This is a genomic window from Bradyrhizobium sp. WSM1253 (assembly GCF_000244935.1).
Taxonomy (GTDB): domain Bacteria; phylum Pseudomonadota; class Alphaproteobacteria; order Rhizobiales; family Xanthobacteraceae; genus Bradyrhizobium; species Bradyrhizobium canariense.
In genome coordinates this window covers 3616392-3705664 of sequence record NZ_JH600073.1, presented here as the reverse complement: position 1 = coordinate 3705664, position 89273 = coordinate 3616392, and the positions used below count along the sequence as shown (strand labels likewise).

91 protein-coding genes, 3 pseudogenes and 1 riboswitch (1 of these 95 only partly in view) are annotated in these 89273 nt (G+C 64.6%); of the genes and pseudogenes, 41 read left to right on the top strand and 53 right to left on the bottom strand.

Annotated elements, in window-relative coordinates; translation table 11 throughout:
• The 3 genes from BRA1253DRAFT_RS19005 to BRA1253DRAFT_RS18995 form a co-directional block, all read left to right on the top strand.
• On the top strand, positions 1-820 hold an 820-nt coding region (locus BRA1253DRAFT_RS19005; RefSeq protein ID WP_007603759.1), incomplete at its 5' end, for a heterodisulfide reductase-related iron-sulfur binding cluster.
• Between the two features lie 99 nt (positions 821-919).
• Entirely contained in the window at positions 920-1279 is a 360-nt protein-coding gene (locus tag BRA1253DRAFT_RS19000) for a hypothetical protein (protein ID WP_007596963.1), read from the top strand.
• A gap of 441 nt (positions 1280-1720) precedes the next feature.
• Positions 1721-2722, top strand: a complete 1002-nt coding sequence (locus tag BRA1253DRAFT_RS18995) for a TorF family putative porin (RefSeq protein WP_007596962.1) — start codon at positions 1721-1723, stop codon at positions 2720-2722.
• Between the two features lie 246 nt (positions 2723-2968).
• Here the strand turns inward: BRA1253DRAFT_RS18995 and BRA1253DRAFT_RS18990 are convergent, their stop codons facing one another.
• On the bottom strand, positions 2969-4732 hold the full coding sequence (locus BRA1253DRAFT_RS18990) for an ABC transporter ATP-binding protein/permease (RefSeq protein WP_007596961.1): 1764 nt from the start codon (positions 4730-4732) through the stop codon (positions 2969-2971).
• Between the two features lie 312 nt (positions 4733-5044).
• Here BRA1253DRAFT_RS18990 and BRA1253DRAFT_RS18985 point away from each other — a divergent pair, with 312 nt between their 5' ends.
• Positions 5045-6709, top strand: a complete 1665-nt coding sequence (locus tag BRA1253DRAFT_RS18985; protein WP_007596960.1) for an L-lactate permease — start codon at positions 5045-5047, stop codon at positions 6707-6709.
• A 138-nt stretch (positions 6710-6847) separates the two neighbouring features.
• A complete protein-coding gene (locus BRA1253DRAFT_RS18980; RefSeq protein ID WP_007596957.1) occupies positions 6848-7246 on the top strand; it encodes an META domain-containing protein in 399 nt (132 codons plus the stop codon).
• 157 nt (positions 7247-7403) lie between these two features.
• On the opposite strand, the gene BRA1253DRAFT_RS18975 is transcribed toward BRA1253DRAFT_RS18980, so the two are convergent.
• A complete protein-coding gene (locus tag BRA1253DRAFT_RS18975) occupies positions 7404-8615 on the bottom strand; it encodes a hypothetical protein (RefSeq protein ID WP_007596956.1) in 1212 nt (403 codons plus the stop codon).
• A gap of 26 nt (positions 8616-8641) precedes the next feature.
• Between BRA1253DRAFT_RS18975 and BRA1253DRAFT_RS18970 the strand changes: the two genes are divergently transcribed.
• A complete protein-coding gene (locus BRA1253DRAFT_RS18970; protein ID WP_035993636.1) occupies positions 8642-8821 on the top strand; it encodes a hypothetical protein in 180 nt (59 codons plus the stop codon).
• Here the strand turns inward: BRA1253DRAFT_RS18970 and groL are convergent.
• A complete protein-coding gene (gene groL / locus BRA1253DRAFT_RS18965) occupies positions 8818-10449 on the bottom strand; it encodes a chaperonin GroEL (protein ID WP_007596955.1) in 1632 nt (543 codons plus the stop codon). The genes BRA1253DRAFT_RS18970 and groL overlap by 4 nt on opposite strands.
• Positions 10450-10595: 146 nt before the next feature.
• Entirely contained in the window at positions 10596-10892 is a 297-nt protein-coding gene (gene groES, locus BRA1253DRAFT_RS18960) for a co-chaperone GroES (protein WP_007596954.1), read from the bottom strand.
• A 313-nt stretch (positions 10893-11205) separates the two neighbouring features.
• Here groES and BRA1253DRAFT_RS18955 point away from each other — a divergent pair, with 313 nt between their 5' ends.
• Positions 11206-11727, top strand: coding sequence for a hypothetical protein (locus BRA1253DRAFT_RS18955; protein ID WP_007596953.1), 522 nt, complete (start codon positions 11206-11208; stop codon positions 11725-11727).
• A 187-nt stretch (positions 11728-11914) separates the two neighbouring features.
• On the opposite strand, the gene BRA1253DRAFT_RS18950 is transcribed toward BRA1253DRAFT_RS18955, so the two are convergent.
• Positions 11915-12694, bottom strand: coding sequence for a protein phosphatase CheZ (locus tag BRA1253DRAFT_RS18950; protein ID WP_007596952.1), 780 nt, complete (start codon positions 12692-12694; stop codon positions 11915-11917).
• Between the two features lie 314 nt (positions 12695-13008).
• Between BRA1253DRAFT_RS18950 and BRA1253DRAFT_RS18945 the strand changes: the two genes are divergently transcribed.
• Positions 13009-13809, top strand: coding sequence for a L,D-transpeptidase (locus tag BRA1253DRAFT_RS18945; RefSeq protein WP_007596951.1), 801 nt, complete (start codon positions 13009-13011; stop codon positions 13807-13809).
• Positions 13810-13883: 74 nt separating this feature from the next.
• Here BRA1253DRAFT_RS18945 and BRA1253DRAFT_RS18940 read toward each other — a convergent pair whose 3' ends face one another.
• The 6 genes from BRA1253DRAFT_RS18940 to BRA1253DRAFT_RS18915 form a co-directional block, all read right to left on the bottom strand.
• On the bottom strand, positions 13884-14720 hold the full coding sequence (locus tag BRA1253DRAFT_RS18940; protein WP_007596950.1) for a DUF2076 domain-containing protein: 837 nt from the start codon (positions 14718-14720) through the stop codon (positions 13884-13886).
• A 135-nt stretch (positions 14721-14855) separates the two neighbouring features.
• Positions 14856-15701, bottom strand: coding sequence for a ChbG/HpnK family deacetylase (locus BRA1253DRAFT_RS18935; protein WP_007596948.1), 846 nt, complete (start codon positions 15699-15701; stop codon positions 14856-14858).
• Positions 15698-16759 (bottom strand): glycosyltransferase family 2 protein, encoded by a 1062-nt coding sequence (locus BRA1253DRAFT_RS18930; RefSeq protein ID WP_007596946.1) that lies wholly within the window; start codon positions 16757-16759, stop codon positions 15698-15700. Before BRA1253DRAFT_RS18930 ends, BRA1253DRAFT_RS18935 begins: the two co-directional genes overlap by 4 nt.
• A gap of 112 nt (positions 16760-16871) precedes the next feature.
• Entirely contained in the window at positions 16872-17849 is a 978-nt protein-coding gene (gene hisG / locus BRA1253DRAFT_RS18925) for an ATP phosphoribosyltransferase (RefSeq protein WP_007596944.1), read from the bottom strand.
• Between the two features lie 3 nt (positions 17850-17852).
• Positions 17853-19004, bottom strand: a complete 1152-nt coding sequence (locus tag BRA1253DRAFT_RS18920; RefSeq protein ID WP_007596942.1) for an ATP phosphoribosyltransferase regulatory subunit — start codon at positions 19002-19004, stop codon at positions 17853-17855.
• A gap of 132 nt (positions 19005-19136) precedes the next feature.
• Positions 19137-19889, bottom strand: coding sequence for a 16S rRNA (uracil(1498)-N(3))-methyltransferase (locus BRA1253DRAFT_RS18915; RefSeq protein WP_007596940.1), 753 nt, complete (start codon positions 19887-19889; stop codon positions 19137-19139).
• Between the two features lie 210 nt (positions 19890-20099).
• Between BRA1253DRAFT_RS18915 and BRA1253DRAFT_RS18910 the strand changes: the two genes are divergently transcribed.
• A complete protein-coding gene (locus tag BRA1253DRAFT_RS18910) occupies positions 20100-20759 on the top strand; it encodes a hypothetical protein (RefSeq protein WP_007596938.1) in 660 nt (219 codons plus the stop codon).
• The gene (gene ubiA / locus BRA1253DRAFT_RS18905) at positions 20756-21688 is read left to right on the top strand and encodes a 4-hydroxybenzoate octaprenyltransferase (protein WP_007596935.1); all 933 of its coding nucleotides are present in this window, start codon (positions 20756-20758) and stop codon (positions 21686-21688) included. Before BRA1253DRAFT_RS18910 ends, ubiA begins: the two co-directional genes overlap by 4 nt.
• Here the strand turns inward: ubiA and BRA1253DRAFT_RS18900 are convergent.
• A complete protein-coding gene (locus BRA1253DRAFT_RS18900) occupies positions 21685-22203 on the bottom strand; it encodes a DUF6101 family protein (RefSeq protein ID WP_007596933.1) in 519 nt (172 codons plus the stop codon). The two genes, ubiA and BRA1253DRAFT_RS18900, sit on opposite strands and share 4 nt — an antisense overlap.
• Positions 22204-22467: 264 nt before the next feature.
• On the opposite strand from BRA1253DRAFT_RS18900, the gene BRA1253DRAFT_RS18895 reads away from it, so the two are divergent.
• The 7 genes from BRA1253DRAFT_RS18895 to BRA1253DRAFT_RS18865 all read left to right on the top strand — a co-directional run bounded on the left by BRA1253DRAFT_RS18895 (position 22468) and on the right by BRA1253DRAFT_RS18865 (position 28649).
• Positions 22468-23871 carry a TldD/PmbA family protein gene (locus BRA1253DRAFT_RS18895; protein ID WP_007596931.1) on the top strand — a complete coding sequence of 468 codons (1404 nt, stop codon included), beginning with the start codon at positions 22468-22470 and terminating at the stop codon, positions 23869-23871.
• Positions 23858-24676: a 3'(2'),5'-bisphosphate nucleotidase CysQ gene (locus BRA1253DRAFT_RS18890; RefSeq protein WP_007596930.1), complete on the top strand. Its 819-nt coding sequence runs from the start codon at positions 23858-23860 to the stop codon at positions 24674-24676. Before BRA1253DRAFT_RS18895 ends, BRA1253DRAFT_RS18890 begins: the two co-directional genes overlap by 14 nt.
• A 60-nt stretch (positions 24677-24736) precedes the next feature.
• Positions 24737-24979, top strand: coding sequence for a DUF4170 domain-containing protein (locus tag BRA1253DRAFT_RS18885; protein ID WP_007596929.1), 243 nt, complete (start codon positions 24737-24739; stop codon positions 24977-24979).
• On the top strand, positions 24976-25689 hold the full coding sequence (locus tag BRA1253DRAFT_RS18880; RefSeq protein WP_007596928.1) for a lysophospholipid acyltransferase family protein: 714 nt from the start codon (positions 24976-24978) through the stop codon (positions 25687-25689). Before BRA1253DRAFT_RS18885 ends, BRA1253DRAFT_RS18880 begins: the two co-directional genes overlap by 4 nt.
• Entirely contained in the window at positions 25652-26998 is a 1347-nt protein-coding gene (locus BRA1253DRAFT_RS18875) for a 3-deoxy-D-manno-octulosonic acid transferase (protein WP_088941022.1), read from the top strand. Before BRA1253DRAFT_RS18880 ends, BRA1253DRAFT_RS18875 begins: the two co-directional genes overlap by 38 nt.
• Positions 26991-28007: a tetraacyldisaccharide 4'-kinase gene (gene lpxK, locus BRA1253DRAFT_RS18870; RefSeq protein WP_007596926.1), complete on the top strand. Its 1017-nt coding sequence runs from the start codon at positions 26991-26993 to the stop codon at positions 28005-28007. The genes BRA1253DRAFT_RS18875 and lpxK overlap by 8 nt, the downstream gene beginning before the upstream one ends.
• A 306-nt stretch (positions 28008-28313) precedes the next feature.
• Positions 28314-28649, top strand: a complete 336-nt coding sequence (locus BRA1253DRAFT_RS18865; RefSeq protein WP_007596925.1) for a GYD domain-containing protein — start codon at positions 28314-28316, stop codon at positions 28647-28649.
• A 374-nt stretch (positions 28650-29023) separates the two neighbouring features.
• Here BRA1253DRAFT_RS18865 and BRA1253DRAFT_RS44525 read toward each other — a convergent pair whose 3' ends face one another.
• Positions 29024-29218, bottom strand: a complete 195-nt coding sequence (locus BRA1253DRAFT_RS44525; protein WP_083869876.1) for a hypothetical protein — start codon at positions 29216-29218, stop codon at positions 29024-29026.
• A gap of 497 nt (positions 29219-29715) precedes the next feature.
• Between BRA1253DRAFT_RS44525 and BRA1253DRAFT_RS18860 the strand changes: the two genes are divergently transcribed.
• The gene (locus BRA1253DRAFT_RS18860; protein WP_007596923.1) at positions 29716-30021 is read left to right on the top strand and encodes a hypothetical protein; all 306 of its coding nucleotides are present in this window, start codon (positions 29716-29718) and stop codon (positions 30019-30021) included.
• 16 nt (positions 30022-30037) lie between these two features.
• Here BRA1253DRAFT_RS18860 and BRA1253DRAFT_RS18855 read toward each other — a convergent pair whose 3' ends face one another.
• On the bottom strand, positions 30038-30265 hold the full coding sequence (locus BRA1253DRAFT_RS18855) for a DUF2093 domain-containing protein (protein ID WP_007596922.1): 228 nt from the start codon (positions 30263-30265) through the stop codon (positions 30038-30040).
• A gap of 175 nt (positions 30266-30440) precedes the next feature.
• Here BRA1253DRAFT_RS18855 and BRA1253DRAFT_RS18850 point away from each other — a divergent pair, with 175 nt between their 5' ends.
• Positions 30441-31265, top strand: a complete 825-nt coding sequence (locus BRA1253DRAFT_RS18850; RefSeq protein ID WP_007596921.1) for a dienelactone hydrolase family protein — start codon at positions 30441-30443, stop codon at positions 31263-31265.
• Between the two features lie 223 nt (positions 31266-31488).
• Positions 31489-31674 (top strand): hypothetical protein, encoded by a 186-nt coding sequence (locus BRA1253DRAFT_RS43650; protein ID WP_198288339.1) that lies wholly within the window; start codon positions 31489-31491, stop codon positions 31672-31674.
• 300 nt (positions 31675-31974) lie between these two features.
• Here the strand turns inward: BRA1253DRAFT_RS43650 and xseA are convergent, their stop codons facing one another.
• Positions 31975-33546, bottom strand: coding sequence for an exodeoxyribonuclease VII large subunit (gene xseA / locus BRA1253DRAFT_RS18845; RefSeq protein ID WP_051058537.1), 1572 nt, complete (start codon positions 33544-33546; stop codon positions 31975-31977).
• A gap of 137 nt (positions 33547-33683) precedes the next feature.
• Between xseA and BRA1253DRAFT_RS18840 the strand changes: the two genes are divergently transcribed.
• The 3 genes from BRA1253DRAFT_RS18840 to BRA1253DRAFT_RS18830 are packed head-to-tail and all read left to right on the top strand — an operon-like array spanning position 33684 to position 35544.
• Positions 33684-34694 carry an alpha/beta hydrolase gene (locus BRA1253DRAFT_RS18840; RefSeq protein WP_007596919.1) on the top strand — a complete coding sequence of 337 codons (1011 nt, stop codon included), beginning with the start codon at positions 33684-33686 and terminating at the stop codon, positions 34692-34694.
• Positions 34691-35245 carry a hypothetical protein gene (locus tag BRA1253DRAFT_RS18835; protein ID WP_007596918.1) on the top strand — a complete coding sequence of 185 codons (555 nt, stop codon included), beginning with the start codon at positions 34691-34693 and terminating at the stop codon, positions 35243-35245. Before BRA1253DRAFT_RS18840 ends, BRA1253DRAFT_RS18835 begins: the two co-directional genes overlap by 4 nt.
• Complete coding sequence (locus BRA1253DRAFT_RS18830) at positions 35245-35544, top strand: transcriptional regulator (protein WP_007596917.1); 300 nt, start codon at positions 35245-35247, stop codon at positions 35542-35544. Before BRA1253DRAFT_RS18835 ends, BRA1253DRAFT_RS18830 begins: the two co-directional genes overlap by 1 nt.
• 112 nt (positions 35545-35656) lie before the next feature.
• Here BRA1253DRAFT_RS18830 and BRA1253DRAFT_RS18825 read toward each other — a convergent pair whose 3' ends face one another.
• Together BRA1253DRAFT_RS18825 and BRA1253DRAFT_RS18820 are read right to left on the bottom strand one after the other, a co-directional pair.
• The gene (locus BRA1253DRAFT_RS18825; RefSeq protein ID WP_007596916.1) at positions 35657-36181 is read right to left on the bottom strand and encodes a hypothetical protein; all 525 of its coding nucleotides are present in this window, start codon (positions 36179-36181) and stop codon (positions 35657-35659) included.
• Positions 36151-36546 (bottom strand): hypothetical protein, encoded by a 396-nt coding sequence (locus BRA1253DRAFT_RS18820; protein WP_245285944.1) that lies wholly within the window; start codon positions 36544-36546, stop codon positions 36151-36153. Before BRA1253DRAFT_RS18820 ends, BRA1253DRAFT_RS18825 begins: the two co-directional genes overlap by 31 nt.
• A 178-nt stretch (positions 36547-36724) precedes the next feature.
• Between BRA1253DRAFT_RS18820 and BRA1253DRAFT_RS18815 the strand changes: the two genes are divergently transcribed.
• Positions 36725-37639, top strand: a complete 915-nt coding sequence (locus tag BRA1253DRAFT_RS18815; RefSeq protein WP_007596914.1) for a LysR substrate-binding domain-containing protein — start codon at positions 36725-36727, stop codon at positions 37637-37639.
• 34 nt (positions 37640-37673) lie between these two features.
• Here the strand turns inward: BRA1253DRAFT_RS18815 and BRA1253DRAFT_RS18810 are convergent, their stop codons facing one another.
• Positions 37674-38660, bottom strand: a complete 987-nt coding sequence (locus tag BRA1253DRAFT_RS18810; protein ID WP_007596913.1) for a crotonase/enoyl-CoA hydratase family protein — start codon at positions 38658-38660, stop codon at positions 37674-37676.
• Between the two features lie 174 nt (positions 38661-38834).
• On the opposite strand from BRA1253DRAFT_RS18810, the pseudogene BRA1253DRAFT_RS18805 reads away from it, so the two are divergent.
• A pseudogene (locus BRA1253DRAFT_RS18805) lies at positions 38835-39047 on the top strand (winged helix-turn-helix domain-containing protein); the annotation flags it as partial.
• Positions 39048-39192: 145 nt separating this feature from the next.
• Here BRA1253DRAFT_RS18805 and BRA1253DRAFT_RS18800 read toward each other — a convergent pair.
• Both BRA1253DRAFT_RS18800 and BRA1253DRAFT_RS18795 read right to left on the bottom strand, forming a co-directional pair.
• Positions 39193-40035, bottom strand: coding sequence for a Crp/Fnr family transcriptional regulator (locus BRA1253DRAFT_RS18800; protein ID WP_007596912.1), 843 nt, complete (start codon positions 40033-40035; stop codon positions 39193-39195).
• A 306-nt stretch (positions 40036-40341) separates the two neighbouring features.
• Positions 40342-40879, bottom strand: a pseudogene (locus tag BRA1253DRAFT_RS18795) (transposase).
• A 59-nt stretch (positions 40880-40938) separates the two neighbouring features.
• On the opposite strand from BRA1253DRAFT_RS18795, the pseudogene BRA1253DRAFT_RS18790 reads away from it, so the two are divergent.
• The 3 genes and pseudogenes from BRA1253DRAFT_RS18790 to BRA1253DRAFT_RS18780 all read left to right on the top strand — a co-directional run.
• Positions 40939-41073 (top strand): annotated as a pseudogene (locus BRA1253DRAFT_RS18790) (transcriptional regulator); the annotation flags it as partial.
• A 1116-nt stretch (positions 41074-42189) separates the two neighbouring features.
• Complete coding sequence (purD, locus tag BRA1253DRAFT_RS18785) at positions 42190-43473, top strand: phosphoribosylamine--glycine ligase (RefSeq protein ID WP_007596905.1); 1284 nt, start codon at positions 42190-42192, stop codon at positions 43471-43473.
• A gap of 169 nt (positions 43474-43642) precedes the next feature.
• Positions 43643-44548, top strand: coding sequence for an alpha/beta fold hydrolase (locus BRA1253DRAFT_RS18780; RefSeq protein ID WP_007596904.1), 906 nt, complete (start codon positions 43643-43645; stop codon positions 44546-44548).
• Here BRA1253DRAFT_RS18780 and BRA1253DRAFT_RS18775 read toward each other — a convergent pair.
• Positions 44545-45003, bottom strand: a complete 459-nt coding sequence (locus BRA1253DRAFT_RS18775; RefSeq protein ID WP_007596901.1) for a nucleoside deaminase — start codon at positions 45001-45003, stop codon at positions 44545-44547. The genes BRA1253DRAFT_RS18780 and BRA1253DRAFT_RS18775 overlap by 4 nt on opposite strands.
• Before the next feature lie 119 nt (positions 45004-45122).
• Between BRA1253DRAFT_RS18775 and BRA1253DRAFT_RS18770 the strand changes: the two genes are divergently transcribed.
• Both BRA1253DRAFT_RS18770 and rsmD read left to right on the top strand, forming a co-directional pair.
• A complete protein-coding gene (locus BRA1253DRAFT_RS18770) occupies positions 45123-47234 on the top strand; it encodes a pseudouridine synthase (RefSeq protein ID WP_007596899.1) in 2112 nt (703 codons plus the stop codon).
• Between the two features lie 2 nt (positions 47235-47236).
• Positions 47237-47791: a 16S rRNA (guanine(966)-N(2))-methyltransferase RsmD gene (rsmD, locus tag BRA1253DRAFT_RS18765; protein ID WP_007596898.1), complete on the top strand. Its 555-nt coding sequence runs from the start codon at positions 47237-47239 to the stop codon at positions 47789-47791.
• A 7-nt stretch (positions 47792-47798) separates the two neighbouring features.
• Here rsmD and mutL read toward each other — a convergent pair whose 3' ends face one another.
• Complete coding sequence (gene mutL / locus BRA1253DRAFT_RS18760; protein ID WP_007596896.1) at positions 47799-49610, bottom strand: DNA mismatch repair endonuclease MutL; 1812 nt, start codon at positions 49608-49610, stop codon at positions 47799-47801.
• Between the two features lie 378 nt (positions 49611-49988).
• On the opposite strand from mutL, the gene BRA1253DRAFT_RS18755 reads away from it, so the two are divergent.
• Positions 49989-50297, top strand: coding sequence for a hypothetical protein (locus tag BRA1253DRAFT_RS18755; RefSeq protein ID WP_007596894.1), 309 nt, complete (start codon positions 49989-49991; stop codon positions 50295-50297).
• Between the two features lie 62 nt (positions 50298-50359).
• On the opposite strand, the gene arfB is transcribed toward BRA1253DRAFT_RS18755, so the two are convergent.
• The 7 genes from arfB to BRA1253DRAFT_RS18720 all read right to left on the bottom strand — a co-directional run bounded on the left by arfB (position 50360) and on the right by BRA1253DRAFT_RS18720 (position 59510).
• Complete coding sequence (arfB, locus tag BRA1253DRAFT_RS18750; protein WP_007596892.1) at positions 50360-50776, bottom strand: alternative ribosome rescue aminoacyl-tRNA hydrolase ArfB; 417 nt, start codon at positions 50774-50776, stop codon at positions 50360-50362.
• A 112-nt stretch (positions 50777-50888) separates the two neighbouring features.
• Entirely contained in the window at positions 50889-52256 is a 1368-nt protein-coding gene (locus tag BRA1253DRAFT_RS18745; protein WP_007596890.1) for a pitrilysin family protein, read from the bottom strand.
• Entirely contained in the window at positions 52253-53647 is a 1395-nt protein-coding gene (locus tag BRA1253DRAFT_RS18740) for a pitrilysin family protein (protein ID WP_198288256.1), read from the bottom strand. The genes BRA1253DRAFT_RS18745 and BRA1253DRAFT_RS18740 overlap by 4 nt, the downstream gene beginning before the upstream one ends.
• A gap of 199 nt (positions 53648-53846) precedes the next feature.
• A complete protein-coding gene (locus tag BRA1253DRAFT_RS18735) occupies positions 53847-54572 on the bottom strand; it encodes a hypothetical protein (protein WP_007596887.1) in 726 nt (241 codons plus the stop codon).
• Between the two features lie 97 nt (positions 54573-54669).
• A complete protein-coding gene (gene lspA, locus BRA1253DRAFT_RS18730; protein ID WP_007596886.1) occupies positions 54670-55164 on the bottom strand; it encodes a signal peptidase II in 495 nt (164 codons plus the stop codon).
• A gap of 164 nt (positions 55165-55328) precedes the next feature.
• Positions 55329-58337 (bottom strand): isoleucine--tRNA ligase, encoded by a 3009-nt coding sequence (gene ileS, locus BRA1253DRAFT_RS18725; RefSeq protein WP_007596885.1) that lies wholly within the window; start codon positions 58335-58337, stop codon positions 55329-55331.
• A gap of 201 nt (positions 58338-58538) precedes the next feature.
• Entirely contained in the window at positions 58539-59510 is a 972-nt protein-coding gene (locus BRA1253DRAFT_RS18720; RefSeq protein ID WP_007596884.1) for a bifunctional riboflavin kinase/FAD synthetase, read from the bottom strand.
• 231 nt (positions 59511-59741) lie between these two features.
• Between BRA1253DRAFT_RS18720 and BRA1253DRAFT_RS18715 the strand changes: the two genes are divergently transcribed.
• Positions 59742-60137 carry a response regulator gene (locus tag BRA1253DRAFT_RS18715; RefSeq protein ID WP_007596883.1) on the top strand — a complete coding sequence of 132 codons (396 nt, stop codon included), beginning with the start codon at positions 59742-59744 and terminating at the stop codon, positions 60135-60137.
• A gap of 120 nt (positions 60138-60257) precedes the next feature.
• On the opposite strand, the gene BRA1253DRAFT_RS18710 is transcribed toward BRA1253DRAFT_RS18715, so the two are convergent.
• From BRA1253DRAFT_RS18710 to uvrC, 9 genes are all read right to left on the bottom strand, one after another.
• Positions 60258-61112 carry a TIGR01459 family HAD-type hydrolase gene (locus tag BRA1253DRAFT_RS18710; RefSeq protein ID WP_007596875.1) on the bottom strand — a complete coding sequence of 285 codons (855 nt, stop codon included), beginning with the start codon at positions 61110-61112 and terminating at the stop codon, positions 60258-60260.
• A 15-nt stretch (positions 61113-61127) separates the two neighbouring features.
• Positions 61128-62603 (bottom strand): EAL domain-containing protein, encoded by a 1476-nt coding sequence (locus BRA1253DRAFT_RS18705; protein ID WP_007596874.1) that lies wholly within the window; start codon positions 62601-62603, stop codon positions 61128-61130.
• Positions 62604-62745: 142 nt separating this feature from the next.
• Positions 62746-63876, bottom strand: coding sequence for a YihY/virulence factor BrkB family protein (locus tag BRA1253DRAFT_RS18700; RefSeq protein WP_007596871.1), 1131 nt, complete (start codon positions 63874-63876; stop codon positions 62746-62748).
• Between the two features lie 2 nt (positions 63877-63878).
• On the bottom strand, positions 63879-64478 hold the full coding sequence (locus BRA1253DRAFT_RS18695; protein WP_007596868.1) for a hypothetical protein: 600 nt from the start codon (positions 64476-64478) through the stop codon (positions 63879-63881).
• Positions 64479-64568: 90 nt separating this feature from the next.
• On the bottom strand, positions 64569-65528 hold the full coding sequence (prmB, locus tag BRA1253DRAFT_RS18690; RefSeq protein WP_007596866.1) for a 50S ribosomal protein L3 N(5)-glutamine methyltransferase: 960 nt from the start codon (positions 65526-65528) through the stop codon (positions 64569-64571).
• Positions 65528-66004 (bottom strand): molybdenum cofactor biosynthesis protein MoaE, encoded by a 477-nt coding sequence (locus BRA1253DRAFT_RS18685; protein ID WP_007596863.1) that lies wholly within the window; start codon positions 66002-66004, stop codon positions 65528-65530. The genes prmB and BRA1253DRAFT_RS18685 overlap by 1 nt, the downstream gene beginning before the upstream one ends.
• Before the next feature lie 3 nt (positions 66005-66007).
• Positions 66008-66259 (bottom strand): molybdopterin converting factor subunit 1, encoded by a 252-nt coding sequence (gene moaD / locus BRA1253DRAFT_RS18680; protein WP_007596861.1) that lies wholly within the window; start codon positions 66257-66259, stop codon positions 66008-66010.
• The gene (gene pgsA, locus BRA1253DRAFT_RS18675) at positions 66256-66873 is read right to left on the bottom strand and encodes a CDP-diacylglycerol--glycerol-3-phosphate 3-phosphatidyltransferase (RefSeq protein WP_007596859.1); all 618 of its coding nucleotides are present in this window, start codon (positions 66871-66873) and stop codon (positions 66256-66258) included. Before pgsA ends, moaD begins: the two co-directional genes overlap by 4 nt.
• A gap of 98 nt (positions 66874-66971) precedes the next feature.
• The gene (uvrC, locus tag BRA1253DRAFT_RS18670; RefSeq protein ID WP_007596858.1) at positions 66972-69041 is read right to left on the bottom strand and encodes an excinuclease ABC subunit UvrC; all 2070 of its coding nucleotides are present in this window, start codon (positions 69039-69041) and stop codon (positions 66972-66974) included.
• A gap of 250 nt (positions 69042-69291) precedes the next feature.
• Here uvrC and BRA1253DRAFT_RS18665 point away from each other — a divergent pair, with 250 nt between their 5' ends.
• Positions 69292-69915 carry an outer membrane protein gene (locus BRA1253DRAFT_RS18665; protein ID WP_007596857.1) on the top strand — a complete coding sequence of 208 codons (624 nt, stop codon included), beginning with the start codon at positions 69292-69294 and terminating at the stop codon, positions 69913-69915.
• Between the two features lie 70 nt (positions 69916-69985).
• Here BRA1253DRAFT_RS18665 and BRA1253DRAFT_RS18660 read toward each other — a convergent pair whose 3' ends face one another.
• From BRA1253DRAFT_RS18660 to BRA1253DRAFT_RS18645, 4 genes are all read right to left on the bottom strand, one after another.
• A complete protein-coding gene (locus BRA1253DRAFT_RS18660) occupies positions 69986-70201 on the bottom strand; it encodes a cold-shock protein (protein ID WP_007614865.1) in 216 nt (71 codons plus the stop codon).
• 249 nt (positions 70202-70450) lie between these two features.
• Complete coding sequence (locus tag BRA1253DRAFT_RS18655; protein WP_007596855.1) at positions 70451-71311, bottom strand: 23S rRNA (adenine(2030)-N(6))-methyltransferase RlmJ; 861 nt, start codon at positions 71309-71311, stop codon at positions 70451-70453.
• Positions 71312-71363: 52 nt separating this feature from the next.
• On the bottom strand, positions 71364-72056 hold the full coding sequence (locus BRA1253DRAFT_RS18650) for a ribonuclease T2 (RefSeq protein ID WP_007596854.1): 693 nt from the start codon (positions 72054-72056) through the stop codon (positions 71364-71366).
• A 120-nt stretch (positions 72057-72176) separates the two neighbouring features.
• Positions 72177-72641, bottom strand: coding sequence for a hypothetical protein (locus BRA1253DRAFT_RS18645; protein ID WP_007596853.1), 465 nt, complete (start codon positions 72639-72641; stop codon positions 72177-72179).
• Between the two features lie 182 nt (positions 72642-72823).
• On the opposite strand from BRA1253DRAFT_RS18645, the gene BRA1253DRAFT_RS18640 reads away from it, so the two are divergent.
• Both BRA1253DRAFT_RS18640 and BRA1253DRAFT_RS18635 read left to right on the top strand, forming a co-directional pair.
• Entirely contained in the window at positions 72824-73117 is a 294-nt protein-coding gene (locus tag BRA1253DRAFT_RS18640) for a hypothetical protein (protein ID WP_007596852.1), read from the top strand.
• Positions 73118-73161: 44 nt separating this feature from the next.
• Entirely contained in the window at positions 73162-73692 is a 531-nt protein-coding gene (locus tag BRA1253DRAFT_RS18635) for a DUF3617 family protein (protein WP_007596851.1), read from the top strand.
• Between the two features lie 169 nt (positions 73693-73861).
• On the opposite strand, the gene BRA1253DRAFT_RS18630 is transcribed toward BRA1253DRAFT_RS18635, so the two are convergent.
• From BRA1253DRAFT_RS18630 to BRA1253DRAFT_RS18620, 3 genes are read right to left on the bottom strand one after another with little or no spacing between them, the layout of a single operon-like run.
• Positions 73862-75250, bottom strand: coding sequence for an ATP-binding protein (locus tag BRA1253DRAFT_RS18630; RefSeq protein WP_007596850.1), 1389 nt, complete (start codon positions 75248-75250; stop codon positions 73862-73864).
• Positions 75251-75268: 18 nt separating this feature from the next.
• Positions 75269-76000 carry a response regulator gene (locus BRA1253DRAFT_RS18625; protein WP_035993624.1) on the bottom strand — a complete coding sequence of 244 codons (732 nt, stop codon included), beginning with the start codon at positions 75998-76000 and terminating at the stop codon, positions 75269-75271.
• On the bottom strand, positions 75997-76536 hold the full coding sequence (locus BRA1253DRAFT_RS18620; protein WP_007596846.1) for a MarR family winged helix-turn-helix transcriptional regulator: 540 nt from the start codon (positions 76534-76536) through the stop codon (positions 75997-75999). Before BRA1253DRAFT_RS18620 ends, BRA1253DRAFT_RS18625 begins: the two co-directional genes overlap by 4 nt.
• A gap of 339 nt (positions 76537-76875) precedes the next feature.
• Here BRA1253DRAFT_RS18620 and BRA1253DRAFT_RS18615 point away from each other — a divergent pair, with 339 nt between their 5' ends.
• The 5 genes from BRA1253DRAFT_RS18615 to BRA1253DRAFT_RS18595 all read left to right on the top strand — a co-directional run bounded on the left by BRA1253DRAFT_RS18615 (position 76876) and on the right by BRA1253DRAFT_RS18595 (position 81081).
• Entirely contained in the window at positions 76876-77958 is a 1083-nt protein-coding gene (locus BRA1253DRAFT_RS18615) for a branched-chain amino acid aminotransferase (RefSeq protein ID WP_007596844.1), read from the top strand.
• A gap of 122 nt (positions 77959-78080) precedes the next feature.
• Positions 78081-78605: a YegJ family protein gene (locus BRA1253DRAFT_RS18610; protein WP_007596843.1), complete on the top strand. Its 525-nt coding sequence runs from the start codon at positions 78081-78083 to the stop codon at positions 78603-78605.
• Between the two features lie 50 nt (positions 78606-78655).
• Positions 78656-80176, top strand: a complete 1521-nt coding sequence (gene hisS / locus BRA1253DRAFT_RS18605) for a histidine--tRNA ligase (RefSeq protein ID WP_088941338.1) — start codon at positions 78656-78658, stop codon at positions 80174-80176.
• A 99-nt stretch (positions 80177-80275) separates the two neighbouring features.
• Complete coding sequence (locus BRA1253DRAFT_RS18600; protein ID WP_007596840.1) at positions 80276-80479, top strand: tautomerase family protein; 204 nt, start codon at positions 80276-80278, stop codon at positions 80477-80479.
• Positions 80480-80676: 197 nt separating this feature from the next.
• Positions 80677-81081 (top strand): thioesterase family protein, encoded by a 405-nt coding sequence (locus BRA1253DRAFT_RS18595; RefSeq protein ID WP_007596834.1) that lies wholly within the window; start codon positions 80677-80679, stop codon positions 81079-81081.
• Between the two features lie 96 nt (positions 81082-81177).
• Here the strand turns inward: BRA1253DRAFT_RS18595 and proC are convergent, their stop codons facing one another.
• Together proC and BRA1253DRAFT_RS18585 are read right to left on the bottom strand one after the other, a co-directional pair.
• Positions 81178-82002 carry a pyrroline-5-carboxylate reductase gene (gene proC, locus BRA1253DRAFT_RS18590; RefSeq protein WP_007596832.1) on the bottom strand — a complete coding sequence of 275 codons (825 nt, stop codon included), beginning with the start codon at positions 82000-82002 and terminating at the stop codon, positions 81178-81180.
• Between the two features lie 200 nt (positions 82003-82202).
• Entirely contained in the window at positions 82203-82703 is a 501-nt protein-coding gene (locus tag BRA1253DRAFT_RS18585; protein WP_007596830.1) for a YbjN domain-containing protein, read from the bottom strand.
• A 387-nt stretch (positions 82704-83090) separates the two neighbouring features.
• Positions 83091-83250: riboswitch (FMN riboswitch) on the top strand.
• Positions 83251-83326: 76 nt separating this feature from the next.
• Here BRA1253DRAFT_RS18585 and BRA1253DRAFT_RS18580 point away from each other — a divergent pair.
• Positions 83327-83890, top strand: coding sequence for a 6,7-dimethyl-8-ribityllumazine synthase (locus BRA1253DRAFT_RS18580; protein ID WP_007596828.1), 564 nt, complete (start codon positions 83327-83329; stop codon positions 83888-83890).
• Positions 83891-83966: 76 nt separating this feature from the next.
• On the opposite strand, the gene BRA1253DRAFT_RS18575 is transcribed toward BRA1253DRAFT_RS18580, so the two are convergent.
• The 6 genes from BRA1253DRAFT_RS18575 to BRA1253DRAFT_RS18550 form a co-directional block, all read right to left on the bottom strand.
• On the bottom strand, positions 83967-85001 hold the full coding sequence (locus BRA1253DRAFT_RS18575) for an ATP-grasp domain-containing protein (protein ID WP_007596826.1): 1035 nt from the start codon (positions 84999-85001) through the stop codon (positions 83967-83969).
• On the bottom strand, positions 84998-86026 hold the full coding sequence (locus BRA1253DRAFT_RS18570) for a putative zinc-binding metallopeptidase (RefSeq protein WP_007596824.1): 1029 nt from the start codon (positions 86024-86026) through the stop codon (positions 84998-85000). Before BRA1253DRAFT_RS18570 ends, BRA1253DRAFT_RS18575 begins: the two co-directional genes overlap by 4 nt.
• Before the next feature lie 222 nt (positions 86027-86248).
• A complete protein-coding gene (locus BRA1253DRAFT_RS18565; RefSeq protein WP_007596822.1) occupies positions 86249-87202 on the bottom strand; it encodes a ribose-phosphate pyrophosphokinase in 954 nt (317 codons plus the stop codon).
• Between the two features lie 193 nt (positions 87203-87395).
• On the bottom strand, positions 87396-88022 hold the full coding sequence (locus tag BRA1253DRAFT_RS18560) for a hypothetical protein (protein ID WP_007596820.1): 627 nt from the start codon (positions 88020-88022) through the stop codon (positions 87396-87398).
• A 113-nt stretch (positions 88023-88135) separates the two neighbouring features.
• Complete coding sequence (gene pgeF, locus BRA1253DRAFT_RS18555) at positions 88136-88903, bottom strand: peptidoglycan editing factor PgeF (protein WP_007596819.1); 768 nt, start codon at positions 88901-88903, stop codon at positions 88136-88138.
• Positions 88900-89273, bottom strand: the end of a protein-coding gene (locus tag BRA1253DRAFT_RS18550) for a class I SAM-dependent methyltransferase (RefSeq protein ID WP_007596817.1). Its footprint extends 745 nt past the window's final position; the window shows 374 of its 1119 coding nt (coding positions 746-1119); the start codon falls outside the window, past its right edge — the gene reads right to left on this strand; it ends in the stop codon at positions 88900-88902. The genes pgeF and BRA1253DRAFT_RS18550 overlap by 4 nt, the downstream gene beginning before the upstream one ends.

Here is an 89273-nt window from a genome sequence, read left to right as displayed (position 1 = left end):
GGCGCCGAGCCGGCTGCCGCCGCCGGGGCCCGCCGCCGGCAGTGTGTTCGCGGCTCTCGGCAAGAAGCGCGGCCGGGTCGCGCTGCTCCAGGGCTGTGCCCAGCAGGTGCTGGCGCCGCGCATCAACCAGGCTGCCATCAGTCTCCTCACGCGCCACGGCATCGAGGTCGTCCTGGTCAGGGACGAGCAGTGCTGCGGCGCGCTGACCCATCACCTCGGCAACGACCAGGACGCATTGGCGCGGGCTCGCGCCAATGTCGCGGCGTGGCGCGCGGAAGCGGCCGGCGAGGGGCTCGACGCCATCCTGGTGACCGCGTCCGGTTGCGGCACCGTGATCAAGGACTACGGCTACCTTCTGCGCGAGGACGCTGCGCTTGCCGCCGATGCGGCGAAGGTCTCTGCGCTCGCCAAGGACATCACTGAATATGTCGCCGGCCTTGGACTCGCGGCCACGGCGCGACAGGACAACATCGTCGTCGCCTATCACTCGGCGTGTTCGTTGCAGCACGGGCAGAAAATCACGGGCCTTCCGAAAGAATTGCTTTCCAATAACGGATTCGTGGTGAAAGATGTGCCCGAGAGCCATTTGTGTTGCGGTTCGGCGGGGACTTACAACATTCTCCAGCCCGAGCTTGCGGGCCGGTTGCGTGATCGCAAGGTCGCCAACATCGCGAGCGTCAAGCCGGACATGATTGCCACAGGCAATATCGGCTGCATGGTGCAGATTGCCAGTGGCACGTCAGTTCCGGTCGTACACACGATTGAGCTTCTCGATTGGGCTACGGGCGGGTCGCGGCCGGCATTGAACGCGCAAGACTGAGCTTTCGAAGACCGAGCTTTCGAGGGCTGAGCTTTCGTCCGGAGGTGACGGCTGAAGACACCCGATCGACCATTGTTCGGCGGCAACAGGAGGACCACGATGGCGAAAGCGAAGAAGAAAAAAAGCAAGAAGGCCAAAAAGGCCAAGAAGGCAGTAGCGGCGAAGAAGACCGCAAAGAAGGCAGCCAAGAAGTCGGCGAAGAAGTCTGCCAAGAAGGCTACAAAGAAATCTGCGAAGAAGGCCGCGCCGAAGAAGGCGGCCAAGAAGGCCGCTAAGCAGGCTGCGCCCAAGAAGGCCGCCAAGAAGGCTGCGAAGAAAGCGGCGCCGAAGAAGGCGAAGGCAGCTCCCGCGCCGAAGCCGTCAACGCCGGCAGCTCCGGCTCCTGAGCCCGCCGCCGAGACAAGCTGGGCGATGCCTTCGTCTTCTGCGGACTCGACGCCGGCCGAAGGACAAGGTTAGGCCCAAGGTTCAGGCCCAAGGTTCAGGCCCAAGGTTAGGCCAAAGGGCTGGGTCCAATCCGACGACCATGATCGACAACAGGAAGGCCGCAGCGGTGATGCTGCGGCCTTTTTGCATCGCGCGACGGCGCGCGGAGGATGGTCTTGTCCGGAAGCAACCTGATTCGTGGCGCGGGCAGCACGGTGCCGCAGGACCCGTACTAACCCGGGCCTCCCAGTGCACTTTGGATTGCAAATAATGTGTTCGAGAAGACACACAGGCTGACAACCTGCCGTGGAATCGTCAGAACGCCCAAAAAGTCGGCAGATGCCCGCGTTTTTTGCTTCTCGGTTTGCGCCACTCCATCCAGATTGCCGCAGTTACGAAATTTGCAATCAGGTCGTGCGTTCCGGGGGCTTCCGGGATCCGGCTGGGGTCATAGAACTGGTGATGGGGATCGAAATGAAAAAAGTGGCTTTGTTGGCAACGGCGCTGGCAATGGTGACGGGCTCGGCTTTCGCGGCAGACATGGCGGTGAAGGCTAAGAAGGCCCCGGTGGTTGCGTTCGATCCCTGGGATATCGCCTTCGGCGGCGCCATCATGAGCGACTACATCTTCCGCGGCGTCACGCAGTCGAACCACAAAGCGTCGGTCGCGGCCTATTTCGAGCCGCGCTACAACGTCAACAAGGACCTCCAGCTCTACGTCGGCGTGTCCGCCGAGAGCATCTCCTTCGCCAATCGCGCCGCTGCTGAAGTCGACATCTACGGCGGTATCCGCCCGACCTTCGGCGCCTTCGCGTTCGACATCGGTGTCTGGGGCTACCTGTATCCGGGCGGCAGCTGCGCCGACAACGTGCTCACCGGCGGCATTCCCGGCGGCAACGTCTGCGGCGTCAGCACGACCACGATCTTCCTCGCCGACGGCAACGTCATGAAGAAGGACGTCAGCTTCGTCGAAGTCTACGGCAAGGTGAACTACACCATCAACGACAGCTTCACGGTCGGCGCGACCGAGTACTACTCGCCGAACTTCCTGAACTCGGGTGCTTGGGGCAACTACGCTTCGTTGACCGCCAAATACACGGCGCCCAGCACGGCCTTCGGTCCCTCCGGCATGGGCATGTACGTGTCGGGTGAGTTCGGCCGGCAGTGGTTCGGAACTTCGGACGCCTTCTACGGCACCGGCGTCGGCACCGTTTTCGCCAACGGTATCCCCTACAAGGACTACAACACCTGGAACATCGGCATCGGCTTCACCTACAAGGTGTTCACGCTGGACCTGCGTTACTCCGACACCGACCTGAACAAGGGTGATTGCAACGCCTTCACCAGCGCCTTCAACGCCACCGGCACCACCAACGTCACCGCGATCAATCCGGGCGGCGCTGGATCCAACTGGTGCGGCGCGGCCGGCATTGCCAAGCTGTCGTTCGACCTGACGGCGATGAGCAACCTGAAGTAAGCTTCTTCCCGAAGCGACTTGATGAGGGCGGCAGGGCAACCTGCCGCCCTTTTGCTTTGGGACTTTTGGGGCGCAGGCTGAGGGCCTGCATGGTTCGAGACGTCCGCCTTCCGGCGGGCTCCTCACCATGAGGGGGCACGGTTTTCACCGCGAGGACAGACCTCATCCTGAGGGCCCGCCAAGGGCGGGCGTCTCGAAGGATGGCCGCAACGAAGGGCGATAGCCTCAGGGCTTGGTCGAGCCGTCTCAGCGTGCCGCGCTCGGCTCCTTCTCGACCGGCACACCACCGTCACCGAGGACGTGGATCGCGCCGTGCTTCACCATCGTCACCTTGCGGGTATGGAAGGCTTCCAGCGTCGAGCGGTGGCCGATCGAGACGAGGGTGGCCTGTGGCAGCTTCTCCGCCAGCAGCCGGTACAGGCGGGCCTCGGACGGCTCGTCCAGCGAGGCCGTGGCCTCGTCCAGAAACAGATAGTCCGGCGCATGCAGGAGCGCGCGGGCGAGCCCGAGCCGCTGCTGCTCGCCGAGCGACAGCATCCGGTTCCAATGACCGTCCTCCTCAAGACGCTCGGCCAGGTCAGGCAATCCGACCGCGATCAGCGCATCCCTGACGCGTGAGGTTTCGAACGCGCCCGGCGCGGCCGGATAGACCACCGCGTCGCGCAGCACGCCGACCGGGAAATAGGGGCGCTGGGGCAGCATCATCAGCTTCGCCTTTTCCGGGACGAAGATGGTGCCGGTGCCGAACGGCCAGATGCCGGCGATGGCCCGGAACAGCGTCGACTTGCCGGAGCCGGACGGTCCGGTCACCAGCACGCGCTCCGGCGTCTGGACGGAGAAGGCGTCGGCGGCGACCAGCGGCGTGCCGCTCGGCAGGTTCACGCAGAGCTGTTCGAGGGCGATATTGCGATTGCCGCCGGCGGCCTTGAGGGCAATCGCAGGCTCGTGCGGCGGCAGGTGCGCGGCCGCATCGACCGACATCTCGAAGCCGTCGAGGCGGGCGACGATCGAGCGCCATTCCGCCAGCGATCGGTACGCCGTGACGAAGAACGACAATGCGCCCTGTACGCTCGAGAAGGCGGAAGCGGTTTGCATCATGTCGCCAAGCTGGATCTTCTTGGCGAAGAAGGCCGGCGCCACCAGCACGTAGGGAAAGATCACGGCGGCCTGCTGATAGCTCGCGGTGAACGCGGTGAGGCGCTTGGTACGGCTCATAATGGCGTACCAATTGCCGATCACGAAGCCGAAGCGATCCAGCAGGCGGCCGCGCTCGGCGCCTTCGCCCTTGAGCAGCGCGATCTGCTCGGAATTCTCGCGGACGCGGACGAGGTTGAAGCGGAAGTCGGCCTCGAAGCGCTGCTGCTCGAAATTGAGATTGACCAGCGGGGCACCGATCCAGTGCGTCAGCGCCGTGCCGAAGATCGCGTAGACCAACGCGCCCCAGCAGAGATATCCGGGGATCATGAGGTCGGCGCCGAACAGGTGCAACGGCGCGGCGTTGGAAAGCCCCCAGAGGATGATCACGAAGGAGAACAGCGTCACGATCGACGAGAGCAGGCCGAGCCCGATGGTCAGGGTCTGCTCGACGAAGTTCTTGACGTCCTCGGTGATGCGCTGGTCCGGGTTGTCGGCCGCATCGCCCTTGAGCTGCATGCGGTAGTGGGTGGCGCCCTGCAGCCATTCGCCCAGATAGTGCCGGGTCAGCCATTGCCGCCAGCGGATCTGCAGCCACTGGTTCAGGTACAGCTTGTAGACCGCCAGCGCGATGAAGGCGGAGGCGAGGCCGATGAAGATCCAGATCTCCCTGACGAAGCTATCCCAGTCGCTTGCCTGCAGCGAGCTGTAGAACCGGTTCTGCCATTGGTTGACCAGGACGTCGATCGCGACCAGCGCCAGCTCCATTGCGATGACCGCGGCGAGCAGGCCGCGGCCGGCCCATTTGTCCTCCGACCGGAAATACGGGGCGGCGATTCGCCAGACGATCGCGAGCGTGGCGCTGATGTTCTTCACAGAGCTCTGTCTCCTGAGGGGATGTGCACAACTGCCCGGGCCAAAGACCTGGGACGACGGCGGAAATCGGCGCGCTTAGACTAAAGTCGCGAGTCCTGCAATTTGCGTTGGCTTGTCGCAGCTTGCAACCCTAGCATGGGGCTCATCGGCGCGGGGTGGGGGCCTCCGGGATTTCGCGAGCTTGTGAGCGGACGGGAACCGCTGCATTCGCGAGGAATTCGCGTCCGGCTCGGGGGTTATCGCTTCAGCGTCAAGCAGGATCGGCTGTCCACGCGGGCCGCCTGCAGCACACATGCGTGGGGGAGGAAGATCATGTGGAATCAAGTTTATGACCCGTTGCACAGCCCCGTGCTGTCGACGATCGCGGCGGCAGTCCCTGTCGTCACATTGCTGGTCCTGATCGCGAGCGGCCGCGTCCAGGCTCATATCGCGGCGGTCGTCGCCGTGATCGTGGCCAATTTGATCACGATCTTCGTCTTCACCATGCCGGCGAACATGTCGATCCGCGCCTCGGTGCTGGGCATCGTGACAGGCTTTTTCCCGATCGGCTGGATCGTTCTCAACGTCATCTTCCTCTACCAGGTGACGGTGAGCACCGGACGCTTCGAATTGCTCAAGCGCGCGGTCGGCGGCGTCACCGAGGACCGGCGGCTGCAATTGCTGCTGATCGCGTTTTCGTTCGGCGCGTTCTTCGAGGGTGCCTCGGGCTTCGGCACGCCGGTCGCGATCACGGGCGCCGTCCTGATCGGCCTCGGCTTCTCGCCGCTTGCAGCAAGCGGCCTGTCGCTGATCGCCAACACCGCGCCGGTCGCCTATGGCGCGCTGGGCACACCGATCCAGGGCCTGGCCTCGGTCACCGGGCTTGATCCCTATATCCTCGGCGCGATGGTCGGCCGGCAATTGCCGTTCTTCTCGCTGATCGTGCCGTTCTGGGTGGTGTGGGCGTTCGCGGGCTGGAAGGGCATGAAGGATGTCTGGCCGGCGATCCTGGTCACCGGCGTGTCGTTCGCGGTCCCGCAATTCTTAATCTCGAACTTCATCAATCCCTGGATCGTCGACATCGGCGCATCGCTGATCTCGATGGGCGCGCTGATCCTGTTCCTGAAGGTCTGGCAGCCGAGGCAGCTCTGGCTGTCCCCCGCGCTGCGCGGCCGCGATGAATCGGCCGCCACCATGGCTGCGGCAAAACCGATGGACAAGACGCCGCTGACGCAGAGCGAGCTGTTCAGCGCGCTGCTGCCGTGGATCATCGTCTGTATCGTGATGCTGATCTGGGGCAATGGTGGATTCAAGACCTGGGCGAATTCGATCTTCACCTGGAACTATCCCGTTCCCGAGCTGCATCAGATGATCAACAAGATGCCGCCGGTCGCGCCAGGGCCGACGAAAGAGAGCGCGGTGTTCGGCTTCACCTATCTCTCTTTCACCGGCACGGGCATGCTGATTGCGGCGATCATCTCAGGCTTCCTGATGGGCGTCGGTCCTGGCCGGCTCTTGACGGAATACGGGCGTACCATCCGGCTGTGCGCGATCTCGCTGATCACGATCTCGGCGATGCTCGCGATCGGTACGCTGACGCGGCTCTCCGGCGTCGACGCGACGCTCGGCCTCGCCTTCGCCGCAACCGGCGTGCTCTATCCCTTCTTCGGCACGCTGCTCGGCTGGTTGGGCGTGGCCCTGACGGGATCGGACACTGCCTCCAACGTGCTGTTCGGCAACCTGCAGAAGATCACCTCGGAGCAACTCGGCCTGTCGCCGATCCTGATGGCTGCGGCGAACTCGTCCGGCGGCGTAATGGGCAAGATGATCGACGCGCAGTCGATCGTGGTCGCCTCGACCGCGACCAACTGGTACGGCCATGAGGGCACGATCCTGCGCTTCGTGTTCTGGCACTCGATCGTGCTGGCCTCGTTGGTCGGCGTGTTCGTGACGTTGCAGGCCTATGTCTGGCCGTTCACGGCGATGGTGCTGAAGTAGCAGGCCACGCCCGCCTTCGACGCAAATCCCCGCGAGGTTGGTCCTCGCGGGGATTTTTGCGTCGTGCATGGGCGAACCTTCTCAACGGCGCCGCCGTCTTATAGAAGGTGCCGCAAATCAGGTCGGTCGAGAGGTCTCATGGTTTCGTTCAGGCAGACGGTGTGCGCGGCGGTTGCAATGCTGGCGATGTCCACGCTCGCGCGTGCGGAGGACGGTTTTCCGTTCGGCACCGAGATGACGCTGGAGGCGCTGCCGCAGCCGGGCTCGAAGCGGATTCCAAACATCGAGATCGGCGACAATGGCGAGGTCGTGCTGGAGCTCTGGTGCAAGGGTGGCCAGGGCCAGTTCTCGGTCGCCGGCAACACCGTGATCTTCGTGCCCGGCCAGATCCAGGACCGCTCCTGCCCGCCGGCGCGGGCCCAGGCCGACGACGATCTCGTTGCAGCGCTGGGCAGCGTCGAGACTTGGAAGCGCCAGGGCGACGTGCTCACGCTCGTCGGCCCCAAGCCGCTGCGCTTCCGCGTCAACGGGAATTAGATCTCTCGCGTCCCGGACGCGCTGCAGCGTGCAACGTTGCTGCGCAGAGCCGGGACCCAGTTATCTATCGTCGATCTCGTGCGCGGCTTCTGGGCCCCGGCTCATCAGCGCATCACTGACGTGCTGCACTGCGTCCGGGGCACGATAGTTCAGCGGGCTACTTCCACACCGACTTGTCGGCGTCCCAGCGCTGGCCTTTCAGCTCCTTGGCGAGCGCCTCGACCGAACCGTTGTCGTCGGGCTGATCGCCTTCCTCGTCGGCGGTCGCTTCGTCCGAGAGATTGAGCTTGGCGCCGCTGCTCTCGTCAGTGGTCGTGATCGCGGGACTCCCGACCCAGAGCATGAGCTTGTCGGTCGTGCCGGGCTTGTCGGGCGAGACGAGGCCCGCGACCTCGATCGTGTCGGTGAGCTCGAGCGCGGGAAAATCCTGGTTCGGCCGCTTGAACACCAGCTTGAGCTTGCCGGTCGCCGGGTTGAAGCCTTGTGAGACCGGCTTTGCCGCCAGCGTCCTGCTCAGCACGCCGGCCACCGCGGCCGCGAGCTTGTCGCGGTTGATCTTGTCGCCCTCGCGCCAATCGGCGGCGGCAATGCGGATGGTGCGGTCCATCTCGGTCATGCCCGCGGTCCAGCCCGCGGCGGTGACGCCGGGCGTCGCCTTGAATTTTGCCAGCAGCGCGCTGGCGCGCTCCGGATCGACCGACATGTTGATGGTCTGCTCGCCCGCGCGCAGCGCGTCGCAGCCGACGGTGAGGCTCGCCAGCGTCACCTCGACGTCCTGGCCCTTCAGGCTCTTCAGGAACTCGGTCGCGGCATCCAGCTTGACCTTGACCGCGATCGCTTCCGGCGAGACGTCGGTGAAATCCTTCGGCTGCGGCGTGATGCCGTCGTCGGAGGTCTGGTTGTCGAGGAATTCCTTCTCGCTGAGATCGGAATTGTCGGGTGAGGTGACCTCGGTCACGGCCTGGCCGATGCTGATCTGGCCGCGGAATTCGAACGTGTCTCCGGCCTGTTTGCGCAGCAGTTTGACGGTGACCGGCGCCTTCGCGCCGAGGCTCTGCGTCGTACCCGTCAGGTTCTGGCCGGCGACCTGGAGATTGACGACGAAGCGGTCCTTGCGGTCGGAATTCTTCGCGACGGGATAACAGACGTCGAGCACGGCTGCGGTGACGGTCTTGCCCTGGCGTGTCTCCTTCAGGATCACGTCGGCATTGCCGTCCATCAGCCCGTCGATCGAGGTGAAATAGCGCGTCTCGACGCCGCCGGGCGCCGTGGCCTTCGGCGACAGCTTCATCTGGGCGGATGCGACCTCAGGCGAAACTGCAAGCAGAGCCGCCAGAACGGCCGTGGAGCAAAACACAAGCGCGCGCATCGAGGAAATCCCTGAGGCAATGGGGCATGATCCGGAAAAATGTGAAGCGGTTTTCCGATCAGATCATGCCCAAACAATTCGAATCGGGCGTCACCGTAGTGGGTTTTGGCCGCCGGTTGAATTGGAAAGCACGGGGCACGATTGCCAAAAAAGAAGGCCGCCCGGAGGCGGCCTTCGCAACACTGCAATGGAACGGACGGCTTTAGAAGCCGCCCATACCGCCACCGCCCGGCATGCCGGGCGCGGCGTCCTTCTTCGGCGACTCCGCAACCATGGCCTCGGTGGTCACCAGCAGGCCGGCGATCGAGGCGGCGTCCTGGAGCGCGGTGCGCACCACCTTGGCGGGGTCGATGATGCCCTTCTCGACCATGTCGACATACTCCTCGGTCTGGGCGTCGAAGCCGAAGGTCTCGGACTTGTTCTCCAGGATCTTGCCGACGACGATCGAGCCTTCCACGCCCGCGTTCTCGGAGATCTGGCGGATCGGGGCTTCCAGCGCCTTCAGCACGATGTTGATGCCGGCCTGGACGTCGGCATTGGCATTGGTCAGACGGCCGACCGCCTTCTTGGCGCGGAGCAACGCGACGCCGCCGCCGGGGACGATGCCTTCCTGCACCGCGGCGCGGGTGGCGTTGAGCGCATCCTCGACGCGGTCCTTCTTCTCCTTGACCTCGATCTCGGTGGCGCCGCCGACGCGGATCACCGCGACGCCGCCTGCGAGCTTGGCGAGACGCTCCTGGAGCTTCTCACGGTCGTAATCCGAGGTGGTCTCCTCGATCTGGGCCTTGATCTGGCCGACGCGGGCCTCGATCTCCGGCTTCTTGCCGGCGCCCTTGACGATTGTGGTGTTCTCCTTGTCGATCACCACCTTGCCCGCGCGCCCAAGCATCTTCACCGTGACGTTCTCGAGCTTCATGCCGAGGTCTTCGGAGATCAGCTGGCCGCCGGTGAGGATCGCGAGGTCCTCGAGCATGGCCTTGCGGCGGTCGCCGAAGCCCGGCGCCTTGACGGCGGCGACCTTCAGGCCGCCACGGAGGCGGTTGACGACCAGGGTGGCCAGCGCCTCGCCCTCGACGTCCTCGGCGATGATGACGAGCGGCTTGCCCGACTGCACCACGGCTTCAAGCACCGGCAGCATGGCCTGCAGGCCGGACAGCTTCTTCTCGTGCAGGAGGATGTAGGCGTCCTCGAGCTCGGCGGTCATCTTCTCGGGGTTGGTCACGAAGTAGGGGCTGAGATAGCCGCGGTCGAACTTCATGCCCTCGACGATGTCCACCTCGGTGTCGAGCGACTTGTTCTCCTCGACGGTGATGACGCCCTCGTTGCCGACCTTCTGCATCGCCTGCGCGATCATTTTGCCGATGGCGGCATCGCCGTTGGCCGAGATGGTGCCGACCTGGGCGACCTCGGAGGAGGCGGCGACCGGCTTGGCGCGCTTCTCGATGTCCTTGACGACGGCCGCGACCGCGATGTCGATGCCGCGCTTGAGGTCCATCGGGTTCATGCCGGCGGCAACCGACTTGGCGCCTTCGCGCACGATGGACTGGGCCAGCACGGTCGCGGTCGTGGTGCCGTCGCCGGCGAGGTCGTTGGTCTTGGAGGCGACCTCACGCACCATCTGGGCGCCCATGTTCTCGAACTTGTCCTCGAGCTCGATCTCCTTGGCGACGGTGACGCCGTCCTTGGTGATACGGGGCGCGCCGAACGACTTCTCGATGAGCACGTTGCGGCCCTTCGGGCCGAGCGTCACCTTGACGGCGTTGGCGAGAATGTCGACGCCGCGCAGCATGCGATCGCGCGCGTCTCCGGAAAACTTGACGTCTTTGGCAGCCATGGTCTGCAATTCCTCTTCTATTTTCGTGATGTGTCTTGTTTATTGGGTCGCCTCATTCCGGGATCTGCGATCGAACCCGGCGGAATGATGCATGCCCGGATCGAGTGACCCGGGCATGCATTCAGCGGCCGTTCAGGCGTCTGGCCTTAGGCCATCACACCCATGATGTCCGACTCCTTCATGATCAGGAGCTCATCGTTGTCGATCTTGACCTCGGTGCCCGACCACTTGCCAAACAGCACACGGTCGCCGACCTTGAGGTCGATCGGGATCAGCTTGCCGGCCTCGTCGCGGCCACCGGGGCCGACGGCGACGACTTCGCCCTGGGACGGCTTTTCCTTGGCCGTGTCCGGAATGATGATGCCGCCCTTGGTCTTTGACTCGGCGTCGATACGTTTGACCACGACACGGTCATGCAGCGGACGAAATTTGGATTTAGTCATGACGTTTCCCTTTGGAGGCTCGCTTCGGAAGGAGTGAAAGTGGGCGGGCGGCGCTTCCGTCCACCCTTCCCGAGGATCGATCGGCGCGCGTTAGCAATCCATCTTTCAGAGTGCTAATGGTGCGTCCGGGAATATGGCTTGGCCGCGATCCTGTCAAGCAAAGGTGGTTAAGCGATTGGTGAGACGGATATAGGATGGTGACATTGGAAACTTGTTCGGGGCGCCGGCGTATTAAAGGACGTCATTGCTCCGGCAGCGGTTTTGCGCTTGGCTGCGGAAGGGGTGCGGCCATGGTTTTGTCCGGGGGAATGCCATGATCAGTTCAGCTCACGCGCGCACGGTCGCCAATCTGGCGGCGGCTTCTTGCCTGGCGCTGCTGCTTGGCGCCTGCGGCGGCGGCATGAGCCTGCCGTCCTTTTCTTCGTCCTCACCGCCCCCCGAGGCCGAGCCCGGCACCGGTCCGGAAATGCCCGCGTCGATCCGCGCCGACGAGATCGTTGGGCGCTGGGGCCTCGCCTCGTTCCAGAACCCGGCCGACCGCGCCCGCACCGAGGCTGCCGCCCGGGCCCAATGCAAAAATCCTTACGTGATCACCGCCGGCTCCTCCGGCGGCGTGATCATGCATCTGGCGGACCAGGCAACACCGCAGGAGCTGCGGCTGAAGGGGTCGCCCAGCGGCAAGAATTATATCGGGCCGGCGGGTCCGACGCCCGGCGAGCAGGACCGCGAGATCGTCTCCTTCGACGGTCGCGTCCTCATCACCCGCTTCATCGACAAGGACGCCGCCACCCGCTACGGCAACATGGTCTACGTCCGCTGCGCGCCGAGGGCGTGAGGTTCTCTCTTCCGTCATGCCCCGCGAAGGCGGGGCATCCAGTACGCCGCGGCCCCTCGGTTCAATCGCTATCGACTCGGAATACTGGATCGCCCGGTCAAGCCGGGCGATGACAGCGGAGGGAATGCTCTCACGAAAAAAACGCCGGCTCTCGCCGGCGTTTTGTTTTCCGTAGCGTCGCGTCCGCTCAGTCGAACAGCGCGTCGATGTCGTCCTGCGAGGCGTGGCCGACGTCGCCGGCGAGCTTCGGGCCGTTGAGAAGCTTGTCGTCGTCGCTGCGGGTGTCGACCTGCGGCACGACGTGGGACTTGATCGCGTCGACACCGCCCCAGATTTCCATCATGGAATTGATGTGCTGCTCGATGAACTTCATCGTGCTCATGACCTTGCTGATGCGCTGGCCGGTCAGGTCCTGGAAGTTGCAGGCTTCGAAGATCGAGATGACGCGTTCCTGGATATCGTCGGCGAGCCGCTTCTGCTGATCGGCCGATTGCACCTTGGCCATCGCGCTGGCCGCCTGGTCGATCGACTCGGCGGCTTCGAGGATCTGCTGGGTCGCCTGTTCGGTGCCGCCGACGACCGCGCCGAGCTCGCCATTGACCTTGGCCATTTCGCCGCCGTCGAAGCTCTTGCCATGCAGTGTCGCGATCTCGCGCTTGGTGCGGTCGATGGCGTCGTGGATGAGGTCGAGCTCGACCTTCAGCTTCTCGCACTGCTCGATCTGCGCCCGGTAAGTATCGAGCATGGTACGGGCTTCGGAGAGCTCATGGGCGGTGGAGGCGTCGATCGCCGCCATGGCGGCGCTGCCGGACAAGGGCACGGTGCCCTTCGCCATCTGTGCACGGATCGCACGCAACTCGGCCATGATCTCGCTATGCATCGGCGCAGCCTCCTCAATCATTTCGGGGCTTGGCATCTCGCCGACAATAGCCTCTTCGACACGAAAACGTTTGCGGTGAATAGCCATCAAGAACTCCCCCCACCTCACTCACGCGTCTTTGTAGGCAGAAGCGATTTAACACGAAGTTCACAGCCGGAACTGTCGTGCGGTTGTGCGCGACGGCTTGCAAACGGGCGATTAACCATGCGTGCGCGGCGTTCATCGAAAATAAACGCTGATCGCCAAATTGCACCGCTGCCGACGACGTGGTGAATCGAAATGGCGTTTCCGTTTACCAAACAAAACGGCTTTTGCTCTTTATTGACCACGTCGCGGGTGCGGATCAGCCATCACCTCGCCACGACGCATGTGATCTAGACGAAACAGTACAGAGTACGTCGATGTTCAAGAAAATGTCTGTTGCGCTGCTTGGCAGCGCTTGCACCTTCATTGCCGGCGTCAACAGCGCCAGCGCCTTCGACAATAGCGTGCCGAACGATCCGCCCGCGGTGCTGTACCAGCCGCAGGTGCCGCCTGCGCCGGTGCGTGTCGCCTCCAATTCGAACATGGGCGGCGGCTTCATCGAGTTCATCTTCGGCGACGGGCCCGGCCGCGGTCCGGCCTACGCTCCGCAGCAGCCGGTGTACCAACAGCAGCCTGGTTATTATGACCAGCGTCGCCTGCCGCCGATGGGCGAGCCGCAGACACAGGGCGCAGGTCTCCAGCAGGAGGCGGTCGATCCGCGGCAGCGTCAGTTCGATCCGAGATTCGAGAAACAACTCGTTGACTATAGCGGCAACGAAAGCGCCGGCACGATCGTGGTCGATACGCCGAACAAGTTCCTCTATCTGGTCGAGGGCAGCGGTCGTGCGATGCGCTACGGCATCGGCGTCGGGCGTCCCGGCTTCACCTGGTCCGGCGTGAAGTCGATCACGGCCAAGCGCGAATGGCCTGCCTGGACGCCGCCGGCGGAAATGATCGCGCGCCGTCCCGACCTGCCGAGGCATATGGAAGGCGGCCCGGAAAATCCGCTCGGTGCGCGCGCGATGTATCTCGGCTCGACGCTTTATCGTATCCACGGTTCGAACGAGCCCTGGACCATCGGCACCAACGTCTCCTCGGGCTGCATCCGCATGCGCAACGAAGACGTCATCGATCTCTATGGCCGCGTCAACGTCGGCACCAAGGTCGTCGTGATGTAGGCGCATAGTGCTCGGAACCAAAAACGGCCGCCTCATCGGCGGCCGTTCTCGTTTGGAGCACCGGGTAAGAAGCGTCAGGCGTAATCGCTGCCGCCATCGTCTCCGCCGCCGAAATCGCTGTCGTCGGCGAGGTCGACATTGTCGTCATTGTCGTTCTGATCGTTGTAATTCTGGTCGTCGTTCGATGCGTGGTCGGCGAAGCCCTGGCGGGACGCATCGCCGCGGTCGCGGTTCGAGCCGATGTCGTCGAGGCCGGCATCGCGCGCGAGCGATCCGCCGGACTGGTCGCCGCCGCTCCAGGGGCCTCCACCAGCGCTGCGGTCGCCCAGGGCATTGGTGTCGCCAAAAGCCTGCTGGTGCGGTCCGCCCATCATGCCGCGGATGCTGGACAGCAGCAGCGAGCCGCCGACGACGCCGGCCGCGGCTGCCGCCGCCGTGCCGAGGAACGAGCCGCCACCGCCGACCGGCGGCGCGCCATAGCCCTGGCCTGGACCCTGATTTGGACCCTGACCGTATGCCTGCCCATAAGGCGGCTGGCCGTAACCGGGCTGAGGCTGCTGCATCGCCTGGCCGCTGTTCCAGACCGGCCGCGAGTCACGCGGCGGTACGTTCGGAACCGAGCCGCGCGATGGACCCCCGCCGAACAGCGTGTCGCGCATGGTGTCCAGGAAACCGCCGGACTGCGCCTGCTCGGGCGCCTGCCCCGCCTCCAACTCCTGGATGCGGTTGTGGGCGCGCTTCAGCGCCTCGTCCTGCAACAGCGTGGTCTGAACCAGCGCATAGACAGCGCCGGGGGCCTTGCGCAGGCCGTCGGAGATTGCGGCGATCGCGTCGGGATCGCGCGGTGCATTTTCCAGTTTCGAAAGCCGATCGAAAAGCTCGTCGACGAGCTGGCGTTCCTGCGGCGTCATGGTCAGTCTCCCTTGCGCAAAACAAGCGCGAGGCAGATGTAGGGTTCCATTGTGGCCCCAACAGTGCCGGCAGGATTAAATTTCGGTATGCGACAAGCTGCCTCGCGGGCGGCTTTCTCGCAAACTTCCACCGGTTCACCCCAGCGTGACGCCGCTGTCCGTCAGCAGGCGCGCGAAGGCATCGCCGGCGAGATAGGCGTGCTCGCGTTCGCGGACATCCGTCATCGGGTCGAGCCCGGTGAGGATGTCGTCGACGAAGCCGGGATGACACATGATGAGGCCGCCATCCGGCAGGCCTTCCAGGAAATGCCGCATCAGCGCGCCGAAATCGGCCGCTTGCGTGAAATCATAGGCGCCGGCGAAACCGGGATTGAAGCTGAGGCCCGCGCTGCCGGCACGGCGGCGGAATTGCGCGCTGAGGATATCCAGCACCATGGCTTTCGGCGAGGCCAGCCGCTGCATCAGGGGCAGGTCGCGGCCGCCCTGGCGCACCCAGGCTTTTGGCGCGGCTTCGGCGACTGCGTCGACAAATCCGTCGCGCACCTGCGGGTAGAGCTGCACATGCTGATGACCGTCGACGAAGTCAGGCGCGCGCCCGAACGCTTTCGCGAAGGCTGCCAGCTGCGCCTTGACCTCGTTGCGAAAGAACTCGCGGTCGAGCCTTCGCGCAAGACCGGCGCGGAGCAGCTTCGGAAACGGGAGAAACATGTCGCCGTCGAGCGGGCGGAAATGCATGGTGAGCGGCCGGAACGGTGCCGACAATGTCACGTGCAATCCGATCGCGCAGCGCGGGCTCGCTTGCGCCGCCGCCTGGAGCGCCTCGATCTCGCTGCGCTCGACCGCAGGTCCCACCATCATTACCGACGTCGCGTTGAGACGGCCGCGTTCGATCAGGTCGCGGATGGCGCGATTGACGCCCGGGCTGATGCCGTAATCGTCGGCGCAGAGCCAGATCCGCCGTGGCGGCGCGGCCGCGCTCATTCGGCCGCCGTCCTCTTCGAGGCGTCCAGGCTTGAAGCATCCTGGGCCTTGTCGGTCTCGAAATGCTTTTCACTGTGCTCGGCGACGAAGTAGATCGGGCGCGCCTTCAGCTCGGAAAGGATCTTGCCGATATATTCGCCGACGATGCCGATCATGATGAGCTGCACGCCGCCGATCGTCATCAGGCCGATCACGAGTGAGGGATAGCCGGGCACCTGCTTGCCGGTGGTCAGGACCTCCCAGAGGATCGACAGACCGAACAGGAACGCTCCGCCGGCGAGGATCACGCCGAGCAGGCTGGCGAAGCGCAGCGGCGCCACCGAGAACGAGGTGACGCCTTCGATCGAAAGACCAAGCAGGCGCGCGGCGCTGAAGGTTGTCACGCCATGGGTGCGCGGCGCCGGTTCGTAATCAACGCGGATCTGGCGGAAGCCGATCCAGCTCGCGAGGCCCTTGAAGAAGCGGTTGCGCTCGGGCAGCTGCCTCAGTGCTGCGACCGCGCGCGGCGACAGCAGGCGGAAATCGCCAGCGTCTTCCGGAATCTTCTGGCGCGCGCCCCAATTGATCAGCGCATAGAAGCCGCGTCCGGCGAGCCGCCGCAGGAACGGCTCGTTATCGCGATGCGCCTTGGCGGTATAGACGACGTCGTAGCCGTCCTCGATCCAGTGCCGCACCAGTCGCTCGACCAGCGACGGCGGATGCTGGCCGTCGCCGTCCATGAACAGCACCGCGCCGAGCCGGGCATGGTCGAGGCCGGCCATCAGCGCGGCCTCCTTGCCGAAATTGCGCGACAACGACACCACCTGGACGTCGACCGCGTCGGCCGGCAGTGCGCGGGCGATCGACAGTGTCGCGTCCGCGCTGCCGTCGTCGACATAAACGATCTCGCAAGCCAGGCGATAGCGCTGCCGCAAGGTCTTTGCGAGATCGCAGATGCGCTGGTGCAGGGCGGCGAGACCCGCCGCTTCGTTGTAGAGCGGGACGACAATCGACAGTCCCTTCGCGGCGGCGCTGGCCGCGGTGGTCGTCATGCCGGAAACGTCAGAGCCCAGCGTCATGGATCAAGGTTCCAGAGGCGATCAGGTTTTCTTGCAAGGTCATCCCGACAGCATATGGTAGCTGCCGTTTGCTGTCGCTACGCTGAACGGAATTGCTCAACAAACTTTGGGCTCACTGCCGCAGGAACGCCTCGAGCCTGGCGAACAGCGGGTTCTCCCGGTCGAACACGTAATCCAGCGAAACCACCGAGACGGTCTCGGCGCCATGCCCGCGCAGGAAGCTCGCGAGTGCATAGAGCTGGCCCGGCGGGCAGTGCAGCGTGAGCATGCCCGACGAGGTCGGTCCGCCGAACGGCGCTTCGACGCCGAAGCGCTCGTGGGCCTCGGTGAGCATGGCCGCGTCGCACTGGCGGAAGCGGGTGCGGACTTCGCGGTATTTGTTGGCCCGCGCCCGCGCCGCGATGTGATCGAGGATGACTCGCGCGGTCTCCCGCGCCTGCGGCGACCAATCGGCGTCCCTTGAGGCGACCAGATTGGCCTGGCTGCGCAGGATCACGCCGTCGTCGAGCACCCGCAATCCGTTGGCAGCGAGCGTCGCGCCGGTCGTGGTGATGTCGACGATCAACTCGGCGCTGCCGGCGGCAGGTGCGCCTTCGGTCGCGCCCGTGCTTTCGACGATGCGGTAATCGGTGATGCCTTGGCTCTGGAAGAAGGCGCGGGTGAGGTTGATGAACTTGGTCGCGACCCGCATCCGCATGTGATGCTGCTCGCGGAAGCCGGTGGTGACGTCGTCGAGGTCGGCCATGGTGCGCACGTCGATCCACGCCTGCGGCACCGCGACGACGACGTCGGCATAGCCGAAGCCGAGGCCTTCGATCAGGGAGACGCGCTTGTTGGCGTCCGCGATGGTCTCGCGCACCAGATCCTCCCCGGTGACGCCGAGATGCGCCGAGCCGCGGGACAACTGCGAGGCGATCTCACTCGCCGAGAGATAGGCGACCTCGACATTGTCGAGGCCCGCGAGCGTGCCGCGATAGTCACGGGCACCGCCCGCCTTCGACAGCTTGAGCCCGGCGCGGGCGAAGAAGGCCTCGGTGTTTTCCTGCAGGCGGCCCTTGGAGGGAACGGCCAGAACGAATGGCGCGCTCATGACTTAAGCTCCCACCTTGCGGCCGATCCGGGTCAGCGCATCCACCCAGACCGAGAAACCGACCGCAGGGATCGGCTCGGCCGATCCAAGCTGGGTCATCAGCCCGTCATAGCGGCCGCCGGCAACCAGCGGCTCGGCCCCGTTGCCGCGGTGATGCAGCTCGAATTCGAAGCCGGTGTAGTAGTCGAGCCCGCGTCCGAACGCGGTCGAAAAGCGCGTTCCCTTCACATCGATGCCGCGCGCGGCCATGAAGCCGACCCGGCTTTCGAACTGGTCGACCGCAGCACTGAGGTCGAGCTTCGCGTCATTGGTGAGCGCGCGCAGCTCGGCGACGGCGTCATCGGGGTTACCCGATATCGACAGGAAACGCTTGAGCACGGCGATGGCCTCGCGCGGCAGCGCACCGCCCTTCAGTGTCGACTGCTCGAGGAAGCGGTCGGCAATCTCGGCCGTGCTGCGGCCGCCGACATTGGTGGTGCCGGCGATCGACATCAGATCGGTGACGAAAGCGAGTGCCGCCTTGCGGTCGGAGCCGGCGAGCGCCGCGAGCACGCCCTCATATTCGCTGCGGGTCGCGGTCGTCGCGGCTGCCAGCCGCTCCAGATCCTGCTCCAGGCTGATCTTGCGGTTGAAATCCTTGACCAGGCGGCGGCGCCAGACCGGATAGAGGTTGAGCGCGTCGAGCAGCGCGTTGAACAGCGCTACGTCGCCGGTGCGGATCTCGACGTCGCGGACGCCGAAGGCGGCGGTCGCCTCCAGCGCCAGCGCCAGCATCTCGGCATCGGCCGCGGCGCGGTCCTGGCGGCCGAACGATTCGATGCCGGCCTGCAGGAATTCGTTGCTCTGGCCGTTGCGGTAGCGAAACACCGGGCCGAGATAACTGAACCCGGCCGGCTGGCCGGCACGGCCAGAGCTGAGGTAGTCGCGGGCCACCGGAATGGTCAGGTCCGGGCGCAGGCACAGCTCCTCGCCGGAGAGGTCCGTGGTCAGGTACAGGCTCTTGCGGATGTCCTCGCCGGAGAGATCCAGGAACGGTTCGGCCGGCTGCAGGATCGCGGGCTCGGCCCTGACATAGCCCGCCTGCGCGAACGACAGCAGCAGCGTGTCCGCCCAGGCGGCGGAGCCGGCAGCATTTGAGGTGGCAGTCGCGGTCATGTCGGGGTCCATCGTCCCGGTGGAACCGGGCAGGGCAAGCAAGGGGAGCGAATTGCCGCAGGCCTTAGCATGGCCCGAAAGCGGTTTCGACCTCCAAAGGATCAATCGCTTAACGGTCGGCCAATATCGGCATCAGGCCATTTTGCCACGCCAATCGCCCAGCACCGCCTGCACCAGCGCCAGCGCGGCCACCGCGGCCGTGTCGGCCCGCATGATCCGCGGTCCCAGCGCCAGCCGCAGGATATTCGGCTGCCGCAGCAGCAGCGCCCGCTCTTCCCCGGCAAAGCCGCCTTCGGGGCCGATCAGCACGTCGATTCCCTCTGCCGCGCCTGCGCCTTGCAGGCTCTGAATGGGGTTTTCGAGCTCCGCCGCCTCGTCGCAGAAGATCAGCAGCCTGCCAGCGGCGCGCTGGGTCAGGAAGCGCTCCAGCGGCACCGGCTCGGCAACGGTGGCGATGCTGAGAATGCCGCATTGCTCGGCCGCCTCGACGACATTGGCGCGCATCCGCTCGGTATTGACGCGGGAAGCTTGGGTGAACCGGGTCAGAACCGGCTGAAGCGAGGCAGCGCCCATCTCGATGGCCTTCTGCACCATGTAGTCGAGCCGGGCGTGCTTGAGCGGGGCGAAGACGTAAGAGAGGTCGGGCAGCCTGTCCTGCGGCCGGGTCTGCTGGAGGATGACGAGGCCGTCCGGCCGCTTGCGGCCTTCGATGGCGGCCTGCCATTCGCCGTCGCGGCCGTTGAACGCCAAGACCTCGGCCCCGGCGGCAAGCCGCAGCACATTGCCGAGATAATTGCTCTGGTCGCGGTCGAGCTCGACCCTGCCATCCTGGGCCAGGGGGGCATCGACGAACAGGCGGGGGCCGCGGAAATCGTGGGAGGGCATCGTTCAAAAGTCCAATTTGCCGCCGTTCTTAACCGAAAGCAGTACTTTCGGGGTAAATTTTGCCAAAATGGTGCGTCGGCGCGCCGCGCTCCTGCCCTATTCAACGGGTTGTTAAGGGCCGGCGGGAATCGTAAAATCGCGAGCACGCTGGTTGCGCTTCAATTGGGAAGACGCCGAACCCCGCAAGCTCCTGCCGGAGAGACTGCCTTGATGATCCGTCATTTGATGGTTCCGATCACTGCCGCCATGGTCACGATGGGCGCCGTTTGTGCCTATGCGCAGGGTTTCCCCGCGCCGCTGCCGGGCCAGGCCCCAACAAGTTCCGCGTTTCCGCCCGTGAACGGCTCGGCGCCCGTCGCCTCCGTCGGCGGCGCGCCGCAATCGTCCTTCCCCGTAAACGGCGCCGCGCCTGTCGGCGGCGCCGGCGCCTTCAGCGCCGCGCCGCCGACGCAAGCCGGTCCCGGCGAGGACTGCATGAAGGCGTTCATGCCTCTGCGCGAGGATGCCGAAAAGCGCGGCAAGCTGATCAAGGCCGCGAGCGACCGTCACGCTCCACCTGACGAGGCCTGCAAGCTGATCCGCAACTTCAGCCAGGCTGAGACCAAGATGATCAAGTACATCGAGGCCAACGCCTCGAAATGCGGGATTCCGGCGCAGGTCGGCGCGCAGATGAAGGACGGCCACAAGAACACCGAGGCCATGACGGCGAAGGTCTGCAACGTCGCGCAGCAGATGCAGAACCAGCCGCGCGGACCGGCCGGTCCGTCGCTGAGCGAAGTGCTGGGTTCGGGCTCGGCGCCCGAGGCCAATGCCGGCAAGAAGGGCGGCAGCACCTTCGATACACTCAACGGCAACGTCCTGACGCGATGAGCGACACATCCGCCCGAGTTGCCGATTCCACCGGCAACTGGGTCGATACGCGTGCGCCGCAATGGGCGCGGCCTTATCTGCGCTTGTCCCGCTTTGATCGTCCGATCGGCTCCTGGCTCCTGTTGATGCCGTGCTGGTGGTCGGCGGCGCTCGCCGCCGGCATGGCGCATGACGTCCGCGGGCTGCCGCTCACCATCGTCCTGTTCTTCATCGGCGCCTTCGTGATGCGGGGGGCAGGCTGTACCTGGAACGACATCACCGACCGTGATCTTGACGACAAGGTCGAGCGCACCCGCTCGCGACCGCTGCCGTCGGGCCAGGTGAGCGCGAAGCAGGCGCTGGCCTTCATGGTCGCGCAGGCGCTGATCGGGCTCGTGGTGTTGCTGCAGTTCAACCGCTTCGCGATCCTGACCGGCATTGCCTCACTGCTGATCGTCGCGATCTACCCGTTCATGAAGCGCATCACCTGGTGGCCGCAGATCGTGCTCGGGCTTGCGTTCTCCTGGGGCGCCCTGATGGGATTTGCCGTCACCTTCGGGCGCATCGACGTCACCGCACTCGTGCTCTATGCCGGCGCGATTTCCTGGGTGATCGGCTACGACACGATCTACGCGCATCAGGACGCAGAGGATGATGCGCTGATCGGCATCAAGTCCACCGCGCGCCTGTTCGGCGCGCATACGCACCAGGCGCTGATCCTGTTCTACGGCCTGGCGATGCTGCTGATCGGCGTGGCGCTGGCGTCGGGCGATGCGCGCTGGCCGGCCTGGCTCGGACTTGGGGCCTTCGCCGTGCATCTGGCCTCGCAGATCGCGCGGCTGAATATCAGCGACGGCGATCTCTGCAAGCGCCTGTTCTACTCGAATCGCGATGCGGGGCTGTTGCTCTTTGCGGGTTTGCTGGCCGACGCGGTGCTGCGAGCGGCCTAACTCCGCGCGATGATCTCGCGCTCGTCGCGATGCACCGACAACTCGCGTGCGACACCGGTGCGGCGGCGCATCAGAAATTTCGGACGGCGGTGGCGGATCGCGTTGGCGCGGCGACGCCGCGGCGCGGGTTGGCGTGCGCCTTCGTCGAGCTGCGGAAGCGCGAACAGCTCGCTCCAGATCGCCCAGGCCTCAACGAGTTCGTCGCCATCGGCGCTGACCAGCAGCGGAATGGAGAGCGAGGGATCGCGATGCACGAGGACGAGGGTCTGGGCCTCGTCGTTGCCGCGCAGCGCGACGCCGATGAAGTCGCTGACGCGGACGTTGATCGCCATCCGCATGCCGCGGACGGCACGGTGCAGCACGACACGTTCGCGATGAAGCTCGATCTGCCGGACATATCCGTCGGCGCGCGGATCATGCGCATCGAAGCGGACCGGAAGGGAAAGGGGGTCGAGCCGCAGGGAGCGGCTCGACCCGGCGGGAGTGATCCCGCTTGTTGCTGTTTGACGCCTCACGGCTTTAGTTCTCCCCGCCAGGATTATGTTCCCGGTCGATGCGAGGACCTTAGCGCGGGCCTTTCCGAAACCGCTTAAAAAGGCTGGTTAATCCAACCTCACCGCCGCGCATGATTGACAAGACCTTGGCGCGCATGATTGACGAGACGTTGCGCGCAAGGTGCGAATCTGAGCTTTTGGTGGGTTGAAAATGCTTGAAGTCCGCGCGATCAGGGCACATCTGTGGGTTCCGGTCCCGCAGCCCGCCCCAACAGGATTTCGTTTGTGAACCCTTCACCAAGCTCGACGCTTTCACCCAAGAATTCGTCCACAGCCAGCCGCGACCTGTTCGACCAGTCTGCGCTCTCCGATCTCGCGCAGCGGCTGGTGGAGGCTGCCAGGCGCGCCGGCGCGGATGCGGCCGATGCGGTCGCCGTGCGTGGCGTCTCGCAAGGCGTCGAGGTCCGCGACGGCCGGGTCGAGGAATCCGAGCGTTCCGAGGGCGATGATGTCGGCTTGCGCGTGCTGGTCGGCCGGCGCCAGGCGGTGGTCTCCACCAACGACGCCAGCGGCGATGCCGTGACCAAGCTTGCCGAGCGAGCGGTTGCGATGGCGCGTGTTGCGCCCGACGACAAATATGTCGGCCTTGCCGATCCCGCATTGCTCGCGCGCGACTTTCCCGATCTCGATCTGCTCGACCCTGACGTGCCCGCCACCTCGGAACTCGAGCGCCGCGCGCTCGAAGCCGAGGCTGCGGCGCTCGGAGTGAAGGGCGTGACCAAATCCGGCGGCGCCTCGGCCTCTGCCGGAATGGGCGGCATGGTGCTCGTCACCAGCACCGGCTTCCACGGCTCTTACCTGCGTTCCAGCCAGGGCATCTCCGCCACCGCCATTGTCGGCGACGGCACCGGCATGGAGCGGGACTACGATTTCACCTCGGCGCCGCATGGTGCCGATCTGCTGTCGCCCGAGATCGTCGGCCGTTCCGCGGGCGAGCGCACTGTGGCGCGCGCCAATCCGCGCAAGGTCGAGACCTGCAAAGTGCCTGTGGTGTTCGATCCGCGCGTCGCGGGCTCGCTGGTCGGTCACGTCGTCGGCGCCATCAACGGCGCTTCGATTGCGCGCAAGACCAGCTTCCTGAAGGACAAGCTCGGCCAGCAGCTGTTCGCCAAGAACATCCGCATCATCGACGATCCCCTGCGCAAACGCGGCCTGCGCTCGCAGACGTTCGACGCTGAAGGTGTCGCCGTGAAGAAGATCGCGCTGATCGACGAAGGCGTGCTGACGACCTGGCTGCTCGATTGCGCCACCGCGCGTGAGCTCGGTCTCACCACCACCGGCCATGCCCATCGCGGCGTCTCCTCCTCGCCGTCGCCCGGGCCGTATAATCTGCATCTTGAACCCGGCACGCCGACGCCGGCCGAACTGATCTCCGACATCAAGCAGGGTTTCTACGTCACCGATTTGATCGGCTCGGGCGTCAACGGCGTGACTGGCGACTACAGCCGCGGCGCCTCCGGCTTCTGGATCGAGAACGGCGAACTCACTTATCCCGTGAGCGAGGTGACGATCGCCGGCTATCTGTTCGAGATCTTCAAGTCGATGCAGCCGGCGAACAATCTCGAGTTCCGCTACGGCGTCAATGCGCCGACGGTGCGCATCGAGGGTTTGACGCTTGGCGGACGTTGACGCGAACGCAACAGGCGAAGCCATCCTGACGCGCGACGCGGCGCTGCTGCAAGACACGGTGCGGGAGGCGGGCGCACTCGCGCAGTCGATGTTCCGCACCGAGCTGAAGAAGTGGACCAAGGGCGCGTCCTCGCCGGTCTCGGAAGCCGACATCGCCGTCAACGATCTCCTGGAAGCGCGCCTGCGCGCGGCGACGCCCGACTATGGCTGGCTGTCGGAGGAGAGCGCCGACGATGAGGTGCGGCTGTCGCGGCGGATGACCTGGATCGTCGATCCCATCGACGGCACCCGCAACTACCTCAACGGCCACGACGAATGGTGCGTCAGCGTCGCGCTGGTTGAGGACGCCTCGCCGGTGCTGGCCGCGGTGTTCGCGCCGACCAGCGATGAGTTCTTCTTCGCCGCCCGCGGCCAGGGCACGATCCTCAACGATGTGCCGGTGCGGGCGACGGCTGGGTCCGAGCTCGACTTCTCGCGTGTCGCGGGTCCGAAGCCCCTGGTCGAGCGCCTGAAGCCGTCACTGGGCGAGATCAAGCTGCATCCGCGAATCGGTTCGCTCGCGCTGCGGCTGTGCCGGGTCTCCCATGGCGCGCTGGATGCGGCTTTTGCGGGCGGCAACAGTCATGATTGGGACCTTGCGGCGGCGGATTTGATCGTGCAGGAAGCCGATGGTAGGATGAGCGATCTCTCCGGAGATCCCATCCTCTATAACCGCCGGCAAGTCACGCATGGGGTGCTGGTGGCAGCGGGTCGCGATCGTCATGCGAACATTGTCTCGCATTTTCGAAACCGCCCCTTGCCGTGAAGCGCTTTCTCGTGCTTGTCGAACACTGCTTTGCCGGGCAGCCCGTTAGGAACAGAACCGATGCCAGATAGTGCCCCGCAACAACTGCTCCACCTCGTCGTCGGCGGCGAGCTCGTCGATCTCGAGCACAACACCTTCAAGAACCTCGACGACGTCGAGATCGTCGGCCTCTATCCGAACTATGCGACCGCGCACGCCGCCTGGCGCGCCAAGGCGCAGAGCACGGTCGACAACGCGCAGATGCGCTATTTCATCGTCCATCTCCATCGGCTGCTCGACCCGAATCAAGAACCGGCGCGTTGAAAAAGCTGCTTCGCAATACGCTGAGGAGCAGCTTCGTTCAGCGTGCCGTCGGAATCCTGGCGGCGGAATATCTGCGTCTGGTCTGGCGGACGAACAAATTCACGTTCGATCCGCCGGACGTCTATGACCGCGTCGAGCCGCAGATCCCGGCGATCTTCGCGTTTTGGCACGGCCAGCATTTCCTCACCCCCTTCATCAAGAACAAGGACTGGTACAAGGCCAGGGTCCTGATCTCCCGTCACCGCGACGGCGAGTTCAACGCGATTGCCGCCGAGCGGCTTGGCATCGGCACCATCCGCGGGTCCGGAGACCATGGCGGCGCGTTTCACCGCAAAGGCGGGGTCGGTGCCTTCAAGGAAATGGTGCGGACGCTCCAGGACGGTTGTAATGTCGCGCTGACCGCCGACGTCCCCAAGCGCTCGCGCGTGGCCGGGCTCGGCATCATCATGCTGGCACGGGAATCGGGGCGGCCGATCATGCCTTTTGCGATGGCGACCAGCCGCTTCATCCGGCTCAAGAACTGGGACCGCACCACCATCAACCTGCCGTTCGGGCGGGGCGCGTTGGTCGGCATCAAGGAAATCCACGTTCCGCCGGATGCGAACGCCGCCACCATGGAAGCGCTGCGGCTCGAGCTGGAGGAGACCTTGAACGAGGCGACCCGCCAAGCCTATGCGCAACTCGGCCGGCCGGGACCTGCAGATGCCTAAATCGCTGCCCGGCTCGCTGCCGTTGACGCTGCGGATGTACCGGCGCCTGGCGCGTGGCCTGGTGCCGCTCGCGCCTGTGCTGATCAAGCGGCGCCTGAAGCAGGGCAAGGAAGATCCCGCGCGGGTCAGCGAACGGCGGGGCCTGTCCCGGGACGTGCGGCCGCACGGTCCGCTGGTCTGGATTCACGGCGCCAGCGTCGGCGAGGTCCTCGCCGCGGCGGCGCTGATCGAGCGCTTGCGCGATCTGAACCTGCGCATTCTGCTCACCTCGGGCACTGTCACGTCGGCTGCTATTGTGGCAAAGCGTTTTCCGCCCGACGTGATCCATCAATACGTGCCGTATGATTCCCCGCGTTATGTCGCGCGCTTCCTCGACCATTGGAAGCCGTCGCTGGCGCTGTTCATCGAATCCGATCTGTGGCCGAACCTGATCCTGGCCGGCGCCGCGCGCCGCGTGCCGATGGTGCTGATCAACGGGCGGATGTCGCCGCGCTCGTTCCCGCGCTGGCGCCGGATGCAAGGCACCATCTCGGCGCTGCTGTCGCGGTTCGACATTTGTCTGGCGCAGTCGAAGACCGATGCCGAGCGCTTCTCGACGCTCGGCGGCCGCGACGTCGTCACCACGGGCAATCTCAAGCTCGACGTGCCGGCGCCCCCGGCCGATCCCGCCAAGCTCGAACGGCTGATGGCGATGACGCGCGGGCGTCCGATCATCGTCGCGGCCTCGACCCATCCGGGCGAGGAGGAGATGCTGGTGGCGGCGCATCGCAGCCTCACCGGTTTCTTCCCGCAGCTCCTGACCGTGATCGTGCCGCGCCATCCGGATCGCGGCTCCTCGATCACAGGCCTGATCACGGCCTCCGGCCTGAAGCCGGCCCTGCGCTCGCGCGACGAGCTGCCGACCGCGACCACCGACGTTTATGTCGCCGACACCATGGGCGAGCTCGGCCTGTTCTATCGCCTCTCGGACATCGTGTTCATGGGCGGATCGCTGATCCATCATGGCGGCCAGAATCCGATCGAAGCGATCAAGCTCGGCGCGGCCATCGTCCATGGTCCACACGTCTTCAATTTCGCCGATGTCTACGAGGCGCTCGATCACAGCGGCGGCGCGCGCCAAGCCGACACGCAGGAACTACTGATCAAGCAGCTCGGCCAGCTGCTCGCCGATCCTGCCGTGCGAAAGAACGTCCAGCAGTCGGGCGCCGGCGTGGTCGAGGATCTCGGCGGCGCGCTCAACCGCACCATGACCGCGCTCGAGCCTTATCTCTTGCAGTTGCGGATCGAGATGGGGGCCGCCAATGCGTGAGCCGGCCTTCTGGTACCGGCCACGTTCCCTCGAATCGTACGCATTGGGGCCGCTGGGTGCGCTCTACGGCGCGATCACGGAACGGCGGATGCTGCGCGAGGGCGTCGACGCCGGCATCCCCGTGATCTGCGTCGGCAACTACCATGTCGGCGGCGCCGGCAAGACGCCGACCGTGCTGGCGCTGACGAAGCTCTTGCGCGAGCTCGGCGAGACGCCGGTGGTGCTCAGCCGCGGCTATGGCGGCAGCCTCAAGGGCCCGGTGATGGTCGACAGCATGCGTCACACCGCGTCCGACGTCGGCGACGAGCCGCTGATGATGGCGCGCGACGTCCCTGTCACGGTCGCGCGCGACCGTCTCGACGGCGTCGTGCTGGCGAAGTCGCAAGGCGCCACCGTGATTTTGATGGACGACGGTTTCCAGAACCCGCGTCTTCTCAAGGACACCTCGCTGATCGTGATCGACAGCGAGCGCGGCCTCGGCAATGGCAAGGTGTTTCCGGCCGGTCCCCTGCGTGCGCCGCTGAAGGCGCAGCTTGCGCGCACCGACGCGCTGGTCCTGATCGGCGGCGGCCGCGCCGCCGACGCTGTCGCCGCCGAGCTTGCCAGGCGCAACAAGCCGGAGCTGCGCGCGCGGCTGAAACCCGACGCCGGGTCGGTCGCAAGACTGTTGGGCAAGCCGGTGTTCGCGTTCGCCGGCATCGGCGATCCCGAACGGTTCTTCCGCAGCTTGCGCACTGGCGGTATCGAAGTCGCACGCACGCGCGCCTTCGCCGATCATCACATGTTTTCGAACGACGAGATCGCAACTCTCGCCGCGGAGGCGCAGCGCGAGCAGCAAACACTGGTGACGACGGAAAAGGATCTCGCGCGTCTGCACGGCCGCGAAGGCGTGCCGGACGGCATCGTGCCGTTCGCCGTCCAGCTCGAGTTCGACGACCCGGCTACGCTCCGGCAACTGATCAGCGATCATCTCTACAAGGCGCGCGAGCGAAGATTCGGCAGGCGATAATGTCGGACGGCGGGCGAACCGCGCTCGTTGTGGACGCACGGTGTGACGAAAAGCATTTCATGCGCGGGTGCGATATGTGGCAACCGAGGTGACATGTCGCGGCTGACGAATTCTCTTCCGCACGTTCGGGAGTTGATGTAGCGTTTCATGAGAGCCGTCACCGGGACGTGCCGAACTCCCGGAAATCATCGACGGCGTTTATGCCCACGGCGGGCAGTACCTTCATCATTTCAGATGCAGCGGCCGTAACGACGAGTTCGGAACGGCAGGGAAAGTCATTGCCAAAAACCCAGAGGAGAACATGCCATGCATTTTTGCCTCACCGGACAATACACACCACGCGCTCTCAATGCCATTTTGGAGAACCCCAAGACCGATCGTCAGGAGGCGGCAAGAAAACTTATCGAAGCGGCCGGCGGAAAGCTGATTTCGATGTTCAGCGTTGCGGCCGACGGCCCAGGCGTTTTGGTGATTTTCGATGTGCCTGATCCGGGTGCGGCTCCGGCCATTTCCGGCCTGACCGTCACGGCGGGCACCCTGCAGAACGTGAAACTGACGCGGCTGTTCACGCAGGACGAGATCAAGCAGGTCCGCCAGAACGCGGCGAAGCTGCGCTCTTCGTATACCCCGCCCGGAAGCTGACATCCGGATCTGAAGCGAAGCCGCCGCAGTCCGAAACGGCGGCAACGCTCACCTCACAGCAGGAATAATGTTTGCAAGCCGAGGCGAAGGCCTTCCAGCCTCCGTTGACGAACCATGCTGTACGCTGCGTGCTGCGTCCGCGCCGTCGTCCGACCGGACGTGCTTGCCAGCGACCTCGGCAACGGCCTGCGATTGCGGTTCAGCAGTCAATCATGCTCACCACGCCCCAACGGCCATCAATCCGATAATGGTCAGGCACGAGGCGCAGGCTACCATGGCGGTATAGTACTCGGGTGTATTCATTGCTGCCTCCCAAACTGTTGCCAACTGCTTGGTCACTGCTACGCGGGAGAGATCGCCGGTCTCGGGCCGCTTCAATTCGGCGCGCGGCGACCGGTCTTGCGCTGTGTGTCCGTCCTCTCATCGTCACCCTGATCCGGATGATGATGCGCTTCGAGAGCTTCAAAGCGTTCAGCTGCGATCAGAAGCTGTTTCCGCATTTCAGCGAGGCGGGCGCGGCAATATTCACGATAGAGCAGGTCTAGTATGGTGGGCATGATCACCCCCATCGTTGATTTTCGATTTACAAATAATCCACCGCGAATTTTCGAGGTGATCGTAGCCCGACAGATGGCTCTTCGATATGAGCCCGTTCACAGACTGCGCCAATTCCAGAGCTCAGTGGCCGTTTGGTTGACTTGATTGTCTGTGCGATAAAAAGAGCAGGGCCAATTACCTAAGATGAAGCATAGCGGCGCTTTGTTTCACCAAGACTTCGTCAAACAACCTAAGAGCGCCAATCGCAACAAAGAATCCAACCACAACGCGAAATGGCTAACCACGGAGTGCAAGCACTCTTCGATGCAACGCGGATCGGCATAACGGAAATCGTCTCGGCTGTGCGAGCAGCATTTCTGGTGCGTGCGAACATGCCTCGTGAAAAAGCTGCACCGCTCGTGCTGTGCCGGCAGGGCAGCTGCGCTTTGCCCATCCGACACAGCAGCCTGCCATTCACGCGTCGTTCATCGCAAAACTCCTAACCGTTTCATACGACCAGGAGAGTTCGATGAAGTTGCCGTTCGCCGCCGTTGCCGCCAGCCTTGTGTGTCTGATCATTGCGCCGGTGTTTGCACAAACGACTCCGCCGGCTCCTCAAACCACCACCGTGCCGGTGCCCGCGACCAAGCGCGTCACCTGCCTCGCGACAACTCAGAACCTGAAGGGACAGGACAAGCGCGACCAGATGCAGCTCTGCATGGCGCAGGCGCGGCTGGATTGCCTCAAGCAGGCGATCGATCAGAAGATCGTCGGCGAGCCCAGGAAGAGTTTCATCAAAACCTGCGTGGGCACGGATGGCGCGGAGCAGCAATAGACGCGCGCCCGCGGCCTCAGGCTTGCGGCTTGGGCGCGCCCGGGTAATGTCGCTCGAGCACGGCGGCGGGTGTGGCGTAGGCTTCCTGCAGGTCCACGCTCCAGTATTTCAACTCGTCGAGCGGGATGCGCGTATCGGTGATCGCGCAGCGCACGAAAGTCCCCGGCGAGATCACGCGGAAATCGCCGTCGAGATATTGCACCTGCGCTTCGCCATGGCCCGAGGGGCCGAACTTGTTCAGCACGGTCGAAAGTCTCCGTGGAAGGCCGCTCCGGGGTCACCTTGGAGGGCACGATGTGTTGGACGGGATGTAGCATAAATAGGGTGGCTTGTCCGCCCGGTAAACCCACCGGTTTGTGATGTTTTGGCGCCGTTTCCGCGTGATAGTGCTTGAGCGAAGGATCCAACGGCAAAGTTCGATGCGCCTTCCGTTCACCGCCCTGTTCCTGACGTTCCTGATCTCGGCCGCGCACGCGTCGCCGGCGCCGCAGCCGGTCGAGATTCCGCTGGCGTCCGGCGTGCTGCATGCGCAGCTCTACAAGCCCGAGGGCGCGGGGCCGTTTCCGACCGTGATCGCGCTTCATGGCTGCGGCGGGCTCGGTGGCCATTCCGATTCCGTGCTGCCGCGCTATCGCGACTGGGCCGAGCGGCTGCTCAAGTCCGGTAACGCCGTCCTGCTCCCTGACAGCTACGGCTCGCGTGAGCTCGGGCCGCAATGCCGCGTCAAGGACATCCACGTCAAGGCGCGGCGCGAACGCGTCACCGACATCGCGGCGTCGCGCGCCTGGTTGATGCGGCAGAGTTGGGTTGCGCGCGACCGCGTCAGCCTGATGGGGTGGGCGAATGGCGCCAGCGCGCTGCTTTGGGCCGTGCGTCCGCAGAGCCTGGCGCGCGATGTGGGCCCGGATTTCCGCGCCGCGATCGCGTTCTATCCGGACTGCAGGATTTCCGCAGGCCTCGGCTGGAGCACACGGGTGCCGACGCTGGTGCTGATCGGCGGCAATGACGACGTCTCGTCGCCGCCGGCCTGCCGCCAGATGGTCGATGGCGCGCATGGCCGCAGCGCGCTCGCGCGCATCGTGGTCTATCCCGGCGCCTTTCACGACTTCGACCGCGCCAACACGCCGCTGCACGCAGCTGCCGGCAGCACCGACGCCGCCACGCCCGAGCACGGCCATCTCGGCACCGATGCGGCAGCGCGCGCGGAATCGCAGAAGGAAGTTGCGGAGTGGCTGGCGCGGTGACGGCAGTGCCGTAGCCCGGATGAGCGTAGCGATATCCGGGTAGGTCCGTCCCGCATATCGCTGCGCTCGTGCGGGCTACATGTGCCGAGCGGGGCCGCCCTTGGGAACAACAGCGGACAGCCCCGCATCGACCACCGCCCTGCACGGAAAATGGCCGACCGTGACTCTACGGATCCCGCGCCGTGTGGGTTTCAGCCCGTGCCGACGCCATCATTCGACCACGATGTCGATTAAACGCAGTCCCATGCGCAACCGCTTCGTCCTGTTCTCCTCCGCCCTGATCGTTTTCACCGTCGCGGTCTTCCTGTTCGAAGCCCATCTGTTCGAAGCCCATGCCGGCGCGCCACAACTCGCGCCGGAACATTGCGGTTTCTGGACCACGATCGACGCGGGCTTGTCCTGCCGCTGAGACGCGCAGTCTTGTAGCCCGGATGAGCGTAGCGATATCCGGGGCCGCTGGTCCCGGATGTCGCTACGCTCATGCGGGCTACGACAGCGATTTCGTGGCACGCGTCCCACACACTCACTGTCATCGCCCGGCTTGACCGGGCGATCCAGTACGCCGAGACGCCTGTGATTGATCGAGAAGCCGCGGCGTACTGGATTCCCCGCTTTCGCGGGGAATGACGCCGAGGGTGACGCGATGCCGTCGCTCCAGCTAAAACAAATTCCCCTGATCCACCGGCTTGCCCACGCGCTTTGGCGCTGGCTACGCCTCCTGCGCCGCCGCCTTGGCTTGCGCCGGCGCGCGTTTTGCCGTCGGTGCTGCACGATCCGCATCCGCGGTCGCACCCACGCGTCCATCCGCAAACTCGATCTCGACTCTTGCACCAGGCCCGATCGTGTCCGCCGAATGCAGGGGATGGCCGGCCTCGTCGCGCACCAGCGCAAAGCCGCGCGCGAGCACGCCGCGATAAGACAGCGCGGAGAGCAGCTTGCCGCTGTTCTCGACGCGGGCGTCGAGCCGCTGCAACAGCGTCACCAGCGCGCGGCCCGCGCGCTCGGCCAGGCGATGCGTGCGTTCGCGCTGGCGCGCAATCGCGTTGCGCTGCGCCTGCGCATTGGAGAGCTTCGAGGCGCGCAAGCGCACCTCCAGCCCGGCGAAGCGGTCGCGCCGCCGCCGCAGCAGCGAGCGCGTGGACAGTCCGAGTCGCTCGCCGCACACCGTGAGGCGATGATCGGCCTGCGCGATCTGGCCATGCAGCACCCGCAGCGTCAGCTTGGCGCCTGCGGCGGTGAACCTGCGGAAATGCGCGTGCGTATTGGCCTTGAGGCAGCGGGGCAGGGACGCACCTGCCGAATCCAGCCGCTGCCGCGGGATCGCCAGCAAATCGCCTGCCGCCGGCAGCGCGCGCGCGGCCGCACGCAGCTCGCTGCGACGGCTCTCCTGGCCGCGTTGCCAGCAGGACCGGGTGCGTCGCCCGAGATCGCCGACCTCGACAAAGAGATCGCTGCGCACCGGCACGGCCATCTCGGCCGCCGCCGTCGGCGTCGGCGCGCGCTTGTCCGCGACGAAATCGATCAGCGTGATGTCGGTCTCATGCCCCACCGCCGAGATCAGCGGGATCATGCTCTCGGCCGCGGCACGGACCACGATCTCTTCGTTGAACGACCACAGATCCTCCAGTGAGCCGCCGCCGCGCGCGACGATCAGCACGTCCGGGCGCGGAATCTTGTCGCCCTCCGGCAGCGCATTGAAGCCGCGGATCGCGGCCGCGACCTGCTCGGCCGAGCCTTCGCCCTGAACTTTCACCGGCCACACCAGCACGTGGCGGGGAAAGCGGTCCTCCAGCCGATGCAGGATGTCGCGGATCACGGCGCCGGTCGGCGACGTCACCACGCCGATCACCTCCGGCAGCCACGGCAGAAGCTGTTTGCGCGCCTCGTCGAACAGGCCTTCGGCGGCGAGCTTCCGCTTGCGCTCCTCCATCAGCGCCATCAGCGCGCCGATGCCGGCCGGCTCCAGCGCCTCGATCACGATCTGGTATTTCGAGGAGCCCGGATAGGTCGTGAGCTTGCCGGTGGCGATGACCTCGAGCCCCTCCTGGGGCTTGAAGCGCATGCGGCCGTGCACGCCCTTCCAGATCACCGCCTCGATCTTGGCGCTCTCGTCCTTGAGCGCGAAATAGCAATGGCCGGAGGAATGCGCGCCGCGGAAGCCGGAGATCTCGCCGCGGACCCGGACATGGCCGTAGGTGTCCTCAACCGTCCGTTTCAGGGACTGCGAGAGCTCGGAAACGGTGAATTCGGGTGTGTTGAGCAGGGGTTCCGCTGAAGGCATCGGCAAACGATTCGGCATTTGGGGATCAGACCCGACGTTAAGGATTTTTGCGGCGCCGCGCCAATCCGGGGATTGACCAAGAGAGTACTCTGTCATATAGAGTTCTCTATAGTTGATCGGTTTGAGGGGAGTGGATCATGGCAGTTCGATTGCTGCGCGGCGTGTTGAACGGAATGAAATGGGCCCTCTGTGCGGTCGGCGCCGTGGCGCTGATCCTGGCCGCGATGATCGCAACCCCGCTGACGCGGCCGCCCGAGATGCGATCGGTCTCCGACTCCTCCAAGGGCATCGATTGGTCCACCCTCCCGCCCCTAGAGCGCTTCCAGGCCCGCGACGGCACCTGGATCGGTTTCCGCCACTACGCTGCCAACGGCCCCGCGACCGGCCGCGGCGCGATCTTCATCCATGGCTCGTCCGGCTCCAGCGGCACCGTCAATCATGCCCTGACCCATGCCATCGCCTCGCGCGGAGTGGAGACCTGGGCGCTCGACATCCGCGGCCATGGCGGCTCCGGCACGCGCGGCGACATCGGCTATGTCGGCCAGCTCGAAGACGACCTCGTCGATTTCGTCGCCGAGGTGCGCAAGGCCGCGCCGGAGCTGCCGCTCACCTTGATCGGCCATTCCGCCGGCGCCGGCTTCTCGCTGCGCATCGCCGCGACGCCGATCATGCAGGACATGTTCGTGCGCACCGTGCTGCTCGCGCCCTATCTCGGCTATGACGCCCCGACCAATAAGCCGCATGCCGGCGGCTGGGCCAATGTCGACCTGCCGCGCTTCTTCGCGCTCGCCACGCTGCGCAAGCTCGGCATCGACTGCTGTTCGCAGCTTCCGGTGCTCGCGCTCGCCGTGCCCGCGACTTCGGCAAAGTACCTCGTCTCCACCTATTCCGATCGCCTGACGCGCAATTTCGCGACGCGCGGCTATCGCATCGATCTTCCGGCGACGACACGTCCGGTCACGATCTTCGGCGGCGCCGAGGACGAGATGATGATCTCGGACAAATATGCGGAAGTCGTGCAGGCCATCAAACCGTCGGTCGATGTCAAGATCATCGACGGCATCAACCATATGGGCATCGTCACCAACCCGAAGGCGATTTCGGTCATCGCCGACGATGTGGCGACGCGCGGGGCAAGGCAGTCATGATCGACAGCAAGGAAGCGTCCGCGGCGCTGGCCGATATCGACGACATCGTCCAGCGCGTGAAGCAATCGCAGCTCTATGAGCTGGCGAGCTTTGCTGCCGTCTGGTGGGGCCTCTTGGTGTTCGCGGCCAATCTCGTGACCTGGCTTTGGCCGGTCTATGCGGTCTACGCCTGGGTCGCCGCGGACACTTTGGGCGCCGGCGGTCTGGTGGCGCTGCGCATTTTCAATCCGCCGCATCACTCCCATGGCGCCGCTTTCAACGTCAGACTGCTTCTGGTGTTCGTGCTGTTCTTCGCCTTCGGTTATCTGTGCACCAACGTGATCGGTCACTTCGGCCCGCGCCAGCTCGGCACGTTCTGGCCGCTCTACTTCATGCTGTTCTATACGCTGGCCGGTCTCTGGTTCGGCTATGCCTTCATGGCGATCGGTGTCGGCATCTCCGCGCTGACGCTGATCGGCTACTTCTACATCGGCGAGGCGTTCCCGCTCTGGATGGCCTTCGTCAATGGCGGAGGCCTGATCCTCGGCGGCCTCTGGATGCGGCGGATCTGATGGCCGAGCTCGACGACATCATCCACCAGCCGTTGCGGCTGAAGATCATGGCGGCACTGAACGCGCTGCCGGCCGCGACAGGATTGGAGTTTTCCCGGCTGAAGAAGCTCACCGGCGCGACCGACGGCAATCTCGGCGCGCATATCGAGACGCTGGCCAAGGCGGGCTACGTATCGGTGGAAAAAGCCTTCGTCGGCAAGAAGCCGCAGACCACGGTCATCGCCACCGCGGCAGGCCGCGGCGCGTTCGCGCGGCATGTCGCGACGTTGCAGGAGATCATTGCGGGGAAGCAGGTCTGATCTTCCAATAGGTCTGATCTTCCGAAGCTGGCGCGCTCGTTGTTCGCTTGCCACCAGGCCCACATCGCTATGCTGCGCATACGTCACCGGGTTGTACGGGATGCGAAGAGACTTAGTTGCGAGCCGGCGCCGGAGTCGACGAGTATTCTTCCGCTGGTCCGACCTTAAACAGAAGCAGAAAGATCAGAACGTGACTGACAAGTAGCAAGGGGACGTAAAGTGCGGGCACGTAAATCCCTGCGCCCATCAGACCGGGATCTCTGAGTTGTGTCACTCCCATGTAGTATGCGTTCAGGAGGTCGATCGTGCCCCAGACATTGAAGACCCAAACAGCTGGAATGGCGATCGACCAGCGCCGGGAGAGTGCCGCCATCGAGCCAAGGGCCAAGGCCGCGGCGATGAAATCGCCCCATCCGACCTGACGGGCGAAATCCGGATTCAATTCCGGCGACACAAATCCAGTCACCAGGAAATTCATCCCAAAGAATCTGAAGGCATGAAAGGCCGCAATCAATCGCAAAGCCTCAAATCGCGGCAGGCTACGCAGCCATGGCCAGACATAGATGTAACCGATCGCTGAACTTGTCAGGAAGGCGCCGACGACGCTCAGAACAAATGGCAGGTTGATGGCGGGCATTTCTCTGCCTCCTCGCTATTGCGGGCGTTCCGGGCTGGCCAGAAGCAACCGAAGGGGCAGCAACGGACCGACCGCGATGTACTCGTGATCGACGAGGCCCGGGCCAGCGGCAGATCATCCATGATCGCGTGCGCTTCCGCCACATCCCTGGTGTCGAGCAAGAAGACAGCACCGCGGCCATCGGCACGCGAGAACCATTCCCGGATTTTCCCGCCGACGTAGAGCTGCACGGTCTGTCGGACTTCGGCCGGCATTACAGCCATGACCTGTTCGCGTGTGACGTTGCTCTTGGCCGTCAGGATAACCATCACCCCAGTTGTTACGGGCGATAGGTTTTGTGTTTGGGCAATGGATGCTTCAGTCATGGCAAGGGCTCCTATGAGGATGAAGGTGAGGGCGGCGTTCCGGACTTGCGTCATCGTTTTCAGGCTCCGACTCTGGCGCGATAGGCAACCAAGTCACCCGCCGGCGTGGCGTCTCGCTCTGCAACTGAACTTAAGAAAGCTTTCGTCGGTCCACTATCCGCTATAAAGTGGACAAGCCATGAAGCAGAACTTCACAATGAAGCAGGGCACGATCGATGGTGTGGAGGCATTCCTCAGCGTTGCCCGGCACCGCAGCTTTCGAAAGGCGGCCGCAGAGCTGGGCATCACCCCATCGGCGATGAGCCAGGCGGTGCGCGCGCTCGAGGCGCGCATGGGCGTTGCCCTGTTCGTTCGCACAACGCGCAGTGTCGGCCTCACTCAAGCTGGCGAGCAATTCCTGTCCCGCGCCAGACCAGCCTTTGAAGAGCTCATCGCGGCCGGAGCTGCCGTGCGCGAACTCGGGCAACGTCCCGTCGGGCTTTTGCGGCTCGCCGTTCCCAGAGCGGTCGTTCCGCTGATCCTGCAGCCGGTCATCCTCTCGTTCTGCAAGGCTTATCCCGAGATCGAAGTGGAGATTGCTGCCAGCGAGGAGCGAGTAGATCTCGCCGCCGGAGGATTTGACGCCGGCATCCGGATGGGTCAGTTCATCGACGCCGACATGATTGTGGTCAGGCTTTCCCAGCCCTTCCCGTTCGTCGTTGTCGGGAGTCCCGATTATCTGCGCGCACGGACACGACCGAAGCTTATCGACGACCTGCGTGGCCATGCCTGCCTGCGTCTGCGCCGGCCGAACGGATCAGTCGTGCCGTGGTCGTTTCTCGACGGCAACAGAACGATCGAGGCAGTCGTCTCGGGTCCGCTTGTCGCGCACGATTATCCGACGCTGATCGAAGCGGCAGTGGAGGGTTTGGGACTTGCGCAGGTGCCTGGCCCACCTGTTAAGGCTCATATCTCGGAGGGCCGATTGCAGGCGGTGTTGACGCGCTTTGGCACGACAACTCCCGGCCTTTTTCTCTATTATCCGAGCAAGCGCCAAATCTTGCCGAAACTGCGCGCTTTCATTGACCATCACGCCAAGTCTCGGCGCCGTTGACGCCTGCACTCACTCGGCCGCCCCGGTGTGGCGGTCAGCGCCCGCGGAAGGCGGGAGCACGCTTTTCCCCAAGCGCCCGGAAATATTCCTGGTGATCGTCGCTCTGAGCCAATCGAGCCAGTTCAGGAAACAGCGCCGCGTACGCGGCTTCCTGACCTTCGCTCAGCGCGCGATGGGCCGACGCGATTGTCGCTCGAATTCCAAGCGGAGCCGCGGCCGATATCCTGCGAGCGACTGCGATCGCCCGATCAAGTTGCTTTCCGGGCGGCGTCACGTATTGAACCAATCCCATTCGGTAGGCCTCATCGGCGCTCCATTCGTCGCCTATCAGCATGTAGCGCATCGCATTTGCCCAACCCGCTTCCCGGACGAACGTGATCGGTGCACCCCCAGCAGGGAAGTGTCCGCGGGTGACCTCTGGTTGGGCGAACACGGTATCGCTCGCTGCAACGCGGACATCTGCCGCCAGGAAAAGCTCATGGCCTGCACCCTGGCATTTGCCCTGGACGGCGACGACGAGTGGCTTCTGCCTGCGAGGAGGTATCGTGCCGACGGGATTGATGAACTCAGACATTTCCGGGAACTTGCCCGTGCGCAAGACTGGCGCCCAACTGTCAGGATCGAGCACACCGCCAACGAAGTCGGAGCCTTGGGAGTAGAGGACTGCGACGCGCAGCGCGTCATCGTGGTCGAGCATATACATCAGGCGACCCAAGCCAATGACGCTTGATAGGTCGACACGGTCGGTCTCCTGCCGAATGCCGATCAGCAGAATTGAGCCGTCCACGCGTTCCACTCTGACATTGCTTGGCATTGTGCCCGAACCCGTTGGAGCAGAGGCAACCGGGGATTGGACCTGCGCAGAACTCGGGCCCCCAAGCAGAACCGTGGCGCCTGCACTTGCAGCTAGAAACGCTCGACGATGTAATCCGCCCGCGTTCTGCTCAGAAAGCCGTCGAGAAGGCGGCGAATAAACTTCTTTCTGGTGGAGTTCATCGCGCTTTGCGGGGATGTCGTTCATCTCAGTGTCTCCTGTGAGAGCTTTGAAATTGCTGAGGAGAGATAGGACGCATGCTCGATAGGGGCTATCCAGGATAAAACTCACAGGGTGTGAAGGAGAACTTCACAGTCAAATGATATGGCGAGCGACATTCATTCCTACGATGTCAAGCCATGAGATGACTCGCCTCGCCCCGAATTCGCGCGGCTGAAGAAGCTCACCGGCGCCACCGACGGCAATCTCGGCCCGCATATCGAGACGCTGGCCAAGGCAGGCTACGTGTCGGTGGAGAAGGCCTTCGTCGGCAAGAAGCCGCAGACGACCGTCACCGCCACCGCCGCCGGCCGCGTCGCTTTCGCGCGGCATGTTGCGACATTGCAGGAGATCATCGCGGGGAAGCAGAGCTAGGACGTGTATTCATAAACGTCGGCTTACTAACGCAAAGCGGAAGTCTCCCACCACGGGCGTGATCGACGGCTTGTGACCCGTTGCGGATCTGCGCCGACTGCTACCTAATGGCAGCTTCTGACCGAAGGCGGTCATCGCATGGTCTCTACTTCTCCGCCCGCGAAACGGCTCTGGATTCACCCCTCGCTCCGCCGGACGAGACGATGGCGTTTTCCCGGAACGGCGCACGGGTAGGCTGGGGCGCCGACAATTCCTGGCAATACATCCGATCGATCTTGCGCTGCATAAGCGCATAGCAGTCGCATGCGACCCTCTCGAGTCGCGCCCGGTCGATCTCAACAAATCCGCGCCGGTCGGAGGGGACGGCTCCGGCCTCGCGTAGCTTGCTCATCGTCAGAGTCACTGTCGTCCGCCGGACCCCAAGCAATTGCGCAAGCGCCTCCTGCGTCACCGGGAGGAGGTCATCGGGAACGCGGTCGTGAAGCTGCAGAAGCCACCGCGCCATGCGGCCATCCACCCGGTGCAGCGCGTTGCAAGCGGCTACGTGCTGGAGTTGCAATAACACCGCGCGGGCGTGGAGCTGAACGACATTCCTGATGGCCGCGCTTTGCGCATAGGCATCCCGAAATTTGGCGGCGGAAATCAATGATGCTGTGCCCGCCATGCGTGCAATCGCGGTCACGGATGAAAGCGATGGGCCGAGTACGGAGAAAGAGGCCAAAGCGCCTTCCCGTCCCATCAAGGTGGTTGCGACCGTTTGCCCGTCCGGCATATCGAGCATGAAGGCGATTGCGCCGCTATGGGGAAAATAGACCGGGTCCATCTCATCCCCCGAGCGCACCAGAACGGCATCTGGCTCAAAGGAGACCTTCTGGAAGTGGGGCGTGAGCAAGCCGAGATCCGCCGGCGGCAGCGCCGCCAATAGCCGATTCCCGATGCCGGTACGGTAGAGGGTCACGGATGCTTTCTCTTGTGAAAGAGCATCCATTGAACGCCGGTATCCATCTCTTTCATTCACTATGATTATCCGAATACGAGTTGCGCGAAACGCAACTATCCAAACAGAGCCATTGGTCGAGATCAAGCACGGACATTTGCGGAGACGCTGCCGGCGTCTCGCCGCGCAAGCAGGATCTTGCATACATCATACTATTCACGCCCGTTGTGCGACTCGGCGAGCGGGGCCTGCGGGATGATCGAGCGATGATGGTTCCGGAAGCGCCCGCTCTTGGCTTCCTAGCTGACGTCTTCAGCTCGTAGGATGGGTTGAGCCCTTGCGAAACCCATCGCTTCTCTATCCCCGTTCTCCGAAATCGCGGCCGTCATCCGACTGATCGCCGGCCCAATCGGCCGGATAATTGCCGAGCTTTATGTGGCGATGAAGCGAGGAGGGCGCCCAGTCACGGACTCTGTCGACGAGCCCGTGCTTGACCGGATTGATATGAACATAGTCTACATGCAGCGCCGAAATCGGCTTCGTCGCGAATGGTATGCTCCCAATATCTGCGTTGTCAGATGCCCCGTTCACCTCTAGCCGCGCGGCTTGGGGATATCCTCTCGTTGCGCGCCAGACCGCGCGAAAAGGTGGATTTGATCAACTGCCTGCGCATTCCAAAATCGGCATCACCTTCTGGCAACGTCCACACCGTGTGAAGGTGATCCGGCAGCACCACGATGGCATCGGTCGTGAATGGATGGCGTCGGTGCGTTTCACGCAACGCCGTGCGCAACAACCCGATATGATCCGTCAGCAACGCTAGCTTCCGCTCCGCCAGGTTGACGGTGAAGAAGAAACACCCACCCGAAACGAAGTTGCGGCGGTACGAGGTCATGACGGACGTTATCACGAAACAAGTGCGATGGGTTTCGCAAGGGCTCAACCCATCCTACGGGCTACGTGTCGGTGGAGAAGGCGTTCGTCGGCAAGAAGCCGCAGACCACGGTGACCGCGACTGCGGCCGGCCGCGTCGCCTTTGCGCGGCATGTGGCGACGTTGCAGGAGATTATTGCGGGGAAGCAGGTTTAGCCCATTGGCAGGACTGGTACAGGCACTTAGACCATAACATCGCGGAGCCCGTGCAAACGCACTTGTGCGAAAATTACGCCGCTGGAAGCAGGCGAACGCGTTGCGGGCGTAAAGCCCATTGGGTTTAGCAGAATCATATCGCCAATGAGTATAATCCATGCTCGTGTGATTCACTTGTGTTTCGCTAATATGCCGCTCATACGTTGCTGCTATTTTCGCCAAGCCGACCTTGATGCGACTACTGGACGATATGTATTCGCCTGCAAGCTGCTCCAAATGCCGCTGGCCAAAAAAGACGAATGATTGAGACAGTAACGGGGATCAAAGTGTTTGTGAAAACTCCATTGCTTGGGCAACGTGTGTGCGGGCGCTTTCGCTTTTTTGCCAGTTCGCTTTGAAAACGCGACACGGTATTTGTGCACATAGTACTGAGCGCGCGAATAAGCGGCGAGCCTCTTCTTCGCCTCCCGTTCGATTTCGCGCTCTATAAGATATTTCATTCATTTGCACTGCAAGGATGTGCGCCAGCGGATAACTGTAGTCAGAGGCCGTTGCGAAGGTGAGAGGAGATTGGCATCTCCCCCCGGCATGGTGAAGTTGTTATCCGCTGGCTAGTGCTTCTCGCACATAGGTTGAGTTTCAACGGGAAAGCCCTCCGCGTCAAGAGAGGCGACTGTTGGCAATGGTCTTAAGCGAGCAAAGATGCAATTCAGGTGTTCGGCGGTGCAAAATATGGAAGCCAAGTTTGAATAATCGAATTGTATAAATGCTATTTGGACACATGCGCCATGCGCTCCGACTAATGCTCGCGTGGGCTCTGGGACATCTCGTCAGAAGCTCATCGGATGGAGAAGGCTGCTGGCACTCGCCGTAGAGACGGTGATCACTCCTGTGCATCGCGGCGGTCGCAGCTTCGGCGATGTTCGTCATTCCGCCGAAAGTGGACATAGATTCCGGAGCATCGCCGACCGCTCTGCGCGTGGCGCGGCCCCATTTATCCCGGGCCCGCGGCTTCGCGGCGTCCCGGAATGACGGGGTGAATGAGGCAACACCCCTTGAGCCGCACCCCGATTCGTGCGACCTCCGCCCCAGCAAACCCCTCATTCTGAGCCCTCGATGCACATTCTCCTGCTCGGTTCCGGCGGCCGCGAACATGCTCTGGCGTGGAAGATCGCAGCCTCCCCCCTGGTGACCAAATTCTGGTGCGCGCCGGGCAATGCCGGGATCGCGCGCGAGGCGGAATGCGTGGCGCTGGATGTTGCCGACCATGCCGCCGTGATCGATTTCTGCAAGGCGAATGCGGTCGAGCTCGTGGTGGTCGGCCCGGAGACGCCGCTGGCGGCCGGTATCGTCGATGACCTCACCGCCGCCGGCATCAAGGCGTTCGGGCCGAACAGGATCCCCGCCCAGCTCGAAAGCTCGAAGGGCTTCACCAAGGCGCTGTGCACTGAATTCGGCATTCCGACCGGCGCCTACAAGCGATTCACCAACGCCGCGGATGCGCGTGCCTACGTCCAGAGCCAGGGCGCGCCGATCGTGGTCAAGGCCGACGGTCTTGCCGCCGGCAAGGGCGTCGTCGTCGCCAAGTCGGTGCGAGAGGCGGAGGACGCCATCGCCATGATGTTCGAGGGCGGCTTTGGCGAGGCCGGCGCCGAGGTCGTGATCGAGGAGTTTTTGCCGGGCCGCGAGATCAGCTTCTTCGCGCTGTGCGACGGCGAGACCGCCATTCCGCTGGCCTCCGCGCAGGACCACAAGCGCGTGTTCGACCATGACGTCGGTCCGAACACCGGCGGCATGGGCGCCTATTCGCCGACGCCGCTGGTGACGCCGGCGATCCACGACGCGATCATGGCCAAGATCATCCTGCCGACGGTATCAGGCATGAAGCAGCGCGGCACGCCGTTTCGCGGCATCCTCTACGCCGGCATCATGCTGACGACGCAAGGCCCGAAGCTGTTCGAGTTCAACGTGCGCTTCGGCGATCCCGAGTGCCAGGTGCTGATGCTCAGGATGATGTCGGACATCGTGCCGGCCTTCCTCGCCGCCTGCGACGGCCAGCTGAAGAACTTTGACCTCCGCTGGTATCCGGAAGCCGCACTCACGGTGGTGATGGCGGCGAAGGGATATCCCGGCGACTATCAGAAGGGTACGCGGATCGAGGGGCTCGACGACGCCGCGAAGGTCGAGACCGCCGAGATTTTTCACGCCGGCACGGTCGAGAAGGACGGCGCCATCCTCGCCAATGGCGGCCGCGTGCTCAATGTCTGCGCGCTCGGCAAGACCGTGACGGAAGCGCAGGCCCGCGCCTATCAAGCCGTCGACCGCATCAACTGGCCGGAAGGCTTCTGCCGCCGCGACATCGGCTGGCAGGCGGTGGACGCCGAGAAGTCCAAGGGCTGACAGGCTTTTTTCGCACGCGCGCGCAATTTCCGCCCGCGCCGTCGGCACTCCGAAATTGTGTAGGCGGCTGTTGGACTTAGCTACTGTGCATGGGGTTGTTTTTCGACTTTTTTGTTTTGGGGCATTCTCAAGACCGAACAGCCCACGCTGACAGATAAGGATGCAGAAGATGTCCGATCTCGCCGACCTCTATCCCGGCTTCGCCTCCGAATGGATCAACACCTCCCTCGGCCGCATCTTCGCCCGCGTCGGCGGCAAGGGACCGCCGCTGTTGCTGCTGCACGGCTTCTCCGAGACCCACGTGATGTGGCACCGCGTCGCGCCGCAGCTGGCCGACCAGTTCACGCTGATCATCGCCGATCTACCCGGCTATGGCTGGTCCGACATGCCCGAGAGCGATGCGCTGCACATGCCCTACAGCAAGCGCGCGATGGCCAAGGCCATGGTCGAGGCGATGGAGCGCCTCGGCCACGTGCACTTCGCACTCGCCGGCCACGATCGCGGCGGCCGCGTCTCCTATCGCCTTGCGCTCGATCATCCCGGCCGGCTGTCGAAGCTTGCGGTGCTCGATATCCTGCCGACCTATAATTACTGGGAGCGGATGAACCGCGCCTACGCGCTGAAGATCTATCACTGGACCTTTCTGGCGCAGCCGGCCCCGTTGCCGGAGACGCTGGTCGCGAGCAATGGCGAGTTCTTCCTGCGCTTCAAGATGGCGAGCCAGACCAAATCGAAGACGCTGGAGGCCATCGACGAGCGCGCGCTCGAACACTACATCGCCCCATTCCGCGATCCCGCCCGCGTGCATGCGATGTGCGAGGATTATCGCGCCGGCGCCTATTTCGACTACGATCTCGACAAGGCCGATTTCGAGGCCGGCAAGAAGATCACGATTCCGATGCTGGCGCTGTGGGGCAATGCCGGGGTGGCGCAAGCCGCCGCCACCCCGCTCGACATCTGGCAGCAATGGGCGACCAACGTGGATGGCATGCCGGTGGATTCGGGGCACTTCCTCACCGAGGAGAACCCGGATGTGACCGCGAAGGCGCTGCGCGAGTTCTTTGCCGCGCCTTAGCGCCGCTCGCGAAAGAAGTCCTTGAGCAGCCGCGCCGCCTCGCTTTCGCCGACCCCGGAATAGACATCCGGGACGTGATGGCAGGTCGGCGAGGTGAAGAACCGCACGCCTGATTCAACCGCTCCGCCCTTGGGGTCGGCGGCGCCGTAATACAGGCGCCTCACCCTTGCAAACGAGATCGCGCCCGCACACATGGTGCAGGGCTCCAGCGTCACGTAGAGGTCGCAGTCGACCAGGCGCTCGCTGCCGATCTTTTTGGCCGCCTCGCGCAGCGCAACGATCTCGGCATGCGCCGTGGGGTCGTAGTCGGTCAGCGTCCGGTTCGCCGCGGTGGCGATGACCTCGTAATTGCGGACCACGACGCATCCGATCGGAACTTCGCCCGCCTTTCCGGCGTTTTCGGCCGTTTTGAGCGCCAAATCCATGAAAGAGGGGGCTTTCAAGCCTCGTATCATCGCGAGAAACCTGCTAGTAGCTGCGCCTTCAGCAGAAGTGCTTACCGAATTTGCCTGAGCATGCGGCTCGAAACGAGCGCGCACAATGCTTTCTGGCCACCCCCTGAGTGAGATTATTCATGCCTCGCGACAGCGACAAAGACAACGATTCCCGCGGCCGTCGTGATCGCGGCCCGGCCAAGGGCGGCCGTTCCGGCAAGGCGCGGGGCCCCGAGAAGAAGTTCGCCAAGCGCGGCTTCGAGGGCAAGGGCGACAGCCGCCCGCCCCGCGGCGACCGTGACAGCCGACCGGTCCGCCGCCGCGAGGAGGGCGATGCCCCGCGCCGCGACTTCAGCGACCGTCCGAAGTTCAATCGGGAAGACCGGCCGCGCGGCGAAGATCGTGGTGAGCGCAGCTTCAAGCCGCGTGGCGATCGGCCCTTCAAGCCGCGTGAAGACCGTCCGTTTTCGGATCGTCCGTCGCGCGACGGCGAGAAGCGCCCGTTCAAGCCCCGGGGCGACCGCCCATTTTCTGATCGCCCCTCGCGCGATGGCGAGAAGCGGTCGTTCAAGCCGCGCGGTGATCGCCCGTCCTATGGCCGTGATGACCGTCCGCCGCGCAGGGATCGCGACGATTCCCGTCCGGCCGGCCGAACCGGTGACACGAAGTTTGGCGACAAGCGACCTTACGCGCCGCGTGGCGACCGTCCGGAACGCAAGTTCGATGGCGAGCGAAAGTTTTCGCGCGGCGCACCGGACCGCAATCGCAGCGAGCGCAGCGATTCGAAACCCTGGCAGAAGCGCGATGCGGCCCCACGCGGCGACCGGCCGCCGCGCAAGGACTTCAGCAAGGGTCCGCGCAAGGATTTTGGCGGCAGCGACCGCGGTCAGGACAAGCCTTGGCAGAAGCGCGACGATCGGCAAGGCGGCGGCGACGACCGTCCGCGCTTTTCGCGTTCGCGCGACGATCGTCCATCGGGTGACCGTCCATTCCGCGAGCGGCCCAAATTCGATCGTCCGCGCGATGATCGTCCCAGGTTCGATCGCGGCGGCGATCGCCCGAAATTCGATCGTCCGCGCGAGCGCTCCGAGGGCCGCTCCGACTGGCACGAGCATCCCCGCAGCGAAGCTCGCACCGGCGATCGTCCACGCCGCGAAAACGAGGACGAGAGCAGGATCTTCGAGAAACGTCCCGCCTTCGGCGGTCGCGGCGCCTATCGCGACCGTGATCGTGATTCCGAGCGGCGGCCGCGCCGCGAGGAAGAGGTCAAGCCGAAGAAAGCTGGCGAGCGTATCGCCAAGGTGCTGTCGCGTGCGGGCCTTGCCTCGCGCCGCGATGCCGAGGAGATGGTCACGCAGGGCCGCGTCAGCGTCAACGGCCGTGTCATCAACTCGCCGGCGCTCGACATCACCTCGAACGATGTCGTCACCGTCGACGGCAAGCCGTTGCCGGAGCGCGAGCGCACGCGGCTGTTCCTCTATCACAAGCCGCGCGGCCTGATGACGACCCATGACGATCCCGAGGGGCGTCCGACCGTATTCGACAATTTGCCCGAAGGTCTGCCGAGGCTGATCAGCGTCGGCCGGCTCGACTTCAACACCGAGGGCCTGCTGCTGCTCACCAACGATGGCGGGCTCGCGCGCACGCTCGAGCTGCCGGACACCGGCTGGCTGCGCCGCTACCGTGTCCGCGCCCATGGCGACGTCACGCAGGCGCAGCTCGACGAGCTGAAGAACGGCATCGAGATCGAGGGCGTCAAATACGGTCCGATCGACGCGACGCTGGAGCGTGACCAGGGCGCCAATGTCTGGCTGGTTTTCGCGATCCGCGAGGGCAAGAACCGCGAAGTGCGCAATGTCTGCGCTCATCTTGGACTCGAGGTGAACCGGCTGATCCGGGTCTCCTACGGCCCGTTCCAGCTCGGCGAGGTCCCCGAGGGCCAGGTCGAGGAGATCAAGTCCCGCGTGCTGCGCGACCAGCTCGGCGAAAAGATCATCGAGAAATCGGGTGCGCAGTTCGACGTGCCGCAGAAATCTGCCTCGCATGAGGGAGACGACGCGCCGCGCGAGAAGAAGCCCGCGAGCAAGCGCGGCGTGATCAACGACCGCAAGGGCCGCCGCGTCCTGGTGCAACGCACCGGCAGCGAGGAAGCGCGCGAGCGCAACGAGGCTGAGGCCAGCGGCTACGGCCCGCCGCGCCGTCCCAAGCGCGGCTATCACGGCAAGCGCGATCTGGCGCCGAAGGAGGACTGACGTTGCGCGTCGTCGGCGGTCGATTGAAGGGGCGCAATCTGGCCTCACCGTCCTCGCGCGACATCCGCCCCACGGCGGACCGCCTGCGCGAGTCCGTGTTCAACATCCTCGTGCACGCCTATGACGATCCGATTGCGGATGCGCGCGTGCTCGATCTCTTCGCCGGCACCGGCGCGCTGGGCATCGAGGCGTCGTCACGCGGCGCGAAATTCGTGCTGTTCGTCGACAACGGCGCGGAGGCGCGCGCCCTGCTGCGGAATAATGTCGAGACGCTGGGCTTGGGTGGCGTGACAAAAGTCTATCGTCGTGATGCGACCGATCTCGGGCCTGCGCATCCGGTCGAGCCGTTCTCGCTGGTGTTCCTCGATCCGCCCTATGGCAAGGGGTTTGCGGAGAAGGCGCTTGCGAGCCTGCGCGACGGCGGCTGGCTGACGCCGGGCGCGCTGCTCGTCGTGGAAGAGGCGAAGGCTGCGCAGTTCGTCACGCCGGAAGGCTTCGAGGAATTGGAGCGGCGCCCTTATGACGACACGGAATTCGTGTTTTTGAAGCGACCGTAATTTCGAATTACCTCCGCCCGAACAGCTTCTCCACGTCGCTCAGCTTCAGCTCGACATAGGTCGGGCGGCCGTGATTGCACTGGCCGGAGTTCGGGGTGTCCTCCATCTCGCGGAGCAGGGCGTTCATCTCCTCCGGCCGCAGCCTGCGGCCGGCGCGCACCGAGCCGTGGCAGGCCATGGTGGCGGCGACGTGCATCAGACGGCGCTCCAGCGGCAGCGCCTCGTCCCACTCGGCCATATGCTCGGAAAGATCGCGCAACAGCCCGCCCGCATTGGTCTTACCGAGCAGCGACGGCGTCTCGCGCACCGCGACCGCGCCGGGGCCGAAGGATTCGATCGCAAGACCAAACGACCCCAGCTCCTCGCTGCGCTCCAGCAGGCGCTCCACCGTGGCCTCGTCCATCTCGACGATCTCGGGGATCAGCAGGATCTGCCGCTGCACGCCGTTGGCTGCCAGCGAAGCCTTCAGCCGCTCGTAGACGATGCGTTCATGCGCGGCGTGCTGGTCGACGATGATGAGGCCGTCGCGGGTCTGCGAGACGATATAGGTCTCGTGGATTTGCGTGCGCGCCGCGCCGAGCGGGCGGTGGACCAGATCGCCGGCGGGCTGCGTTTCGATCCGCACGTCCGCACTGGGCGCACCGACATCGAACGCAGCCTGCGCGCGCTCGGCGAAGGTGGGCGCAGCCGCACCGTCGAATGACGGCATCGGCGCGACCGGGGCGGATGGCGACGCCCGCCAGTCCCAGCTTGCCGGGCGCGGCGTGAATGCGGGGCGGAACGACGACAGCGCGCTCTCGCCGCTGTTGGCGGCCGTACGCCGGCCCTCCCGTGCAAGCCCTTCCTTCAATCCGTGCACGATCAGCGCGCGGACGAGGCCGGCGTTGCGGAAGCGCACCTCGGTCTTGGCCGGATGCACGTTGGCGTCGACCTCGCGCGGATCGAGCGTGACGAACAGCGCCAGCACCGGATGACGATCGCGCGGCAGATAATCGGCATAGGCCCCGCGTACCGCCCCTAAGATCAGCTTGTCGCGCACCGGGCGGCCGTTGACGAAGAGATATTGCCCAAGCGCGTTGGCTTTGGTCAGCGCGGGCGCTGCGGCATAGCCGGCGACCACCACGCCCTCGCGCTCGGCATGGACCTCGATGGCATGGCTGCGGAACTCTGCCCCCAGGATGTCGCCGAGACGCGTGAGGCGACCGGCGACGCCGGGCAGTGCGGCAGCCCAGGTCACCGGGGCGCGCTCTTCGCCCGCGAGCGTGAAGGCGATTTCGGGCCGCGCCATCGCGAGGCGCCGCACCACCTCACGGATCGCTTCCGCCTCGGTCCGGTCGGTCTTCAAGAACTTCAGCCGCGCCGGCGTGGCGTAGAAGAGGTCATTGACCTCGACCCGCGTGCCGTGCGCGAGCGCGGCCGGCATGATCTCGGACTTCTCGCCGCCCTCGACATTGAGCGCCCAGGCATGCGGCTCGCTGGCATGCCGCGTGGTGATGGAGAGCCGCGCCACGGAGCCGATCGAGGGCAGCGCCTCGCCGCGGAATCCAAGCGTGCGGATCTGCAGCAGGTCCTCGTCGTCGAGCTTGGAGGTGGCGTGACGCTCGACCGCCAGTGAGAGGTCCCTGGCGGTCATGCCGCCGCCGTCGTCGGTGATGCCGATACGCCGGCGCCCGCCGCCATCGGTAAAGACGTCGATGCGGCTGGCGCCGGCATCGATGGCGTTCTCGACCAGTTCCTTGACCACGCTCGCGGGACGCTCGACCACCTCGCCGGCGGCGATGCGGTTGACGACCTGTTCTGGCAATTGGCGGACGGGCATGAGTTCGATTTCAGATTCGGGACGCTATTCTAGGCCGTGTTGCGTCAAAAGCATGTGGTGAGCAACAGGCGCGTGGCGCCCTGGGGAAAAGGGGGGCCTATCGCACTGAAGACATTGGACGATCGCGCCGGTCGCGGGGGCCGTCGTTGACGACCCCGCGAGCCCGAGCGTCGCGTTCGCGGTCCGCAACTTGTTCCGCACCGCCGCATATGAGGAGCACAATTCCGCGAAACCGCCGCGAAATCCCTCAACGATGACCACACGATCCGGATTGCATGGCGACTGCGCCGTTCGGCTCTCTGCGCGATGGGATGGTCCAGTCCAGGCGAACGGCGAAAACACCAACCGCTCATCGCGAACAAAATCCAGGAGAAATGGATGAAGGTAGTGAAGACCTCTGTAATCGCATGCGCTCTTTCCGCACTGCTGGTGGGACCGGTTCTCGCACAAGGCGTATCGTCGGACACCAAGTTGCGTGGCAGCGCGCAGGGCAAGACCATGCAGGGCGGTGCCTCGAGCGGCGATGAAGAGGATCTCGGCGCACAGCAGGGAGCCGCGGGTGAGAAGGTCGGCATGAAGTCGACCAAGGGTACGAAGGGCACGGTCGGCACCACCGGCAGCGCGACGCACAAGGGCACGGCTGACGATTCCGTGTCGGGCGGTGCTGCGACCGGCAAGCGCTACTGACGCAGCCAGCGAAACGGCAAACCTCCGGTCGCATTGCGGCCGGAGGTTTTTTCGTCAATCGGTCAATCCTCGAAATGCCCGCCGCGCTTCGACTTGATGTCGCTGCGGCGCTTCTTGCCCTCGAGCCGGCGCTGCTTGGACCCAAAGGTCGGCTTTGTCGCGCGCCGTGGCTTCGGCCGGATCATGGCTTCGCCGAGCATCTCCGTAAGGCGGTCGATGGCGTCCTGGCGGTTGCGCTCCTGGGTGCGGAAGCGTTGGGCCTGGATCACGATGACGCCGTCCTTGGTCATGCGCTGCCCTGCGAGCCGGGCCAGGCGCAACGCGGCATCCTCCGGCAGCGTCAGTTTGCGGGTGTCGAAGCGCAATTGCGCCGAGGTCGCGACCTTGTTGACGTTCTGCCCGCCGGGGCCGGAGGCGCGGACAAAGCCGATCTCGATGTCGTCCTCGTCGATGACGAGATCGCGGGATATCCGCAGCATGGTGGCACCATTCGTGATGCCCGGACATATCCCGGACGCCTAGGTTCGGCAATGGCGCCCGGAATGCAAATGGCCGGGCGAGCCCGGCCATTTCAGAAGCGTACGAAAGACGTCAGTTCGACTTCGTCACCGGTGCGGCTGCCGGTTGCGCCGCCGCCTGCGGAGCGCGGCCGACGACGACGGTCAGGAGGCCCTGGCCCCAGAGGCGCTTTGCGGCCGCCTTGGCGTCATCCATGGTGACCGCATCGACGACGGCGTTGCGCTTCTCGATGTAGTCGATCGGCAGCTTGTCCTGCTGATATTGCAGCAGCGCCTGCGCGAGCTTCGAGGAGGTATCGAGCGCCAGCATCTGCGAGCCCTTGAGGTAGGACTTGGCCTCATCGAGCTCCTTCTGCGTCGGGCCTTCCTCGGCGATCCGACGCACTTCCTTGTCGATGGCGTCGATGGTGTCGCCTGCGCGGTCGGCGCGGGTGCCGGTATTGCCGATGAAGACCGCCGAATGCTCCATCCAGAGCAGCGATTCGAACACCGAATAGGCCAGCCCGCGCTTCTCGCGCACCTCGCGATAAAGCCGCGAGGACAACCCGCCGCCGCCGAGGATGTGGTTGACGACATAGGCCGCCATGAAGTTCGGATCGCTGCGCTTCACCCCGGGGCCGCCGAAGGTGATCACGGTCTGGGGAACGTCGAGCGTCACGAAGGCGCGTTGCGGCGGCTTGGCGGCCTCGACGTCGGGGACCGGCACGAGATTGGCCTTGGCGGGCAGGCTGCCAAACGTGTGGTCGAGCAGCTTGCCGAGCGTATCGGGATCAACGTCGCCAACCACCGCGATCTTCAGCGTGTCCTTGGCGAGCACGCGGCCGACATAGTCCTTCATGTCGGCGATCGTGATGGTCGGAACGCTGTCGAGGTTGCCGTTGGACTGCCGGCCGTAGGGATGTTCGCCGAAGGCGACTTCCAGGAATTTGCGGCTCGCCAGCGAGGTCGGGTTGGTGGTCTCGCGGCGCAGGCCCGAGATTACCTGCGAGCGAATGCGTTCGACATCGGCGGTTTCGAAATGCGGCGAGGTCAGCGCGCTCCGCAGCAGGTCGAAGGCCTCGTCCTTGTTGTCGCGCAGCATGCGCAGGCTGCCGCGGAACGTGTCGCGGGTGGCGGAGAAGGAGAGCTCGATGGCGCGGCGATCGAGCCGCTCATGGAAGGTCTTGGAATCGAGATCGCCGGAGCCTTCGTCGAGGAGATCGCCGACCAGATTGGCGACGCCCGACTTGTCCTTGGGATCCTGGGCCGAGCCGCCGGCAAAGGAATATTCCATGGCGATCAGCGGTACGGTCGCATCCTGCACGAACCAGGCCTCGATGCCGCCCGGCGACGTCAAGTGCTGGATCTTTGCAGCCGCCTGCGACGGCGAGACGGTAGCGAGCGCGAGTGCCGCGCCGGTGGCAAAGGAGAACGCAACGCGTCGAAGGAAGGGATAGGTCACGAACGCTTCTCCTCGCGTTTGGTGGTCGCGGTGTCCTTGATCAGATAGCCTGTCACTGAGCGCTTCTTCTCGAGCCATTTCTGCGCGACGGTGCGGACCTGCTCGGCGGTGACCGCGCGGATGCGATCTGGCCAGCTCCGGATGTCCTCGATCGACAGGCCCGTGGTCAGTGCGCCGCCATACCAGCGTGCCAGCACCGCCTGGTTGTCCTGGGCGTAGATCGCCTCGGCGATGAGCTGGGTCTTGACCCGCTCGAGATCCTCGGCACGGATCGGATTCTGCGCGATGTCGGCAATGACGCCGTCGACCACCTGCTCGATCTCGGCGAAGCTGACGCCGGATTTGGGCGAAGCCGAGATCGCGAACTGGGTCGGGTCGAGCGAGATGCTCGAATAACTGGCGCTGGCGGAGACCGCGAGCGGCTTGTCGACCACGAGCGCACGGTAGAGATAGGAATTGTTGCCGCTGCCCATTAGCTGCGCCAGCACGTCGAGGGCCGCGCTTTCGCCGGCCGCAGCCGTGGTCGCCGAGGGCACCAGGTAATAGCGCCGCAAGCCGGGTTGCTCGACGCGCGGATCCGCAAGGGTCACGGTGCGCGGCGCCGCGGGCTCCGGCTCCTGCGGGCGGACACGGCGGGCCGGGATCGCGGGTTGGGCCGGGATGGAGCCGAAATTGCGCTCCACCAGCGGGCGGATGTCGGCGGCCTCGACGTCGCCCGCGATCACCAGGATCGCGTTGTTCGGCGCATAGAAGCGGCGGTAGAAGGCGAGCGCATCCTCGCGATCGAGCTTCTCGATCTCCTGGTGCCAGCCGATCACCGGCCGGCCGTAGGGATGGTTGAGATAGAGCGCGGCCATGATCTGCTCGTTCAGCCGCGCGTCCGGATTGTTGGCGACGCGCATGTTGTATTCTTCGAGCACCACGTCGCGCTCGGGCAGCACGTTCTCGTCCTTGAGGATCAGGCCGGTCATGCGGTCGGCCTCGAACTCCATCATGGTCGGCAGCTGCTCTTTCGGCACGCGCTGGTAATAGTTGGTGTAGTCGACCGAGGTCGAGGCGTTCTCGTTGCCCCCGACGCGGAGCACGGTCTGGGAGAATTCGCCGACCGGATGCTTCGATGTGCCCTTGAACATCAGGTGCTCGAGGAAGTGCGCGAGCCCGGACTTGCCCGGCGTCTCGTCCGCCGAGCCGACCTTGTACCAGATCATTTCCGTGACGACGGGCGTGCGGTGGTCGGGAATCACCACGACCTGCATGCCGTTTCCAAGCGTGAAGCTGGCGGGCGGAGCCGATGTCACCGTGGTCTGCGCAAGAGATGCGCCGGCCGTGAGGACACTCGTCGAAAGCAGCGCGGCAAGGAGGCGGGCAGCCGATCGGTAAGAGGACATCATGATCCTTATGAAAGGCCGAGCCCGGATGTCCGGCTCGGAGGCACGGCATGGTACACCGTGCGGCAAACGCTTCGCGTCACGAAGCAGAGAACTCAACTCGGGCGCAAGTTACTGATAAGCAATTAAAGACCGCGTCCGGCGCGCACGAGCCGTCGGCGCGGGACCGCGTCTGTCGGGATATCGCAAAGTGACAGGAGCGTTATTGTTCCTTGTCCTTCCCGGACATGATGTCGAAATAGGTCCGCCTCGTCTTGTCCTCTCCGGCGCCATAGGCGTAGCTCGGCGACGGCGTCTGGTAGCCCGGCGGTGGCTCGACCAGCGACTGGCGCGGCGGCTCGGTCGTGAATTGCTTCGCCTCGCCCTTGTTGTTCGACATCATGCCCCACAGACCGCCGGTGAAACCGAGTTGGGCGGGGCTGAGCGACGGGTTGCCGTTGGTGCCCGGCTGGATGGGGTCGTTGCTCGTGCGCTCGGGTGCGGCTGTCCTGCCGACCTCCATCTCGGCGGGCGACAACGTCCGGCCTGCCTGCCAGTTCTCTGTGGCCTTGACGGCCTTTTTCCGCTGGGCGATGGCCTCCTTGCGGCGCTTTTCGTCCGGGTCCTTCGGCCAGTTCGGCGCGTTCTTGGCTTCGGTGCCGGCGGGCGGCGGCAGGTCGAGCTTGGGCGGTACCACCAGCGGCGACCGCTCACGGTACTCAATACCCTTCTTCTCCATGCTCTTGGCGCCGATGCCCGACATCAGATTGTCGATGAGCTTCTCTTCGAAGGTCATATCGTCATCGTCCTCGCCGTCGTCACCGGCGCGGGCGGCGCCAGCCGACATGACGAGACCGATGCCGAGTGCGACAGCGGACAATTTCAATGCCCGCCAGAACCCTTGCCCGGGATCTCCAACCATCGAACTGCTGGTCTTCGAGCTGCGCATCACTGTACCTGTTCCAAATTGTGGCAGTTTGCCGCTCTCGCGCGGCATAATCCCTCGCAAAAACAAGGGTCCGCCTGCCGGTCCGTATCGGCCGGGATCAGGGCGCTTTTGCGGCGGGTACCCCCAGGAAGGAATCATACAATAGCGCCGCCACGCCAGCAACGATGGCCACGTCCGCGAGGTTGAACACGTACCAATTATAGGTCTTTCCGCCGATCTCGACGTGAAACAGGGCGAAATCGACCACCGCGCCATAGGCGAGGCGATCGATCCCATTGCCGATGGCGCCGCCGATGATCAGGCCGAGCGCGATGGTTGCCAGCAGGGTGTGCGAGCGGGCCATCCAGATCGCCAGCGCAACCACGGCGAGGACCTTCACGGCCATCAGCGCCATTTGCGCAGCCTGGCCGTCGTTCTGGAGCCAGCCGAAGCTGATGCCGATGTTCCAGGCCAGCACCAGGTCGAAGAACGGGGTCACCTCGACCGCGCCGCGACGGGCAAGGTCGAACACATTCAGCAGCCAGAGCTTTGAAGCCTGATCGGCCACCAGCGTGAGCAGGGCCGCGAGGATGCCGGCGCGGAGCGGGGTCATGCAGGCGAGATCTCTATCTCCACTACAAACACCGCCGTCGTCCCGGCGAAGGCCGGGACCCATACTCCGAGGCGGAAGTTGTTTGAGGGACTCGTGGTCATCAGCCTTCGCTGCAATCGGCGGTCGTGGTTATGGGTCCCGGCCTCCGCCGGGACGACACGAAGTTAGACACTCACCCCCAGCGCCTTCCATTCGCGCAGCGCCTTGGCGTCGCGCGGGGTGACGTCGGGGTATTCGGGGTCTTCACCCACCGTCGGCGAAATCTTCCAGGAACGGGCGCATTTGGTGCCGACCGCCTTCTCCACCACGACAGCGATGCCGGGAACGGCATCGAGACGGAATGCGGAAGCCGGCGCCTCGTCCTCGCGCACCTCGTAGTTCGAGGTGATGCAGATCTCGGCGAGGTCGGTGTCGAACAGCGTCGCAAGCATGTCGCGGTCGGCGACATAGATCACCGGCGAGGCCTCCAGCGACGAGCCGATGTTCTTGGCGGCGCGTTCGAGCTCCAGCGCACCGGTGACGACGCGGCGGACGTTGCGGATCGCTTCCCACTTCGCGGCGAGCTTGTCGTCGCGCAGGCTTTCGAGGTCGTCGGGAAACTGCGTCAGGTGCACCGAGGGCTCGGCGCCGGGCCTGTACATGCGCCAGGCTTCCTCCGCGGTGAAGCTGAGGATCGGCGCCAGCCATTTCAGGATCGAGCTGCACAACAGATCGATCGTGGTCAGCGCCGCCTTGCGCGTCGGCGAGGAGGGCGGATCGCAATACAGCGTGTCCTTGCGGATGTCGAAATAGAACGCGGAGAGCTCACTGTTCAGGAATGCGGACAAGGTTGCGACCACCGTCTTGTAGTCGAACTCCTGATAGGCCTTGCGGACGACGGCAGCACGGACCGCGAGCTCGTGCAGCATCAGCCGTTCGAGCTCAGGCATGTCGGCGGGTGCGACTGCGTCGGCGGGCTTGTAGTGATCCAGCGTTCCCAGCATCCAGCGCACGGTGTTGCGCAGCTTGCGATAGGTCTCGATGGTGTTCTTCAGGATCTCCGGGCCGATGCGCTGGTCGTCGGCATAGTCAGTGGCGCAGACCCACAGGCGCAGGATATCCGCGCCCGAATCCTTGATCACCTTCTGTGGCTCGACGGTGTTGCCGATCGACTTCGACATCTTGCGGCCGTTCTCGTCGAGCGTGAAGCCGTGGGTGAGCACGATGTCATAGGGCGCGCGGCCGCGCGTGCCGGCGCTCTCCAGCAGCGAGGAATGAAACCAGCCCCGATGCTGGTCGCTGCCTTCCAGATACATCACGGTGTCGTCGCCGCCATCGACCTTGCGGACGATGTTGCCGAGCTGCGGGAAGTTCTGGCGATCCTCGAGCACGAATGCATGCGTCGAGCCGGAATCGAACCAGACGTCGCAGATGTCGTCGATCTTCTTCCAGTCTTCGCTCGCGCGCGATCCAAGGAAGCGCTCGCGGGCGCCTTCCATGTACCAGGCGTCGGCGCCTTCCTCCATGAAGGCCTCGGTGATGCGCTGATTGACGATCTCGTCCTGCAGGATTTCGGCCGAGCCGTCGCTCTTCTCGCGCACGAACACGGCGATCGGAACGCCCCAGGCGCGCTGGCGCGAGATCACCCAGTCCGGACGGTTGGCGATCATGCCGTTGATGCGGTTCTCACCCGACGGCGGCACCCATTGCGTGACCGAGATCGCATGCAGCGCGCGGGCCCGCAGTGTATCGCCCTTCTTGGCATGGCCATCTTCGCTGATGTCCTTGTCCATCGCGATGAACCATTGCGGCGTGTTGCGGAAAATGACCGGCTTCTTCGAGCGCCAGGAATGCGGATATTGGTGCTTGAGGCGGCCGCGCGCGAGCAGCTTGCCGGCCTCGATCAACGCCTTGATCACGGCCTCATTGGCATCGCCCTTCTCGCCCTTGTCGTTGAGCACGCGCTTGCCGGTGAAGCCGGGGGCCTGCGCGGTATAGGCGCCGTTCTCGTCGACAGTGTAGGGGATCGCGGTCGAGATGCCGCGTTCATCGAGCTCGCGGGTATTGGCCATCCAGACGTCGAAGTCCTCGCGGCCGTGGCTCGGCGCGGTGTGCACGAAGCCGGTGCCGGTATCGTCGGTGACATGCTCGCCGGCGAGCAGCGGCACGATAAACGCGTAACCGCCATCGAGGCCGCGCAAGGGATGAGCGCACTCCACGGCGTCCAGCGTATCGCCGGGAATGTCGCGCAGCTTCTCATAGGCCGTGACGCGCGCCTGCTTGAACACCTCTGCGGCAAGCGCATCGGCCAGGATCAGGAGATCGCCGGTCTTCGCCCAATTGTCCGCGGCTGCATCCGTCACCTTGTAGAGGCCGTAGGCGATCTTCGGTGAGAACGAGATCGCGCGGTTGCCGGGCAGTGTCCAGGGCGTGGTGGTCCAGATCACGACCGAAGCATTGGCGAGCGCACCATGTGCCGGGGACGTGACGGGGAACTTCACCCACACCATGTCGGAGGTGTAGTCCTCGTACTCGACCTCGGCCTCGGCGAGCGCGGTCTTCTCGACCACGCTCCACATCACCGGCTTGGAGCCGCGATACAGCGTGCCGTTGGCCGCGAACTTCATCAGCTCGCGCGCGATCTGCGCTTCGGCGGGATAGCTCATCGTCTGATAGGGATGATCCCAGTCGCCGATGATGCCGAGGCGCTTGAATTCCTCACGCTGCACGTTGATCCAGTGTGTCGCATAGGCGCGGCACTCTTTCCGGAACGCCACCATCGCGGCGGAGTCGCGGAAGTCGGGCTTCTGCTTGCCCTTGGAACGGTAGTTCTCTTCCTCGATCTTCCATTCGATCGGCAGGCCGTGGCAGTCCCAGCCAGGCACATAGTTGGAGTCGAAGCCGAGCATCTGCTGGCTCTTGGTCACGACGTCCTTGAGGATCTTGTTCAGCGCGTGCCCGATATGGATGTTGCCATTGGCGTAGGGCGGGCCGTCATGCAGCACGAATTTGGCGCGGCCCTGGGCTTCCTGGCGCAGCTTGTCGTACAGCCCGATGTCGTTCCAGTATTTCAGCAGCTCCGGCTCGCGCTGCGGCAGGCCGGCGCGCATCGGGAATTCGGTCTGCGGCAGGAACAGGGTTCTCGAATAGTCTTTGGCTTCGGATTTTTGGGACTTTTGTGGCTTGTCGGACATGAGGCTGACTGGCTCGGAAGGGCGCGGGAACGGATGGCGATGCGGAATCGCGGGTGAAACGACAACATCCCGGTCTTGCGCCGAGCCGAAGGCTCAGGCGGAAGCCGGGCCGCTAATCCCTATGATGCGCCGCGCAAACATGGGCTCTCCATAGCAGGGGGCTAAGGGAAGCGCAAAAGGTTCGGGGGCCGGTTTCCGGCCTCAATCGATGATGCCAAGCCGCGGAAACGCGTCCGGGGCGGCGGCGAGCATGGCGCGGGCGCGGGCGGAATCGTCGTCCATCTGGCGGATCAGGGCATCCAGGCCGTCGAATTTCAGCTCCTCGCGGATGAAGCCGATAAAGGCGCAGTCGAGCGTCTGTCCGTAAAGATCGCCCTTGAAGTCGAACAGGAAGATTTCCAGCAGCGGCGCGCCGTTATCGAAGGTCGGGCGGCGGCCGAAGCTTGCCACCCCGTCCAGCCGCTCCGCGCCGCGGCCGACCCGCACCGCATAGATGCCGTGCTTGAGGCCGCAATTGGCATCGAGGCGGATATTGGCGGTGGGATAACCGAGGTCGCGGCCGCGCTTCTCGCCGTGGATGACCTCGCCGGTGATGAACCAGGGCGCGCCGAGCATGGCCGTGGCCTCGTCGATCTGGCCTTCTGCGAGCGCGATCCGGATCGCGCTGGACGAGACCGGCCGCTCGTCGATGTCGACATGCGGCTGCACGTCGACCTCGATGCCGAGCCGGGGCGCCTCGTTGACCAGGAGGCTCGGCGAGCCGACGCGACCCTTGCCGAAGTGGAAGTCGTAGCCGACGGCGATTCCGCCGATGCCCAGGCGCCCGATCAGGTCATGGTGAATGAAGTCTTGCGCGCTGGTCCCGGCGCGGGACTTGTCGAAGGTCATGACCACGGCGCCGTCAAGTCCGGTGCCGGCCAGAAGCCGCAGCTTGGCACGCTCGTCCGTCAGGCGGAATTGCGGGGTGTTGGGGCTGAAAAACCGCCGCGGATGCGGCTCGAAGGTCAATGCCAGCGCAGGGCGGCCATGGATCCTGCCCATTTCCAGGGCTGCGGCGATCACGGCGCGATGGCCGAGATGAACGCCGTCGAAATTGCCCATGGCGACCACGGCCCCCCTTGCAATGGCGGAGTCCGGCGTGGTGTCGCGGATAACGGTAAAATGCGGAGCCATCAGGGGAATTCTCGAACCGGCGGGACCGGCCGGGACCGTGGCGCGACGGGCCGGATGAAGTCAAGCGGGAGGGGGGCGGCCGCATCGAAGGTGATTTCAGTCCACCGGGGGCGTTCCCAGTTAACGCGCTGTTTAACGCCTTGGTGCTAGTCCTTGGAGCGTGGAACCGCGGGGCTCCGGCCCGGCAGGTCCGATCGTAATATTTCCTGGGTTTGCGTTGGGGGAGTCGAGATGGCGGTTGATTTGTCGATGTCGGTTCTGGTGGTTGACGACTACAGCACCATGATCCGTATCATCAGGAACCTCCTGAAGCAGCTTGGCTTCGAGAATATCGATGATGCAAGCGACGGTTCGGCAGCGCTGAACAAGATGCGTGGCAAGAAGTACGGTCTCGTGATTTCCGACTGGAACATGGAGCCGATGACGGGTTACGACCTGCTGCGCGAAGTGCGCGCGGATCCGAACCTCGCCACCACGCCCTTCATCATGATCACGGCCGAATCAAAGACCGAGAACGTGATCGCGGCCAAGAAGGCCGGCGTGAACAACTACATCGTCAAGCCGTTCAACGCGGCGACGCTGAAGACCAAGATCGAGGCGGTCTTCCCGGACATGGCGAGCGCGTAAGGCGCGCTCGAAGCCATCGGTTGAATTCGGAAGGCCCGGGCGGTTGTCCCGGGCTTTCTGCGTCTGGTTCGTCGTTCTGGAATCGATGCCCGATATCAAGCCGGAATGACGATCAACTCGCTACCACTTCAGTTCGCGCATCAGCGCCTTTGGCGGATGGCCGAACAATTCCAGCACCGAAGCCGGGTCGAGCTGGTCGAGACCCTCGAACTCCTCGGCATGGATGCCGCGGGTCACGAATAGGCAATCGATGCCGAACTCGCGCGCGCCGGTGAGGTCGGTCCGGACGGAATCGCCGATCGCGAGCACCTTTTTGCGGTCGATCTGGTGGCCCTGGCGTTCGCCGGCGAGCGCCATCGCGCGCTCGTAGATCGGCCGGTGCGGCTTGCCGTAGAAGATCACCTCGCCGCCGAGCTCGCGATAGAGCTCCGCGATCGCGCCGGCGCAATAGATCAGGCGGTCGCCGCGTTCCACCACGATGTCGGGGTTGGCACAAACCAGCGTCAGCTTGCGCTCGCGCGCCTTCAGCATCATGCCGCGATAGTCTTCCGCCGTCTCGGTCTCGTCGTCATAGAGACCGGTGCAGACGATGTAGTCTGCCTCCTCCAGCGGCGCGGTCACCGCATCGAGGCCGCGATAGATCGAGTTGTCGCGCTCGGGGCCGAGCCAGAACATCTTGCGGCCGGGATGGTCGGCGACATAGAGCCGCGTCAGGTCGCCTGACGACACGATCGCGTCGTAGGTCTCGTCGGCGACGCCGAGCTTGCGCAATTGACGCTGCACGGAGTCGGCCGGGCGCGGCGCGTTGGTGATCAGGATGACCGTACCGCCGCGGCTGCGATAGGTGTGCAGCGCGTCGCAGGCTTCGGGGAAGGATTCGAGGCCGTTATGGACCACGCCCCAGATGTCGCTGAGCACGACGTCCACGCCCGCCACGAGTTCACGCAGGCTTTCAGCGAAATGCAGCGTGGTCATGATGCGTGCGGCCGATCAGATGCGGCGCGCGAGCGCGGCGTTGCCGGTGACGCGCTGTGGCGCAGACGCAGCCGATGTCGCGCCCGAGCTGGGTATGCCGGAGCCATTGGATCCCTGAGTGTCCTGTGCCTGGTTCGGCGCGGCGGTAGCAGATGACCCCTCCGGCCGCAATGGCCGGGGCGGCGCGAACAGGAACCCCTGGCCGAACCGCACGTCATAATCGAGCAGGTCGATCACGGCGCGCTCGCCCTCGATCCGCTCGGCGATCAGATCGATGCCGAAGCGGCCGAGCAGGTCGGAGAGGTCGGACGGGTGGATGTCCGAGGCCGAAGCCTGCCTGGGATCGAGCAGGAGCGAGGCCGGCACCTTGATGAAGCGCACGCCGCGATCGGCGAGTTCGCGCGGTTCGATCCGCAAATCGGTGACGTGGTCGATCGAGAAACGGAAGCCGCGCTGGGCGAGCGCGGCGAGATTCTCGGTCTCGGCCAGGCCGAGATTGCGGAAGGTCGATTGCTTGAATTCCAGCACCAGCGAGGGCGCCAGCGCCCGGTTGGCCTCGAGGAAATCGAGGTATTGCGCGAAGGTCGTGGAATTGCCGAGCGTGGAAGCCGCGACGTTGCAGAACACGCCGACCTCCTTGTTGCGTACCATCAGGCGTCGCAGCACCTGCACGCAGCGCAGCATCACCATGTTGTCGATGCGCCCGATCAGGCCGGAGGCCTCCGCAATGCTGATGAACTCCTCGGCCGCCACCAGCTGGTCACGCTCGTCGCGCAGGCGCGTCACGGCCTCGTAGAAGCGGACCTTGCGCTGTGGCAGCGTCACCATCGGCTGGAGGAAGATGTCGATGCGGTTCTCGTCGATCGCGTTGCGGAGCGTCGCCAGCAATTGGGTCTGGTTGCGGCCGTTGGCGGTCTGAACCGGATTGGCGTTCTGGGTCTGGATTGCCGGCGCTGCCGGCCGTGGCGGCGGCGCGGGCGCCTGGGGAGGGGCAGCCGACCGCTCCTCTTCGAACGGGGCCATCAGGTCGAGCGACGCGTCCTGCTCCTGCCTTGCGACCGGAGCTGGGTCCGGGAGCGGCGCGTTGCCGGCCATCAGATCCTCATGAGCCGAGACGGTGGTGGCGAGCTGCCTGACCAATCCGCCGAGCTCGTTGATCTCGCCGACCACCGCCTGAATGCGGTCTGAGTTGGCCGAATTGGAGGAGGCGATGCGTGCTTCGATCGTGGCAAGCCGGCGGCCGAACTCGGCGACCTGGCGGGCGAGATCGGCGGTGCCGCGCGAAAGGTCGGCGATCTGGCCGCCGACGTCGCTGCGGTCGCGCAACCGCATCGACACTGCATTGTAGAGGATCAGGAAGGTCAGCGCCGTTAGCGCCACGATCGCGGATTCGGTTCCGCTGATGCCGGCGACCGCGTAGAGCACGAGCCCGAGCGAGGCCGCGACCAGAACCATGCAGATGGCGATGAAGATCGTCGAAATACGAATCATGCCGCGCGTTACGCCTCAAGAGCTGACTGCCTGACCGGGAAAACACGGGTGGCGTCTCGAACCCGTCACGCCGCATGCTCCCCCAAGCGGCATGAGCTTAACATCATTGTTGATTCGAGGGGATAGCGACCCAATCGCGGACTCAGGATGGCGCCGCAGCGCCGACCGTGTCGGCCGAGACGGCCTCGCGGGTGCCAAGCGGCTTGGGTGCCCCGGTGGTCGTGTCGCGCAGGGTCTGCCGTTCGATCTCTGAATTCAGCTCGGCCCCAAACATGATGACGATCGCCGACATCCACATCCACATCATCAAGCCGATCGCAGCGCCGAGCGAACCGTAGGTCGCATTGTAATTGGCGAACTCCGAAAGGTACCAGGACAGCAGCGCCGAGCCGGCGATCCAGAGGATCGCGGCCGCCACCGCGCCGAGGCTCAGCCATTGCCAGCGCGGGGCATCGCGGCTGGGCGCGAAGCGGTAGAGGACGGCGAGCGCCGCAAGGAGAATGACGAACAGCACCGGCCATCGCGCCAGCGCCACGATCAGCTTGCTTTCGGGCGCCATGCCGAGGTGGTTGAGCGCGAGCGGGAAGGCGACGACGGCGCCCACCATCAGCAGCAGGGCAACGATGCCACCGACCGTGAAGGCCAGCGAGACCGTGTTTAGCCGGATGAAGCTGCGCTTTTCACGCTCCTCATAGGCGACGTTGAGGGCATCGAAGATGGCTTTGACGCCGGCATTGGCGCTCCAGATCGCGAGCACGAGGCCAAACAGGAAGGTGACACCAAGCGTCGCACCGCCGTGCGACACGACGCGCGCCACCTGGTCCTCGACGATCTGGAACGCACCCTCGGGCAGCATCATCGCGAGCGATTGCAGGTTGGAACTGATTGTCGAGGGATCGGCGAACAGGCCATAGAATGAAACCAGAGCTGTGATGGCGGGAAAAATCGCGAGCAGCCCGAAAAAGACGACGCCACCGGCGGTCGCGAGCAGGCGATCCTCGTCGATGCGCTGATAGGTGCGCCAGAGGATGTCCTTCCAGCCTGCCCACGGGATTGCGAACGGGCTTTTCGCGCGGCGGCCGCGGCCGGGCTGCGAGGCTGCGCCCGTCGGGCTCGTTTCCGGCGAATTCGCCTCGCCGTTGCGGTGGTCTTGCGGAGGTCCCGCCCTGACCAGGCCAGAATCCTGGAAATACCGTTCCGCGGTGAGCACGAACACGGTCGTGGCTGCCACTAACAGCCAGCGGTCGAATTGCTCGGCGCGCCGCATACGCATTTTTAGGTATCCGCTCGGTGGCCGTGACGCCGCCGGCGCGCTGCCGTGAGCCCGACCAGCCCAACGGCCGCGAGCATCAGCCCGAGTTGCACGGGCCGGTTGGACCGAGCCGGCCACGTGCTGCCGCCATGTCCTCCTTCATGTCCGCGTTCGCCCGGCGCGAGCGGCGCCAGGGGAATTGTGGTCGCGACCTCCTTCACCGCCTCCTTCACCGTTCCGCGCGGGATGCGCGGGGTGGCGATAGCCACGCGCAGGCGGCTGGCAAGCGGCACGATCGGCTTGGTCTTGCGCTTCATCTGGGCCATGGCCACGCCGGCGCAGGCGGCGGCCAGGACCAGGAGCACGCCGCCGACGGCGCCGAACCCCCAGAATTGCCCGTAATGGATTGCAATCCAGCGGTACAGGGCAATTAGGCCGACGAAGAAGGCTGCGACGACAAACAAGCCCGCAACCGCGAGCAGTCCGGCCGCAGCCGCATACGACGTCATGCGGCCCGTGGCCTGGTTGCTCCGGTCACGGGCATAGGACTGGGCAGCGCGCTTGAGATGGTTGAGCTTGAGCGCGACGCCGGCGCGCAGCAATTCGCCCGATGGCGCAAGCATGCGGTTATCCTCCGAGTGCGAGAAAATTCGTCGGGGGATGAACGTGGCGGTATTTGACTTGTTCCGACGAGGTCTGCCCGCCGTGATGGATCAGCCGAGATCGGCGGCCGCGATCCAGAACACTTCGCCCTCTGAGTCCTCGGTGTCGAGCCAGAGCAGCGGTAATTCAGGAAAGGCCTCGTCGACCAGTTCGCGGCCGCGTCCGATCTCGCAGATCAGCCCGCCATCCGGCGTCAGGTGGTCGGGCGCGTCGCGCAGGATCCGGCGCACCACGTCGAGACCGTCGGCGCCGCCGTCAAAGGCGAGCTTCGGCTCGGCCCGGCACTCCGGCGGCAGCGCCGCCATGCCTTCGGCATCGACATAAGGCGGGTTGGTGATGATCAGGTCGTATTTGGTGTCACCGAGCGGGGCGAACAGGTCGCCGCGATGCAGGCTGATCCGGTCATCGAGCCCGTATTCGCCGACATTCCGTCTGGCGACGTCGATCGCGCCCTTGGAGATATCGACGGCGTCGATCGTGGCGTTCGGAAAATGATGCGCGGCGAGGATCGCGAGGCATCCCGATCCCGTGCAGAGATCGAGCACGCGCTCGACGGCGCTGGGATCGTCGATCAGCGAGCCGGCTTCGCCGTCGCCGCCGAAATGCGACTCCAAGAGCTCGCCGATGAAGGAGCGGGGAACGATGACGCGCTCGTCGACATAGAACGGCAGGCCGCGCATGTAGATCTTGTTGACGAGATAGGCGGCCGGTTTGCGCGTGGTGACGCGCTGATGAACGAGATCGATGATGATCCTGCCCTCGGCGGCCGTGACGCGCGCGTTGGCAAAAATCTCGAACTGCTCGGGATGCAGATGCAGGGCTTCACAGACCAGGAAGGCCGCTTCCGCGACCGGATCGGGCGTGCCGTGGGCAAAGGCAAGCTTGGCCTCATTGAAGCGGCTGACCGCATAGCGGACAAAATCGATCAGCGTGAGAAGCTCGCCGCGGCCCACTTTCGCGAGCTTTGGCGCGGCGCGGCCGCGCACGCTCTTTTTGGTCGTTGTTGCCATCAGGATCGGGTCCAGCGTGCGGTTGCTTCGTCGTCGCGGGCTTGGGCCTCGACCCAGCCGGTGCCGGTGGCGCTCTCTTCCTTCTTCCAGAACGGCGCGTTGGTCTTGAGATAATCCATCAGGAACTCGGCTGCCTGGAACGCGGCCTGGCGGTGCTGAGAGGCGGTCAGCACCAGCACGATGTTCTGGCCGGGCATGAACCGGCCGACGCGATGGATCACCGTGACGCCGTTGAGAGGCCAGCGCGAGGTGGCCTCGTCGGCATGGCGCCTGATCTCTTCCTCGGCCATGCCAGGATAATGCTCGAGCGAGAGTGCGGCGATCTTCGCGCTGTCCTCGTCGCCGCGGCAGATGCCGGAAAAGCTCACGACCGCACCGATGTCGGTGCGGTTCCCGGTCAGGACCGCGATCTCGCGCGCGATGTCGAAATCGTCTTGCTGGATACGGATGGTGACGGGGCAGGTGGCGACGGGCATGGCCTAGCCGCCGGTCATCGGCGGGAAGAACGCGATCTCGCGAGCGCCCGCGATCGCGGCGTCCGACTTGACGTGGGCATGGTCGATCGCGGCGCGGATCACCTTCGGCTTCTCGAAGGCGTAGGCGTAGGCTTCGCTTTGGCCGGACAGCCAGGCGATCAGCTCTTCCACGGTGCGCACGGTTGCGGGCGGCTCGATGGTCTCCTCGGCCTTGCCGACGCGCTCGCGCACCCAGGCGAAGTACTTCACCTTCATCCCTCATCCTCCTTGATGAGGTGATGGATGCCAGCGCCGAAATAGTCATAGCCCGTGTACATGGTGAGGATCGCCGAGGCCCAGAGCAGCGCCAGCCCGATCATCGAGACCATGGGCACCACCTCATCGCCGGCCGGACCAGCCAGCAGGAAGCCGATGGCGATGAGCTGAACCGTCGTCTTCCACTTCGCAAGCTTGGTCACGGGCACGCTGACGCGCAGCGCGGCAAGATATTCGCGCAGGCCCGAGACCAGGATCTCGCGGCACAGGATCACGATGGCGGCCCACAGCGACCAGCCGTGAATGATGCCGTCGGCGGCCAGCATCAGCAGGCACGAGGCGACCAGAAGTTTGTCGGCGATCGGATCGAGCATGCGGCCGAACGCCGATTGCTGATTCCAGATTCGCGCGTAATAGCCGTCGAGGTAATCGGTGACCGCAGCCGCGATGAAAATGGCGACCGCAACCCAGCGCAGCCACAGCGGACCGTCCATGATCGACTGTGCGTAGATGCACCCGACCACGACCGGGATCGCGGCGATCCGGCCGTAGGTCAGGATGTTCGGGAGGGACATCGCGCGGCTGGTGGTCCCTCGTGTCGTGGCGATGTTCATCCGTCCTACCAATACCGCTGCAGCCTGAAGGTCAACCGTTCCGCTCCCCAAATGGGGTGCGGGATGCGACGACCATATGACCGCGGCCCCCCTTTATTTCACCCCGGCTGGGGATGGAAATACTCGAAAATCCTGCGAGCGCTCTCGGCGCTCACCCCCGGAACCTTGCCGAGATCGGTGATCGAAGCCCGTTCGATCTCCTTCAGGGTTCCGAAATGGTGCAGCAAGGCACGTTTGCGTGACGGACCGATGCCCGGAATCTCCTGCAAGCCGGCCTCGCGGATGTCCTTCTTGCGCAGCTTGCGGTGCGAACCGATGACGAAGCGGTGCGCCTCGTCCCGCAGCCGCTGGATGAAATAGAGCACGGGGTCGCGCGGCTCCAGCTTGATCGCCTCGCGCTCCGGCATGAACAGGGTCTCGCGGCCGGCGTCCCGGTCCGGCCCCTTGGCCACCGACATCAGCGCCACTTGGGTCAGGCCGAGATTTGCAAAGATTTCCCGGACGGCGTTGAGCTGGCCGCGGCCTCCGTCGATGATCACGAGATCGGGCCATTGCGGGAAGTCGTCGTCCTTGGTTTTGGCCGCGCCCTCTTCGGGCGGGTTGATCAGGCGCTTGAAGCGGCGCTCCAGCACTTCGCGCATCATGGCGAAGTCGTCGCCCGGCGTGATCCCTTCCGACTTGATGTTGAACTTGCGGTACTGGTTTTTCACAAAACCGTCTGGGCCGGCGACGATCATGGCGCCGACCGCGTTGGTGCCCTGGATGTGGCTGTTGTCGTAGACTTCGATCCGCTTCGGCGCATGCGTCAGGTTCAGGGTCGTGGCCATGGCGTCGAGCAGACGGCTCTGCGTCGCGGTGTCCGCGAGCTTGCGGCCCAGGGCCTCGCGCGCGTTGGTGAGCGCGTGGGTGACGAGCTCCTTCTTCTCGCCGCGCTTCGGCGTGGACACCTCGACCTTGCGGCCGGCCTTGATCGACAGCGCGTTGCCGAGCAGCTCGCTCTCCTCGATCTCGTGCGAGAGCAGGATATTCCTCGGCGGCGGCTTGTCGTCGTAGAACTGGGCGAGGAAGGAGCCGAGCACCTCTTCCGGCGTATACGTCTTCTCCGCGCGCGGGAAATAGGCGCGGTTGCCCCAGTTCTGCCCGGTGCGGAAGAAGAACACCTCGACGCATGAGAAGCCGCCCTCCTGGTGGATGGCGAAGACGTCGGCTTCTTCCACCGTGCGCGGATTGATGCCCTGCTGCGACTGGATCGCGGACAACGCAGCGAGGCGGTCGCGGTAGAGCGCGGCGCTCTCGAATTCGAGCTCGCCGGAGGCCTTCTCCATCTCGGCGGCAAGCTCCTGTTTCACCGCATGGCTCTTGCCGGACAGGAAGTCGCTCGCCTCGCGCACCAGGGTCGTGTAGCCGGGGAAGTCGATCTCGCGGGTGCAGGGGCCGGCGCAACGGCGGATCTGATAGAGCAGGCAGGGCCGCGAGCGGCTCTCAAAGAAGGAATCCGTGCAGGAGCGGATCAGGAACGCGCGCTGAAGCGCGGTGATGGTGCGGTTGACGGCGCCGGCAGAGGCGAACGGGCCGAAATAGCGACCGGGCCGCGTCTGCGCGCCGCGATGCTTCAGGATCTGAGGCGCCCAATGGTCGCCCGTGATCAGGATGTAGGGAAACGACTTGTCGTCGCGCAGCTGCACGTTGAAGCGCGGCCGAAGCTGCTTGATGAGGTTGGCCTCCAGCAGCAGTGCTTCAGTCTCGGTGTGGGTCGAGATGATTTCCACGGTAACTGTAGCGGCGATCATGCGCAGGATGCGGGCCGGCTGCGGCGCACTCTGGCGCGCATAGTTCGACAGGCGCTTTTTGACGTTCTTGGCCTTGCCGACATAGAGCACGTCGGCATTCGCATTGAGCATGCGGTAGACGCCGGGCGAGGTGGGAGCGAGGCGGACCGCGCGTTCGATCGCCTCGTGGCCGGTCGCCAGCGGCTCTTCGCCGACGGTGCCGCTCTCTTCCAGGATGTCCGGCAGCCGTGCGTCGTCCTCGTCGTCGCCGTTTGCTGTGGCGGGATCGAGGTCGGGCGGCGCCGCTTCGGTTTCCTGGGCCGGGACATCGGGTGCGTTGCCGCGCACGGGTTTGCGCGTGCGTGCGTCGTCCGGATTGTCGGTGGAATCGTGAACCATGGTGCGAATTTAGGCGCTGCGGGTGCCGATTTGAAGTTCCGGCCGTGCGGCACGCACAGGATGGCGGCGCAGTTCCCGGTAACGCTTGCTTAAGCCTGTTAACAGCCCGGTAACCCGACTTAACAGGCCTTTAACTTAAAACTCTCGATAAATCTTACGCGAAAAAGTGGTGGTTCCGTAACCATGCGGTTTTGCCTCGCGCGGCGGCGCAGGCATCGCACCGGTGACGGCAGTTGCGTTGGAGTGTGTGATGAAGGCGCTCGTTGTGGGCGCAGCCGCGTTGGCTGCAGTCGGCTGGACGGCTTCGGCAGAGGCCGCCGATCTCAATTACGGGCAGCGTGCGCCCTATACGGTCAATCAGCCGCTCAATGCCTATAGCTGGGCCGGCCCGTATCTCGGTGCCAATCTCGGCTATGAATGGGGTTCGGTGAACAACAATCCCGCAAAGCCGTCAGGCTTCGTCGGCGGCGTTCAGGCCGGCTACAATTTCCAGACCGGCCCTTGGGTGTTCGGCGTCGAGGGCGACATCCAGGCCGCCGGTGCCGACGACACCTTCGCGCCGTGGAAGTTCTCCAATCCGTGGTTCGGTACCCTGCGCGGCCGCGCCGGCTATGCCTTCAGCAACGTGCTGTTCTACGGCACGGCGGGCCTCGCCTTCGGCGAGCTGCGCGCGCAGACGTTCGGCTGGACCGAGTCGCACACCAGCGCTGGCTGGACCATCGGTGCCGGCGCGGAAGTCGGATTCGCGCCGAACTGGAGCGCCAAGCTCGAATATCTCTATATCGATCTGTCGACGAGTCAGTTCGCGATTACAGGCGTGTCAAACGGCTATAGCGCCAGCGTTGTGCGCGCAGGCGTGAACTATCACTTCTGATAGCTAAGAAGAAAATACCGGACCAACCTCCCGGCCGCTTGCGGCCGGGATTTTTTTTACGCCAGGCTCGCTAGGGAAGGATGACCAAATCGACCGCCTTCGGCCCCTTGCCCTTCTTGTCCGGTTCGACTTCGAAAGTAATACGCTGTCCTTCGGCAAGGTCCTTCAGTCCGGCCCGCTCCACAGCAGTAATATGTACGAAGACGTCGCGGCCCCCGTCGTCCGGCTTGATGAATCCGTAGCCGCGCTCACCGTTGAAAAACTTGACCGTTCCCGTCATGGCCATCGGGAAACTCCCCCTCATTGCTCCTCCGTCGTGACGCAGACGCACGTCACGATATGACCGGGCCTTACGAAGCCCGGGAGCTGGCCATCCTTGGGCAGACCATTTGGTCCGACTGGATCTTTCTTAGGCCTTCACTCCGCCGCAACCATTCGCGGAAGCGGAACGTAAAGCCAGTCACGGAAACAGCATAATACGGTTCTCCGCAGATTGACCACCGCTCCTGCATATTTTTCCCAAGATGCCGGAGTGTTACGGTCTCGGCACCTCTAATCGGAATCTGGCAGCGCCACCCTGGCCGAGCGGCATTTCCAGCTCGGGCAGGATCGTCTTGAGCTCGCCCTGCAGCGTGTAAGGGGGATTGACGATCAAGAGCCCGGTGGAGGTGAGAGTTGCACCGTCGGCCTGCGGCGCCACGCTGAATTCGAGGCGCAGGCATTTTCCCGGCGGTTTTGCTGCGGCTGCGAGCCGCGCCACTGATTGCACCAGCGCGTCGGTGGCGCGCCGGCTCTTGGCGGGATACCAGATTACATAGATACCGGTCGGCCATTTCGCGAAAGCCGTCGAGAAGGCCTCGCCGAGCTTTTCGAACTCGTCCTTTGCCTCGAACGGCGGGTCGATCAGGACGATCCCGCGCCGTTCCTTTGGCGGCACGAAAGCCGGCAACGCCATCCAGCCGTCGAGGTCGACCACGCGGGCCTGCTCGTCATGGCGCAGCACGCCGATCAGCGCTTTCCGCGCCTTCGGCTCGAGTTCGCAGGCGACGAGGCGATCCTGCGGCCGCATCAGGGCGCGCGCGATCAGCGGCGAGCCCGGATAGGCCTTGAGCTCGCCTTTCGGATTGAAGGCGCGGACGATGTCGAGATAGGGCTTGGTCAGTGCCATGGCGTCGTTCGACAGCCGCGCGTGCATCAGCCGCGCAATGCCCGTCAGCCACTCGCCGCCGCGGCGCGCCTCGTCGCTTTCGAGATCGTAGAGGCCGGCGCCGGCATGGGTGTCGATGACGCGGAACGCGCCCGGTTTGTCCTGGAGATAGGTGATGATGCGCGCCAGCACGATGTGCTTGATGACATCGGCGAAGTTGCCGGCATGGAAGGCGTGGCGGTAATTCATGCAAGAGCACTACGCCACGTGGCGGCTTGAGCAAAGAGGCACGATGCCTGGGCTACCCACCCCGGATCGGCGGCATCGCCACCTGGTCGCGGCGGCAGGCGCGGCGGTCGATCTCCTCGCAGGCGCGGAATTGCAGGTCCTTGCTGAGGCAGATGCGGACTTCCGATAGCCGCGTCCGGTTGCAGGTGATCGAGACGGCGGCATTGCTGAGGCCCGGATTGGCCTTGATGAAGGCTTCCTCCACCTCCGCCGGCGCCACGGTCTTGGCCTGCGACAGATCGAGATATTCAGCCGGAATCTTGATCGCGGCGCGCGCCTTCCGGATCGTCTCGAAATAGCTGCGGTCGGCGAGCCCCGAGCAGGTGCCGTGCTTGTCCCATTCGTTGAAGATCAGACCCGGCGCCGGCATCAGATCGAGCATGGAGGAGACGATGCTGCGGTTCAGCCGCGGCGAGGGCCGCTGGCAATATTCCGGAAAACCGTTCTCATATTGCGGCCACAGACCATGCACCACGAAAGCGTAGGGCCGTCCGCTGCACTGGGTCTGCGAGCGGCCGCCGCGCTCCGCCGCCTCCTCGCAGAAGGAGGGCGACCACGACAGCGACAGCACATAAAAATCGAATTCGCCGGGCGTGTTCTGCCGCTTGTCCTGGGCCTTGGCACCGCCGGCCAGCGCAGCCAGCCCGGCTGCAAGCGTCAGCGAGATCATCAGGCGGGAGAAAAAATGCAATCTGGAATGAAACATGGCGACGCCCCTCAACTAGACTGTGCAGAAGAGCCTAGCAGGCGGTAAGAACATTTCAAGAACAAAATTCGGACGACCGTCGTTCGGCCGCCTGATCGGTCCGGATCAGAACTTTTGCAATTATTGTTTGGCGGCGCGGCAGGCCGGGTTGTAGGCCCAGTTGCGGTCGAGCCCGACCACACACCATTCGACGCCCTGGCCGTAGCCGGCGAAGCCGCCATCCTCGACAATCGAGAAATGCACCTTGCGCAGCTTGCCATCCGTGAGCATAGCCTCGCCGGTGCAATAGCGGCGCGGGATGTTGTCGGACGCCCAGGGCCGGAACGCGGTCTCGTGAACGGCGGAGAAGCCGGTGATCTTCAACGAGGAATTCCAGAACGAGCTTTCTTTCTCCCAGAACTGGCTGGCGATCGTCGGCAGCGCCCTGTCGCATTCGGAGACGTTGCCGTCATAGCGCGGCCCGCTCAGCCAGAAATTCAGCTCCAGCGGATTGGCGGCCCTGGCCTCACCGAGCGACAGCGCCCCGAACAGGAGGCCGAGCACGGCGGCAAAGCGGAGCGATTTCAGGAAGGTCGAGGCGCGCATGGGCAATCCAGACAGCATGATCTGCGAGGGTCGGACGGTGCCGCGAAGGCCGGGGGAGGTCAAGTGCAGCGCGGCAACACTTGCCGACGAGTTGACCGCAATGCTGCACCAGAGGGGTCTTCGGTTCTTTCCACCGCCGCGCCGGCACCGTAAACTGCCACCAACCAATCGGAGTGACGGGAATGCGAATCATTGCGGCCGCGGGCCTACTTGCCTTGGGTATGATGGCGAGCCAGTCGGCGCGCGCCGATCTCCTTCCGGTGCCTCCGTTCAAGGGCAACGACACCGGCGGTATCATCGCCTATTCGATGGCAACCCAGGTCGATGCGCGGCAGGTCGCGGTCGATCACTGCGCGCGCTACGGCAAGGTCGCCAAATTCCTGGCGATGCAGGCCTATGAGGGCGGCTACATCTCGTTCTCCTGCCGCTGGGTGCCTTATGGCGCGGCCGACCAGCCGATCCGCACGCTCTACTGAGGCGCTTTCGCAGCGCCGCTACCTCTCAGCCGGGAGCTTCCCACATGACGCGCAAACTCGCTTTGCTCGGCTCCGCCCTTTGCCTCGTCGTGTCGGCAGGCAGCGCCCGCGCTGACGACCTGCCGGTGCGCAAGGCGGGCCTGTGGGAATTGAAGATGGTCAGGACCGGCACGCCGGTGCCCGAGATGACCATGCAGCACTGCACCGACGAGACCGTCGACAAGGAGATGAACAACAACGTCTCCCCGATGGCCAAGCAGATTTGCGCCAAGCAGGACATCAAGAAGACCGCGACCGGCTATGTCAGCGATTCCGAATGCAATGTCGCCGGCATCAGCACGACCTCGCATGCCGAGATCACCGGCGATTTCAATTCGGCCTATACAGTGAAGACGTCGTCGCACGCGCAAGGCGGCGCCGCCGGCGCAGCAGGCCGCGACACGACCCTGCAGCTCGAAGCGAAATGGCTGGGGGCCTGCAAGCCGGACCAGAAGCCCGGCGACATCGTGATGCCCGGCGGCTTCAAGATGAACGTGCGCGACATGGACAAGCTGAAAGCGCTGTTGCCGAAGTAAGACTCTTCCCTCTCCCCTTGCGGGAGAGGGTGGCTCGCCGCGTAGCGGCGAGACGGGTGAGGGGTCTGTCTCCGCGTGTGACTCTTTTCGCTTTTGAATTCGCGGAGAGAGACCCCTCATCAGGCGCTTCGCGCCACCTTCTACCACAGGGGGAGAAGGGAAGAGGCAGCTACACCGGTATCCGCACGCTTGCTCTCAATCCGCCCATCGGGCTGTCGCCAAGGGTGATGTCGCCGCCGTGCGAACGGGCGATGTCGCGGGCGATCGCGAGGCCAAGACCCGTGCCGCCTTCGTCCTGGTTGCGGGCGTTGTCCAGCCGCAGGAACGGCTTGAACACCTCTTCGCGTAAGTGCGCGGGAATGCCCGGGCCGTCGTCGTCGACTGTCACGGTCAAATAACGGTGATCGCGCTGGCCGGTGATAGCGATGGCCTTGCCGTAGCGGGCGGCGTTGGTGACGAGGTTGGCGAGGCAGCGCTTGAACGAGGCCGGCTTCACCGTGACCACGGGCAGTCCGTTGAACGCGACCGTCGCAATGTGGCCGTGGCGCTCGGCGTCGCTGCGCAGCTCCTCGAGCGCCTGCGCCATGTCGGTCGGCTGCGACTGCTCGCCGGAATCGCCGCGGGCGAACGCGAGATAGTCCTCCAGCATCATCGACATCTCGTCGACGTCCTTGCGCATGCCCTCCATTTCGGGGCTGTCGCCGATCAGCGCCAGCTCGAGCTTGAACCGCGTCAGGATCGTGCGCAGATCGTGGCTCACGCCGGCGAGCATCGCGGTGCGCTGCTCCATCGTCCGCTCGATGCGCGACTTCATTTCGAGGAAGGCGACCGACGCGCGCCGCACCTCGCGCGCGCCGCGCGGACGGAAATTCGGCGCCTCGCGGCCCTTGCCAAAACTTTCGGCAGCGTCGGCAAGTCGCAGGATCGGCTTGATCTGGTTGCGCAGGAATAGCACCGCGACGATCAGCAGGATCGAGGACGTGCCGACCATCCAGAACAGGAAGATCTCCGAGTTCGAGGCATAAGCCGCGCTGCGCTGTGCGAACACGCGCATCACGGCGTCGTCGAGCTGAATCCGGATCTCGACCAGGTTGGAGCGGCCGACCGTATCGATCCAGAAGGAGCGCCCGATCTGGCGGCCGAGCTGCACTGACAGCGTCTGGTCGAGCAGCGAGAAGAACGGCTTGGGTCCCGGCGGCGGCATGTCGCCGGCCGGGAGGAAATCGACGACGAGGCCCAGGCGCTGCTGCGCGATGCGGCGGATCTGGTCGCGATCCTTGTCTTGCGGATAGCCCTTGTAGACGTCGATCAGCGCGGCGATGTCTTGCACCACCGCGGCCGACAGGCGCCGTGTCACCGTGTTCCAGTGCCGCTCCATGAACACGAAGGCGACGACCGATTGCAGGATCACCATCGGCACGATCATGATCAGCAGCGCACGCGCGTAGAGGCCGGTCGGCATCCAGCCCTTGAACGCATTGCCCATCCAGCCATTGGCGGCGGAGACGCGGCCGGCGGCGCTCTTCAAAAGCGTCAGGCCGCTATCGATCGTGCTCATCGGTGGCGCTTTACTGCTTTATGGCGAGGCTACCAGCCGGTAGCCAATCCCGCGCACGGCCTGGAGGAACAGCGGATTGGCGGGATCGGTCTCGATCTTGCGCCGGAGGCGGTTGATCTGCACGTCGACGGCGCGCTCGTTGACGCTGCCATTGCCGGTGAGCGCGCTGCGCGGCACGGTCTCGCCCGGTGTCTCCGACAGGATCCGCAGCATCTCGCGCTCGCGGTCGGTGAGGTGAATGACGTCTTCGCCCTGGCGCAATTCGCCGCGCTCGAGGTGATAGATGTACGGGCCAAACGCGATCTTCTCCACTGCAGCGGCCTGCGGCGGCGGCGCAGCGCGCTTGAGGATGTTGTTGATGCGCAGCGCAAGCTCGCGCGGCTCGAACGGCTTTGCGACGTAATCGTCGGCGCCGATCTGCAGGCCTTCGATGCGCGCTTCGGCTTCATGCCGCGCCGTCAGCATCACGATCGGCACCGAGGACGAGGTCCGGATGAAACGGGCGAGATCGAAGCCGGTCTCGCCGGGCATCATGACATCCAGGATCAAGAGGTCGAAGTGCAGGCCCAAAAGCTTGGAACGGGCGTCGCTGGCGCTCGCGGCGGTCGAGACGCGATAGCCTTCGCCGGCAAGGAAGCGCGAGAGCAGATCGCGGATGCGGCGGTCGTCGTCGACCAGCAGGAGATGCGGGGCATCGTCGGCGGGGCGTGCCGGCGGGCGTGCGAGCGTTGCAGCGAGCGGCACGGTCACTCCTTGTCCTGATTGACGGTGGCAAAGATCGTCTCCAGCACCTTGTCCGGATCGTCGCGGTCGATCATCGCGCGCAGGAAGCGCTTGACGGTCTCGGCATCCTGCGGCGCCATCTCGGCGAGTGCCTTGGTGATGCGCGTGGTCTGCAGGCCGGCGAGCTTCTGCACCAGCGCCTCGCCCTTCGGTGTCGCAAACAGCAGGCGTTGGCGGCGATCATTGTCGCCGGTCTTCTGCACGATATAGCCCTCGTCCAGGAGCTGCTTGAGCACCCGGCCGAGCGATTGCTTGGTGATACGCAGGACGTCGAGGAGGTCGGCGACCTTGAGGCCGGGATAACGATAGACAAAGTGCATGACGCGGTGATGGGCCCGGCCGAAGCCGAACGCCTCCAGCTCCTGGTCGGGATCGCCGACGAAATCGCGATAAGCGAAGAACAGCAGTTCGATGATATCCCAGCGCAAATTGCCTCCGTCGTCTGCGGCCGGCCGCGGCCCGGCAGCGTCTTGAGAAGGAGTCGCGAAATTTATGTCAGGCATATTGACGTATCTTGGTCTCAATGTTACAAAACGATCAGCCCGCACGAAATTTTAGATCGTTTCGCGTCGGGTGGGCATCGAAGCAAGGCCGCCGCAGTGGGCCGGACGGGCGGCGACGGCCGGAGCAGATCTACCGTGCGATTGTCGAACGGCATTTCGGCAAAACATACTGGACTTCCGTCTTCCGCAAAAGCATGTCCTCGGTGACATGCTGGCCACGGAAACCGGCCGTAACAAGGCTGGCGGCGGTCCGGCCAGAAACCAATCGAGCCAGCCGGGCCCAAATCAGGGCAGGTGGGTGCCACAACGGCACCGCCACCGGCAGCGGGAGGCAAGGACATGAGCATGAAATTCGACATCCAGCCCGCATCCAATCCGACCCCCGAGAAGGATCGGGTCGCCAAGCTGGTCGATCCCGGTTTCGGGCGCGTCTTCACCGACCACATGGCGGTGGTCCGCTACAACCAGGCCAAGGGCGGCTGGTACGAGGCGCGTGTCGAGGCCCGCGCCAATTTCCAGATCGATCCGGCCGGCGCCGTCCTCCACTACGCCCAGGAAATTTTTGAAGGCCTCAAGGCCTACAAGCGCGACGACGGCGGCGTGAACCTGTTTCGCCCCGACGCCAATGCACGGCGCTTCAAGGACTCGGCGGACCGCATGGCGATGGCGCAGCTCCCCGAAGACGTCTTCATCGAGGCGGTCGAGCAAATCGTGCGCATCGACCGCGCCTGGATGCCGGGCGGCGAGGGCAGCCTTTACCTGCGCCCCTTCATGATCGCGAGCGAGACCTTCCTCGGCGTCAAGCCGTCGTCCGAATACATTTTCGCGGTGATCGCCTCGCCGGTCGGCTCCTACTTCAAGGGCGGCCCTGCGCCGGTCTCGATCTGGGTGTCCGAGAATTACACGCGCGCCGCGGTCGGCGGCACCGGCGCCGTCAAATGCGGCGGCAACTATGCCGCGAGCCTGCGCGCCCAGGCCGAAGCGATCCAGCACGGCTGCGACCAGGTCGTGTTCCTCGATGCGATCGAGCGCCGCTATATCGAAGAGCTCGGCGGCATGAACGTGTTCTTCGTGTTCGACGACGGCTCGCTCTCGACCCCGCCGCTCGGCACCATCCTGCCCGGCATCACCCGCGATTCCATCATCGCGCTGGCCAAAGATGCCGGCAAGACCGTGCGCGAGGAGCCGTACTCGCTCGACCAGTGGCGCAAGGATGCGGCAAGCGGCAAGCTGAAGGAAGCGTTTGCCTGCGGCACCGCCGCCGTGATCTCGCCGATCGGCACGGTGCGCTCGGTGAGCGGCGATTTCGAGATCAGCGGCGGCGCCGCGGGCCCGGTCGCCATGGGCCTGCGCAAGCAACTCGTCGACATCCAGTACGGCCGCACCAACGATCCGCACAACTGGATCCGCAATCTGTCTTGATTTTTGCCCTCTCTCTCCCCGCGCGCGGGGAGAGAGAGGCGCCATGAACGCGACACGATGATCGTGCGACAAAGTCCGAGACCTCGAATACTCGAACATCGAGTCATCTGGACATCGCGATCATGGCATCCACTCTTCCCCAACCCCTGAAATGGGTCGTTCTCGCCGCGATCACCGGCGTCACCGTCTTTGGCATTCTGACCATCGGCCCCCAGCCGGATGTCTCCGCTGAGGGACGTTCGCCCGTTGTCGACGTGCGCACCACCGATCCGGAGATGAACACCGCGATCGCGCGCGCCCGCGGCACGCTGCCGACATTCTGGGCCTCCTATGAGGCGCCGAAGCCGTCGGAGACAGGGCATGCCCTGAAGGTGCACTTTTCGACCCGCAAAGGCGGTGAGCACATCTGGATGGCCGAGGTGAAGAAGATACCCAACGGGGCCTATTCCGGCCTCTTCGCCAACGAGCCACGCGATCTGCCCGGCAAGCGGGCAGGCGACAAGGTCGAATTCACTGAAGCCGACATCTCGGACTGGATGTTCATGCGCAACGGCAAGATCGTCGGCGGCGAAACCATCAAGCCAACGCTGAAGTCGTTGCCGAAAGCGGATGCCGACGCGCTCCGGGCGCGGATGGAGCAGCCGTAAGAGCCTACCCGGCAGTTGCCGCCTCGCGCGTCGGCTGGTAAATGCCGCGCATGGCCGAAAAATCCAAAAAACCCCAGAAACTGAAGGCGCGCCTGCCGCGCGGGCTCGAGGATCGCGATCCCGCCGCGATCCGGGCGACGCGGGAGATGGTGGAGAAGATCCGGACCGTCTACGAGCTCTACGGGTTCGAGCCCGTGGAAACGCCGGCGATGGAATACACCGATGCGCTCGGCAAGTTCCTGCCCGACCAGGATCGTCCGAACGAGGGCGTGTTCTCGTTCCAGGACGACGACGAGCAGTGGATCAGCTTGCGCTACGACCTGACCGCGCCGCTCGCGCGCTACGTTGGCGAGCGCTACGGTACCGACGGTCTTGTATTGCCCTATCGCAGCTATCGCGTCGGTTACGTCTTCCGCAACGAGAAGCCCGGCCCCGGCCGATTCCGCCAGTTCATGCAGTTCGACGCGGACACGGTGGGCTCGGCAACACCGGCGGCCGATGCCGAGATCTGCATGATGGCGGCCGACACGATGGAGGCGCTGGGCGTTGCGCGCGGCTCGTATGTCGTGAGGGTGAACAATCGCAAGGTGCTTGACGGCGTTCTGGAAGCAATCGGGCTCGGTGGCGAAGAGAACGCAGCACGCAGACTGACCGTGTTGCGCGCGATCGATAAGCTCGACAAGTTTCCCGCCGAGGAAGTTCGCAAGCTGCTCGGTCCCGGCAGATGGGATGGCGGCGAAGAAGGCAAGGGCGACTTCACGAAGGGCGCCAATTTGAGCGCGTCGGAAGCTGACGTCGTTCTCGCCATCACCAAACCGCACGACGACTGGAAAGAGGCGATCGCCGCGGCGGAAACCTATCTCGCCAAGAGCGAAGTCGGTCAGGCCGGCGTGAGCGAGCTGGAAGAAATCGCCAAACTGGTGACGGCTTCGGGATACGGCGCAGACCGCATCCGCATCGATCCCTCCGTCGTGCGCGGCCTCGAATACTACACGGGCCCTGTCTACGAGGTCGAACTGCTGCTCGAGACCAAGGACGAGAAGGGCCGTCCCGTCCGCTTTGGCTCCGTTGGAGGTGGCGGCCGTTATGACGGCCTCGTCTCACGCTTCCGCGGCGAGCCGGTGCCGGCTACCGGATTCTCGATCGGCGTGTCCAGGCTTCAGGCCGCGCTGACGCTGCTTGGCAAGCTCGACACGAAGCCAGAGTTCGGCCCCGTCGTTGTCACCGTGTTCGACCGCGACCGCGTCGCCGACTATCAGAAGATGGTCGCATCGTTGCGAACCGCCGGCATCCGTGCCGAGCTCTATCTCGGCAATCCCAAGAACATGGGCAACCAGCTCAAATATGCCGACCGCCGCAAAGCGCCCTGCGTCATCATCCAGGGGTCGGATGAAAAAGCGCGTGGCGAAGTGCAGATCAAGGATCTGATCGAGGGCGCGAAGGCGGCGGCCGCGATCGCTTCCAACCAGGAATGGCGGGAGAGCCGCCCGGCGCAGTTCTCGTGCAGCGAGGCCGACCTCGTCGCCAAAGTGCGCGAGGTGTTGGCGCGCCATGACGTGAGCTGGGGCTAGCTATTCGCTGGTGCGCCATGCCCGGGCTTGTCCCGGGCATCCACCTCCTGTTTGATGACGACCGTCAATGGCCGGTGTGCGGCCCAAGGGAGAGAAAAAATGCCTGAGATCACTGTCAGCATGGCCGTGGGCCGCACCGACGAGCAGAAGGCCGGCATGATGCGCGACATCACCCAGGCGCTGGTGAAGAATCTCGGCGTCGATGCCGACGCCGTCGTCATCCAGATCAACGAAGCCCCGCTCGCCCATAAGATGAAGGGCGGCAAGACGTTCGTGGAGCGCGCGGCGGCTGCGAAGAAGTAGCCATCGCTGTAGCTGCAAACGCAACTGTCGTCCTGGCCTAGTGCGCAATTGCGCACGGGGGCCAGGACCCATTACCCCAAGCGGCAGTTGTTGCAGCAGGTCGAGTTCAGACCGCGCATAAAAGTGTTGTGTCGGGGTAATGGGTCCTGGATCGGCGCTCGCTTTGCTCGCTTGTCCAGGACGACGGGGGAGGCCCCATGGACGCACGCGACTTCATCAAGGCCGGCATGAGCGCCGAGCGCACGCTGGTGGTGCCGGTGGAGCGCACGGTCGGGCATTTCGTGCCCGGCATGCCGATGGTCTATGCGACGCCGATGATGATTCTGGAAATGGAGATGACGTCGGGCGATGCGATCCGTAGCGTCCTTCAGCCCGGCTGGGTCACCGTCGGCACCGAGGTCGACATCCGCCATCTTGCAGCAGCTCTCGTCGGTGCGACGGTGCGGACTACCGCGAAGGTGGTCGCGGTCGAGCGCCGCGTCATCCGCTTCGAGGTCGAGGCCTTCGAGGGCTCGCGAAAACTCGGCGAAGGCCGCCACGCGCGCGGGCTCATTAATGTCGCGATGTTCAACAAGCGGCTGGCTACAGGCTCGAAATCGTAGGGTGGGCAAAGGCGCCTAGCGCCGTGCCCACCATCTTTCCGCGGCTGCATTCGAATTGGTGGGCACGCTTCGCTTTGCCCACCCTACGGCACTTCCTTACTTCGCCAATTCCTTCGACCGCTTCGTCGCCGCCGCGATCGCGCGGATCATCAGCTCGCGCAGGCCGGGCTCACCCATCAGCACGCCGAGCGCCGCGGCCGTGGTGCCGCCGGGCGAGGTGACGTTCTGGCGCAGCGTGCTCGACGGCAGATCCGATTGATGGAGAAGTTCACCCGAGCCGGCGACGGTTTGGCGCGCGAGTTTTGTCGCGAGCGCCTCGGGCAATCCCGCCTCGACACCGGCGCGCGCGAGCTCTTCGGCCAGCAAAAACACATAGGCCGGGCCCGAGCCGGACACCGCGGTCACCGCGTCCATCAGGCTCTCATCGTCGACCCATTCGACCGAGCCGGTGGCGCGTAGTAGCGCATCGGCCACCGCGCGTTGCTGTGCGCTGACATTGTTCGCGGCGACAGCCACCGTGATGCCGCGACCGATCGCGGCCGGTGTGTTTGGCATCGCGCGCACCACAGCGCCGCCGCAGACCTCCTCGAGGGAGGCGATCGTGGTTCCCGCCATGATCGACACTACCGCGGTCTTGTCGGAGACGAACGGCTTCAGCTTGGCGCCGGCCTCGCGGAACATCTGCGGCTTCACCGCGACCACGAGCGTCTCGACCTGGCCCGCCGTCGTCACGTCGGGATTGAGCGCAATCCCCTTGGCGGCAAGTGCGGTGATCTCGGCCGAGATGTGAGGATCAATCACCGCGACGCGGCGCGGGTCGAGCCCACCCGAAAGCCATCCGGTCAGCATCGCGCCGCCCATCTTGCCGGCGCCGGCGAGCAGGATGGTGCCGGTGATGTTTTGGAGAGTGCTGTTCGCCATCGCTGTCGCCACCGCCGTCGTCCTGGCCTAGTGCGCAATTGCGCACGGGGGGCCAGGACCCATTACCACGGCTGGTTCTAGTGGAAGGATGGCAGGGCAACAAGCACCGCGAGACACGGAGAGACCTCGCGATATGGTCCTGGCTTTCGCCAGGACGACGATGAGGAGGGAGGTGTGGCTCCCTCACTTGCTGAGAGGCCTTAAGCCTCGCCCACCGTGTCGAACATGGCCGCGTCCATGGCTTCCGCCGTGGACTTGCCGGCCCACACCACGAACTGGAACGCCGGGAAATAGCGTTCGCAGGCGTGGATGGCGCCGGCGAGCATGGCTTCGCACTGGCCGGTGGAGGCGATGAGCCCGCCCGGCAGCACCAGGGCCTGCCGGTGCATGATCATGCCGGTGGTGGTCCACAGGTCGAAGTGCCCGACCCACAGCTGCTCGTTGACCGCGGCGACGAGCCGCTGGACCTCAGATCGCCGCGCAACCGGAATCTTCATGTCGAATGCGCAGGCCAGATGCAGCGCCTCGATCTCGCCCATCCAGGTGAAGGAGATCTGGTAGTCGGTCCATTGTCCCTTGGAGACAATCGTGAGTTCGTCTTCGCCGGAGCGTTCGAACGGCCAGTTATTGCTGGCAGCGATATCCTCGACCACCGCGAGCGGATGGTTTTTGGAATCGATAGTGCCTTCGAGCAGGGACATGCCGTCTCGACCTCTTGCCTTTTTGTTGTCTTTGATACGCACGCGGTTGGTCCGGCGCGCGCTCCCTTAAATTTGCTAAGGCGATCCGTTCGGATCAGCGCGGGCTTGTCGCGGATCAACTGATGTGATTTGCGGAATCTGCGCAACTGGCTGCCGAGTCCGTCCACAAGTCAGGACTCGTTCGTCCACAGCTCATCTCGGCCACAATTATTAACGGGAAGAACAAATCGGAATCGGATTCGGCGGCCGCCCCCGATCGTTAATTCCGCGGCGTGCCCCCTGGACCGCCTTCGCGGTATGGGACCATGCGATTTTCCCATGCGGAACCCGCTTGCCGCGGCCCCGAACCGGCGTCATATTTCGGTCAGGCCGTTCATTCCGGACGGCCGATGTTCTCAGGGCGGGGTGAAAGTCCCCACCGGCGGTAAGGGCCGTAAGGCCCAAGCCCGCGAGCGCCTTCCTCAAAGCCTGTTGCTGCGGGGAAGGGTCAGCAGATTCGGTGCAACTCCGAAGCCGACGGTTAAAGTCCGGATGAAAGAGAACGGTCGGTGGCAGACGCATCGCAGGATGCGGCTGTTTGTCGTTCCGTGTGCCCTGATTCTGGTCCTTAACTGAGGAAAGCCATGAATCAGATGTTGCAAGATCCCCAAGCCGAAACCTCCCAACCAACCCAAACGCCACCGCCGGTTCCACAGGACCCGGCGCCCGACCACCCGCGCTTCGCGAAACCGCAGCGGGTGGCCTTCGTGCAGGCCTGCTGGCACCGCGACGTGGTCGAGGAGGCCCGTATCGCCTTCGTGAAGGAGGCAGAAGCGCGCCACCTCAATCATGTCGACGTGTTCGAGGTGCCGGGCTCGTTCGAGATCCCGCTGCATGCGCAGATCCTCGCCAAGACGCGGCGCTACACCGCGATCGTCGCGGCCGGCCTCGTCGTCGACGGCGGCATCTACCGCCATGAATTCGTCGCCGACACCGTGATCAAGGCGTTGATGGACGTGCAGCTGCGTACCGAGGTGCCCGTGTTCTCCGCGGTGCTGACGCCGCAGCAATTCCACGAGACCGAGGTGCACTACGATTTCTTCCGCAGGCATTTTGCGATCAAGGGCGTCGAAGTGGCGGCCGCCTGTGCGGAGACATTGCTCGGGCTCGAACGCCTGCGCGGCCAGGTCGCCGCGGGAATCGTGTAACGCCGCGCAACGACCATCCCTCATCCCGAGGGGCGCGAAGCGCGTCCCGAAGGATGAGGGGTGATCGCAGCCGTCATCACCCCAATGACACGCCCGCTTTGGCGCGGCTGATTCCGAGCGCCAGGATGCGCTGCAGGAGAGCCGGATATTTCAGCCCGTCATGTAGAGCGGCCGTGGCGAATTCCTGGCTCTTGGCGATCTCGGGATTTGGATTGGCTTCGATGAAATACGGCGTGCCGTCGGCGGTGAGACGAAAATCGATACGAGCGTAGCCGTCGAGGCCAAGCACCCGGTAGATGCGTTTCGCGGCCCGCTGGATCCTGGCGGTCACTTCCGGCGCCAGATCCTTCGCAGGCCCGTCGACGATGCCGACCTTCTCCTGATAGTCGGTGTCGTGCTTGGCTTTCTCCGTGGCGATGTGCCGTGACGAGCGGCCGCCCATGCTGCCGAATTTCAACTCCCAGACCGGCAGGACTCGTAAGCGGTTGTTGCCGAGCACGCCGACGTAAAGCTCTCGTCCTTCGATGAACTGCTCGGCGATGGCGGCGGATTCGACCCGTTCGTGGATGAAGGCGACCCGCTCGGCCAGCTTCTCGTCGGTGTCGACGATCGATGCTTGCGAGATGCCGAACGAGCCATCCATGTTCAGGCTCTTGACGATCAGCGGCAGCGCAAGACGCGTCGGGCGTTTCACCTTGCGGCGCATCGGGAAGACGGCAAAGGCCGGCGCGGCGATCCGGCGGTGATGCACCAGCGTCTTGGACAGATCCTTGCCGCGGGCCAGGGTCAGGCCGCGCGGATTGCACCCGGTATAAGGGACCTTCATCAGCTCGAGATAGCTCGCGATGTGCTGGTCGAAGGCGACGTTGTTGTGGAATTCCTCCAGCAACGTGAAAACCACGTGCGGCTTGAACTCCTCGATCGCCTCGCGCACCGGCTTGATTTCCTCCTGCGCGCCGAGCGGTCGAACCTCGTGGCCGGCTGCGCGCAAGGTGCTCACCACGTCGTATTCGGTTTTCCACGCATTGATTTCCTGCGCGGTGTGCCCGTCGCTGGAGTCCGGCGGCACGAAGTCCGGATGCATGAGCACCAGAATGCGCAGACGTCTCATAGCGCGATCCATTTTCGTCGAGATGGGCCAAACATCGTGTGCATCGTCTTGGCGGTCACGAGGACGATGAAGTCGAGAACGAGCTTCTGTTCAGGACCGACGGCGCGCAGGTCGAGCTCGCGGCAGCGGGAGATCATCTCGTCAAGCACGGCATCGAGCGTAAGCTGATTCTCGCCGGTCCATCGCGCGACCAATTGCCTGATCTGGGAGCGGTGGCGCCTGATCAGGGTCGAAGCCGGCTTTGAGCGGTGATGCCGCGGATCGGCCGAAAACAGCCGGGAGAGATCGCGGTCGTAGGTCTTGGGAGGCGTGAAGGCGTAGAACGCCTGCTTCTTCTTGTAGTGCTCTTCGAGCGTTTGGCTGAGCCGACCCAGCGGATCGACACGCTCCCGCGTCGTGATCGGCGGCCGCTTTCCCGCGATCTCGCCCATCAGCTCGTCGACATATTCGAGCTTCTTCAGTGCCGGCCAACCAGCGTATCGCGTCCGCCAGTTCGAACGGGGCCGTAGCCACACCGCAAACGTCTCGGCGAAATCCTCGTCCGGATGGCTCTGCGCGTACCAGAGCCGCAGATGCTGGACATAGCGCCGGCTCGCCGGATTGGGCCGGTAATAGCGCGGATAATGTTTCGACGACGGGCCGAACAGTTGCTGCCAGCGCCGGCGGCGCTGCAACTGGTAGCCGTGCTGTATGGCGTGGCCCGCTTCGTGACGGAGGATGGCCATGCATTCGCGCCAGGTTCCGCCCTCGACGTCGAACATCATCTTCTTCTCGAGCTTCATCAGGCGGGGATGAGCGAGATAGAACGGAATGGCGATGCCGGGAACGCCGCCCGGGCTGAACCATTCGCTCGACATCCAGGTGTGCGGCCGCAGCCGGATGCCGCGCTCCTCGAGCTCCTCGTACAGCGTGCTGACGCAATCCTCGAGCCAGGTGCCTTCGACCGTAACCCTCAGGCTGGAGAGGCGTTGCTTGAGCAACTCGTCGTCCGACAGCTTCTCCCAGGCAAATTTCCGGCGTGGCATCGGGCATCCAGAGGGCAGAGATGACTCGGGATTCGGATGATGTCATGGGCGGTCGTTGGCAACAACCCGGGGAGCGGCGGCGCGTGGGGGAGCCGTAGGGTGGGTTAGGCGCAGCCGTAACCCGCCTCTTACTTTCCGCGGGGGCAGAAGTGGTGGGTTACGCCGAGCGGTCTGCGCTTCGCGCAGTCCGCAGGGCTAACCCACCCTACGAGGTCAGCGTGCTCAGTCGAACAGGCTCGACACCGACTCTTCCGCGGCGGTGCGCGCGATCGCGTCCGAGATCAAGCTGGCGATCGGCAGCGTGCGGATGTTCGGGGCCTTGCTCACCGCCTCGGTCGGCAGGATTGAGTCGGTGATCACCAGTTCCTTCAGCCTGGAGTTCGTGATCCGGGCGGCCGCGCCGCCGGAGAGCACGCCGTGGGTGATGTAGGCGTAGACGTCCTTGGCGCCCTTGGCGATCAGCGCGTCGGCGGCGTTCACCAGCGTGCCGCCGGAATCCACGATGTCGTCGATCAGGATGCAGGTGTAGCCGGCGACGTCGCCGATCACGTTCATGACCTCGGATTCACCCGCCCTCTCGCGGCGCTTGTCGACGATCGCGAGCGGGGTGTTGATGCGCTTGGCGAGACCGCGTGCGCGCGCCACGCCGCCGACGTCGGGCGAGATCACCATCGTCCTGGAGAGGTCGAACTTGTCCTTGATGTCGCGCACCATCAGCGGCGCCGCGTAGAGGTTGTCGGTCGGGATGTCGAAGAAGCCTTGGATCTGGCCGGCATGCAGGTCGAGCGTCATGACGCGGTCGACGCCGGCCTGCGTGATCAAATTGGCGACGAGTTTAGCCGAGATCGGCGTGCGCGAACCCGATTTGCGGTCCTGCCGGGCGTAGCCGAAATAGGGCAGCACCGCAGTGATGCGGCGCGCCGAGGAGCGGCGCAGTGCGTCGGTGATGATCAGCAATTCCATCAGATGGTCGTTCGCCGGGAACGAGGTCGACTGGATGACGAAGGCATCCGAGCCGCGCACGTTCTCCTGGATCTCGACGAAGATCTCCATGTCGGCGAAGCGCCGTACCACCGCCTTGGTCAGCGGCAGGTCGAGACCTTGCGCGATGGCCTGTGCGAGAGCCGGGTTGGAGTTGCCGGCGACGAGCTTGATGGAGCCGTTCTTGGCCGACATGGACGCTTCCTCCCGCGCTTTGCTGGACACGATGTTCAACATCAAACAATACCCACTGGAAGCACGGTTACGACGGGCGAGGAAATATCAGGCCGGGGGCTGCAATGGCAACCCGGGACGCTACGTTTTCCCTGCGAAATCCCGAATCCGGCCAACGGTTTGGCCGGAAGTTGGGGCCGTGGTTTCGCGGGGGTTATCGCTCGGCATAGCCCAGCGCCGAGGCCGGCATCCCGGCCGCCGGAGCCTCCGGGATCACGCTCGCCACAGCCGCCCCGCGCAAGCCGGGAGCCGAGCCCGGCGCATCCGGCGTACCGTTGATCATGTTGGAAAGTCCGCTGAATCCGGCCTGGGCGATCTTCCGCAGCACGAGGTCGTCGGCAGCTCCCCAAGGATCCCGGGCAGCGTCGCGGCCGCCCTTGGCCGCCGTAGGTTCCTCGCCGGAAAGGCGCAGCGCCCGCTGCTGGTTGGCGTCGTAGACGTCCCAGACCCAGGCGATCACGGTCTTGCCGCGCACGATCTGAGCGGAGAGGTAGCTGCGCACGCGGTAGGCAGCCGTCCCCTCGCGGGAGACCACGGACAGGCTGCGCAGCTTGGATTCGGTGTCGAGCACGCCGACCATGCGGTCGAACACTTGCGGCGGCGGCCCGTCGATCGATTCGAACGCGACTGTCGCCCCGGAGCCGGCGCTCGGCGCCATGGCGTAGGAGTTTGCGGCACCACCGCCACCGGCACAGCCGCCAAGCGCGGTCGCAGCCGTCAGCAGCATGACCGCCAGCACGCGCGAACCTGCGCGGCGCAAGATGAATGACGCGTCCCTCATTATGGAGGGCAGCGATATCGTTAAAACGCATTAACGTCTAGGGCGGGGGCGCCACAGCCCACTGTCATCGCGCGCAGGCATAGCCCCGGAATGACACGGGGTTGCCTTTGTGTTCACGCTTCGAGCGCGATCGCGTGAACGTGGCGGCCGTAATCCGGCTCGTTGCGATGCACCGAGCGGCGGTAGCTGAAGAAGCGTTCGTCGGCGTAGGTGTCCAGACCGAGATCGTCGATCATCAGGATGCCCGCGGCTTCCAGACGCTCGCGGATGAAGCCGGCGAGGTCGAACATCGCGTGTCCCTCGCGCACCGACGGGATGAAAAACATCGTGTTGTCCGCATCCGCCTCGATGAAGCGCGCCACGAACTCGTTGCCGACTTCATAACTGTCCTGGCGGATCAGCGGGCCGATCGCGGCGATGATGCCGCTCCGCGAGGCGCCGAGTTTTTCCATCGCTGAAATGGTCTGCTCCAGCACGCCGGTGAGCGCGCCCTTCCAGCCGGCATGCGCGCCGCCGATCACGCCCGCATTGGGGTCGACGAACAGCACGGGCCCGCAGTCGGCGGTGGAGACGCCGAGCGCGATGCCGGGCACCTTCGTCACCAGCGCATCGCCCTTCGGTCGCGGCCCGCTCGGCCACGGAGCGTCGGCCACTAGCACGTCGGGCGAATGGATCTGGTGCAGGCTGAGAAAGCGTTCCGGCGCGACGCCGACATGCTCGGCCATGCGGCGGCGGTTCTCCGCGACAAGGGCCTGATCGTCGTTGGAGCCGAGCCCGCCGTTAAGCGCGGAATAGATGCCGCCCGAGACGCCGCCCTCGCGGGTGAAGAAGGCGTGGCGCAGGCCGGGCACCGCTGAGAGCAGCGAGGAGGCAAGCGTCATGAATGGTCTCCGGCGCGTTCGAGATCGCTCAGTCCCGCAAGGCCCGTCAAGCGCGGCTCAGAGATGCCGAGCACCTTGAACATCGAACCCATGCCGCTGCGCCCGGTTTCAGTCAGGCGCTTGAGCGCGATCGAAATGTCGGTGGCAACGTCGGGCGCCGCCTTCTGCATCAAGGCGGCGGCACGGGTCTCGATGCCGACGCGCTTGAGGAAATCGCCCTGCGTCACCGGCCCGTGCACGCGGGCGCCCACGTCCTCCGCCCCGCGCGCGAGCGCCTGGAAGTCGACATGGGCCGTGACGTCGGCTTGGCCCGGCGCCTTCAGGGGATCGGTGAAGGTGTGGCGCGCGATCGCCTGGAAGGTGTCGCCGG

Coding starts and splice junctions, on each gene's coding strand:
- moaD (WP_007596861.1), bottom strand. CDS start 66,259: ATGAAGGTGAAGTACTTCGCCTGGGTGCGCGAGCGCGTCGGCAAGGCC.
- BRA1253DRAFT_RS18615 (WP_007596844.1), top strand. CDS start 76,876: ATGAGCATGAAATTCGACATCCAGCCCGCATCCAATCCGACCCCCGAG.
- BRA1253DRAFT_RS44525 (WP_083869876.1), bottom strand. CDS start 29,218: ATGGGGGTGATCATGCCCACCATACTAGACCTGCTCTATCGTGAATAT.
- BRA1253DRAFT_RS18580 (WP_007596828.1), top strand. CDS start 83,327: ATGAATCAGATGTTGCAAGATCCCCAAGCCGAAACCTCCCAACCAACC.
- BRA1253DRAFT_RS18630 (WP_007596850.1), bottom strand. CDS start 75,250: ATGAGCACGATCGATAGCGGCCTGACGCTTTTGAAGAGCGCCGCCGGC.
- BRA1253DRAFT_RS18655 (WP_007596855.1), bottom strand. CDS start 71,311: ATGAATTACCGCCACGCCTTCCATGCCGGCAACTTCGCCGATGTCATC.
- groES (WP_007596954.1), bottom strand. CDS start 10,892: ATGACTAAATCCAAATTTCGTCCGCTGCATGACCGTGTCGTGGTCAAA.
- BRA1253DRAFT_RS18650 (WP_007596854.1), bottom strand. CDS start 72,056: ATGTTTCATTCCAGATTGCATTTTTTCTCCCGCCTGATGATCTCGCTG.
- BRA1253DRAFT_RS18715 (WP_007596883.1), top strand. CDS start 59,742: ATGGCGGTTGATTTGTCGATGTCGGTTCTGGTGGTTGACGACTACAGC.
- pgeF (WP_007596819.1), bottom strand. CDS start 88,903: ATGACGCTTGCCTCCTCGCTGCTCTCAGCGGTGCCCGGCCTGCGCCAC.
- BRA1253DRAFT_RS18860 (WP_007596923.1), top strand. CDS start 29,716: ATGAAGTTGCCGTTCGCCGCCGTTGCCGCCAGCCTTGTGTGTCTGATC.
- BRA1253DRAFT_RS18685 (WP_007596863.1), bottom strand. CDS start 66,004: ATGCCCGTCGCCACCTGCCCCGTCACCATCCGTATCCAGCAAGACGAT.
- BRA1253DRAFT_RS18660 (WP_007614865.1), bottom strand. CDS start 70,201: ATGGCCATGACGGGAACGGTCAAGTTTTTCAACGGTGAGCGCGGCTAC.
- BRA1253DRAFT_RS18810 (WP_007596913.1), bottom strand. CDS start 38,660: ATGAACGACATCCCCGCAAAGCGCGATGAACTCCACCAGAAAGAAGTT.
- BRA1253DRAFT_RS18595 (WP_007596834.1), top strand. CDS start 80,677: ATGGACGCACGCGACTTCATCAAGGCCGGCATGAGCGCCGAGCGCACG.
- BRA1253DRAFT_RS18830 (WP_007596917.1), top strand. CDS start 35,245: ATGGCCGAGCTCGACGACATCATCCACCAGCCGTTGCGGCTGAAGATC.
- BRA1253DRAFT_RS18565 (WP_007596822.1), bottom strand. CDS start 87,202: ATGTCGGCCAAGAACGGCTCCATCAAGCTCGTCGCCGGCAACTCCAAC.
- hisS (WP_088941338.1), top strand. CDS start 78,656: ATGGCCGAAAAATCCAAAAAACCCCAGAAACTGAAGGCGCGCCTGCCG.
- BRA1253DRAFT_RS18755 (WP_007596894.1), top strand. CDS start 49,989: ATGAAGGTAGTGAAGACCTCTGTAATCGCATGCGCTCTTTCCGCACTG.
- BRA1253DRAFT_RS18815 (WP_007596914.1), top strand. CDS start 36,725: ATGAAGCAGAACTTCACAATGAAGCAGGGCACGATCGATGGTGTGGAG.
- BRA1253DRAFT_RS18770 (WP_007596899.1), top strand. CDS start 45,123: ATGCCTCGCGACAGCGACAAAGACAACGATTCCCGCGGCCGTCGTGAT.
- BRA1253DRAFT_RS18955 (WP_007596953.1), top strand. CDS start 11,206: ATGATCAGTTCAGCTCACGCGCGCACGGTCGCCAATCTGGCGGCGGCT.
- mutL (WP_007596896.1), bottom strand. CDS start 49,610: ATGCCCGTCCGCCAATTGCCAGAACAGGTCGTCAACCGCATCGCCGCC.
- xseA (WP_051058537.1), bottom strand. CDS start 33,546: ATGCCTTCAGCGGAACCCCTGCTCAACACACCCGAATTCACCGTTTCC.
- BRA1253DRAFT_RS18575 (WP_007596826.1), bottom strand. CDS start 85,001: ATGAGACGTCTGCGCATTCTGGTGCTCATGCATCCGGACTTCGTGCCG.
- BRA1253DRAFT_RS18570 (WP_007596824.1), bottom strand. CDS start 86,026: ATGCCACGCCGGAAATTTGCCTGGGAGAAGCTGTCGGACGACGAGTTG.
- BRA1253DRAFT_RS18775 (WP_007596901.1), bottom strand. CDS start 45,003: ATGATACGAGGCTTGAAAGCCCCCTCTTTCATGGATTTGGCGCTCAAA.
- BRA1253DRAFT_RS18600 (WP_007596840.1), top strand. CDS start 80,276: ATGCCTGAGATCACTGTCAGCATGGCCGTGGGCCGCACCGACGAGCAG.
- BRA1253DRAFT_RS18850 (WP_007596921.1), top strand. CDS start 30,441: ATGCGCCTTCCGTTCACCGCCCTGTTCCTGACGTTCCTGATCTCGGCC.
- BRA1253DRAFT_RS18740 (WP_198288256.1), bottom strand. CDS start 53,647: ATGATGTCCTCTTACCGATCGGCTGCCCGCCTCCTTGCCGCGCTGCTT.
- BRA1253DRAFT_RS18970 (WP_035993636.1), top strand. CDS start 8,642: ATGATCCGGAAAAATGTGAAGCGGTTTTCCGATCAGATCATGCCCAAA.
- BRA1253DRAFT_RS18635 (WP_007596851.1), top strand. CDS start 73,162: ATGACGCGCAAACTCGCTTTGCTCGGCTCCGCCCTTTGCCTCGTCGTG.
- BRA1253DRAFT_RS18950 (WP_007596952.1), bottom strand. CDS start 12,694: ATGGCTATTCACCGCAAACGTTTTCGTGTCGAAGAGGCTATTGTCGGC.
- BRA1253DRAFT_RS18910 (WP_007596938.1), top strand. CDS start 20,100: ATGATCCGTCATTTGATGGTTCCGATCACTGCCGCCATGGTCACGATG.
- BRA1253DRAFT_RS18920 (WP_007596942.1), bottom strand. CDS start 19,004: ATGACCGCGACTGCCACCTCAAATGCTGCCGGCTCCGCCGCCTGGGCG.
- BRA1253DRAFT_RS18985 (WP_007596960.1), top strand. CDS start 5,045: ATGTGGAATCAAGTTTATGACCCGTTGCACAGCCCCGTGCTGTCGACG.
- BRA1253DRAFT_RS18875 (WP_088941022.1), top strand. CDS start 25,652: ATGCGCAACTCGGCCGGCCGGGACCTGCAGATGCCTAAATCGCTGCCC.
- BRA1253DRAFT_RS18640 (WP_007596852.1), top strand. CDS start 72,824: ATGCGAATCATTGCGGCCGCGGGCCTACTTGCCTTGGGTATGATGGCG.
- proC (WP_007596832.1), bottom strand. CDS start 82,002: ATGGCGAACAGCACTCTCCAAAACATCACCGGCACCATCCTGCTCGCC.
- BRA1253DRAFT_RS18825 (WP_007596916.1), bottom strand. CDS start 36,181: ATGCCCGCCATCAACCTGCCATTTGTTCTGAGCGTCGTCGGCGCCTTC.
- BRA1253DRAFT_RS18945 (WP_007596951.1), top strand. CDS start 13,009: ATGTTCAAGAAAATGTCTGTTGCGCTGCTTGGCAGCGCTTGCACCTTC.
- BRA1253DRAFT_RS18780 (WP_007596904.1), top strand. CDS start 43,643: ATGTCCGATCTCGCCGACCTCTATCCCGGCTTCGCCTCCGAATGGATC.
- arfB (WP_007596892.1), bottom strand. CDS start 50,776: ATGCTGCGGATATCCCGCGATCTCGTCATCGACGAGGACGACATCGAG.
- BRA1253DRAFT_RS18800 (WP_007596912.1), bottom strand. CDS start 40,035: ATGGATGCTCTTTCACAAGAGAAAGCATCCGTGACCCTCTACCGTACC.
- BRA1253DRAFT_RS18885 (WP_007596929.1), top strand. CDS start 24,737: ATGCCAGATAGTGCCCCGCAACAACTGCTCCACCTCGTCGTCGGCGGC.
- BRA1253DRAFT_RS18585 (WP_007596830.1), bottom strand. CDS start 82,703: ATGTCCCTGCTCGAAGGCACTATCGATTCCAAAAACCATCCGCTCGCG.
- BRA1253DRAFT_RS18560 (WP_007596820.1), bottom strand. CDS start 88,022: ATGAGGGACGCGTCATTCATCTTGCGCCGCGCAGGTTCGCGCGTGCTG.
- pgsA (WP_007596859.1), bottom strand. CDS start 66,873: ATGAACATCGCCACGACACGAGGGACCACCAGCCGCGCGATGTCCCTC.
- BRA1253DRAFT_RS18710 (WP_007596875.1), bottom strand. CDS start 61,112: ATGACCACGCTGCATTTCGCTGAAAGCCTGCGTGAACTCGTGGCGGGC.
- lpxK (WP_007596926.1), top strand. CDS start 26,991: ATGCGTGAGCCGGCCTTCTGGTACCGGCCACGTTCCCTCGAATCGTAC.
- prmB (WP_007596866.1), bottom strand. CDS start 65,528: ATGGCAACAACGACCAAAAAGAGCGTGCGCGGCCGCGCCGCGCCAAAG.
- BRA1253DRAFT_RS18645 (WP_007596853.1), bottom strand. CDS start 72,641: ATGCGCGCCTCGACCTTCCTGAAATCGCTCCGCTTTGCCGCCGTGCTC.
- BRA1253DRAFT_RS18700 (WP_007596871.1), bottom strand. CDS start 63,876: ATGCGTATGCGGCGCGCCGAGCAATTCGACCGCTGGCTGTTAGTGGCA.
- BRA1253DRAFT_RS18980 (WP_007596957.1), top strand. CDS start 6,848: ATGGTTTCGTTCAGGCAGACGGTGTGCGCGGCGGTTGCAATGCTGGCG.
- lspA (WP_007596886.1), bottom strand. CDS start 55,164: ATGACCCCGCTCCGCGCCGGCATCCTCGCGGCCCTGCTCACGCTGGTG.
- BRA1253DRAFT_RS43650 (WP_198288339.1), top strand. CDS start 31,489: ATGTCGATTAAACGCAGTCCCATGCGCAACCGCTTCGTCCTGTTCTCC.
- BRA1253DRAFT_RS18940 (WP_007596950.1), bottom strand. CDS start 14,720: ATGACGCCGCAGGAACGCCAGCTCGTCGACGAGCTTTTCGATCGGCTT.
- BRA1253DRAFT_RS18735 (WP_007596887.1), bottom strand. CDS start 54,572: ATGCGCAGCTCGAAGACCAGCAGTTCGATGGTTGGAGATCCCGGGCAA.
- BRA1253DRAFT_RS18840 (WP_007596919.1), top strand. CDS start 33,684: ATGGCAGTTCGATTGCTGCGCGGCGTGTTGAACGGAATGAAATGGGCC.
- BRA1253DRAFT_RS18620 (WP_007596846.1), bottom strand. CDS start 76,536: ATGCCTGACATAAATTTCGCGACTCCTTCTCAAGACGCTGCCGGGCCG.
- BRA1253DRAFT_RS18995 (WP_007596962.1), top strand. CDS start 1,721: ATGAAAAAAGTGGCTTTGTTGGCAACGGCGCTGGCAATGGTGACGGGC.
- hisG (WP_007596944.1), bottom strand. CDS start 17,849: ATGAGCGCGCCATTCGTTCTGGCCGTTCCCTCCAAGGGCCGCCTGCAG.
- BRA1253DRAFT_RS18610 (WP_007596843.1), top strand. CDS start 78,081: ATGGCATCCACTCTTCCCCAACCCCTGAAATGGGTCGTTCTCGCCGCG.
- BRA1253DRAFT_RS18975 (WP_007596956.1), bottom strand. CDS start 8,615: ATGCGCGCGCTTGTGTTTTGCTCCACGGCCGTTCTGGCGGCTCTGCTT.
- BRA1253DRAFT_RS18865 (WP_007596925.1), top strand. CDS start 28,314: ATGCATTTTTGCCTCACCGGACAATACACACCACGCGCTCTCAATGCC.
- BRA1253DRAFT_RS18935 (WP_007596948.1), bottom strand. CDS start 15,701: ATGAGCGCGGCCGCGCCGCCACGGCGGATCTGGCTCTGCGCCGACGAT.
- BRA1253DRAFT_RS18665 (WP_007596857.1), top strand. CDS start 69,292: ATGAAGGCGCTCGTTGTGGGCGCAGCCGCGTTGGCTGCAGTCGGCTGG.
- BRA1253DRAFT_RS18930 (WP_007596946.1), bottom strand. CDS start 16,759: ATGACGCTGGGCTCTGACGTTTCCGGCATGACGACCACCGCGGCCAGC.
- BRA1253DRAFT_RS18820 (WP_245285944.1), bottom strand. CDS start 36,546: ATGACTGAAGCATCCATTGCCCAAACACAAAACCTATCGCCCGTAACA.
- purD (WP_007596905.1), top strand. CDS start 42,190: ATGCACATTCTCCTGCTCGGTTCCGGCGGCCGCGAACATGCTCTGGCG.
- BRA1253DRAFT_RS18720 (WP_007596884.1), bottom strand. CDS start 59,510: ATGGCTCCGCATTTTACCGTTATCCGCGACACCACGCCGGACTCCGCC.
- uvrC (WP_007596858.1), bottom strand. CDS start 69,041: ATGGTTCACGATTCCACCGACAATCCGGACGACGCACGCACGCGCAAA.
- BRA1253DRAFT_RS18915 (WP_007596940.1), bottom strand. CDS start 19,889: ATGCCCTCCCACGATTTCCGCGGCCCCCGCCTGTTCGTCGATGCCCCC.
- BRA1253DRAFT_RS18705 (WP_007596874.1), bottom strand. CDS start 62,603: ATGATTCGTATTTCGACGATCTTCATCGCCATCTGCATGGTTCTGGTC.
- BRA1253DRAFT_RS18835 (WP_007596918.1), top strand. CDS start 34,691: ATGATCGACAGCAAGGAAGCGTCCGCGGCGCTGGCCGATATCGACGAC.
- groL (WP_007596955.1), bottom strand. CDS start 10,449: ATGGCTGCCAAAGACGTCAAGTTTTCCGGAGACGCGCGCGATCGCATG.
- BRA1253DRAFT_RS18695 (WP_007596868.1), bottom strand. CDS start 64,478: ATGCTTGCGCCATCGGGCGAATTGCTGCGCGCCGGCGTCGCGCTCAAG.
- ubiA (WP_007596935.1), top strand. CDS start 20,756: ATGAGCGACACATCCGCCCGAGTTGCCGATTCCACCGGCAACTGGGTC.
- ileS (WP_007596885.1), bottom strand. CDS start 58,337: ATGTCCGACAAGCCACAAAAGTCCCAAAAATCCGAAGCCAAAGACTAT.
- BRA1253DRAFT_RS19000 (WP_007596963.1), top strand. CDS start 920: ATGGCGAAAGCGAAGAAGAAAAAAAGCAAGAAGGCCAAAAAGGCCAAG.